The 115343-nt window shown below is 42.8% G+C and carries 117 protein-coding genes, 4 tRNA genes and 3 rRNA genes (2 of these 124 only partly in view); 27 read left to right on the top strand and 97 right to left on the bottom strand.

Translation table 11 applies throughout. The features are described 5' to 3' along the window. From nuoG to ndhC, 6 genes are all read right to left on the bottom strand, one after another. Positions 1-212, bottom strand: partial view of an NADH-quinone oxidoreductase subunit NuoG gene (gene nuoG, locus A3K91_RS03480; protein ID WP_062844012.1) — the 5' end (the start) only. The gene continues 2902 nt to the left of window position 1, outside the view; 212 of the gene's 3114 nt are visible here — the first part of the coding sequence; the start codon lies at positions 210-212; the stop codon falls past the left edge of the window. A 10-nt stretch (positions 213-222) separates the two neighbouring features. Continuing rightward, on the bottom strand, positions 223-1647 hold the full coding sequence (nuoF, locus tag A3K91_RS03475) for an NADH-quinone oxidoreductase subunit NuoF (RefSeq protein WP_062844011.1): 1425 nt from the start codon (positions 1645-1647) through the stop codon (positions 223-225). Continuing rightward, a complete protein-coding gene (gene nuoE, locus A3K91_RS03470; RefSeq protein ID WP_062844010.1) occupies positions 1644-2153 on the bottom strand; it encodes an NADH-quinone oxidoreductase subunit NuoE in 510 nt (169 codons plus the stop codon). The genes nuoF and nuoE overlap by 4 nt, the downstream gene beginning before the upstream one ends. A gap of 211 nt (positions 2154-2364) precedes the next feature. After that, positions 2365-4140 (bottom strand): NADH-quinone oxidoreductase subunit C/D, encoded by a 1776-nt coding sequence (gene nuoC, locus A3K91_RS03465; protein WP_062844009.1) that lies wholly within the window; start codon positions 4138-4140, stop codon positions 2365-2367. 131 nt (positions 4141-4271) lie between these two features. Next, positions 4272-4940, bottom strand: a complete 669-nt coding sequence (locus A3K91_RS03460; RefSeq protein WP_062844008.1) for a NuoB/complex I 20 kDa subunit family protein — start codon at positions 4938-4940, stop codon at positions 4272-4274. Positions 4941-5123: 183 nt separating this feature from the next. After that, a complete protein-coding gene (ndhC, locus tag A3K91_RS03455; protein ID WP_062844007.1) occupies positions 5124-5747 on the bottom strand; it encodes an NADH-quinone oxidoreductase subunit A in 624 nt (207 codons plus the stop codon). Between the two features lie 811 nt (positions 5748-6558). Here ndhC and A3K91_RS03450 point away from each other — a divergent pair. From A3K91_RS03450 to argB, 5 genes are all read left to right on the top strand, one after another. Further along, a complete protein-coding gene (locus tag A3K91_RS03450) occupies positions 6559-8592 on the top strand; it encodes a UvrD-helicase domain-containing protein (protein WP_062844006.1) in 2034 nt (677 codons plus the stop codon). A 112-nt stretch (positions 8593-8704) separates the two neighbouring features. Further along, the gene (gene mgtE, locus A3K91_RS03445; protein WP_084387244.1) at positions 8705-10108 is read left to right on the top strand and encodes a magnesium transporter; all 1404 of its coding nucleotides are present in this window, start codon (positions 8705-8707) and stop codon (positions 10106-10108) included. A 67-nt stretch (positions 10109-10175) separates the two neighbouring features. After that, the gene (dut, locus tag A3K91_RS03440; RefSeq protein ID WP_062844005.1) at positions 10176-10640 is read left to right on the top strand and encodes a dUTP diphosphatase; all 465 of its coding nucleotides are present in this window, start codon (positions 10176-10178) and stop codon (positions 10638-10640) included. A gap of 200 nt (positions 10641-10840) precedes the next feature. Continuing rightward, on the top strand, positions 10841-12556 hold the full coding sequence (locus A3K91_RS03435) for a phosphohexomutase domain-containing protein (protein WP_062844004.1): 1716 nt from the start codon (positions 10841-10843) through the stop codon (positions 12554-12556). A gap of 166 nt (positions 12557-12722) precedes the next feature. Then, positions 12723-13634 carry an acetylglutamate kinase gene (argB, locus tag A3K91_RS03430; protein ID WP_062844003.1) on the top strand — a complete coding sequence of 304 codons (912 nt, stop codon included), beginning with the start codon at positions 12723-12725 and terminating at the stop codon, positions 13632-13634. Between the two features lie 92 nt (positions 13635-13726). On the opposite strand, the gene A3K91_RS03425 is transcribed toward argB, so the two are convergent. Together A3K91_RS03425 and A3K91_RS03420 are read right to left on the bottom strand one after the other, a co-directional pair. Next, a complete protein-coding gene (locus tag A3K91_RS03425; RefSeq protein ID WP_062844002.1) occupies positions 13727-14086 on the bottom strand; it encodes a hypothetical protein in 360 nt (119 codons plus the stop codon). A 105-nt stretch (positions 14087-14191) separates the two neighbouring features. Beyond that, complete coding sequence (locus A3K91_RS03420) at positions 14192-14563, bottom strand: Spx/MgsR family RNA polymerase-binding regulatory protein (protein ID WP_062844001.1); 372 nt, start codon at positions 14561-14563, stop codon at positions 14192-14194. A gap of 216 nt (positions 14564-14779) precedes the next feature. Here A3K91_RS03420 and leuS point away from each other — a divergent pair, with 216 nt between their 5' ends. The 7 genes from leuS to A3K91_RS03385 all read left to right on the top strand — a co-directional run bounded on the left by leuS (position 14780) and on the right by A3K91_RS03385 (position 23790). Then, positions 14780-17509 (top strand): leucine--tRNA ligase, encoded by a 2730-nt coding sequence (gene leuS, locus A3K91_RS03415; protein WP_062844000.1) that lies wholly within the window; start codon positions 14780-14782, stop codon positions 17507-17509. Between the two features lie 111 nt (positions 17510-17620). Further along, entirely contained in the window at positions 17621-18340 is a 720-nt protein-coding gene (locus A3K91_RS03410; protein WP_084387243.1) for an LPS-assembly lipoprotein LptE, read from the top strand. A 41-nt stretch (positions 18341-18381) separates the two neighbouring features. Further along, positions 18382-19458 carry a DNA polymerase III subunit delta gene (holA, locus tag A3K91_RS03405; RefSeq protein WP_062843999.1) on the top strand — a complete coding sequence of 359 codons (1077 nt, stop codon included), beginning with the start codon at positions 18382-18384 and terminating at the stop codon, positions 19456-19458. Between the two features lie 265 nt (positions 19459-19723). Then, positions 19724-21055 carry a permuted SH3 domain-containing protein gene (locus A3K91_RS03400; protein ID WP_062843998.1) on the top strand — a complete coding sequence of 444 codons (1332 nt, stop codon included), beginning with the start codon at positions 19724-19726 and terminating at the stop codon, positions 21053-21055. A gap of 100 nt (positions 21056-21155) precedes the next feature. Further along, a complete protein-coding gene (locus tag A3K91_RS03395; RefSeq protein WP_062843997.1) occupies positions 21156-23153 on the top strand; it encodes a MacB family efflux pump subunit in 1998 nt (665 codons plus the stop codon). A gap of 324 nt (positions 23154-23477) precedes the next feature. Beyond that, a tRNA-Lys gene (locus tag A3K91_RS03390) sits at positions 23478-23553 on the top strand. A 161-nt stretch (positions 23554-23714) separates the two neighbouring features. Next, positions 23715-23790, top strand: a tRNA-Lys gene (locus tag A3K91_RS03385). A gap of 58 nt (positions 23791-23848) precedes the next feature. Here the strand turns inward: A3K91_RS03385 and A3K91_RS03380 are convergent. Together A3K91_RS03380 and A3K91_RS03375 are read right to left on the bottom strand one after the other, a co-directional pair. Continuing rightward, positions 23849-24634, bottom strand: a complete 786-nt coding sequence (locus A3K91_RS03380) for an MBL fold metallo-hydrolase (protein WP_062843996.1) — start codon at positions 24632-24634, stop codon at positions 23849-23851. Between the two features lie 276 nt (positions 24635-24910). After that, positions 24911-26998, bottom strand: a complete 2088-nt coding sequence (locus A3K91_RS03375) for a catalase (RefSeq protein WP_062843995.1) — start codon at positions 26996-26998, stop codon at positions 24911-24913. Positions 26999-27427: 429 nt separating this feature from the next. Between A3K91_RS03375 and A3K91_RS03370 the strand changes: the two genes are divergently transcribed. Continuing rightward, on the top strand, positions 27428-28219 hold the full coding sequence (locus A3K91_RS03370; RefSeq protein ID WP_062843994.1) for a dienelactone hydrolase family protein: 792 nt from the start codon (positions 27428-27430) through the stop codon (positions 28217-28219). A 152-nt stretch (positions 28220-28371) separates the two neighbouring features. Here the strand turns inward: A3K91_RS03370 and A3K91_RS03365 are convergent, their stop codons facing one another. The 23 genes from A3K91_RS03365 to A3K91_RS03255 form a co-directional block, all read right to left on the bottom strand. Further along, positions 28372-29016, bottom strand: coding sequence for a DUF938 domain-containing protein (locus tag A3K91_RS03365; RefSeq protein WP_208855357.1), 645 nt, complete (start codon positions 29014-29016; stop codon positions 28372-28374). A gap of 57 nt (positions 29017-29073) precedes the next feature. Further along, positions 29074-29538: a flavodoxin family protein gene (locus A3K91_RS03360; protein ID WP_062843993.1), complete on the bottom strand. Its 465-nt coding sequence runs from the start codon at positions 29536-29538 to the stop codon at positions 29074-29076. 9 nt (positions 29539-29547) lie between these two features. After that, entirely contained in the window at positions 29548-29964 is a 417-nt protein-coding gene (locus A3K91_RS03355) for an OsmC family protein (protein ID WP_062843992.1), read from the bottom strand. A gap of 456 nt (positions 29965-30420) precedes the next feature. Next, the gene (locus A3K91_RS03350; protein WP_208855356.1) at positions 30421-30957 is read right to left on the bottom strand and encodes a hypothetical protein; all 537 of its coding nucleotides are present in this window, start codon (positions 30955-30957) and stop codon (positions 30421-30423) included. Next, positions 30954-31880 (bottom strand): hypothetical protein, encoded by a 927-nt coding sequence (locus A3K91_RS03345; RefSeq protein ID WP_062843990.1) that lies wholly within the window; start codon positions 31878-31880, stop codon positions 30954-30956. Before A3K91_RS03345 ends, A3K91_RS03350 begins: the two co-directional genes overlap by 4 nt. A 109-nt stretch (positions 31881-31989) precedes the next feature. Next, positions 31990-32814: a TIGR02391 family protein gene (locus tag A3K91_RS03340; RefSeq protein ID WP_062843989.1), complete on the bottom strand. Its 825-nt coding sequence runs from the start codon at positions 32812-32814 to the stop codon at positions 31990-31992. A 188-nt stretch (positions 32815-33002) separates the two neighbouring features. Then, complete coding sequence (locus A3K91_RS03335) at positions 33003-33422, bottom strand: GFA family protein (RefSeq protein WP_062843988.1); 420 nt, start codon at positions 33420-33422, stop codon at positions 33003-33005. A gap of 112 nt (positions 33423-33534) precedes the next feature. Continuing rightward, complete coding sequence (locus A3K91_RS03330) at positions 33535-33879, bottom strand: VOC family protein (protein WP_062843987.1); 345 nt, start codon at positions 33877-33879, stop codon at positions 33535-33537. A gap of 86 nt (positions 33880-33965) precedes the next feature. Continuing rightward, positions 33966-34499, bottom strand: a complete 534-nt coding sequence (locus tag A3K91_RS03325; RefSeq protein ID WP_062843986.1) for a shikimate kinase — start codon at positions 34497-34499, stop codon at positions 33966-33968. A gap of 98 nt (positions 34500-34597) precedes the next feature. Then, positions 34598-34993, bottom strand: a complete 396-nt coding sequence (locus A3K91_RS03320; protein ID WP_062843985.1) for a DoxX-like family protein — start codon at positions 34991-34993, stop codon at positions 34598-34600. Then, a complete protein-coding gene (locus tag A3K91_RS03315; protein ID WP_062843984.1) occupies positions 34980-35420 on the bottom strand; it encodes a thiol-disulfide oxidoreductase DCC family protein in 441 nt (146 codons plus the stop codon). The genes A3K91_RS03320 and A3K91_RS03315 overlap by 14 nt, the downstream gene beginning before the upstream one ends. A 308-nt stretch (positions 35421-35728) precedes the next feature. Further along, positions 35729-35842 (bottom strand): 5S ribosomal RNA (rrf, locus tag A3K91_RS03310). A gap of 161 nt (positions 35843-36003) precedes the next feature. Then, positions 36004-38858: ribosomal RNA gene (locus A3K91_RS03305) — 23S ribosomal RNA — on the bottom strand. 342 nt (positions 38859-39200) lie between these two features. Next, positions 39201-39276 (bottom strand) — tRNA-Ala (locus tag A3K91_RS03300). 7 nt (positions 39277-39283) lie between these two features. Next, positions 39284-39360, bottom strand: a tRNA-Ile gene (locus A3K91_RS03295). Positions 39361-39432: 72 nt separating this feature from the next. Continuing rightward, positions 39433-40971: ribosomal RNA gene (locus A3K91_RS03290) — 16S ribosomal RNA — on the bottom strand. The 16S, 23S and 5S rRNA genes sit together here with 2 tRNA genes alongside, the layout of an rRNA operon. A gap of 836 nt (positions 40972-41807) precedes the next feature. Next, positions 41808-42710, bottom strand: a complete 903-nt coding sequence (cyoE, locus tag A3K91_RS03285) for a heme o synthase (RefSeq protein WP_062843983.1) — start codon at positions 42708-42710, stop codon at positions 41808-41810. Between the two features lie 161 nt (positions 42711-42871). Then, on the bottom strand, positions 42872-43471 hold the full coding sequence (gene cyoD / locus A3K91_RS13920) for a cytochrome o ubiquinol oxidase subunit IV (RefSeq protein ID WP_084387242.1): 600 nt from the start codon (positions 43469-43471) through the stop codon (positions 42872-42874). Then, complete coding sequence (cyoC, locus tag A3K91_RS03275; protein WP_228139897.1) at positions 43468-44175, bottom strand: cytochrome o ubiquinol oxidase subunit III; 708 nt, start codon at positions 44173-44175, stop codon at positions 43468-43470. The genes cyoD and cyoC overlap by 4 nt, the downstream gene beginning before the upstream one ends. Further along, positions 44172-46175, bottom strand: coding sequence for a cytochrome o ubiquinol oxidase subunit I (gene cyoB / locus A3K91_RS03270; RefSeq protein ID WP_228139896.1), 2004 nt, complete (start codon positions 46173-46175; stop codon positions 44172-44174). The genes cyoC and cyoB overlap by 4 nt, the downstream gene beginning before the upstream one ends. A 14-nt stretch (positions 46176-46189) precedes the next feature. Next, positions 46190-47221 carry a ubiquinol oxidase subunit II gene (gene cyoA, locus A3K91_RS03265; protein ID WP_084387241.1) on the bottom strand — a complete coding sequence of 344 codons (1032 nt, stop codon included), beginning with the start codon at positions 47219-47221 and terminating at the stop codon, positions 46190-46192. 897 nt (positions 47222-48118) lie between these two features. After that, on the bottom strand, positions 48119-49015 hold the full coding sequence (gene pssA / locus A3K91_RS03260; RefSeq protein ID WP_084387240.1) for a CDP-diacylglycerol--serine O-phosphatidyltransferase: 897 nt from the start codon (positions 49013-49015) through the stop codon (positions 48119-48121). A gap of 42 nt (positions 49016-49057) precedes the next feature. Next, on the bottom strand, positions 49058-49933 hold the full coding sequence (locus A3K91_RS03255; RefSeq protein ID WP_062843982.1) for a 23S rRNA (adenine(2030)-N(6))-methyltransferase RlmJ: 876 nt from the start codon (positions 49931-49933) through the stop codon (positions 49058-49060). Positions 49934-50074: 141 nt separating this feature from the next. Between A3K91_RS03255 and A3K91_RS03250 the strand changes: the two genes are divergently transcribed. Next, a complete protein-coding gene (locus A3K91_RS03250; RefSeq protein WP_062843981.1) occupies positions 50075-50830 on the top strand; it encodes a 2OG-Fe(II) oxygenase in 756 nt (251 codons plus the stop codon). A gap of 51 nt (positions 50831-50881) precedes the next feature. Beyond that, on the top strand, positions 50882-52099 hold the full coding sequence (gene dapE / locus A3K91_RS03245; protein ID WP_062843980.1) for a succinyl-diaminopimelate desuccinylase: 1218 nt from the start codon (positions 50882-50884) through the stop codon (positions 52097-52099). 142 nt (positions 52100-52241) lie between these two features. Here the strand turns inward: dapE and A3K91_RS03240 are convergent, their stop codons facing one another. From A3K91_RS03240 to A3K91_RS03210, 7 genes are all read right to left on the bottom strand, one after another. Then, the gene (locus A3K91_RS03240; protein WP_062843979.1) at positions 52242-52460 is read right to left on the bottom strand and encodes a hypothetical protein; all 219 of its coding nucleotides are present in this window, start codon (positions 52458-52460) and stop codon (positions 52242-52244) included. A 239-nt stretch (positions 52461-52699) separates the two neighbouring features. Continuing rightward, complete coding sequence (locus A3K91_RS03235; RefSeq protein ID WP_062843978.1) at positions 52700-53185, bottom strand: GyrI-like domain-containing protein; 486 nt, start codon at positions 53183-53185, stop codon at positions 52700-52702. A gap of 64 nt (positions 53186-53249) precedes the next feature. Further along, positions 53250-53459: a Fe-S cluster assembly protein IscX gene (iscX, locus tag A3K91_RS03230; protein ID WP_021812734.1), complete on the bottom strand. Its 210-nt coding sequence runs from the start codon at positions 53457-53459 to the stop codon at positions 53250-53252. 118 nt (positions 53460-53577) lie between these two features. Continuing rightward, positions 53578-54126 (bottom strand): acyl-CoA thioesterase, encoded by a 549-nt coding sequence (locus tag A3K91_RS03225; RefSeq protein WP_062843977.1) that lies wholly within the window; start codon positions 54124-54126, stop codon positions 53578-53580. Positions 54127-54261: 135 nt separating this feature from the next. After that, complete coding sequence (locus tag A3K91_RS03220) at positions 54262-55662, bottom strand: NAD(P)(+) transhydrogenase (Re/Si-specific) subunit beta (RefSeq protein WP_062843976.1); 1401 nt, start codon at positions 55660-55662, stop codon at positions 54262-54264. Next, a complete protein-coding gene (locus A3K91_RS03215; protein WP_208855368.1) occupies positions 55659-56006 on the bottom strand; it encodes a proton-translocating transhydrogenase family protein in 348 nt (115 codons plus the stop codon). The genes A3K91_RS03220 and A3K91_RS03215 overlap by 4 nt, the downstream gene beginning before the upstream one ends. Positions 56007-56107: 101 nt before the next feature. Continuing rightward, positions 56108-57262 (bottom strand): NAD(P) transhydrogenase subunit alpha, encoded by a 1155-nt coding sequence (locus tag A3K91_RS03210; protein WP_062843974.1) that lies wholly within the window; start codon positions 57260-57262, stop codon positions 56108-56110. Positions 57263-57723: 461 nt separating this feature from the next. On the opposite strand from A3K91_RS03210, the gene yaaA reads away from it, so the two are divergent. Next, positions 57724-58536, top strand: a complete 813-nt coding sequence (gene yaaA, locus A3K91_RS03205; protein WP_062843973.1) for a peroxide stress protein YaaA — start codon at positions 57724-57726, stop codon at positions 58534-58536. Positions 58537-58702: 166 nt separating this feature from the next. On the opposite strand, the gene A3K91_RS03200 is transcribed toward yaaA, so the two are convergent. Both A3K91_RS03200 and A3K91_RS03195 read right to left on the bottom strand, forming a co-directional pair. Beyond that, complete coding sequence (locus A3K91_RS03200; protein ID WP_208855355.1) at positions 58703-59881, bottom strand: aromatic amino acid transaminase; 1179 nt, start codon at positions 59879-59881, stop codon at positions 58703-58705. An 18-nt stretch (positions 59882-59899) separates the two neighbouring features. Next, positions 59900-60817, bottom strand: a complete 918-nt coding sequence (locus A3K91_RS03195) for a DMT family transporter (protein ID WP_228139895.1) — start codon at positions 60815-60817, stop codon at positions 59900-59902. 147 nt (positions 60818-60964) lie between these two features. Between A3K91_RS03195 and A3K91_RS03190 the strand changes: the two genes are divergently transcribed. Then, positions 60965-61420: an Lrp/AsnC family transcriptional regulator gene (locus A3K91_RS03190; protein WP_062843972.1), complete on the top strand. Its 456-nt coding sequence runs from the start codon at positions 60965-60967 to the stop codon at positions 61418-61420. A 307-nt stretch (positions 61421-61727) separates the two neighbouring features. On the opposite strand, the gene groL is transcribed toward A3K91_RS03190, so the two are convergent. Both groL and A3K91_RS03180 read right to left on the bottom strand, forming a co-directional pair. Then, positions 61728-63377 (bottom strand): chaperonin GroEL, encoded by a 1650-nt coding sequence (gene groL, locus A3K91_RS03185; protein ID WP_062843971.1) that lies wholly within the window; start codon positions 63375-63377, stop codon positions 61728-61730. Positions 63378-63487: 110 nt separating this feature from the next. Continuing rightward, entirely contained in the window at positions 63488-63778 is a 291-nt protein-coding gene (locus tag A3K91_RS03180) for a co-chaperone GroES (RefSeq protein ID WP_010196840.1), read from the bottom strand. Positions 63779-64367: 589 nt separating this feature from the next. Here A3K91_RS03180 and A3K91_RS03175 point away from each other — a divergent pair. Then, a complete protein-coding gene (locus A3K91_RS03175; protein WP_062843970.1) occupies positions 64368-65132 on the top strand; it encodes a DUF3108 domain-containing protein in 765 nt (254 codons plus the stop codon). Positions 65133-65245: 113 nt separating this feature from the next. Here the strand turns inward: A3K91_RS03175 and A3K91_RS03170 are convergent, their stop codons facing one another. Further along, complete coding sequence (locus A3K91_RS03170) at positions 65246-65731, bottom strand: hypothetical protein (protein WP_062843969.1); 486 nt, start codon at positions 65729-65731, stop codon at positions 65246-65248. 68 nt (positions 65732-65799) lie between these two features. Further along, positions 65800-66417, bottom strand: coding sequence for an NAD(P)H:quinone oxidoreductase (gene wrbA, locus A3K91_RS03165; protein ID WP_062843968.1), 618 nt, complete (start codon positions 66415-66417; stop codon positions 65800-65802). A gap of 326 nt (positions 66418-66743) precedes the next feature. Here wrbA and A3K91_RS03160 point away from each other — a divergent pair, with 326 nt between their 5' ends. From A3K91_RS03160 to A3K91_RS03150, 3 genes are all read left to right on the top strand, one after another. Continuing rightward, entirely contained in the window at positions 66744-68333 is a 1590-nt protein-coding gene (locus A3K91_RS03160) for a YihY family inner membrane protein (protein WP_084387239.1), read from the top strand. 103 nt (positions 68334-68436) lie between these two features. Further along, positions 68437-70056 carry a DUF2254 domain-containing protein gene (locus A3K91_RS03155; protein ID WP_084387238.1) on the top strand — a complete coding sequence of 540 codons (1620 nt, stop codon included), beginning with the start codon at positions 68437-68439 and terminating at the stop codon, positions 70054-70056. A gap of 119 nt (positions 70057-70175) precedes the next feature. Beyond that, a complete protein-coding gene (locus tag A3K91_RS03150) occupies positions 70176-71450 on the top strand; it encodes a cation:proton antiporter (protein ID WP_062843966.1) in 1275 nt (424 codons plus the stop codon). Between the two features lie 260 nt (positions 71451-71710). Here A3K91_RS03150 and A3K91_RS03145 read toward each other — a convergent pair whose 3' ends face one another. The 3 genes from A3K91_RS03145 to A3K91_RS03135 form a co-directional block, all read right to left on the bottom strand. After that, positions 71711-72259 (bottom strand): DUF2127 domain-containing protein, encoded by a 549-nt coding sequence (locus A3K91_RS03145; protein WP_062843965.1) that lies wholly within the window; start codon positions 72257-72259, stop codon positions 71711-71713. Further along, positions 72252-73409: a dihydroorotase gene (locus tag A3K91_RS03140; RefSeq protein ID WP_062845832.1), complete on the bottom strand. Its 1158-nt coding sequence runs from the start codon at positions 73407-73409 to the stop codon at positions 72252-72254. Before A3K91_RS03140 ends, A3K91_RS03145 begins: the two co-directional genes overlap by 8 nt. Positions 73410-73522: 113 nt before the next feature. Then, positions 73523-74596: an aspartate carbamoyltransferase catalytic subunit gene (locus A3K91_RS03135; protein WP_062843964.1), complete on the bottom strand. Its 1074-nt coding sequence runs from the start codon at positions 74594-74596 to the stop codon at positions 73523-73525. A gap of 385 nt (positions 74597-74981) precedes the next feature. On the opposite strand from A3K91_RS03135, the gene A3K91_RS03130 reads away from it, so the two are divergent. Together A3K91_RS03130 and A3K91_RS03125 are read left to right on the top strand one after the other, a co-directional pair. Then, on the top strand, positions 74982-75965 hold the full coding sequence (locus A3K91_RS03130; protein ID WP_062843963.1) for a class 1 fructose-bisphosphatase: 984 nt from the start codon (positions 74982-74984) through the stop codon (positions 75963-75965). 110 nt (positions 75966-76075) lie between these two features. Next, entirely contained in the window at positions 76076-76870 is a 795-nt protein-coding gene (locus A3K91_RS03125) for a TrmH family RNA methyltransferase (RefSeq protein ID WP_062843962.1), read from the top strand. A 95-nt stretch (positions 76871-76965) separates the two neighbouring features. On the opposite strand, the gene A3K91_RS03120 is transcribed toward A3K91_RS03125, so the two are convergent. From A3K91_RS03120 to A3K91_RS03085, 8 genes are all read right to left on the bottom strand, one after another. Continuing rightward, on the bottom strand, positions 76966-77898 hold the full coding sequence (locus A3K91_RS03120; RefSeq protein WP_062843961.1) for an electron transfer flavoprotein subunit alpha/FixB family protein: 933 nt from the start codon (positions 77896-77898) through the stop codon (positions 76966-76968). A gap of 132 nt (positions 77899-78030) precedes the next feature. Next, positions 78031-78780: an electron transfer flavoprotein subunit beta/FixA family protein gene (locus tag A3K91_RS03115; protein ID WP_062843960.1), complete on the bottom strand. Its 750-nt coding sequence runs from the start codon at positions 78778-78780 to the stop codon at positions 78031-78033. Between the two features lie 375 nt (positions 78781-79155). Continuing rightward, on the bottom strand, positions 79156-79569 hold the full coding sequence (locus A3K91_RS03110) for a DUF421 domain-containing protein (RefSeq protein ID WP_228139894.1): 414 nt from the start codon (positions 79567-79569) through the stop codon (positions 79156-79158). A gap of 398 nt (positions 79570-79967) precedes the next feature. Beyond that, entirely contained in the window at positions 79968-80180 is a 213-nt protein-coding gene (locus A3K91_RS03105) for a cold-shock protein (protein ID WP_057758834.1), read from the bottom strand. A gap of 379 nt (positions 80181-80559) precedes the next feature. Continuing rightward, the gene (locus A3K91_RS03100) at positions 80560-80892 is read right to left on the bottom strand and encodes a hypothetical protein (protein WP_323053118.1); all 333 of its coding nucleotides are present in this window, start codon (positions 80890-80892) and stop codon (positions 80560-80562) included. A gap of 371 nt (positions 80893-81263) precedes the next feature. After that, on the bottom strand, positions 81264-82280 hold the full coding sequence (ilvC, locus tag A3K91_RS03095) for a ketol-acid reductoisomerase (protein ID WP_062843958.1): 1017 nt from the start codon (positions 82278-82280) through the stop codon (positions 81264-81266). A gap of 152 nt (positions 82281-82432) precedes the next feature. After that, entirely contained in the window at positions 82433-82930 is a 498-nt protein-coding gene (gene ilvN / locus A3K91_RS03090; protein WP_062843957.1) for an acetolactate synthase small subunit, read from the bottom strand. Further along, positions 82930-84729: an acetolactate synthase 3 large subunit gene (locus A3K91_RS03085; protein WP_228139893.1), complete on the bottom strand. Its 1800-nt coding sequence runs from the start codon at positions 84727-84729 to the stop codon at positions 82930-82932. Before A3K91_RS03085 ends, ilvN begins: the two co-directional genes overlap by 1 nt. A gap of 846 nt (positions 84730-85575) precedes the next feature. On the opposite strand from A3K91_RS03085, the gene A3K91_RS03080 reads away from it, so the two are divergent. Further along, positions 85576-86073, top strand: a complete 498-nt coding sequence (locus A3K91_RS03080) for a DUF4124 domain-containing protein (RefSeq protein WP_062843956.1) — start codon at positions 85576-85578, stop codon at positions 86071-86073. Positions 86074-86075: 2 nt separating this feature from the next. Here the strand turns inward: A3K91_RS03080 and A3K91_RS03075 are convergent, their stop codons facing one another. After that, positions 86076-87872, bottom strand: a complete 1797-nt coding sequence (locus tag A3K91_RS03075; RefSeq protein WP_062843955.1) for an NAD(P)H-hydrate dehydratase — start codon at positions 87870-87872, stop codon at positions 86076-86078. A 194-nt stretch (positions 87873-88066) separates the two neighbouring features. On the opposite strand from A3K91_RS03075, the gene queG reads away from it, so the two are divergent. Continuing rightward, positions 88067-89284 carry a tRNA epoxyqueuosine(34) reductase QueG gene (gene queG / locus A3K91_RS03070; protein WP_062843954.1) on the top strand — a complete coding sequence of 406 codons (1218 nt, stop codon included), beginning with the start codon at positions 88067-88069 and terminating at the stop codon, positions 89282-89284. Between the two features lie 144 nt (positions 89285-89428). On the opposite strand, the gene lysM is transcribed toward queG, so the two are convergent. The 6 genes from lysM to A3K91_RS03040 form a co-directional block, all read right to left on the bottom strand. After that, on the bottom strand, positions 89429-89962 hold the full coding sequence (lysM, locus tag A3K91_RS03065; protein ID WP_062843953.1) for a peptidoglycan-binding protein LysM: 534 nt from the start codon (positions 89960-89962) through the stop codon (positions 89429-89431). A gap of 321 nt (positions 89963-90283) precedes the next feature. Further along, positions 90284-90520, bottom strand: coding sequence for an acyl carrier protein (acpP, locus tag A3K91_RS03060; protein WP_021813394.1), 237 nt, complete (start codon positions 90518-90520; stop codon positions 90284-90286). A gap of 270 nt (positions 90521-90790) precedes the next feature. Continuing rightward, a complete protein-coding gene (fabG, locus tag A3K91_RS03055) occupies positions 90791-91525 on the bottom strand; it encodes a 3-oxoacyl-ACP reductase FabG (RefSeq protein WP_228139937.1) in 735 nt (244 codons plus the stop codon). After that, complete coding sequence (fabD, locus tag A3K91_RS03050; protein ID WP_062843951.1) at positions 91516-92484, bottom strand: ACP S-malonyltransferase; 969 nt, start codon at positions 92482-92484, stop codon at positions 91516-91518. The genes fabG and fabD overlap by 10 nt, the downstream gene beginning before the upstream one ends. A gap of 427 nt (positions 92485-92911) precedes the next feature. Continuing rightward, a complete protein-coding gene (rpmF, locus tag A3K91_RS03045) occupies positions 92912-93094 on the bottom strand; it encodes a 50S ribosomal protein L32 (protein ID WP_010196743.1) in 183 nt (60 codons plus the stop codon). 316 nt (positions 93095-93410) lie between these two features. After that, on the bottom strand, positions 93411-94004 hold the full coding sequence (locus A3K91_RS03040; protein ID WP_062843950.1) for a YceD family protein: 594 nt from the start codon (positions 94002-94004) through the stop codon (positions 93411-93413). Between the two features lie 156 nt (positions 94005-94160). Between A3K91_RS03040 and A3K91_RS03035 the strand changes: the two genes are divergently transcribed. Continuing rightward, entirely contained in the window at positions 94161-94877 is a 717-nt protein-coding gene (locus A3K91_RS03035; RefSeq protein WP_062843949.1) for an elongation factor P hydroxylase, read from the top strand. Between the two features lie 279 nt (positions 94878-95156). Beyond that, positions 95157-95777 (top strand): L-threonylcarbamoyladenylate synthase, encoded by a 621-nt coding sequence (locus A3K91_RS03030; RefSeq protein ID WP_062843948.1) that lies wholly within the window; start codon positions 95157-95159, stop codon positions 95775-95777. A gap of 86 nt (positions 95778-95863) precedes the next feature. Here A3K91_RS03030 and rplQ read toward each other — a convergent pair whose 3' ends face one another. The 33 genes from rplQ to A3K91_RS02865 all read right to left on the bottom strand — a co-directional run. Next, positions 95864-96223, bottom strand: a complete 360-nt coding sequence (gene rplQ, locus A3K91_RS03025) for a 50S ribosomal protein L17 (protein ID WP_021813387.1) — start codon at positions 96221-96223, stop codon at positions 95864-95866. A 19-nt stretch (positions 96224-96242) separates the two neighbouring features. Next, positions 96243-97250, bottom strand: coding sequence for a DNA-directed RNA polymerase subunit alpha (locus tag A3K91_RS03020; RefSeq protein ID WP_021813386.1), 1008 nt, complete (start codon positions 97248-97250; stop codon positions 96243-96245). Positions 97251-97331: 81 nt separating this feature from the next. After that, a complete protein-coding gene (gene rpsD, locus A3K91_RS03015; protein ID WP_058025563.1) occupies positions 97332-97973 on the bottom strand; it encodes a 30S ribosomal protein S4 in 642 nt (213 codons plus the stop codon). A 48-nt stretch (positions 97974-98021) separates the two neighbouring features. Next, positions 98022-98411, bottom strand: a complete 390-nt coding sequence (gene rpsK / locus A3K91_RS03010) for a 30S ribosomal protein S11 (protein WP_045454458.1) — start codon at positions 98409-98411, stop codon at positions 98022-98024. A gap of 20 nt (positions 98412-98431) precedes the next feature. Further along, positions 98432-98788 (bottom strand): 30S ribosomal protein S13, encoded by a 357-nt coding sequence (rpsM, locus tag A3K91_RS03005; RefSeq protein WP_021813384.1) that lies wholly within the window; start codon positions 98786-98788, stop codon positions 98432-98434. A gap of 249 nt (positions 98789-99037) precedes the next feature. After that, positions 99038-99154: a 50S ribosomal protein L36 gene (rpmJ, locus tag A3K91_RS03000; protein ID WP_010196721.1), complete on the bottom strand. Its 117-nt coding sequence runs from the start codon at positions 99152-99154 to the stop codon at positions 99038-99040. A 30-nt stretch (positions 99155-99184) separates the two neighbouring features. Then, entirely contained in the window at positions 99185-100516 is a 1332-nt protein-coding gene (gene secY / locus A3K91_RS02995) for a preprotein translocase subunit SecY (protein WP_179207260.1), read from the bottom strand. Between the two features lie 19 nt (positions 100517-100535). Further along, positions 100536-100976, bottom strand: coding sequence for a 50S ribosomal protein L15 (gene rplO, locus A3K91_RS02990; protein WP_062843946.1), 441 nt, complete (start codon positions 100974-100976; stop codon positions 100536-100538). After that, positions 100976-101155 (bottom strand): 50S ribosomal protein L30, encoded by a 180-nt coding sequence (gene rpmD / locus A3K91_RS02985; RefSeq protein WP_010196714.1) that lies wholly within the window; start codon positions 101153-101155, stop codon positions 100976-100978. Before rpmD ends, rplO begins: the two co-directional genes overlap by 1 nt. Before the next feature lie 20 nt (positions 101156-101175). Further along, positions 101176-101691, bottom strand: a complete 516-nt coding sequence (gene rpsE / locus A3K91_RS02980; protein ID WP_062843945.1) for a 30S ribosomal protein S5 — start codon at positions 101689-101691, stop codon at positions 101176-101178. Positions 101692-101693: 2 nt separating this feature from the next. Further along, on the bottom strand, positions 101694-102044 hold the full coding sequence (gene rplR, locus A3K91_RS02975; protein WP_062843944.1) for a 50S ribosomal protein L18: 351 nt from the start codon (positions 102042-102044) through the stop codon (positions 101694-101696). 11 nt (positions 102045-102055) lie between these two features. Beyond that, positions 102056-102589, bottom strand: a complete 534-nt coding sequence (gene rplF, locus A3K91_RS02970) for a 50S ribosomal protein L6 (protein ID WP_062843943.1) — start codon at positions 102587-102589, stop codon at positions 102056-102058. Between the two features lie 226 nt (positions 102590-102815). Then, the gene (gene rpsH / locus A3K91_RS02965) at positions 102816-103214 is read right to left on the bottom strand and encodes a 30S ribosomal protein S8 (protein WP_062843942.1); all 399 of its coding nucleotides are present in this window, start codon (positions 103212-103214) and stop codon (positions 102816-102818) included. An 11-nt stretch (positions 103215-103225) separates the two neighbouring features. Next, a complete protein-coding gene (gene rpsN / locus A3K91_RS02960) occupies positions 103226-103531 on the bottom strand; it encodes a 30S ribosomal protein S14 (RefSeq protein WP_062843941.1) in 306 nt (101 codons plus the stop codon). A 12-nt stretch (positions 103532-103543) separates the two neighbouring features. Then, the gene (gene rplE, locus A3K91_RS02955) at positions 103544-104080 is read right to left on the bottom strand and encodes a 50S ribosomal protein L5 (protein WP_062843940.1); all 537 of its coding nucleotides are present in this window, start codon (positions 104078-104080) and stop codon (positions 103544-103546) included. A gap of 21 nt (positions 104081-104101) precedes the next feature. Next, positions 104102-104419, bottom strand: coding sequence for a 50S ribosomal protein L24 (rplX, locus tag A3K91_RS02950; RefSeq protein ID WP_011279796.1), 318 nt, complete (start codon positions 104417-104419; stop codon positions 104102-104104). A gap of 8 nt (positions 104420-104427) precedes the next feature. After that, positions 104428-104796 (bottom strand): 50S ribosomal protein L14, encoded by a 369-nt coding sequence (gene rplN, locus A3K91_RS02945; RefSeq protein ID WP_010196702.1) that lies wholly within the window; start codon positions 104794-104796, stop codon positions 104428-104430. A 183-nt stretch (positions 104797-104979) separates the two neighbouring features. Then, on the bottom strand, positions 104980-105255 hold the full coding sequence (rpsQ, locus tag A3K91_RS02940) for a 30S ribosomal protein S17 (protein WP_021813375.1): 276 nt from the start codon (positions 105253-105255) through the stop codon (positions 104980-104982). Next, positions 105252-105449: a 50S ribosomal protein L29 gene (gene rpmC, locus A3K91_RS02935; protein WP_010196696.1), complete on the bottom strand. Its 198-nt coding sequence runs from the start codon at positions 105447-105449 to the stop codon at positions 105252-105254. The genes rpsQ and rpmC overlap by 4 nt, the downstream gene beginning before the upstream one ends. Next, complete coding sequence (gene rplP / locus A3K91_RS02930) at positions 105449-105862, bottom strand: 50S ribosomal protein L16 (RefSeq protein ID WP_010196693.1); 414 nt, start codon at positions 105860-105862, stop codon at positions 105449-105451. Before rplP ends, rpmC begins: the two co-directional genes overlap by 1 nt. A gap of 3 nt (positions 105863-105865) precedes the next feature. Then, positions 105866-106594, bottom strand: coding sequence for a 30S ribosomal protein S3 (gene rpsC, locus A3K91_RS02925; protein WP_062843939.1), 729 nt, complete (start codon positions 106592-106594; stop codon positions 105866-105868). A gap of 3 nt (positions 106595-106597) precedes the next feature. Further along, positions 106598-106927, bottom strand: coding sequence for a 50S ribosomal protein L22 (gene rplV / locus A3K91_RS02920; protein WP_021813373.1), 330 nt, complete (start codon positions 106925-106927; stop codon positions 106598-106600). Between the two features lie 10 nt (positions 106928-106937). Beyond that, positions 106938-107213, bottom strand: coding sequence for a 30S ribosomal protein S19 (gene rpsS / locus A3K91_RS02915; RefSeq protein ID WP_062843938.1), 276 nt, complete (start codon positions 107211-107213; stop codon positions 106938-106940). Between the two features lie 12 nt (positions 107214-107225). After that, positions 107226-108053, bottom strand: a complete 828-nt coding sequence (gene rplB, locus A3K91_RS02910; protein ID WP_021813371.1) for a 50S ribosomal protein L2 — start codon at positions 108051-108053, stop codon at positions 107226-107228. 11 nt (positions 108054-108064) lie between these two features. Continuing rightward, positions 108065-108415, bottom strand: coding sequence for a 50S ribosomal protein L23 (gene rplW, locus A3K91_RS02905; RefSeq protein ID WP_057758700.1), 351 nt, complete (start codon positions 108413-108415; stop codon positions 108065-108067). Further along, positions 108412-109014 carry a 50S ribosomal protein L4 gene (gene rplD / locus A3K91_RS02900; RefSeq protein WP_057758698.1) on the bottom strand — a complete coding sequence of 201 codons (603 nt, stop codon included), beginning with the start codon at positions 109012-109014 and terminating at the stop codon, positions 108412-108414. Before rplD ends, rplW begins: the two co-directional genes overlap by 4 nt. 14 nt (positions 109015-109028) lie before the next feature. Beyond that, positions 109029-109667, bottom strand: coding sequence for a 50S ribosomal protein L3 (gene rplC / locus A3K91_RS02895; protein WP_062843937.1), 639 nt, complete (start codon positions 109665-109667; stop codon positions 109029-109031). 49 nt (positions 109668-109716) lie between these two features. Beyond that, the gene (gene rpsJ / locus A3K91_RS02890) at positions 109717-110028 is read right to left on the bottom strand and encodes a 30S ribosomal protein S10 (RefSeq protein WP_010196670.1); all 312 of its coding nucleotides are present in this window, start codon (positions 110026-110028) and stop codon (positions 109717-109719) included. A gap of 407 nt (positions 110029-110435) precedes the next feature. Further along, positions 110436-112064, bottom strand: coding sequence for an Rne/Rng family ribonuclease (locus tag A3K91_RS02885; protein WP_062843936.1), 1629 nt, complete (start codon positions 112062-112064; stop codon positions 110436-110438). Between the two features lie 128 nt (positions 112065-112192). Next, the gene (locus A3K91_RS02880; RefSeq protein ID WP_062843935.1) at positions 112193-112855 is read right to left on the bottom strand and encodes a Maf family protein; all 663 of its coding nucleotides are present in this window, start codon (positions 112853-112855) and stop codon (positions 112193-112195) included. Positions 112856-112965: 110 nt separating this feature from the next. Continuing rightward, positions 112966-113451 carry a rod shape-determining protein MreD gene (mreD, locus tag A3K91_RS02875; protein WP_062843934.1) on the bottom strand — a complete coding sequence of 162 codons (486 nt, stop codon included), beginning with the start codon at positions 113449-113451 and terminating at the stop codon, positions 112966-112968. A 145-nt stretch (positions 113452-113596) separates the two neighbouring features. Next, positions 113597-114424: a rod shape-determining protein MreC gene (mreC, locus tag A3K91_RS02870; protein ID WP_062843933.1), complete on the bottom strand. Its 828-nt coding sequence runs from the start codon at positions 114422-114424 to the stop codon at positions 113597-113599. A 208-nt stretch (positions 114425-114632) separates the two neighbouring features. Further along, positions 114633-115343: the 3' portion of a rod shape-determining protein gene (locus A3K91_RS02865; RefSeq protein WP_062843932.1), read on the bottom strand. The gene runs 327 nt beyond the window's last position; the window shows 711 of its 1038 coding nt (coding positions 328-1038); its start codon lies off the right edge, out of view; it ends in the stop codon at positions 114633-114635.

Genomic DNA, 115343 nt, shown 5'->3' with positions numbered 1-115343 from the left:
ATACATGACATCACTAGGCGACCACGACCTGCTTCCATATCTTCTTTATTTTGATATTGTTTAACCGCACACTGGCGGCATGATCCTACTGAGCCGAGGGCGGGATGATAACAAAAATATGGCACATCAATGCCAAGAGACAAACACGCTTGTAGCAAGTTATCGCTACTATCTACTTCGACAGTGGTTCCATCAATATGTATGACTGCCATGCCGCTCTCCTTATTTCGCTACTGGCTGTTGATTGGCTGCAGCATCAATGACATCTACACCAACCGCCTGAGCAATTTTTTGATCAAATTCAGGACGGAAATATTTAATCGCACTCATGAGTGGTTCCATCGCACCTGGAGCATGGGCACAGAATGTTTTACCAATCCACAAGTCACGCGTCAGACCTTCTAGTTTTTCTACGTCGCCCAACTGCCCTTCACCATCATTAATAGCAGTCAGCAATTTGACGCCCCACGGCAAACCATCGCGGCATGGTGTACACCAACCACAAGATTCGCGTTGAAAGAAAATCTCAAGATTACGCAATAATGGCACCATGTCTTGTGCTTCATCGACGACCATAATAAGACCCGTACCCATACGGCTACCTGCTTCTTGAATCGAGTCAAAATCGACAACCACATCCAAATGATCTGCTGTCAAGAAATCTGTTGATGCGCCGCCTGGTAGCCAAGCTTTAAGCGTTTTGCCGTCTTTCATACCACCAGCCAACTCTTCAATAATCTCGCGAGCTGTATAACCAAAAGGCAGCTCCCACAGACCAGGATCATTGACCAAGCCTGAACAACCAAATAGTTTAGTGCCTGGTGTTTTACTGGTACCTTTAATGTTGGCCAATGACTGATACCAGTCAACCCCATGATTCAAAATGGCTGGCATATTGCATAAGGTCTCAACGTTGTTGACAACCGTTGGACGACCCCATGCGCCAGAGATTTGTGGAAATGGCGGTTTGGTACGCGGATTAGCGCGACGGCCTTCTAGACAATTAATCAGTGCCGTCTCTTCACCGCAGATATAGCGTCCAGCGCCTGTATGCACATGAAGATTAAAGCTAAAGTCAGAGCCTAAAATGTTATTGCCCATCAGGTTGTTAGCTAAGCATTCATTAATCGCGGCAACCAAACGCTCAGCGGCCACGATATACTCACCGCGGATAAAGATATAACCGTCGGTCGCACCGATTGCATGCGCTGTGATAAGCATGCCTTCAATCAATTGAAACGGTAGGCGTTCCATGAGCAAACGGTCTTTAAACGTGCCCGGCTCCATCTCATCAGCATTACAAATAAGATAGCGAGGCAAACCATCAGGAGGCGACATAAACATCCACTTCAAACCTGCGTTAAAACCAGCACCACCACGTCCGCGGACATTAGCAGCTTTAATCATGTTGCCAACGTCTTTAGGTGATTTAGATAGTGCTTCTTTTAAACCAGTAAAGCCTTTTAGAGATTCATAAGTAGCCAAATCAAGCACGGCATCATGATGTGCCAAACGCCAGGTTAAGGGTCTGGTTTCGCTAGTCGCGGTTGCTTTATCACCATAAATTGGAACGCGCTGTTCGTTAAGCTGACTGGGTGCTTTGCCTTGACCGCGACGAGCAATCTGCTCTGAAATCGTTAAACTCATGCGTATAGCTCCAATAATTGCGCGACCTCGGTGGGCTGAACAGGGCCATAAGTATCTTCATCAATCAAGACGGCAGGGCCTTTGTCACAATTACCCAGACAGCAAATCGGCAATAGCGTAAAACGACCATCAGTGGTCGTCTGTCCATACTCGATACCTAGCTGCGCTCTTATTTCAGCCGATAGCGCCTCATAGCCAGTCAGATAACAAGCGACTGAATCACAGATAAGAATCACGTGACGACCAACAGGCTGACGATAAATACGGTTAAAGAAAGTTGCGACTCCATCCATATCTGACATCGGAATATCTAGGATATTGGCAATGGCATTGACTTGCGCATCATCCACCCAGCCATTGCGCTTTTGTACTATTTTTAGCGCATCCAATGAGGCTGCACGCGCCTGCGGATAATGGTGCATAAATTCATGAATAGCAGCAATCTCCTCAGCGGTGAGGATACTTGCCACATCTACTTTTGGCATTTTGTCGGAAACAATTTTCATAATCTTCTATCTTTCCTCACTCATCATGCTCCATCTCTTAACCAAGACAGTGTTATGAATTCTGTCACTGTCTTGAAATATGACTGCATTTTGGTGTGCCATTCGGCGGCAATATATGGATTAACGTATCTTTTTGATAATGATAGACTTTATTTATTAACTACAATACTTAGCAAACTGTGTCAGATAACTACGATTTCAATGAAATATATTAGCGATCACAATCTGCCATCACGATATCAATCGATGCCAAATACATAATGGCATCAGATACCAGCGAGCCATTAATCACCGATGGCATCTGCTGCAAATGTGCAAATGTCGGCGTACGAATACGGGTACGGTAGCTCATGGTAGCCTTGTCTGATGTAATGTAATAGCTGTTCAGACCTTTGGTCGCCTCTACAATCGTTGCGCACTCGCCCGCTGGCATCACAGGACCCCACGATACCGAGATAAAGTGATTGATTAATGTTTCAATGTCGTTCAGTGTACGGTCTTTTGGTGGTGGCACAGCGAGTGGATGGTCGGCTTTATAAGGACCTTGTGGCATATTATCCATACATTGGCGAATGATGCGCAGTGACTGACGCATCTCCTCGACTTTTACCATACAGCGGTCATAAGCATCACCGTTATAGCCTACGGGTATTTCAAAGTCGTAATTCTCGTAGCCCATATATGGACGTGCTTTACGCAGATCAAAATCCAAACCCGTTGCACGCAAGCCAGCACCCGTCACGCCCCACGCCAATGCTTGTTTGGCATTGTATTGCGCCACGCCTTGGGTACGACCTTTTAATACACTGTTTTGTAGAGCGGCTTTGACATACTCATCCAAACGTTTTGGCATCCAGTCCAAAAACTCACGAACCAATCGCTGCCAGCCGCGTGGCAAGTCAGCTGCTGTACCGCCAATACGGAACCATGCTGGGTGCATACGATAGCCCGTCACAGCTTCGATGACGTCATACGCTTTTTGACGATCGGTAAACATATAGAATACTGGCGTCATACCGCCAGCATCCTGAATGAACGTACCGACATAGAGTAAGTTATTAGTGATGCGGAAAAACTCGCTCATCATCACACGTATGGTTTCAGCGCGAGGCGGAATCGTGATACCTGCTAGCTTTTCGACCGACATGATGTACGGTAGCTCATTCATCACGCCGCCGAGATAATCAATTCGATCGGTATAAGGAATAAATGAGTGCCAGGTTTGACGCTCAGCCATTTTCTCTGCACCGCGATGGTGATAGCCGATATCAGGAATACAATCAACCACTTCTTCGCCATCAAGCTGTAGTACCAAACGAAAAGCACCGTGAGCCGAGGGATGGTTAGGACCGATGTTCAAGAACATAAAGTCTTCATCACGACCTGAGCGTTTCATGCCCCATTCTTCTGGCACAAAACGTAGGTTCTCTTGCTCATATTGTTGCTTGGCAGTGTTCAGGAAGTATGGGGTAAATTCAGTCGCGCGCGCATGGTACTCTTTACGCAAAGGATGACCTTCCCAATATTTTGGCAATAAAATACGCGTCAAATGCGGATGACCTGTAAAGACGATACCAAACATGTCCCACACTTCGCGCTCGTACCAGTTGGCATTGGGCCAAATCTGGGTAGCACTAGGCACATTGAGATCTTCTTCACTCAATGCTACTTTGATGCGTACGTCACTATTGCGCTCAAGTGACATCAGGTGATAAAACACCGTAAAGTCACTGTCCGGCATGCCCCCGCGATGCTGGCGCAGGCGCTCATCTATCGCTGATAAATCAAACAGCATGACGTAAGGCTTAGGAAGCTTACGCAAGAATAAAAGCACATCGAGCAAATCAGCGCGAGCCACCCAAACCGTTGGAATCTCATCCACAGTGTGCTGTATCACAAACTTGCCAGCATACTTCTGCTCCAGCTCTGTGATAACGGCTGGGACAGGCTTAATCTTAGGATCTATGTTTTCGACTACCGTGACCATGAATGATATATTCCTTCATTAATCATAACTGAACTATGTTAATCATAACCGAACTATGATGAGCGTAAGCGTACTAGCCCTTCTAGTGATTGTTTATTATTGAGGCAATTTACTTGCTCAATACCAGATGACTAAATACTGTCTGGGCTGCGTAAGTTTTTGACCGCGATACGATCTGCTTGCTTACGGTCACGTTCAGGCGTCATTTGAGGCTGATAAATACCCTGCTCGTTGACATGAATACCCAACGGACGACGCTCTTTGGTGATGGACTCTTGTAGCAACATTAGACCTTGAATCAAGGCCTCTGGACGCGGTGGGCAGCCTGGCACATAAACATCCACTGGAATAATTTTATCAACGCCTTGCACGACAGAATAAATATCATACATACCGCCTGAGTTGGCACAAGCACCCATAGAAATCACCCATTTTGGCTCAAGCATTTGCTCATATAGACGCTGAATCACAGGCGCCATTTTTACAAAGCAAGTACCAGCCACAATCATGACGTCTGCCTGACGGGGCGAGGCACGAATAACTTCCGCCCCAAAGCGGGATAAATCGTGAACGGCCGTTAAGGTGGTGGCGTATTCGACATAACAGCAAGATGTACCAAAATTGAATGGCCATAATGAGTGCTTGCGCCCCCAATTTGCTGTCGAATGAACGAGGTCTTCTAGACGACCCATAAAGACGTTTTTATTGACTTCGTCTTCGATAGGATCATTGACCGTTTGACTGGTCTGTGCAGGATAGACATCTGCATCAGGGTTGGCTTTTGTTAATGTGTATTTCATAACATACAACCTTTTTATTAGGCCTAGCGTGACAAATATCTTGCCATCACCACTGCCTTAACTTCTTTTATGAATAAATGGTCATCAATACAAATGTAATATACGAACAGGATTTTTTGATCATACCCTCACCGTCCATCTGTCCAAGCTACTAGAAGCTTAGACAAAGACAGGCAAAAGTAGTTAGCGTCCAACGTGATCTTGGGGCACAGACGATACAAAATCCACGGAAGTAACATTACCTGTGGTATTAATATGATCGATATTTTGTAAGTGACGACGATTGGTCTCAATATTATTTGAGACATTAATCTGTCCAGAAGACTGTGCTGGTATCTTACCTGTAGGATCAACAACCAACTCATCAACGCCATCAAAGCCTGTGATATCTGCCAAATTGAAGCCAGCAGGCGCTGCATATAGACGTGCTTTTTTGCGACGCTTATCAGCAGGTGCCCAGTTCATCGCCCCCAAACTCAACTCGTATATCAAACCGATGATTAAGATGGTAATAAACACGGTGGCAGCGGCGAAGCCAAGCCAGCCTGCTTCTCGTACCGAAACGGCATAAGCATAAAGATAGAGGGCTTCTAGATCGAAGATAACAAAGAAAATCGCCACCAAATAGAATTTGGCAGACAAACGAATACGGGCGTTGCCAGCTCCGACAACACCCGCTTCAAATATCTCTTCTTTTTGTGAGCCCTGAGAACGTCCGCCAAGTAAGCGCGGAACGACCAGCATAAAGACAACTAACCCAATGGCGGCTAGAATAAAAGCAACTGCTGACCAATTAAAAGCAGACATGATAATACGTGCTCCTCACCCAATAGAGTGTTAAGCGCAGCGCAAGTACTGACCTATTCAAGGTCGTCTAGCGACACGCATAACGCAGACGAAAACACAAAGCGACTGTCATTGAGCTACTGTATTTAAGTAACTATTTTAGGTACTGTGCTGGTAATAACCAATTATCAGACTTATCAACGACGATGTCAGACGTGACCAACTAAACATATTCCGGTACGCACGCGGATAAATGGCTGGTCATCTAACGCATCTCATAACAACGTAAGATCAACGTATTAAATCAATATCATATCCGATAGTTTATTTAATTGATTTAATAGCTCATTACACGTGGTTAATAATGACGTGACAACTGGCATAAATTATTTACGTACTATACGCATTTTGGCGCTTAAAAGCTAGTTTTTAACTGTATTGAACGGTCACTTTATATGCAAAAAAACTGTATTTTTTTGCATATAAATTATGATATAGACGTTACCTTATATTAACTCCAAATCCATGCTTTTAACTCGTCGCTCATATCATCGCTTCATAAGACCTTGATCTATTGTCTAATCTCCTGATATCAGTACGCAACTGGTGCCCTAAAGTCATGGTTTTTGCTTTATAATAGCCCACCTAAATTCAATATCTTATGACTATAAAAATATTATTGAGCAAAAATTTCTGCTGCTTTTACTATAAGATTTTTTATTAATCCGTCATCCCAATGCCAACTTTAATGAGATGCGCGATATTTATCTTTACATTTTGAAACGATGCTCTCCGCTCTATCCTTTTTAGTCTTTGTCTTACAGGTCACGTTATGAGTCAACTGAATCCCAAACAACAAGAAGCCATGCTCTACGTCTCCGGTCCATTGCTGGTATTAGCAGGGGCAGGTTCCGGTAAGACGTCTGTTATTACGCGCAAGATTGCCTACCTTATCGAAGAATGCAACATGCCAGCTGAGCGCATCACGGCTGTGACTTTTACCAATAAAGCAGCACGTGAGATGAAAGCCCGTGTCAGCAAATTGTTGCCAAGCGAAAAGATGCGCGGCTTGACGGTCTCTACTTTTCACCAATTTGGTCTACAGTTCTTACGCTACGAGCTTATTCATACCCCGCTAAAGGGCAACTTCTCTATCATGGACAGCGATGACAGTAAGCGTTTGCTGATGGAGCTGATGATGCGCGACAACTTAAGTGGCGCTGAAAGTCGTGAGTTGGTTGGTAAAGCGATCAAGATGATTTCTGATTGGAAAAACGATTTGATTGAACCAGATAAGGCTATGGAGACGTTAGACGACCCAGAAGATATGATTTTTGCGACGCTCTATGCCTTATACGAGCGTAATCTGCGCGCTTATAATGCGGTCGATTTTGATGACTTGATTGTATTACCAACAAAAATCCTACGAGAAAACAGAGAGCTGCGAGACAAATGGCAAAACCGTATCCGCTATCTGCTGGTCGATGAGTATCAAGATACCAATACGGCTCAGTATGAAATGATTAAATACTTGGTTGGGCCACAAGGTCGGTTTACGGTTGTGGGTGATGATGATCAATCTATCTATGCATGGCGCGGTGCCAAACCTGAAAATATGGCGCTGCTAAAAGAGGACTTTCCTAAACTAAAAATCGTCATGCTTGAGCAGAACTATCGCTCAACCACGCGTATTTTGACCTCTGCGAATGCGGTCATTCTTAATAATGAGCATTTGTTTGAGAAAAAACTGTGGTCGGACAAAGGACAAGGCGAAAAAATCCGCATCATTAACTGCCGCAATGACGATGATGAATCTGAGCGCGTTGCCAAAGAAATTGTCACTCACAAACTGCGTTTTGGTAACGAATGGGAGCAATATGCGGTTTTGTATCGCAGTAATTTTCAGGCGCGTATGCTAGAGGCACAATTGCGCCAGTTGCAAGTGCCTTATAAATTATCGGGTGGTCAGTCGTTCTTTGCGCGTAGTGAAATCAAAGACATCATGGGTTACTTGCGTCTAATTTTGAATCCAGAAGATGACAGCGCATTTTTGCGTATTATCAATACTCCCAAGCGTGGTATGGGCCCAGCAACGCTAGAGAAACTTGGCTTGTTTTCGCAAGAGCATAGTATCTCGCTACTGGCTTCTTGTACCCATGCTGGTTTGGCACATGTGTTGCCATCAAAAGCGTATGGCACAATCAAAGAGTTTGGTGAGTTTATCGAGCACTATACGCGTGAGCTGGATCAACATCCTGACCCCGTCCCTATCGTCCGTCAAATGATCGATGAAACAGGTTATATTGATTTTGTCCGTAGCGATGCAAAAACGCCGCAGCAAGAAAAAAACCGTATTGATAATATCGATATGCTGTACACCAGTATTCAGTCATTGATCAATCGTGCAGAAGAAGATGAAGACCGAACGATTGACACCATCATTCGTAAGCTGGTCTTGCTGGATATGCTAGAGCAGCAACAAGAAGAAGAGAATACCAATAAAGTCAATCTGATGACGTTGCATGCGGCAAAAGGTTTGGAGTTTGATTACGTTTACATCATGGGACTTGAAGAAGAGATGCTGCCACACCGTAATTCTATCTTGAGCGAGACGATCGAAGAAGAGCGTCGTCTTATGTATGTCGGTATCACCCGTGCTCGCCGCGAGCTAACCCTGACTTTAGCCACTCAGCGCCGAGCCGGTGGTCAGATGCGTGTCACCTCAGAGTCTCGCTTCTTAGAAGAGCTGCCAGAAGATCATATCGACTGGCCTGCCAAAGCCAAAAAGAAACAAGCGACCAAAGATCCAGCAAAAGTAGCCGATGAATATTTGGCCAATATTCGAGCACTACTTGGCAAACGCTAGTCCAAGCTGTATCAAACGCGCACTATTTAATAGAAAAATCAGTAGCGAATTTTTTCAATACTGATTTTTATTTTTGTACTTATTTTCATTTTCTAAAAATATGGGAACCCTTATGTCTACCCCTATGCCTGATCAGGAACGCCCCTCGACGCTACAAGGAGATTACAATCCGGCAGAATACAGTGCCGAGTATAAGCTCCTCTACTTGCAGGGTTTGGTTGCTGACAAGGCCTACGATGCCATTACTGAGTTTTTAGAAAAGCAGTCAGAATATGAAATCGCAAGCTTATTAGAGTCTTTCCCTCCCCAGAACCGCCTGCTGATTTGGGCGCAAGTGCCTGAGCATCTTAAAGGTGAAGTACTGGCTGAGCTGGATTTTGATACGCGCCAGCCATTGATGGAAAACATCTCATCAAAAGAAATCTCCTTATTTACTCAAGACCTTGATGCACAAGACATCTCCGAGATTTTAGATACGGTCACTGAGAGCGTTCGTACCTCGGTCATGGCCACCTTAGACGAAGACATCCGTATACAGGTCAACAAGCTCGACACTTATGAAGACTGGGAAGTGGGTAGCTATATGGATCCTGACCTGATTCAGGTCAGAGAAGATGTGAGTTTGTTTGAAGTACAAAATTGGCTACGAGAAAACGATGAGTTGCTCGATGATGAAAGCCAAGAGCTGTTGGTGGTCGATCAAAGCCAACAGTTACTTGGACTGCTCAGTTTGGTCGATCTGATTAAACACGATCAAAACACTTTGGTTTCAGAGCTGATTGATCCTGCCATCACGATTAACGATCGCTTAGACATTCAAGATGCCGCCGCGATTTTTCGTTCAGAAGACATTCGTTTTGCCCCTGTCATTAACAGTCATGGTGAGCTGGTTGGTCAATTAAATGGCGAAGACATCATGGAGATTATCCAAGATGATGTCGATAGCACCATGAAAAATCTTGCTGGTGTTAGTCAAGACGAAGAGCTGTTTGCGCCGATTTTGACCAGCGCAAAAAGTCGTAGCATTTGGCTGGGTATTAACTTGGGGACGGCATTACTGGCCGCAGCAGTGATTGGTCAGTTTGAGGCCGTACTAGCAGAGGTGGTCGCGCTTGCCATTTTGATGCCTGTGGTTGCCAGCATGGGCGGTATCGCAGGCTCACAGACGCTTACTGTCGTGATTCGCGGTATGGCCATGGGTCAAATAGGTGGGTCTAACCGTTTATGGCTACTCAACAAAGAGCTGTGGGTTGGCGCGATAAACGGTATCATATGGGCGATAATTATGGCGTTTATTGCACAATTATGGTTTCATGATGCTAAAATTAGTGCGGTAATCGGTTTTGCTATTGCGATTAATATGACAGTTGCCAATGTCTCAGGCATCAGTATCCCGTTGTTATTAAAACGTATGAATATCGACCCTGCCCTATCCGCTTCCGTTATCTTGACGACGGTCACCGATATTATTGGCTTTATGTCATTTTTGGGCTTAGCCAGTGTACTGATACTTTAATAAAAATTTGAAACATCAAGATCCTTATTTTATTTATAAAACCATTAAATCGTTAAGAGAGTGCGTTATGCAAGCTGTCCAAGTTAAAGTGGTAAATCCAAAAGTCATCGAAGATGAGGCCTTTTCTCTACCCACTCGCGCCACTGATGGTAGTGCCGGTATTGATTTGCGTGCTTGCATTGATGAGCCTTTAACCATTAAGGCAGGTGCCACGCACTTAATAGGGACTGGTCTTGCTGTTTATATCCAAGATCCTAACTATGCAGGCATGATTTTACCGCGCTCAGGTTTGGGTCATAAACATGGTATCGTCTTAGGCAATCTGGTTGGGCTGATTGATGCCGATTATCAGGGCGAACTGATGGTCAGTATTTGGAATCGCAGTCAAGACGACTTTATTCTCAATCCAGCAGAACGTATGGCGCAGTATGTGGTCGTACCCGTTGCCCGTCCTGAGTTTGAGGTGGTCACAAAATTTAGTGACGTAAGCGCACGCGGTGCAGGTGGTTTCGGTCATTCTGGTCGTCAGTAGTTGTTAGTCGTTAATACTATTAGCCTAGCAATTTACCAGATTAAACAGTGATGACTCATCGTAAAGTGATAATATTCACGTCGGCTCAGTAGTATCACTGAGGTCTTTGCCATTATCGCTGGCAGACCTATTGGCTCACAATGATGATTTACAATAACCCGCTACCACAATACAGATTACGCCGATAAGGAGAGTAAGCAATGCCACCTTTTGCTGCGCAGCAATCCTTATTTCGTGCGTACGATATTCGCGGATCGTACAAGCTTTTTACGCCTAGATTCATAGAAGCGCTGGGCAAGGCTTTTGCTACTCTCTATACATCTAATTCCAACGACCAACAACAAGCGCACTCTAAACACCCTATTATCGTGATGGGCTATGATGTGCGCTGTGGTAGCGACCGTATTGCTCAAGGACTGTCGGACATCTTGACTCAACATGGCATACAAGTTATTCAGCTCGGATTGATCACCACCCCCATGATGGCTTTTTGGGCGCAGCAATATCAAGGTCATGGCATTGTTGTGACAGCCAGTCATTCCGCCAAAGATATTTTAGGTATTAAATGGCTAGTAGACTATAAATCTCCTGATAGCAGACAAATTCAATCTCTTTATCAGCAGCTCATTATCAACGAAACAAAAAGTCGCCTCCGTATTCAAACAGACCGTCCAGATCAACACGTACCGTTACAGACAATAGATTCAGCCATCAGCCAGAAATCCATCGATTTAACCAGTGAGCATGTTGCCACAGCTTACATGACCGCCATTACTCAAGTGTTTGCAAAGATTTATCCCTCTGATAAACAAACTGACAGCCATTTACCCCATAAGCTTGATTTGGTGGTTGTGATTGACTGTATGCATGGCGCAACCAGCACGATTGCGCAGCGCTTATTTGAAAGATTTTGCCGACAAGTCATCATGCTTAATGACACACCAGACGGCAGGTTCCCTACTGGCAATCCTGACCCAACTGAACCTTATCGTCTGCAACAGTTACAGCAGAACGTAATTGCCCACCACGCGGACTTAGGTATGGCGTTCGATGGCGATGGCGACCGCCTGATGATGGTCGATAATAACGGTAACGTTGTCAGCTCTGATCACATGCTCTATTTATTGGCACAGGTTGCACTGGCTGAACGCCCAAAATCGCTAATAGACTCACTATCCACACCGCAAATCTTATTTGATATCAAGTGCTCTCATCATCTACCGACCTTATTATCCAAGCTTGGCTCGACACCTGTACTCAGCAAAACAGGCAGTAGTTTTATGCGTCAACGCATGCAATCTGCTAATAGCCCCATTATTTTTGCAGGTGAGTTGTCCGGTCACTTTATATTTAACGACAGCCATTTTATTATTTATGATGACGCCATGTACGCCGCTTTACGTTTACTGCATTGGTTATCAGCCATTGATAGTAAACATGCTTTAACCAACATCACTCAATGCTTACCAGCCGTAGTCAGTACGGCGGATCATTATTTGCCAATGCCCAACACTGCTGACCAAGAGTGCCCTGTTGTAGAGCAGTTGGCGAGACTTTGTCATTATTTACGCAAGCTTGTGGCGACCACGACCGAGAGCGATTTTGGTCATTACCAGTTAGATACGTGTCCGTCGTCACTGTGTGAATGTTCAACAGACAAGCATCACGTAACGCTTGAACAAGCGCGGCATTTACTACCAGTAGGCACAAAGCTGAGCTGTATCGATGGCGTACGTTTAGATTTTGCACACGGTTTTGGTGTACTGCGCCAATCAAATACCAGTCATAATTTGACGGCACGCTTCGCTGGCAATACGTTGGCTGATTTGAAAGACATTCAGGCAAAATTTGCGGCACTGTGTCGCCCATTTGATCAAAATCTGGCAGAGCAGATTTCTGCCATGCCTGCCGAGTAGAGATACTTTGCACCGTATACAGTGGATTTGCTAGAAAATAAGCACATCTTTTTTATGTTGAACTGACTATATCGTCAATCCAATATAGAATTAACGATATAACAGCCAAGATAAAACAATAACGCTGACAATATCCCCCATTAAAACCCTTCTTGAGGAGCTTGTAATGACGCTTAATTTAGATGATGCCAAAAACACTGCAGAGGTGTTAACCACAGCACTACCTTATATTCAGCGCTTTGTTGATAAACTCATCGTGGTCAAATACGGTGGCAATGCCATGACTGACCCTGAACTTGAAAGCTCATTTGCCCGTGATATCGTCTTGCTAAAAACGGTTGGTATACATCCTGTCGTCGTGCATGGTGGTGGTCCACAAGTTGACAACTTATTAAAAGAGCTAGGACGTCAATCAGACCGTATCGATGGCATGCGTGTTACAGATAAGAGCACTATGGATATCGTTGAGATGGTGTTGGGCGGTAGTGTCAACAAGTCTATCGTCAGCTTAATCAACAAACATGGTGGTCGTGCCATTGGCTTAACTGGCAAAGATGCCAATTTGATCCAAGCCAAAAAACTGATGATGGAAAAGATGGGTGAAGACGGTATTGCCGTACCAATAGACTTGGGGTTTGTCGGTGACGTTGTGAGTGTCAATAAAGACGTGATCAATATGCTCATTGCCTCTGATTTTATTCCCGTTATCGCCCCGCTTGGCGTTGATAAAGAAGGCAATACTTATAACATCAACGCTGATTTGGTCGCAGGTAAAGTGGCTGAGTTTTTACAAGCAGAGAAGCTGATGCTCCTCACCAATATTAAAGGCGTACTCGGCCGTGATGGCGAAGTAGTGACTGGACTCACACCCAAAAAAGTCGATGCTTTAATCGAAGATGGTACGATTTCAGGTGGCATGATTCCTAAGATTCAATGTGCGCTTGATGCGGTACGTAGCGGCGTCAAAAGTGCAGTTATCGTTGATGGTCGCGTGCCACATGCTACCTTGCTTGAGATTTTCACCAATGAAGGTGTGGGTACGCTCATCAGTCGTGAGATAGAGGCCTCACAGAGTTAGGAGTTTTTGCAATAATTGATATGAAAAAGCCCAAGCTTGAATGTCCCGCTTGGGCCTTTTTTGTTTGCTAAAATGGACTTATCAAAAATCGCTCAATAAGCACAGAACTCAACAGCGCTATGGCTGCTGTTGCCATATACTTTCATATGATGATTGCCTTTACGCTGAATAAAATAAGAGTTTTCCTTATCATAGCGATCACCACTCAAGCGCCCATTGGGCCCTGTCACATAAGCGACATTGATTTGATCGTCGCCCACATTACGAATGATTAAGTTCTGATCTGGCATGAGCCACAAACGAAACACTTTCCCATCCCTGATATTGCCAGTAAAGCTACCGCAATAACTGTCTTTTGCAAAAGTTATCTTAGTGGATGAATCAGCTGCCTGCACACTAGTCACCATTAAAGGTGCGACTGCCAAAGCCGCTACTATTAACAATTTTTTCATCGTCTTATCCTCGTCATTGAACACACTTAACTACTGAACATAATTCTATTAAAAGTAGCATAAGTTATAATGAGCAAAAGGCATAGCCTATTTATGAAAATTTTATTAACGAAAACTGGTATCGAATACTGCTTCATCATAACCGCATAAAAGTATTGGCTCATTTTTATCCTCAAGCGAACCTTCTACTATGGGACGCTTAATCATACTGGTGTTTTCAACCAGTAGCTCAATGGCATTGTCTACGCTGGTGTCAGCCGCTTGCTTTTGATGGTCATCCAGTTTGCGCCACGTCGTACCGCGCTTATTAAATACTTTATCGATATCAATCTCATTGACCCAGCGCTGTACCACTTCTTTATCGATGCCTTGTTTTTTATAGTCATGAAACTCATAGCTGACGCCTAGTTCATCCAGTTTGTTAAATGCTTTTTTCATGGTGCTACAAGACTTTATACCGTAAATGGTGATGCTCATATTTACTCCAAATCAATACTATTATTTATAAGAATGCCTCTTCATTATACCTAAGACTGACCACAGGTAGACATAAGGTCTCTGCTATCGCATGTTTAGCTGTGAACCTGATAAGCAAATACATCATATCGTCGCAATTTTTGCCAAATTACGCTATGCTATGGCATTGTCAAATTCCACCTATTTTTATCAGTATTAACCAATTCCGAGCCGACTATGAGCAATGCCGTGACAGCAGACCAATCTAATACTAATAACAGCCCTATCAGCGCAAATGACACTTCTAATAACAGCACCCAGTATCAGCCACAACTGATCGAAGCCGCGCAGCAGGCTAAATGGGCAAATGATAAGCGCTATGAAGTGGGCAATGAGCCAAGCGATAAGCCAAGTCGTTACATGCTGTCGATGTTCCCGTACCCAAGCGGCAAGCTGCACATGGGCCACGTACGTAACTATACCATCTCTGATGTGTTAAGCCGTTATTACCGCCTCAAAGGCTATGAAGTCATGCAGCCAATGGGTTGGGATGGTTTTGGTTTGCCAGCAGAAAACGCGGCGATTGCCAATCAGACCCCGCCTGCGGCATGGACGTTTGCCAATATTGACAATATGCGCGCACAGCTAAAATTACTCGGCTTATCGATCGATTGGTCACGTGAATTTGCTACCTGTAGCCCTGAGTATTATCAGTGGGAGCAGTGGTTGTTTTTACAGTTGTACAAAAAAGGCTTGGTCTATAAAAAGCTTTCTACTGTTAACTGGGATCCGGTTGATAATACCGTGTTAGCAAACGAGCAAGTCATTGATGGTAAAGGCTGGCGTAGTGGTGCGCCAGTCGAAAAACGCGACATTCCTATGTATTATTTCAATATCACCGATTATGCTGATGAGCTGTTGGATGATTTGGATCAACTAGAGGGTCATTGGCCATCTGAAGTATTGACCATGCAGCGTAACTGGATTGGTCGTAGTTCAGGTATGGAAGTACACTTCCCTTATGAGCTTGCTGGCCAAGAAAACACATTAGACGTCTTCACCACTCGTCCTGATACCTTGATGGGTGTGACTTATGTTGCCGTCGCAGCAGAGCATCCGCTTGCACAGTACGCTTCTGAACAAGATGACACAATCGCGCAGTTTTGTGCCTTATGCAAAAAAGGCTCAGTAGCTGAAGCGGATCTTGCCAAAGCCGAGAAAATCGGTATGGATACAGGTCTTACGGTCACGCATCCTTTGACTGGTGAAGAAGTGCCAGTTTGGGTGGCCAACTATGTATTGATGAGTTATGGCTCAGGCGCGGTTATGGCGGTACCTGCTCATGACGAACGTGATTATGAGTTTGCAACCAAATACAACTTACCTATTAAACAAGTGATCGATATTCCAAACGGTTATTTTGATGGGATAGAAGCTGATGCTAAGGCCAATGCTACTGTGGCCAATCTTGCTTATACTGAACGTAATACCTTGGTTAACTCAGGTGAATTCGACGGGTTAGATTTTGAGCAGGCGTTCGACGCAATGCTAGCCAAACTTGAACCACAAGAATTGGCTAAGAAAAAAATCCAATATCGTCTGCGTGATTGGGGCGTATCGCGCCAGCGTTATTGGGGCTGCCCTATCCCAATGGTCAACTGTGAGCATTGTGGTACAGTTCCTGTCGAAGAGCAAGATTTGCCAGTTGTATTGCCAACGGATGTCGTTCCTGATGGCCGTGGTAACCCGCTCAAAAATATCCCAGAGTTTGTAAACACGACTTGCCCAAAATGTGGCAACCCTGCTGAGCGCGAAACCGATACCTTTGATACCTTTGTCGAGTCAAGCTGGTACTATGCCCGCTTTGCCAGTCCGAACGACGCGCAAAACATGGTCAACAAATCTGCCGCCAACAAATGGCTGCCTGTCGATCAATATATCGGCGGCGTAGAACATGCCGTCATGCACCTACTTTATGCGCGTTTCTTCCATAAGCTTATGCGTGATGAAAACTTGGTATCAGGCAATGAGCCGTTTGCCAACTTGATGACTCAAGGTATGGTGCTCGCTGGTACGTTCTATCGTGTCAATGCAGATGGTAGTACGACGTACTATTTTGCAGAAGACATCGACATTGAATTCGATGAGCGCGGACAACCCATCAAGGCGTTGTTAAAAGCAGATGGACAGCCTGTGACGATTGGCAAAATTGAGAAAATGTCTAAGTCAAAAAACAACGGTGTTGATCCACAGCTTACCATTGATAAATATGGCGCTGACACAGTACGCTTGTACACGTTATTTACCGCACCTGCTGACCAAACGCTTGAATGGTCAGATGACGCGTTAAAAGGCCCTTACAACTTCGTGAAAAAAGTGTGGCGCATTGCAACTGAACACATGCAAGCACTTGCTGATGCAAACTTAAGCCTCGATTCGCTAAACAATGATGCCTTGAATACAGACGATTTGAGCAAAGAAGCCAAAAACTTGCGCCGTAAAACACATGAGACCATTGCCAAGATTGATAATGATTTGGGCGATCGTCTGGCATTGAACACGCCAGTGTCTAGCTTGATGGAGCTTTCTAATGAGCTTGCAAGCTTCAAGGCCAGTAGTGAGCAAGACTTGCGAGTACAACACGAAGCCTTGGTTGATTTGCTAACCATGTTATCTGTCTATGCGCCGCACGTGGGCGAGCATTTACTTGAAGCGCTTGGTCTTGAGAGTAGCGCCCTAACTTACCCAGCCGTTGATGAGAGTGCGCTCGTACAAGATACAATTACGATGGTGGTACAGGTCAATGGTAAGATGCGCGGTAAGATGGATGTGGCACCGAACAGCGATCCTGAGCAACTAAAAGTACAAGCACGTACGATGGAAAGTGTGGCAAAATTCATTACGGGCGACATCAAAAAAGAAATCGTCGTTCCTAATAAATTGGTAAATATCGTGGTTGCAGGCTAAGTACTCTAATTGAGAAGTACTTTGATTAATAAGTACTTTAAAATAAGTGCCTCGAGCCGAGTGTTGTAGGCTTAGCTCTCTAAGCCTTCTTATAATTTAAGGATAGCGATTATGTGGTATAAGCAGAGAGCTGGGCAGTCACCTCATATCAAATTGAGCAAACCCGCCAATCTTGCCAAATCATCAAGCAGACAGAAACTAGCAGCCGCTCTATTTGCCGCCTTGCCTATATTTACTGTCGTTGGTGCAACCGCAGGGCTTAGTGGCTGCGGTTTTCAGCTTCGTGGGTATGATTCTCCGATGTTGTTTGATGCAGCCAAAACAGCAGTGATTATTGAGGATAACAGAATCTCGTTTCCTCTCAAATTACCTTTAACAAGCCGTCTAGAAACATTAGGTGTCGATGTTATCGATAACATGACTGTCTCTGATGTGGCGGCGAATAATAAGAACATCAGTGCTGATCCAATTGCTGCCATCAATATCAGTAACGTCCGTTTTAAACGTTATGAGCTGGTGGGTGTTTTGACAGAAATACGCTTGGTATTGTCAGCCAATGTGACTTACCAAACGACTGAAAATGGCAAACCCGTCACCTTAACCAACCCGATTCAAGTCGAACGTAGCTATCAGTATAATGAAGCCTCGGTCAGTACAGACGATCTACAGGGTGATCAGATTCGTGATTGGCTCTATGACAGTTTAGCGCGCCGCATCACGGATCAGTATGTCGCTATCTCCTTACCCAAAGTGACTTCGAACGGTGCTAGCAAACCGATACCCGTTAGTGATAACGTAGGTTCGACAACTGTTGTAATACCTGATCCTTAACGTTTCACGTTTATTTTTATCAACCTGCGTCTCTCTAATCTATGCAAGATACCTTTATACAAGCCTATCCAAGACTACTACAATCTTCTGTTGTGGTAGCAGGCTTGTGGCTGGCTCATGGAGATGAGCCGCTGTTGAGTCAATGGCTTATTGATGCATTACGTCCACACTGGCGAGCGCAAAACTACGCCGTCAAACGTATCGAGCTGATATCAGTCAAGAGTTGGCAAGAGGTATTGTCAGAGCTTGGCAGTCAATCCTTATTTGATGATGCCAGCGCATTGATTGTGACTGGTAATCATAAACCAGACAAGGCAGTGATTGAGGCGTTAGAGCGTTTTGCCCAAGAAGCGCAAACAGGCGCACATACTCATAGCGTGTTATGGCTAACGCCAAAGCAAGACAAACGCAGTCAAAGCAGCAAGTGGTTTGCGCCATTTGCTCAATATGGTCACGTGATTGACTGTAATTTATACAACGAGCAGCAACGACAACAGTTATTACAAATACAAGCCCAGCAATTTGGATTACGCTTGTCACAAGAAGCGTGGCAGCTACTTATGTCCCATACTGAGCATCATCTGTTGAGCGCTTATCAAACCTTATGGCGACTGTCCTATTTATTTGCGCCGCAACTTGTCAGTCAAAATAAAGATGCTTTGCAAACAAGTCGTACATTGAACCAGCCTGATAATAGTGTGGCGCTGGACATTAATGACTTGCAAGCAGCCTTGGTCAGTGATGCCCAATTTAGCGTGTTTGATTTATCAGACGCCATGCTGATGGGCAACAGCGCCCAAGTGGCAAAGATTATGTTTCAGCTTAGAGCCACAGATGAGCCAACGACCTTGGTATTATGGGCAATCAGTAAAGACATGCGTCAAATCATACAATTGATGGATGGACAAGACCCGCAAGCGCTTGGCATTTGGCGTAGCAAACAAGGATTGTATCAACAAGCTTGTCGCAGGCAGTCAAAAGTACAAACTGCCGAGTGGCCCGCCCTACTTTATCGTTGTGACCAAGCCATCAAAGGGCTTATTCGCCAGCCTGCATGGGAATTATTATTACAAGCAGCACTTGAGCTGGCTGGAAAGCGTTTGTTTATAAAACGATAACTGCCATTTTACTCTTCTCGCTATCTTTGAGTTTTTACTGACTCTCTTGCACAACCACTCTCCTAGTAACCCACCTATACTAATATTATTTTCTTAATGCTTACGGTAATTGGCTTATTAAAACCTAGTGCGACGCCTGTTTTGCTGCTGCATCCTTACCTTGTCTCACGCTACCTTAACCTTTCTTAAACTAATTCCCATTCCCTTTTGCTGATGAAGCCTCTACTATAGCTACATTTGATTTAATTGTGATTGGACTGTTGTTATGCGCAAAATGAGCAAAAAATCTGCTATTAAATGGGGGGTTATCGCCTTAGTTGTCATAGCACTCGCGGCCTTGGCTTATCATTTCTTAAAACCAAAAGAAACCACGCCTAATTATTTAACAGCGACGGCTGAGATTGGTGACATTGAAAACAATGTCATGGCGTCTGGTAAAGTCAAAGCCCTGAACACGGTTGATGTTGGTGCTCAGGTTTCAGGTGAAGTAAAACGCCTTTATGTTGACGTTGGTGATGAGGTACAGCAAGGCGATTTGATTGCCCAAATCGATCAAGTCACGCAAAAGAACAATCTAAGTAACGAGCAAGCCAGTCTTGAACAAAGTGTGGCCGCGATACAAAGCGCCAAAGCCGAATCTTTGAGCAGACAAGCCAGCCTAAAAAGTGCTTATGCCGATCTTGCCAGCCGTCAGTCTGAGCTCAAGCAAGCGCAGTCAGATTTTACCCGTTTAAAATCGTTGGTCGCCATTAACGCGATTTCTCAGCAAGAGTATGACACTCAAGCAACCAGCGTAGAGACAGCCAAGGCTGCGGTAGCCAATGCCCTTGCTGCCATCGACACTGCCAAAGCTGCGATTGCAACGACTGAGGCCAATATCAACAGCCAAGAAGCGGCATTGCGCAAATCACAGACCAACGTTAATACGGCTGAAGAAGATCTTAGCTATACCACAATCCGTGCGCCTATGTCAGGAACCGTCGTATCGATTACCACAGAGCAAGGCACGACCGTCAACGCCAACCAAACTGCACCGACTATCGTGACATTGGCCGATTTGTCCACAGTGCGAATCAATGCTCAAATATCAGAAGCTGACGTCATCAACGTCAATGCTGGTATGCCTGTTTATTTTAATATCATTGGTAATCCGGATCAAAAATTCGACTCTGTCCTAAAGGCTGTCGAACCTGCTCCTGAAGTCATCAGTGACACCAGTTCAACCGACTCTGCTATTTATTATGTTGGTTATATCGAAGTGCCAAATACTGAACGACGTTTTCGTATTGATATGACAGCACAGGTTTATATTGTCATCGATCAAGCAAAAGACGCTCTTCTTATACCAGCAGCTGCCCTACAACCTGTCAGTAAAGCCACTAAATCTCGTGACGCTAATACAGATCCAAATGCAAAAACGGCGATGGTACGCGTGCTCAAAGCCGATGGTCAAGTAGTCGAGCAAACCGTAACAACAGGTATTAATAACCGCGTTAGCGTACAGATTTTAAGCGGCTTAAATCAAGGTGATGAAGTGATATTGGGCGAAGAAGGACAAAAAAAGGAACAAGGCGGTAGAGGCATGAGAGGGTTTTAATACTTAGACAAGCATTTGGTACCAATCTTCATCGCCAAGCATTTTATTGCTTTCGATAAGAGCAATTATATAAGCAGCATTGATATAGGCAGCATCGCAAATGAATACCAAAGAGTCCAGCCCTACTACCGCAGCAGATACCCCATTGATGGAGGTCAAAGGATTAATCAGAGAGTTCAAAGCTGGTGAACAAACCATTCGTGTGCTCCATGATATCGATCTGACCATCAATCAAGGTGAAATGGTTGCTATCATCGGTCAGTCGGGTTCAGGTAAGTCAACCCTGATGAATATCCTAGGCTGCTTAGATCAAGCGACTGCTGGTGAATATAAAATTTATGGTCAATCAGTCAGTCGCTTAGACGCTGATGAGTTGGCTAAGCTACGCCGTGAGCATTTTGGTTTTATTTTTCAGCGTTATCATTTACTTGGCGATATCAGTGCTCGAGACAACGTCTCTGTCCCTGCGGTATATGCTGGCATGGATGGACAAGCCCGTAGCGAGCGCGCTGAAAAATTATTAGCAGACTTGGGTTTGGGCGCAAAAGTGAATAACCGCCCCAACCAGCTCTCAGGTGGGCAGCAGCAACGTGTGTCGATCGCACGGGCGCTCATGAATGGCGGCGATATCATCTTAGCTGATGAGCCTACAGGCGCGCTTGACAGCAAGTCTGGCGAAGATGTGATGAAAATCTTATATGACCTAAACGCTCAAGGTCATACCATCATCATGGTGACTCATGACCCAGGCCTCGCTGCACAAGCTGAGCGTGTGATTGAGCTAAAAGATGGTTACGTGATTGCGGACTATAAAAACGATCACTATAAATCAACGACCACTCAACCCGCGCCTATATTAGACAACAACCGTAAGAGCGTTTTTAGCAGCTTTATCGATCGGCTGCTCGAAGCATTCAAAATGTCGCTGTTGGCCATGCGTGCCCATAAAATGCGTACCTTGCTCACCATGCTAGGTATTATTATTGGTATTGCTTCAGTGGTCTCTGTCGTAGGCTTAGGTAAAGGCTCACAAGAACAAATCCTGACCAATATCAGCTCGCTTGGTACCAATACGATCACTGTCCGTGATGGGTATCCTTATGGTGACCCAAGGCGACAATACAACGATGAGAATTTGACCCCGCAAGATGCTCAGGCCGTCGAAGATCAGCCTTACGTCATTAGTGTCAGCCCTCAGCTTGACGCCAATATGAACGTACGCTATCGCAACATACAGGAAGCTGCCAGCATTAGCGGTGTTGGACAAGATTATCTGAGCGTCAGTGGTGAGACATTGGCGCAAGGTCAGGGTTTTGATCACCAAAGCATTCTACGTCGCACGCAAGACATCATTATTGACAATAATGCCAAAAATACTTTTTTCCCCAATGATGCGGATCCTATTGGTGAAGTGGTATTGATTGGTAGCGTACCAGGACGAGTGATTGGTGTGCTTGAACCCAACAACAGCGGGTTCGGCGGCGAGGTCGACACACCGACATTATATATGCCTTATACCACCATGATGTCACGTATCAAAGGTAGCGATAATATTGAAAGTTTCGTCGCACTCATCGATGACAAGATATCTTCTTCGGCCGCTGAGTCTGCCATTTATCAGTTGATGGAAAGTCGCCACGGTACGGATGATTTTCGCATACGCAATTCAGACTCTATTCGCCAAACCATTGAGTCTACCACGACAGCCATGACGCTTTTAATATCCTCCATTGCCATTATCTCATTAGTGGTCGGCGGTATCGGCGTCATGAATATCATGCTGGTATCAGTGACCGAGCGTACCAATGAGATTGGTGTACGTATGGCCGTTGGCGCACGCCAAAGCGATATCATGCAGCAATTTTTGATCGAAGCCGTTTTGGTCTGTGTCTTAGGAGGACTGATTGGTATTGGAATGGCCTTTGCTATTGGCGAATTGATCAACCGTGTGGGTGGCGATAGTTTCAAAGTGATTTATTCAATGACCTCCATTATTGCGGCTTTTGTTTGCTCAACGCTCATTGGCGTGGTTTTTGGCTTCTTACCAGCACGTAATGCGGCAAAATTAGATCCTGTTGAAGCATTATCTAGAGATTAATGGTTAATCAAGAGCGTACTTTTTCTCAAAATGGCAATCAGAACAGGCATTTTTATAAGTATTCCAGAAAAATAGCCCTTTTTACGCAAGAATTGGACTTTTTTTACGATGTGGGGTTGTAATTGTCAGAATTATATATATAATGTGCTCTCACGTTTAGGGATACAAATTCTCAAAACGGTGAAAGAAACTTAATGCCTCTTTTATTATTGACAGCTCAATACATAAAGAATTAAGTTTTGAGACATTTTTTAGATGTCTTGTTTTAATAAATTTGCCTCTAAGGAAATTTATCTTGCGAAGCTAAATTTTTAATGCTTCTCAGGGCCGATAGCTCAGTTGGTAGAGCAGTTGACTTTTAATCAATTGGTCCCGCGTTCGAGTCGCGGTCGGCCCACCATATTTAGTTTGATACTTATTAATTGTTCTGCCCTATCCGGTAGTTGATTAACGAGTTTAAGTTTAAAAGATATCGCTAAGATATCCAGTTTTAATAAATTTGCCTCTAAGGAAATTTATCTTGCGAAGCTAAAATTGTTATACAGTTTTTAATGCTTCTCAGGGCCGATAGCTCAGTTGGTAGAGCAGTTGACTTTTAATCAATTGGTCCCGCGTTCGAGTCGCGGTCGGCCCACCATATTTAGAGAGCCCTATGACTATATCGTCATGGGGCTTTTTTTTGACTTCATTTTTTATTACCTACGATTTTGTTTAAAAACATGACGGTTTCTACCTTTTCGCCACAGTAGCTTGTGCTTGATCGTGTCTTTGATCGTACGAGGATGTTTGGGCGCGCCAGCAATAAGCTTATCAAAAGTATCCTCATCTATCGCCATCTCACACCCATGTGCCATCATCACCATGGAAGGTTTTAAATCTCTGACTCTGGTCAATGACTGAATATAGACTTTAGGATCATAAATAGGAAACGGTGCCACAAATTTGTGCCGCAGCTTGATGATCAAATCAGCGGTATATATTTGTCGACTTGGCACATGAAACAAGGACAAATCTCTATCGGTGTGCCCTGGCGTCTCTAATACTTGCCACTCCTCAAACCTTGGTACGCAATCTTCATCTGTCACAGTGATGTCTGGTTTTAGGCTTGCTGGGTAATATAAGTTTTTAAATGAGCGCCCTTGACGCTTAGCCACATAATACGCAAGATTTATATCTATAAAGTGCATGGCACATCCACCAATGCCGCCATACCACTGATGCTTTTTGTTAGAGGAAACAATTAGGCAACCCGTTTTTTCTCGGTACTTATTTGCCCCACCAGCATGATCAGGATGCATGTGTGTGACGACGACGACTTTTAAATCCGTGATCGGTCGTTTCAATGTCAATTTAATATAATCGAGAACCATTGGCACATCAGCACGGCAGCCACCGTCCAGCAGCATTATCTTGTCTGGATATATCGCAAGGTAGGTACTTTGAATATATCCTTCTAAACGTACAATCTTGCATAAACTCATTGCTATTCCTCACCTCCTTTGTAATTATAATTATGAGGTTTTATTCAGTTTTATAGACGATCTTTAGTATAACGTCCGTCAACTCAAAAGAAACGACTTTGAGTGAACGCTTGTGACTATAGATATCCATCAGTAAAAGAGACGACCGTAAATGAAAACTAAACCTTCCATCTAATAACGGATTGATCTCTGCTCGTATAAAAGCAAAAACCCAGCACATAGGCTGGGTTTTTATATCAAAAGTATGTTTTATATATTCAAAGATTATGCCTTCAATTATGCAAGGTCACGTACCTTTGGCTCACGCTCCCATAAGCGAGTTTTAGCATTTTCGATAAAACCATCAACATCGTCAAGCGGCGTTACAAACGCATCTTTTTCGATAGGCAGTTTGCTCAAAATGTGCTCTTCAGTCGCAGGGCAATATGCGATCGCTTTGCAATGCGCATAAGCATCATTAAACCAGTCTAGTGCTGCACTGTCTTTAGCCAGCTTTTTAGCTGGTGGATGCATGATGATACTTACTATCGCATCAAAGATGACTGACGGCGCGCCAGCCAAACGCTCATCCGTTTGAATGCGCGTACCGTTATCTAACGTCACTTCCTTATTAGGAGCAACGATTTTGACATTAGCACCAGCTGCACGGGCGGCTTTTTCAAACTTCTCAACTTCGCTATGGCTAGAACCTTCAGCAACTAAAATACCAACCAAACGACCTTCCAAACTCTTAGGTGTGATACCAATGGTTTGAACAGCTTTAGACGTCTCTAAATCCTGTACAGGAGCGGCAGCATCAGCAGGCTCTGGAAGCTCCATACCAAGTGCTGTGGCCACACGATTGGCCAAATCTTCATCGATATGACGTAGATGGCTCAGCGTACGGGTGCGTACATGCGCAGTATCCACTTTACCTAGCTCAAACGCATATGCAGAAGCAATGTGTGCCTGTCCTGTCGCCGTCTGGCTGCGATAGAACATACGTGGCTGGCTGTAGTGATCAGCAAAGCTTTCTGCTCTGATGCGACCTTTTACGCCATCATCCAAGCGCTCTTGGAATGATGCAAACCCACGTTTGACGCTTTCACGAGGTCGTGTTGGATCCAAACTTTGTGGTTCATACATCACGCGCGTTTTAGGCACTTGCATTTGCATATGACCATCTTGCTGATTGTTTGCAAATGGGCATTTTGGTGCATTAATTGGAATTTGGGCAAAGTTTGGTGAGCCCAAACGTGATAACTGCGTGTCTAGATAACTAAATAGACGCCCTTGTAGTAAAGGATCGTTACTGTAATCAATCCCTGGTACGACGTGCGATGGACAGAACGCAACTTGCTCGGTTTCTGCAAAGAAATTATCTACATTGCGATTCAAGACCATTTTACCAATGATTTTTACTGGTACTAGCTCTTCTGGAATAAGCTTGGTCGCATCTAAGTGATCGAATGGGAAGTTATCCGCTTCTTCTTCCGTAAATAACTGTACGCCAAATTCCCATTCAGGATACATCTCGTTATCAATGGACTCAAACAAGTCGCGGCGATGGTAATCAGGATCCGCGCCAGAGATTTTTACTGCTTCGTCCCATGTGGTCGATTGTACACCCAGTACTGGTTTCCAATGGAAACGTACAAACGTACTCCTACCGTCTTTATCAATCAAACGGTAGCTGTGAATACCAAAACCTTCCATCATACGTAAGCTACGTGGCAGACCACGATCACTCATGAGCCAAATCAGGTTGTGCATGGTTTCAGGGCTCAAAGACACAAAATCCCAAAAAGTATCGTGTGCTGAAGCCGCTTGCGGAAATCCGCGATCTGGCTCAGGCTTAACCGCATGAATCAAATCTGGAAATTTAATTGCATCTTGAATAAAGAAGATTGGCATGTTGTTACCAACGATGTCCCAATTACCTTCTTCGGTATATACTTTGACAGAAAATCCACGTACATCGCGTGGTGTATCTTTTGAGCCTTTATTACCCGCAACTGTCGAGAAGCGTGTGAAAAGTGGCGTCTGTTTACCAGTTTCAGTCAAAATTTTGGCCGTCGTATACTCTTCTAACGATTCGGTCAGCTCAAAATAACCATGCGCTGCACTACCGCGAGCATGAACAATACGCTCAGGGATACGCTCATGATCAAAATGATTGATTTTTTCGCGTAGTACAAAATCTTCTAACAATGTAGGTCCACGTGAACCTGCTTTTAGAGAGTTTTGATTGTCAGAGATAGGCACGCCTTGCTGCGTTGTTAATACTTTGGTGTCATCGCCTGCGCGCTGATGGGTTTCACCACCGTTACCACGTTCAGAATTCATGTCTTTGGCTGGGTCGGTATGATCGATATTATTATTCATAAAACATCCTAGCTAATGAGTAAAATGGTCTTTTTTAGACCATTAAAAGTGTGCTTACACAGGTTTAGTATCCATTGAGATAATGCTGACTTCATCTGTCGATTATTTATCTGTGTGTTTGTATAACCGATTATCAAATAATATAAAGAAATAAAAAATATAAAGGAATAAAAGGCATACGGGTTATCTTACCCAAAAATTAAGTTGCGTATATGGTGAACCTTGTTGATGTTTGGTTAAAGTATGCGTTCAGAAAGTTCTATAAACCCCGTATTTAATACGAGCAGTAACGTTAACAATCCAATCTTGTAATGTAGTTATTCTTTAAGGTATGCTTTTATGACGTTCCAAAATTATCGATAAATGATAGTGGCATGGTGTTTAGCCATCTCTTTATCGCCTTCTCATACAACTATAAGGCTATCTACTATGCTACCAACATCAAATATCTTATCCAAAAAACCTTATCGCTCATTGCTAGTAGGTGCATCAATGGGCGTCATGGCATTGACGTTTAGTCAGACGGCAGCTGCCATCACGACCAAGAACATTACTTATACCGTCGATGACCAAGCCTATGAAGGCTATTACGCCAAAGCCGACAAGCCCAATGCCCCTTTTATCTTACTGATTCATGATTGGGACGGCCTCACAGACTATGAGCGTAAGCGCGCTGATATGTTAGCGAATGAGGGCTATAACGTCCTCGCCGCAGATATGTTTGGGCAAGGCATTCGCCCTACGTCCGTTGAAGAAAATAAGCGCCTAACGGGTGCCCTATATGATGATCGCAGTAAAATGCGCCGCATACTAGAAGGTGCGTTGAATGCGGGTCGCTTGCAAGGAAATGATGTGCGTGAAGGCGTAACCATGGGATACTGTTTTGGGGGTACGGTTGCTTTAGAGTTAGCACGTTCAGGCTTCCCGCAAAAAGCCTTCGTGCCTTTCCACGGTGCTTTTGATATCCCAACGGGACAGAACTATGATAAAACCACAGGAGAGATTTTGGTATTCCACGGCTCTGCCGATGAGTCCGTTTCGCTAGAGAGTTTTGCTACTTTGGGCAAAACGTTAGAAGCGGCCAAAGTACCTCATGAGATGGTGACCTACAGCGGCGCACCACACGCCTTTAGCGTGTTTGGAAGCGACCGTTACGATGCGCGTGCTGATGAGCGTTCTTGGAAACGTTATTTAGATTTTTTAGCCAACGAATATAAATAGCGCAAATCATCTATACGAAGACCTTATTCGTAGAATTATTGTATTAGAAAGCCATAGTTATTATATAAAAAACACCTTATAAAAACCCAAGATAGATCACATTATTCTATCTTGGGTTTTTTATATGGTGTTTTTTAGAAGCATGAATGGCTTCAATCTGCTTTGGTAAAGACCAATATCTGGTTATTGGCAGGCAACGCATAACTATTGCTCAGCGTTAGATCATGCTGACTTGCTAACGCTATAATATCTTTTTTATCACGAATACCACTTTTTGGATCGCGCTGACGCAGGCTTATATCAAATTGTTGATTGCTGGCACTCGTATAATGACCATTTTCGTTAAAGGGGCCATAGGCAATGAGTTTGCCGCCTAGAGGCAAAGTATCACCTGCCAATGCAAATAAGCGCTCTACTAACGACCACGCAATGATGTGCAAAGTGTTAGCCGTAAAGAAGGCGTCATAAGGTACATTAACATTTGTATTGACAGGTATGGGATCACTGGACAAGTCGAATGCCAATGGCGCATATAAATTGTTCGCAGGATACGCGGCATGCCACGCATGAATGCCGACGTGGTTTGCTAGAACATCACTGGTCTGCCATGTTAAGTGCGCGAGTCTTGGGGCAAAATACACGCTATGCTGACCCGTTCCTGAACCGACTTCCAACACGTGAGCCGTTTCTACCAACTCTTTTTGTAAAACAGATAAAATGGGTTGTTTGTTGTTTTCACAAGCTTGAGAAAACGGTAACGCCTCAGAGGGCATAAAATCAGTATTGCTATATATCATCGTATTTTCACTTCTTATATGATAAGTAGCACCATATGGATAATAAGGCTAATGATGCTAATAAATCCCAGCTTCTAGTCCCGCCGCAAGTGTCATCGCTAGCGTCTCTACTTGTTCAGTAAAGTCATCCTGCCACTCGCCTTGTAGTATCAGAGCCTCTTGTATCCATGACCAGCGCAAACCTGTCGTAATCGTCTTCATCGCACGTTTAGTACCTGTGCCATCCTGCCCTGCTCGAATATATAAGGCAAACGGCAATCCTTGCTTCTCCTCTAAAACAGGATAATAACAACGATCAAAAAAGTCTTTGGTCAACCCTGCCATATACGCAAGGTTCTCAGTCGTGCCCAGTAATAGCGCATCGGCAGCCAACACGTCTTCTGGCTGCGTATCTTGCGGCGACTTAATAATAACCTTGATGTCTATATCAGGATGATTGGCACCCTTGTAAGCAGCTTGCGCTAACTTTTCAGTATTGGGCGATGGTGCATGCGCGACGATAAGTAAGGTTTTGGCAGCCATAGTCAGCCCTTAATCAAGCGGTTTTGCACATCTAAAAACGACATTTTGCGTAATATCAGGATGGATGCTGTTGGCGACTGGGCAAGTCAGTGCAGTGTTATAAAAGATCGTTTGCGTTCTATCATCAAGCTCTCTGTTAAAAGTCACGATGACATGTATTTCGCTCACGCGCCTTGGGTCGGCCGCCATGATTTTGGTCACTTCAGCCGTTGTTCCTGCGAGATCGACATCCATATCACGGGCTTTGATACCGATAATGGTCAGCATACAACTGGCTAAACTGGTCGCTAATAAATCAGTTGGTGAAAATGCCTCGCCCTTGCCTTGATTGTCCGTTGGCGCATCGGTGATGATTTCATTGTTTGATTGCAAATGGATGGCGGTGATACGCAAATCGCCTTGGTAGGTTACTTTTGAGGTTGTCATTGGGTTTCTCTTTGTTGATTATTATTAGATATTCAAATATATTTAGACTGAATCATGGTAACAATACTAACATTGTTCACAACCTTTCTAGTAGGTCAAATAATATCAATACATTTTTAGCTAAGTATTTCAATATAAAATTAGAAAATCATTGATTCCAATAACGCTACTAGATAAAAGATATAAAATAAAGACTTTCTATTGGTAATATAGTTCGGTCTTTAATACTATTAACCAGCTCATATCTTACTAAACGACAATTCTAGCAGAGTAGGCGCTGACTAAAATCTCTTTCGAATGTAGTAGTTATTTCTAGTTAAGAAATACTTTGAAGTTTAAGAAAAGCACTACTTAACTTATGACTATGGATACAGTCTTGAGCAAAACGCGTAATAAAAGCGCCACACCTTGCTAAGGGCATAGCGAATATTTTATTCGTATACAGCAATTGTTAGATTAAAATACTCGGTGCATGTAAATTTTGCAAAAACGATCCTTTACTAACTCAAGAAAATCATCGATGTCAGTGAGACCTCTAAGGTCATCCATTCTAACAACAATTATTCGAATACCATCCCGAGTTAAGTGTTCATGTAACCTATAGACCGCACCTCTGTTTTGGTTGTCTCCATTAATAAAATCACCAGTCACACCATTTACTGCTATGAAAATTCCTGTAGTGAGATGTTTTAATCGTATCTTTGCTGCGAAATTATCAATTAAATGGGCACCAGCTGGTCGCGACCAATTTTTGCATTCAATTGATATCAGGTTATCCCAAGGCTGAAAAACTTCAGTGGTTTTTGCATTCCATAGTAAAAGGTCAACTTCTTCAGCCGGTCCATTAATGTTTTTTTCCCTTACCTCAATTCCGTCGATACAATTAAACAAATAGCTCGACAGGATCTCTAAGGAGTTCCCTTTATCTTGATTTGTTACAGCACTATCCACAGACTGAATATGAGTAGCAAAGATGGCAGCATCAAACATCATCCACCTCTATACATTATATTTAATAGTTGCTGCTTAAGTGCAAAATAGAGGTCTTTTGGTGTTTCAATTTCAATGAGATCATCTCTATCTAAAGAAACTATCAATATTCCGTATTCATCTTTAATCTTGTTAGCGAAGGCTGCAGCATTTCTTCTATTTTTTGCAGTAGTTAATAGCACTAAGCTACGAAGCCCTTGTTTTTTGATTTTTTCAGCTAAATGATACCATTGATTAGAATTCATTGAATTCAGGGCTTTGAGCTCAACTGGTATAGGATTCCCTAAAGACTGAAGCTCTGGATCCTCAGCAGAATTCCATAACATAAAATCGAAGGAGTCACTTGAGTGACCCTTTTCAGCTTCAATGACTTTCCATTGATTGACACCCTTAGCTAACTCAAGAAACCACTGTTCAAATAGTGCATGCCTCTTGGCTCCATTAAATGCATATAAATCTCGATACTTCAGCTCTGGTGCATAATTGTTAAAATACGAATCAAAGAAATATTTCGAGTCAATATTAGATGATCGAAATGAAAACTCTGATTTAGACCCGCGATCTATCGCTTGAAAGACCTCATAAGCCACACGCTCAAAGTTGCCATGTTCAGCAATAATGCACTTTTGGTGAGAAATATCGAAAGGGATCTGACTATGTGATCGAGCAATAATTATTACGTTTTTCTTTGCACCTTGAGCCAAGCCTAGCTCATAATAAATATTTGGATTTCCTCTAGAAATATAAAATACAATCACATCACACATCTCCAAAAGTGATTGTATCTTATTAATAGTAGGTAGTTCTGGGTTAAGTCTATCTATAGTTTCAACTCGAATTTCTTTCTGCCCATCAAACTCATATAATATTTTAGATATTGGCTCTTCAATATCTATGTCATCTGATATAAAACCTACTCTTTTCATGATAATCCTTTTATATACAATTCTTATTCCTAACCCCATTGTGATTGCCAAACATATCGAGTTTTTCTTAAACATTTTGTTAAACTTTTTATTTTTCTTATCTTTGCCTTTATCTTACGACTGCTTCACTTTCTAAAATAAATAACTGATTAATCAATATAAACTCTCGAATATCATCACTTAGATTATGACGAGGTTCCTGATGTGCTCGATTGTTACGATAAGCCATATACACACTCGTAAACAGCGTTGCTCTCCCTTTAGACTCACCTGAATCTAAGTTTTCCCAATACAAAACTGAATCATCACCTTGGAATGCTTTTGCAAATAGCTTGACACCATTTTCATTGTTCAAGCCTGTACGCGCTTTGACAATAGATTCCAATTTCCGGTATGCACCCATGATTGCATTATCTGGATTCTTGTCAAATTCCAATGCCAGTTCGATCAGGCGTGGGTCAAGCAATGCCATGGGAATGGTAAGCGGAAACTCGCTAAAAATACTACGTTCACGTTCCTTGTAAGTATAAGCAGACTCATACCACCTAGCAGGACGCACTGGATTGATACTATTAATATATTCTATATCTTTAACGGTTAAACTTGAACTGGAGATACGTTCAAAAATTGATTTTGAAATGATGAATTCATTAATATTGTCTGTATAGTTGCGTAATAGGTTTAATACAAATGCATATCCTTTTGGTGCCTCTCCATTGTAACCAGAAGCAAAACCATCTTTAACAATGACTTGAATATCATATCTGAGGGTTAGCAATAGCGCATGAGCATGTAGGTAAGCTTCTTCAAAAGTGAGTATTTTCACGTCTTTTATGTCTTCACCAGCATGTATAAGCCGTATGACTGCCTCTTTACATATTTGTGTGACTCCGCTGTCGCCTAGATATTGAATACCCGCAAATTTAGCTTTCACTTTTTCCTCACCTCAATTACCTAATGCAGAGTGTAGCTGTAACCTATGGAATAAAACTATATTTATAGCCCAGTGATAATAAAGAAGCCAAAAAACAGATTTTCCGCCTAAAATTTTATAAGTGTAAGTTCATCATTCTTAGACTGATTGTCTAACGTAGCTTGGAACACCAATCTTATATAAGTAAACTACAACAAGTTATTAAGCGCTTCTAGACTCTCAGGCCCACCATCCAGTCGAACACACTCAACAGCATCTTGTTCCCAAGCGGCAGCTGACTCTGTATGCAGATGAACAGATACTTTTGAAGCAACTGGTTCATCGAGCAAACCAGCCGGAACCCAAACCATACCACTATCTCTTAAGCTATTCGGAACCAGACTACCACACACTGAGCAAAAATCACTTCTGTAACCACTCTGCTTTTTATACGATTTAATATCGCTTTCACCTGATATCCAATGAAAGGCGTTGTCCTGCACAAAAGTAGCAGTGTTGGCTGACGCTCCAGTAGCCTTTCGACAAAGCGAACAGTGACATTGATAAAAGTTTCGAATCTCCCCCGAAATCTCAAATTTTACATTGCCGCAGAGACACTCACCTTTCATTAATTAGTCCTTCAAAATTTGATGCTTTATTATTTTTTAGAATGCGACCATATATAATGTACCGCATAAGTAAAATATCAGATATTAGAAATAACTTTAAAAAATATGCCTGTTAAAGATCAAACTCAGTAATATGCAACAGCTCACCCGCGGGTCCCCACAAATAAAATACCTTGCCCCAAGCCTCTTGTTCAATAGGCGTAATTCTTGTCTTATGCTCGGAGCTTGAGCACACATCGAATGCTTCTTCGATATCTGAGACGCAGATTTGTAACATGAAATTATCTGCCAACTCTTGATTATAAAAGCGTTGAAGATATAGGAAAGACGATCCATTTTGAAAGAGTGTCAAATCGTCGGTTACGAACTCACGTTTAAAACCAATTTCCGCATAAAAAGATTTTGAGATTTCATAATCCTTACTTGGCACAAACACTTTTATATCAGTTACATTCATGATCATTTCCAGAAATAGTTAAAGCCGTATTAAAAATTTTACTAATAGTGAAGCGAAATATGAAATAAACCCGACTAAGCTTGCTGCTATAGGTCTAACTCATTTATAAATTTCTTAGCCATTTTTGGACTTTTTAACCTAACAAACTTTATGTGACGATACTTAGGATCATTAAACATTTCTATATAACGAACGCGGTTGCGATTATATGTTTTTAACGTCCAAAGGATAACCGAGTCACGACTAAAGAATGACTTACGGAATGTCTCCACATTGCCAGTTTTATCCCAAAGCTCAGTTTTCGTTATTGAACGAATAAAGGCACGTTTGATAGCTTGATATATAGTACGAGAAAATGGGTAATCTATCCAAATCACGTGATCGACGCCTGCCCATTTTATATCGACTGTTCTATTATAATTGCCATCGAGAACCCATCTTTCTTGCGACAAAGTACTGTCAAGCTTGGCAAAGAACTCTTCATCGCTAGATTCTTGCCAATTAGACTTCCAGAACATCGCATCCATTTCAAGATACGGATAGCCCAATCTTGTCGCTAACATACGGCTAAAAGTAGATTTTCCACTGCCACTCGTTCCAACCACATTAATCTTCTTCATAGCTTTGTACCTAAAATATTACCTAAACCTATAATAATAAGCTAAATAAGAGTCTACTCAAATTTCATGCAGAAGAAACCAAACGAACGATACGTTATCTATTGCTTAAACCTTCTCCCTTCATGTGTAAACCATACCAAATAACAAAAACCCAGCCCCAACATATTGGTTGTAACAGGGTTAAAGGCCTCAATTAAATACTCTGGGCTGACAAAACCTACAAAGAGTAGTAGCAGTAGTAAAACGACCACTGCCATATAAATTGGAATAATAGATTTTCTAAAAAATAGGATTGAGCCACCTAAGAGCACCTCACCAATACCAGATAATAGAGAAACTATATTGGCAGGAATATCGAGACCACTTAAAGAAACCAAATGGGTTTCAACTGGGCTTAACCATAGTATCTTTGGCACTAAGCCATGATAAATAAAGAAGAAGCCGAGTGATAATCTGCTGATAAATGAGATATGAGTAAGCTTAGAGTTTTGCATTTAAAAAGCGCGTCTCATGTTCTGGTGATGGTAAAGTACAGTAGTCATATTTACCAAAAAGGCGGTAACGGTTTAGGGCAACACGGTCATACATCCAATCACGTACTGGTCTTGGAATAATGCTAAAGATACAAGCCGTTTTCCACGGATAACCCAGCTTTGCCATTATTTGAAAAAAAGCGTCACTTTTTTGGAAAGCCTGACCACCTTCTACATAGAGCATCGTCTCATAAGAATCGGTAGGTAGGCCAAAATGAAGCAGTATTGCTTGACCCTCTTCTGACTGTACGCTGCACAATTTAAAGAGACGGTATTTATCATGTTTGATGATAAAGTTACTCCATGCGTTGCACAACTTGCAAACACCATCGAAAAGAATGACTTTATCTGAAGCGCTGATATAAGGAGGGAGTTTGTCTGTATTCATGGTTTTGCTCTTTAAAATGATAATGTAGCATTAACCAAAGTTAGCACTAATCTTTCTGAGCAACAATACAAATATAAGCTTTGAATCAACTTTATTCAATTAATAACTGAATATCTGAAAGGCTGATAATAAACAAAGCATAAGATAAAGACATGCTGAATATCAGCATAATGAAAGCAACCATATGAAATATGAATAGTAAGTAGAACGAATATAATTGGCAGCAAGTGTAAAGCGCAGAATTATCAGAATTACAGGCAAAGAAAATCCCCCGACACGTTAATGTCGGGGGATTTTCAGGAATAGAGAGCTGACGATGACCTACTCTCACATGGGCGAACCACACTACCATTGGCGCTACGATGTTTCACTTCTGAGTTCGAGAAGGGATCAGGTGGTTCCATCGTGCTATTGTCGTCAGCAAAGGGGGTTAGATATGAGTCTGTTTGTGTGACTTTTGATAAGTACCACATAACCTAACTGAATCAAGGTTAAGGTGATATCGAAATATACTTTCTTATTCTAAAGCTTTCGCTTTGCAAGATAGATTAATTAGACTTGATACAAACCACTTGGGTGTTGTATGGTCAAGCCAAACGAGCAATTAGTACAGGTTAGCTACACGCATCGCTGCGCTTCCACACCCTGCCTATCAACGTCCTAGTCTTGAACGGCTCTTTAGGGAAATCTAATCTTGAGGTGGGCTTCCCGCTTAGATGCTTTCAGCGGTTATCCCATCCGAACGTAGCTACCGGGCAATGCCACTGGCGTGACAACCCGAACACCAGAGGTTCGTCCACTCTGGTCCTCTCGTACTAGGAGCAGATCCTCTCAAATTTCCAACGCCCACGGTAGATAGGGACCGAACTGTCTCACGACGTTCTAAACCCAGCTCGCGTACCTCTTTAAATGGCGAACAGCCATACCCTTAGGACCTGCTTCAGCCCTAGGATGAGATGAGCCGACATCGAGGTGCCAAACACCGCCGTCGATATGAACTCTTGGGCGGTATCAGCCTGTTATCCCCAGAGTACCTTTTATCCGTTGAGCGATGGCCCTTCCATACAGAACCACCGGATCACTAAGACCTACTTTCGTACCTGCTCGACTTGTGGGTCTCGCAGTTAAGCGCGCTTTTGCCTTTATACTCTACGACCGATTTCCGACCGGTCTGAGCGCACCTTCGTACTCCTCCGTTACTCTTTAGGAGGAGACCGCCCCAGTCAAACTACCCACCATACATTGTCCTCGGTATTGTTATACCTGAGTTAGAACCCCAACATGACCAGGGTGGTATTTCAAGATTGGCTCCACCAAGACTAGCGTCTCGGCTTCAAAGCCTCCCACCTATCCTGCACAAGTCAGGTCAAAGTTCAATGTAAAGCTGTAGTAAAGGTTCACGGGGTCTTTCCGTCTAGCCGCGGGTACACAGCATCTTCACTGCGATTTCGATTTCACTGAGTCTCTGCTGGAGACAGCGCTGCCATCATTATGTCATTCGTGCAGGTCGGAACTTACCCGACAAGGAATTTCGCTACCTTAGGACCGTTATAGTTACGGCCGCCGTTTACTGGGGCTTCGATCAAGAGCTTCGCTTACGCTAACCCCATCAATTAACCTTCCAGCACCGGGCAGACATCACACCCTATACGTCCACTTTCGTGTTTGCAGAGTGCTGTGTTTTTAATAAACAGTTGCAGCAGCCTGGTATCTGCGACTGCCAATAGCTTACGGAGCAAGTCCTTCACCATCAGCAGCGTACCTTCTCCCGAAGTTACGGTACCATTTTGCCTAGTTCCTTCAGCAGAGTTCTCTCAAGCGCCTTGGTATTCTCTACCTGATCACCTGTGTCGGTTTAGGGTACGATTCGTTTATGACTATCGCTTAGAAGCTTTTCCTGGAAGCATGGTATTTGCCACTTCGCTGTACAAGTACAGCTTGCTATCAGATCTCGGTATAAAATAGCCCGGATTTACCTAAGCTATAAACCTACATCCTTCCACCTGGACAACCATCGCCAGGCTGGCATAACCTTCTCCGTCCCTCCATCGCATCATAAACAAGTATCGGAATATTAACCGATTTCCCATCGACTACGCCTTTCGGCCTCGCCTTAGGGGTCGACTCACCCAGCCCCGATTAACGTTGGACTGGAACCCTTGATCTTCCGGCGTGCGAGCTTTTCACTCGCATTATCGTTACTCACGTCAGCATTCGCTCTTGTGATACCTCCAGCATGCTTTACAACACACCTTCACAGGCTTACACAACGCTCCCCTACCACTTGAAAACAAATTCAAATCCGCAGCTTCGGCTCCTAGTTTGAGCCCCGTTACATCTTCCGCGCGGGCCGACTCGACTAGTGAGCTATTACGCTTTCTTTAAAGGATGGCTGCTTCTAAGCCAACCTCCTAGCTGTCTATGCCTTCCCACCTCGTTTCCCACTTAACTAGGAATTTGGGGCCTTAGCTGGCGGTCTGGGTTGTTTCCCTCTCCACAATGGACGTTAGCACCCACTGTGTGTCTCCCGGATATCACTCATCGGTATTCGGAGTTTGCATCGGTTTGGTAAGTCGGTATGACCCCCTAGCCGAAACAGTGCTCTACCCCCAATGGTGTTCGTCCGAGGCGCTACCTAAATAGCTTTCGGGGAGAACCAGCTATCACCGAGTTTGATTAGCCTTTCACCCCTATCCACAAGTCATCCCCTGGCTTTTCAACGACAGTGGGTTCGGTCCTCCGGTGCCTGTTACGGCACTTTCAACCTGCTCATGGATAGATCACTCGGTTTCGGGTCTATACCCTGCAACTAGACGCCCTATTAAGACTCGGTTTCCCTACGGCTCCCCTAAACGGTTAACCTTGCTACAGAATATAAGTCGCTGACCCATTATACAAAAGGTACGCGGTCACCCAACAAGTGGGCTCCCACTGCTTGTACGCACACGGTTTCAGGTTCTATTTCACTCCCCTCACAGGGGTTCTTTTCGCCTTTCCCTCACGGTACTGGTTCACTATCGGTCAGTCAGGAGTATTTAGCCTTGGAGGATGGTCCCCCCATCTTCAAACAGGATTTCTCGTGCCCCGCTCTACTTAATATGTTAATGCTAATGTTTCGAATACAGGACTATCACCTACTACGGTCAGCTTTCCCACGCTGTTCTTCTACATTAGTACTAATCGGCTTCTCCCCGTTCGCTCGCCGCTACTAGGGGAATCTCAATTGATGTCTATTCCTAAGGGTACTGAGATGTTTCACTTCCCCTCGTTCGCTTCCTAATAAATTAGGATACCTAGCTTATGCTAGGTGGGTTTCCCCATTCAGAAATCTCCGGATCACAGGATATTGCCGCCTCCCCGAAGCTTATCGCAGGCTGTCACGTCTTTCATCGCCTCTGACTGCCAAGGCATCCACCATGTGCGCTTCATTACTTGACCATACAACCCCAAGTAGTCTTTCGACTAAGTAGTGTCATACACTCTAATTAATGATAACGATATCACCTATGTTTACGCTTGATTCAGTTCTCTTATTTCTTTTTAGCAATCAACCCCTGGGATAACAACTGATGTCGTTAAAGAGCTGATTACTAAGGTTAAGATGTGCGCGTGAACACGCTCATCCTAACCCAGACTCATATCTATGTTTTTAAATAGTCTCTATGCTCTCGTCGAGTCATAGATTTCCGTATAAAACAGAAAGAAGTAATCTTATTAAAATCACTTGTTTCTATTTGATACCTATTTTATTTATTCGCATCCTAAGCTTAACTAAAGTAGTGGTGGAGCCAAACGGAGTCGAACCGTTGACCTCCTGCGTGCAAGGCAGGCGCTCTACCAACTGAGCTATGGCCCCATATAAATGGTGGGTCTAAGTGGACTTGAACCACTGACCCCCGCGTTATCAACACGGTGCTCTAACCAGCTGAGCTACAGACCCAATACGTCCTAAAACGTAAGCTTAAACTAAAGAACAACTTGTTGTGAATTCTTGCTGACCGAATGCTGTCTATAAGGAGGTGATCCAGCCGCAGGTTCCCCTACGGCTACCTTGTTACGACTTCACCCCAGTCATCAACCACACCGTGGTGATCGCCTTCCTTACGGTTAGGCTAACCACTTCTGGTGCAATCAACTCCCATGGTGTGACGGGCGGTGTGTACAAGGCCCGGGAACGTATTCACCGCGGCATTCTGATCCGCGATTACTAGCGATTCCTACTTCATGGAGTCGAGTTGCAGACTCCAATCTGGACTACGATAGGCTTTTTGAGATTCGCATCACATCGCTGTGTAGCTGCCCTCTGTACCTACCATTGTAGCACGTGTGTAGCCCTGGTCGTAAGGGCCATGATGACTTGACGTCGTCCCCGCCTTCCTCCAGTTTGTCACTGGCAGTATCCTTAGAGTTCCCGGCTTAACCCGCTGGTAACTAAGGACAAGGGTTGCGCTCGTTGCGGGACTTAACCCAACATCTCACGACACGAGCTGACGACAGCCATGCAGCACCTGTATTCTAATTCCCGAAGGCACTCCCGCATCTCTGCAGGATTCTAGATATGTCAAGACCAGGTAAGGTTCTTCGCGTTGCATCGAATTAAACCACATGCTCCACCGCTTGTGCGGGCCCCCGTCAATTCATTTGAGTTTTAACCTTGCGGCCGTACTCCCCAGGCGGTCTACTTATTGCGTTAGCTGCGTCACTAAGTCCTCAAGGGACCCAACGACTAGTAGACATCGTTTACGGCGTGGACTACCAGGGTATCTAATCCTGTTTGCTACCCACGCTTTCGAGCCTCAGTGTCAGTATGATGCCAGAAGGCTGCCTTCGCCATCGGTATTCCTCCAGATCTCTACGCATTTCACCGCTACACCTGGAATTCTACCTTCCTCTCACCTACTCTAGCCTGACAGTATCAGATGCAGTTCCCAGGTTAAGCCCGGGGATTTCACATCTGACTTATCAAGCCACCTACGCTCGCTTTACGCCCAGTAATTCCGATTAACGCTTGCACCCTCTGTATTACCGCGGCTGCTGGCACAGAGTTAGCCGGTGCTTATTCTGCAGCTAATGTCATCGTCTCCGGGTATTAACCGAAGAGTCTTCTTCACTGCTTAAAGTGCTTTACAACCAAAAGGCCTTCTTCACACACGCGGCATGGCTGGATCAGGGTTTCCCCCATTGTCCAATATTCCCCACTGCTGCCTCCCGTAGGAGTCCGGGCCGTGTCTCAGTCCCGGTGTGGCTGATCATCCTCTCAGACCAGCTACAGATCGTCGCCATGGTAGGCCTTTACCCCACCATCTAGCTAATCCGACTTAGGCTCATCTAATAGCGAGAGCAACAAGTTGCCCCCTTTCTCCCGTAGGTCGTATGCGGTATTAATTCGAGTTTCCCCGAGCTATCCCCCACTACTAGGTAGATTCCTAAGTATTACTCACCCGTCCGCCGCTCGTCATCTTCTAGCAAGCTAGAAATGTTACCGCTCGACTTGCATGTGTTAAGCCTGCCGCCAGCGTTCAATCTGAGCCATGATCAAACTCTTCAGTTTAATCTTGCTATGAAGCTCTTTAAAGAAGCTTCTAAACTTGGCTCATCTAATCTGGCAAAATCGCTAAAAATTATGTTCGTAATGAATTAACTTTGAGTTTTTCTGCTGTCTTAAATGATAATTTTTATAGTTAATAATCTTCCCGAAAAGAGAAAATAGTCAACTTTATTTTTTAGCATTCTGAATCAGCAAAAATCCACACAAGTTGTTCTTTAGTTATGCTTTTAAATAATGCCTGTCACTGTCGTCCAGTAGCAGTTATCTCTTAACTAATTATTACATAGCCAATGTGGCTTATCCTAATTAGCGAGCTGACTATCATATCATGATTTAATAGACTGTCAAGCTTCTTTTTTAATTCGTTTCAATAAGTTAGCTCGCTAATTTTAGTGATTACTCACTCAGTTATTAACTGCTTTGCCTTAATGAGGTGCGTATTATAGACGCTTTATTCTTAGTGTCAAGGGTTTATTTTAAGTTTGTTTGAATGACCTGAATCAATCAGATATCCAACTAACCTTCCCTTTCGACTGGGTGGCATTATACGGGGTTTTATCTCGTTGGCAAGCGCTTATTCGAGTTAATTGTTGATTTATCCTACCTCATTTTGAATACTAGATATTTTTCAATGAGTTATAGATTTTAATAGTTTGGCTTATTTATAAGAAAGAGGGTTTAATAGGTAGATAGCTCTTATAAGATCAATGGACATAAAAAAAGCCACTATACATGCTAGTGGCTTTTTAGTGGTATTCATTAACAATATTTAAGATTGGAGCTACAATGGTTCCAGCTTTTGGAATCATGACTGCTGAACTGTCTACAACCAATCAACTCTATACGTAATCAATCGCCATCATCAAACATAATGCCATCATGATGATAATGGATAGTCCAAAGATTTTATACGCCCATTTTATCTGTTGTTGAACTTGGTCTTGTTCGCTATCGACCTTAATCGGTTTCATGGCGATAAACAGCCAATAACCTGATAACAATAGATGAACTCCCAAATACCAATAGCCAGTTGCATTTAACGCTGTGAGCAAACTACCCACAATTAAGAAAAGAGCAATAGTGATGGCAATATGCCACTGGGTTGTTCTAAACGAGTGCTTGACTGGTAGTACAGGAATACTGGCTGCGCTGTAGTCTTTTTTGCGAAATACAGCAATGGCATACGCATGCGGCATCTGCCAAATGGCAAACATTGCAAATAGCACCCAATACACACCATCAATAGAAGGCGTCAGCGCGGCATAACCAATCACTGGAGGAATAGCACCAGAGAAGCTCCCAATAAACGTACCCCAAACGGATTGACGTTTGAAATACAGACTATAAAATCCGACATAAACGACATAGCCGAACAGCGCCGAATACAGAGCCAATGGCGTGGTAGCTGCTAGACATAATACACCAATGCCCAGTAATACAATCGCATACAGTATCGCATGCGCAATAGAGAGCTCGCCTGTGACCAAAACACGATCACAAGTGCGCTGCATCTTTGAGTCGATATCACGGTCGATGATGTTATTAATCACACAACCAGAAGCTATGACGGTTAAGGTCCCGATTAAGACCTGAAGCAATACCAGCCAATCGGGGTTGCCTTTAGCGGCTAAAAAATAGCCACCCAACACGGTGATAGCATTACCAAAGACGATGCCAGGTTTGATCACCTGAACAAGCGGTTGTTTGGCAACATCGAGTTTTAACTGTGCAAGTTTATTCATGATTATCCATCAGTTAATATCGTCAAATACCTTAATTACATCGGTAAAATATTACCATCTAGAACAATGATGAGTCCTCAACCAGCGACCCATCATTGGGGCATTTGCGATAGCTTACATACGCCAAATTAATAGCGCAGATAATAACGGCAGTGACTGCCCTACTGTTGCATTCCAGGCATGTCTGAATGATCAGACATATCTGAGTGATCTTCTTGCGTGGTAGCAGGATTACCCTGCGTATGAGGTTGATACGTATCTGGTAGATTTAACCTATCCTCAAAACCTTCAAGCTCACGGTCTAATCGAGGTGTACCATCTGCATTGGTAGGCATTTGCATAGGCATCTCTTCGTCCATACCCATACCCATGTCCATATTCATATCTTGACCCATGCCAGGCATCATGTGTTCGTTAGCGTTATGCATGATCCATAAAGAACCGACCATGACAATCGCAACCACAAACAACGTGAACAAAAAGCTATAAAGCGTATTGCGCTGCTCAGGGCTAAAGTCCATATGCAAGAAGAAGTAAACTTGTACAAAAACCTGTACAGCTGCAAAGATACCAATCATCCAAATTGCACTGGTCCCTGACATTGTACCGCTCATTATTAGCCAAAACGGAATGACCGTTAAGACTGCCGATAGTACAAAGCCGGTAAGGTAACTCTTTTTACTACCATGACTGCTCTGACCGTGGCTGACATCCCCATGTGCATGAGCCTGCTGAGCTGCATGCAAATTTTCATTTTTCATAATGCCACTCCTACTAGATACACTAGTGAAAAGACGCAAATCCACACGATATCCAAAAAGTGCCAGAACAGACTTAGACATCTTAAACGCGTCATCATACGCTCAGAAAGACCAAATTTGTTTAACTGGAACAGCGTAAAGAATAACCAGCAGATACCGACTGTTACGTGGATACCATGCAAACCGACTAAGCTAAAGAAGCTCGATAAGAAAGCACTGCGATCAGGTCCAAAGCCTTCGACAATCAGGTGATGGAATTCATAGATCTCCATCCCAATGAAACCCATGCCAAATAATGCAGTAATAATCAGCCAAGTCTTAAGCTTTGCCATGTTGTTCTGATAAGCACCAAGCATAGCAAAACCAAAAGTAATACTACTGATTAGTAGCAAGAAGGTCTCAACTAAAACAAACTTAAGGTCGAAAATATCTTTAGGACCTGGACCATCTGCCACACCAACATTCAACACTGCATAAGTGGCAAAAAACGTCGCAAACAAAATCAAGTCGGTCATCAAATAAACAAAGAAACCCAAGACTTTATTGCCCTGTGCATCCAAATGGTCTGGATGGTGCGGGTCACTATGGTTAAAGTAATCTATATTGCCTTTGTTATGATCATCAGACGGCAACAACTCCTCACCGTTGTCGTCTGGCAAATTACTATTTACTTCATGTTTATTCATACTTTCGGTACCACTCATAATCCGTCTCCTGCGTGTGCCGTACGAAGACGCTCATAGTAAGCATTTTCAACTTTTTCAATTTCATGAACCGGTACGATATAATCGATATCACGTTTATTGGCTTCACGAATAACAAAGAAAATCATGACGAAGAAAGACACTATTACTAACCACCAGATATGCCAAACAAAAGCAAAACCAAAGACAAAGGTCAGCAGACCAATAATCACACCAGAATCTGTATTTTTAGGCATATGTATTGGGCTGTAGTAATTAGGCGCTTTGTCTGACGTCCAACCACTGTCTTTCAGATAAGCTAAGGCATCAAGATCGTTAATGACCGGCAACTGAGCAAAGTTATAAAACGGTGCAGGTGACGGTGTGCTCCACTCCAAAGTACGACCATTCCAAGGATCACCACTAACATCAGCAAGACGTTTACGGTCGCGATAGCTGACATAGAACATCATCAACTGGCTGAAAATACCGAACATGATAATAAAAGCACCAACAGCAGCAATGATTAACCAGAACTGCCATGAATCATTAGCATAATGGTTGGTACGGCGTGTCATACCTAAGAAACCTAGAACATATAGCGGCATGAAGGCTGTGAAGAAACCAATGATCCAACCCCAAAAAGCGCGTTTGCCCCATTTTTCGTCCAAACGATAGCCAAACATCTTCGGCCACCAGAATGCAATGCCTGCAAAATAACCAAATACCGCACCACCAATGATGGTGTTATGGAAATGCGCAATCAAGAACAGACTGTTATGCAACACATAATCAATACCAGGAACCGCTAGCATAACGCCTGTCATACCACCAACCGTAAAGGTAATGATAAAACCAATGGTCCACATAATCGGGGTACCAAAAATAATCTTGCCGCGATACATGGTAAACAGCCAGTTAAAGACCTTAACCCCTGTAGGAATGGCAATAATCATGGTGGTAATACCAAAGAAGGCATTAACATTGGCGCCTGAGCCCATCGTGAAGAAGTGATGCAACCAAACGATGAAACTTAAAACAGCAATGACGAGAATGGCATAAACCATACTGACGTAGCCAAACAGTTTTTTCTGCGAGAAAGTCGATATGACTTCTGAGAAAATACCAAAAGCTGGTAATACCAAGATATAAACTTCTGGGTGACCCCAAATCCAAATCAGGTTGATATACATCATGACGTTGCCGCCAGCATCATTGGTAAAGAAGTGCATACCAAAGTAGCGATCAAGCGTCAGCATAATTAACGTTGCGGTTAATACTGGGAAAGCGGCAACGATCAAGATATTGGTACAAAGTGCTGACCAAGTAAAAATAGGCATATGCATCAGATTCATGCCAGGGGCACGCATCTTTAAGATAGTTACTAAGAAGTTGACACCCGTCAGCAACGTTCCTAATCCTGATAACTGCAAGGCCCAGATATAATAATCCACCCCCACTGTCGGACTGAAGTTTAGCTCTGATAATGGTGGATAAGCCAACCAGCCTGTCGCGGCAAAGTCGCCAACTACTAGCGAGACGTTGACCAATAGAGCGCCAGTAACGAATAGCCAAAACGACAATGAGTTTAGGAACGGAAAGGCCACATCACGTGCGCCAATCTGTAAAGGTACAATCGCATTCATTAGTCCTACAACCAATGGCATAGCGACGAAGAAAATCATGATCACGCCGTGGGCCGTGAAAATCTGATCATAGTGATGCGGAGGCAAATATCCTGTCTCAGGATAGTTGGCCAGCATCTGATGGGTACGCATCATAATGGCATCACTGAAACCGCGTAGTAACATAACGATGGCTACAACGATATACATGATACCAATTTTTTTATGGTCAACTGAGGTTAGCCAGTCATGCCAAAGTGTACCCCAAAGCTTCTTTTTGGTTAGAAAAACTAAAACCGCTAGCCCAGCCAAGGCCATCATACCACCAGCCATCATAATGATAGGCTCATGGTAAGGTATTGCCTCGAGGGACAATCTACCGAGTATTGCTTCCATAGTCGCCTCTCCTATTAGTGAGCGTCATCTTCTTGCGCATCATCTTTATTTGATGGCGCTGCTGGGTTGATACTACCTTCACCATCCTCCTTCAAATCAGACTCTATACCTTCTACCACAGCGACTTCATTATCACGCTGGTTGACTTCATTTGGCGCTACAAACTGATTTTGTTGTTTGGTATCTGAACCATACTGATTCACAATATAATCAAACATATTAGGTTGCGTCGATTTGAAGTATTCGATGGCATGGTTCTCTGATGGTTTCGCTAATTCTTCATAGACAGCGGTATCAAGAACTTTATTGTCCTCAGCTTTAACTTTAGCTACCCAATTATCAAAACCTTGATTGTCAACAGCATGAACTAAGAACTTCATATCTGAAAAACCAGGACCACTATAATTAGAAGATAGCCCATTATAGATACCTGGTTCATTGGCAACTAAATGTAGCTGCGTTACCATGCTTGACATGGCATAAATTTGGCCACCAAGTCTCGGAATGAAGAATGAGTTCATGACTGAATCAGAGGTAATCTTAAAGCTAACTGGTCGATCTACAGGCATATAAAGCTCATTGACGACGGCAATATCTTGCTCTGGGTAGATAAACAACCATTTCCAGTTTTGCGCCACAACTTGAATCACAAGCGGTGGATTTTCGCTTGTCGTCTCTAGCGGCTTATAGGGATCGAGTGCGTGGGTACTTTTCCACGTAATCACAGCCAAGATAGCGATAATAATAATGGGGATAGTCCACATTACTATTTCAATCCAAGTGTTGTGTGACCACTGCGGATCGAAGTCTTTATCAGCATCTGGTCTATCCGCACGATAGCGGTAGGTAAACCAGACTGTCATGACGATGACTGGTATAACCACAATCAACATCAAGATAGTAGTAACAATGAGAAGCTCTTTAGTTTGCACGCCAACTTCGCCTTTGGGATCTAATATCCCTGTATCACAGGCGGTCAGGAGCAAGCTGCTTATCAAGACTACTAAGTTGGCTTTGAGCCAGATTGGTAATTTGAAAAACGTCATGCCTTGTTAACCTTATATTCGGTCAATTTTGTTAATATTTGCTAAATTTTAGAGACATTCTATAACTGTCATTAGCTTGTAGCCGACAGCAAAGAAATGACGCTCGATTTTTACCTTATTTATACTCTTAATTTAGCAAAGAAAATATACGGCAATTCTAACGCTGTAAAGAGTGCAAACAAGGTCAACAGATTGCAACAATAACCAATAAAGTAAATCTCACGTTCATCTACCTAATCAAATAAGTAACACAGGATTAAAAAACAGTAGCAGTTATGCTCTGTTTTTTAATCCTGTGAGATTGGGAATTGGTAAATCGATTTACTAAGAGGGTATCAATAATTCAGAAAAGCTTACTCCAATGTTAAATTTTGTCTGAATGCCAGAACAATATTACACACAATATACAAGGTATAAAACCTTCAGAAGCAAGCTTATCTAATTCACACACACTATACGCCTCTTTTTTTAAAAAGCACTATCTGCAACAAAATAGAAATAAAAAAACATGTTTTCACTATTCAAAAGCTATAAATTGAGCTTGAAATTTTTGTATTTTTGAGTATGAGAGAGAATGAAGATAGCGTAGAGAGGTTTTATGAGTCAATGGAGACTGGGATAGTATCTATAAAACGGGGGGAATAAGCTTGGCTGTTCGGCTCACGAAAGCGACGAACAACTGAGGCTAGCAGAAAGTAAAATGAAGGATATTTATATTCAATAAGAGGGATATAAAGCTTATATAGACAAGGGTTATAAACATACATACAAAACGTCGTGCCTTACTTCTTTATGAGACATATTGCACTCAATAGGCAACATGTCTCATTATAAAATTATTCATTTAGTATCAACTATAGATATCAAAGAACATATCTGTATGAGCATTAAGCCAGGTTAGAAACGCATACGTAAAGTGGTGACAATACCTGACAACGCATAAATAACCCCAATGGCCAAGATACCTACTGGTATATCATATAGCACGATACTCATTACCAGCACACCGACGATCAGAACCACAAAAGGCACTTTCTTTTTGTCAAATTCTTTAAAACTGTAGTACTTAACATTGCTGACCATTAACAAACCACAAGTTACTACCCAAGCAGCAAACAACAACATGATTGCCGTATCGTATTGCCCTATCCATTCATTATGATCAATGGCAACCATCACTGCAGACGTGACTAAAATAGCAGCAAGTGGGCTGGCCAAACCAACAAAATATTTTTTATCAACGATGCCAACCTGCACATTAAACCGTGCCAAACGGAATGCCGCGCAAGCAGTAAAGACAAAGGCACAACCGATGCCGATACGACCTAATGACTGCAGAGCAAAACTATAAATCAAGATAGCGGGTGCCACACCGAATGCTAACATATCCGCCAGTGAGTCATATTGCTCGCCAAAAGGGCTTTGTGCATTCAGCATCCGCGCAACGCGACCATCTGCACCATCCAAAATGGCAGACAAAAAGATGGCTAGCGAGGCTTTATAAAACTCGCCTTGCGTACTCGCTAAGATCGAGTAAAAGCCTGACAGTAGAGACAAGGTCGTAATCAAATTGGGCGCTAAATAAACGCCGCGGCTAACCACTCGCTTGCCTTCCGCGACTTCTGCTTCAATCACCTCAAAGGTCAAGCCATCATAACTGTCATTATCCGCTAGGCGAATATTGAACTCATGCTCGTCGACGAAGGGCGGCTGGGTGGCCGCACTGTCTTGTAACAATCCATCATTTAGCGGTGTATTATCTGATTGGTTGCTTGGTGGCTGCTTGTTAGTCATCTCAATATCCTTATTACCAACATGGCGTCATTGCTAGCATGGTTACTCGCCGACCAGCCAGCGCACATTGGTCGCACTATCAGGCGTTAAGTCTGGTGCGTCTGCTACCTTTAATGCAGGCTGTAAAAAGCGTAATATTTCACGCGCATGATTGTCGAATTGCCAAGGCGGATTGATAACCAATAAACCCGTGCCGTTCAGACCTACTGCTACATCGTTTGGATAAATGTTTAGCTCACACACCAGCTGGCGACGCATTTCGGTACGCTTAAGCTTTTTATAAAACAGCTCAACCGCTTCCATATTCTTAATAGGGAACCAAAGCGCATACGTGCCTTGAGGCCATTTGTTATAAGCAGCGACTAATAGATTGATGAGACGCGTGAAATCCTTATGCTCTTGCTCATAAGGGGGATCAAGAAAAATTAGGCCACGTTTTTCTTTTGGTGGAATAACGGCCGTAATCCCTTCAAAAGCATCTCGATGTTGAATGCCGATTGGCAACTTATGTAGTTGATAATTTAGTGCATCATATTCGGTGGCTTTGGCTTCAAACGCCTCACCACGAACGCCTGCCTCAGGATTTTTTTCAATATGATGAGCAACCCACCAAGGAGAACCAGGATACACTTTGCTGTCATAAGTGAATCTGGCTTGCTTAATGCCTTCCATGTAATCTTTGACAGCAGATGGTGCCTTTTCGGTATCTGCTTGCAATAAAGCTTGGATACCACCTTTGGCTTCTCCTGTCTTGCGCGCTTCTTCACTGCTCAGTGAATACAGTCCACGACCGCCATAGGCGTCAAGCACATAAAAAGGTTTGTTTTTCTGCCCCAATTGATTAAGCAGTTGTACCAATAAAATGTGTTTAACCACATCAGCAAAGTTACCAGCGTGGTAGGCGTGTTTATAGTTCATAATCTCAAAAGTTTAAATAAGAAAAATTGCATCTATGGTAGCATAGGCAGAGTAAAAGATAATGTGGTTTTAGTAAGTGCTTTCAATAAAAACAGGCTAATTGACGGTATATTGACAGCTGATTGATAAGAATGAGATGAAATGACGAAGATTATTAGCAATCTTGACGTGACAGACATCGTGGCCCAGAATCCGATCGGTCAGGACAATCCCCCTTTACTGTCTCCACATGGCCACAATGATACTGAGCAGCCGCTAACCCAAGAGGTATTGCAACTGTCTGATTTTGCAGTGAACTGGGAAGATAAGCTGACGGACAAACAGCTCGATGCATTTGTCACTGATGGTTGGCTCATTATTGATAATGTATTTGATAAGACGACATTACTTGCGCTACAGGCTGAAAGTGGTTTTATCGACTATCGGGATGCTGCCCTAACCGATGGCATTCGTATTAGTGATATACGCGGTGATAGAATACGCTGGATCACTGAAAACTTCTTTGCAGGCTATTATTACTTGCAAAGCATCAATGCCCTGGCCTCCTTATTCAATCGTAGCTTGTTCGCCGGTATTCGGCATAGTGAAGCACATTACGCCTGCTATCCAATTGGTTTTGGCTATAAGTGGCACAGTGACAATCCTGCTGGACGTGATGAACGCGTTATTTCAGCGGTATTTTATCTCAATGATGACTGGGAACCTACTGACGGCGGCGCACTAGAAGTTGTTGATAAACATGGCGTTCATCATGAAGTGATGCCAGTTGCCAATAGACTCATCATCTTCGATAGCGATCTACGACATCAAGTGCAAACAGCCCACCGTCAGCGCTATTCTATTGCCACTTGGATGCGCCGAGATGGTTTGGTCCCATTTGTGGAAGAAAACAATTAAATCATTTTCAACTTTAACTCTAAATATTGACTTTATATAAAAGGTTTATTCATGTCTGATGCAAACACTCAATTCAACGCTCATCAACAGACGACTCACCAACAAGCGACGCTAGATTTGAGCATCGAATTGCTCGAACGTCCTTCAGTGACACCAGACGATGATGGTTGCCAAGATATATTGTCGGCACGATTAGAGCAAGCGGGCTTTGACTGTGAGTTTATGTACTTTGGTGATAGAAAACAAAGCGGCGAACATGCCGAAGTCAAAAACTTATGGGCGCGCCGTGGCACGACTGACCCCGTCATTTGCTTTGCTGGTCATACTGACGTAGTACCCACAGGTAATGAAAGTCATTGGACGTATCCACCTTTTACCCCAACCCTCAAAGATGGATATCTATGGGCACGCGGGGCCGCCGATATGAAAACTGGCATTGCGGCGTTTACCATCGCAGCCGAACGCTTCGTGCAAAACAATCCTGAGCATAATGGCTCTATTGCGTTTTTAATCACCTCTGATGAAGAAGGGCCGTCAGTCAATGGCACAGTGAAAGTCATTGAAACCTTAGAAGCGCGTAATGAGAAAATCACTTACTGTCTTGTTGGTGAGCCATCAAGTACCGACACACTTGGCGACATTATCAAAAACGGTCGCCGTGGCTCATTGGGCGCAGTACTTACGGTCACTGGTAAGCAAGGTCATGTCGCTTATCCGCATCTGGCCTCTAACCCTATTCATGCCACCATGTCAGCCTTGGCAGAATTGACTGATGCCATGTGGGACGAAGGCAATGACTATTTCCCAGCGACGTCTTTGCAAATATCAAATATCAATGGCGGTACGGGTGCAACCAACGTCATTCCTGAAACCTTAGAAGTGGTCTTTAACTTTCGTTTTTCAACGGAAACCACAGAAGATGCGCTAAAAGCAAAAACGCACGCTATCTTTGATAAATACTTTGCGGATAGTAAGGCCAGTTACGACATTAATTGGAAATTATCCGGTCAGCCATTCTTGACACCTGAAGGTAAATTGGTTTCAGCCTGTCAAAAAGCCATCAAAACCGTAACCAATGTCGATACCACACTATCCACCTCTGGCGGTACATCAGATGGACGTTTTATCGCGCCAACAGGTGCACAAGTTGTAGAGCTTGGTGTACGTAATGCGACGATTCATCAGGTTGATGAAAAAGTAGAAGTGGATGACTTAGGAAGACTTGCGCAGATTTATGAAGGGATTTTAGAGAACCTGTTGTTAGATTAATGGTACTAATCTCAATCGTATAAGATTAAAAAAAGCGCCTTCTCATATAGAAGGCGCTTTTTTCTTATTTTCAATTGCTAAAAACCGTATATTTGAGTGATATATCGATAATTTCTTGGAGATTAAATGAATTAAGAACGCTCTAAAGATTGATACCTTGATCGGCCGGAAGGTCTTCAAGTTTTTGCTGTATGTTGATTAGCTCTGCTTGGAAAGCGTCAACTTTATTATTCATGTCTTCCTCATCTTCGCTAAGCATACCTTCTGTTCTAAAATTCTCTACATCCAATACGCGTCCACGCAGTGCATTCTTAATTATTCCTAACTCATAAACTGAAATATTATCATCATCATTGTCCATGTCTACTGTCCACCCTTAACGTCTTTGAGAACCTTCTCATATAGACATACTATTGAATATACTGTAAAACGGAAAAGGCTGAGTAAGTTTTCGTAATCTTAAACCAGCGATTTTTCGATAACTGAATATTTAGTTTAGAAGTGATTGAGTCATTGATGAATAGGATTACTATATCATCAACGCATACTATACATATAAAAAATACTCTTGTAGTTTAATTTATAGGCAGCTTACTGTCTCTATTCAATACCGATATAAAGATCCACTTGACCGTACTCTAGATTACCATCGATATAACGCTCAAAATCCACATTAAACGTTCGAGTATGCTCACAGTCTGCCGTATTGAAATACTCCCAAGCTTTTTCCCAAGCATTCATGACCGTATTGGGCATATTGCCCTGCTCAGAGAATACTAAATACTTGCCAGCAGGAATCTCTACCGCGACTACATTATCTGTTGACGCTACTTCCTCTTGCTCATTAGTTGTCTGCCAACCAGCGACCACATCAAAAGCACCGACTAAATCATCACTTTCATAGTTATGATAGATACCATAAATGTCTTCGCCTTCAGGAAGTTGACCTGCATGATTTTGATAAAACTTTTGCCATAATCTACCCAGCTTGGCGGTCTCATAGCTAATCTCAGCGTTGTTGGTCGTACGTACGCTAATGCCACTGCAAGCTATCGCTTCTGATAACTCTTTAATTTGTGATGTCATGATGCGGCCTTTTTAATTTATTTATTGAATTTTTATGGATGGCAACGTTAAAAAACCGAAACAATTAGTCGGCTTCATCTATCCAATTCATTTGAATGGCTTCTAAGATGCCTTCATTTGATTTTTGCGGATCATCATCAAAACCTTCAAGCTCAGTCACCCAGCGATGCAAATCGGTAAAGCGTATGTATTGCGGATCTGTCTCTGGAAATTTTTCATAAAGCTCAATCGCGATGTCTAAGCTGTCTGTCCATTTTAGTTTTTGCGGGGTCATAGTGGCTCCTTAATGGTTAATCATTTTTATAAAATATCAGTCGTTTTTATAAAACCATGTTATCGACTTAATAGGCTCTATCCTACCAAAATTTGCCCGATGATTATAGGTGCGTTATTTATACACTCACCTTTGATTTGGATGATTTTATAGCTACTTGATGTGTATTCCATGTGCTGATGACATCTGTAAGTTGCTCTCCCTGCATGTCTAGCACTTCTGGCGTTTGCAGCTTTCCTTTTTTATCCTTCAAGACAAATTTAGTCATACCAACGCTCATGAGTTGGTTTTTTACAAAGAAGCGATGTTCAAAATAGATGTATTTGTGATCCCAGCCAGCCAGTACGCTATTGACTGTCATCTTACTCAAAAATTTGATTTCTTTTAGATAGACCATCTCTTGCATAGCAATTACCCAACCTAAAGATTGAATACCTTTTTGATGACAGCATGCCATCAGCCAGCGAGTGACGTTTAATTCAATAAAAGACAGATAACGATAATTGGGCAGATGATCACGAAAGCCCATGTCATGTGGTAAAACTCGATAATGGCGACTCGTCGGTGCAATCAAGGTCTCTAGACTGAGCGTCTCACTCGCTGATTGCTGCTTTAACTGTTGCTTGAGCAAACTGATCATAATAAAAAAACGCAGTAGCATATTCATAAATAAATCTCTTATTACATTGTATTTGGACTGGGTGTTCGCCTATATAAAGCAATGGGAGCGTAAACGTCGCACACTTTAACGCAAAAAAAGCCACCACAGTGACTTTTTCTATTTAAGAACATGCGCTAAGCGTTAGTGACCGCCGCCATTGACACTACGCACCATCTCTTCTACCATCTTTTTGGCATCACCGAAGATCATCATGGTTTTATCCATATAGAATAAGCTGTTGTCTAAGCCTGCGTAGCCTGTACTCATTGAGCGTTTAATGACCATAACAGTTTGAGCTTTGCTGACTTCTAGAATTGGCATACCAAAGATGGGTGACGTTGGATCGTCTTTGGCAGAAGGATTGACGACATCGTTTGCACCGATGACCAAGACCACATCGGTACTGGCAAAATCTGAATTGATTTCATCCATCTCTAAAATATCATCATAGGGTACATCTGCTTCCGCCAATAGCACGTTCATATGACCTGGCATACGACCAGCGACTGGGTGAATCGCAAAGCGCACATTCACGCCTTCTTCTTTTAATAACTCGTACAGCTCTTTGACCGCATTTTGTGCGCGGCCTTGTGCCATACCATAACCCGGTACGATGACCACATTGCTGGCATTGGCCATTAAGAAGCCGGCATCTTCTGCTGAGCCCGCTTTGTAGTTTTTGGGTACGCCCTCATCGCCACCTGCCGTGACGGCTGAGGTTCCCATACCGCCAAACAAGACATTCAATAATGAGCGGTTCATGGCTTTACACATGATATAAGACAAGATTGCCCCTGACGAGCCAACGAGCGAGCCTGCAATAATCAGCATTGAGTTGCCAAGGGTAAAACCAATCCCAGCCGCCGCCCAACCTGAGAACGAGTTCAATAGAGAGACGACTACTGGCATGTCACCGCCACCGATAGGCGCAATCCACATCCAACCGAATATGACGGCAATCACTGCCATGGCATAAAACGCAGGCAATGAATCTGTGACAAAATACACGCCACCAAAACCAATCATCGCAATGAATAACAGCGCTTGAACGGGTTTTACCCAGCTGCCGACCAAGGTTTTCGCCCAGCTTTTTGCTGCCAGTTTACCAAAGGCAAAGACCGAGGCTGAAAAAGTAATCGCACCGATAAAGCAGCCGATAAATAACTCTACCCGAGCCACTGCACCATGTTGCTGCTCAGTGTGCAAGACCGTCGCCAATGCAATCGCAACCGCAGCCAAACCAACAAATGAATGCATCAACGCAACCGTTTCTGGCATTTGGGTCATAGCGACTGTTTTTGCCTTCCACATACCGACAAGCGCACCTAAAATCATCGCTCCGATGATTAACCAAAGGACAGGGCCTTCTGCCAAAAAGAACGTCGTCACAACGGCAATCGCCATCGCTGCCATACCAAAACGGTTACCACGAATGGCAGTCTTTGGACTAGATAAGCCACGTAAAGTTAAGACAAAAAGGATCGCGCCAACCAAGTAGAACCAATCCGCATTTGCTGCGATCAGCATTGATAAATCATTCATGCGTCGCCTCCAGTTTCTTTTGCATTATTTTCAAGAACAGGTGCTTTTTTTGCTTTGGGTTTGAACATCGCCAGCATACGCTCAGTCACAGCAAAACCGCCAAAGATATTGATACTGGCTAAAAATACCGCAAAGGCACCAAGTAAGCTGGTTGGCGTAAACATCGAGCCATCAATGGTAACTGTCTGTAGCATCGCGCCCACGATGACGATACTTGATAGAGCATTGGTTACCGCCATCAATGGCGTGTGCAAGGCAGGTGTTACGCCCCAAACCACGTAATATCCGACAAAAACCGCAAGTACAAATACCGTAAAAATCGCGACAAAGGGTGTGCTACTCATGGCTGCACCGACTGGTGCGGCAGCTAAAACAGTGGCAATCATCTTATCCTCCTAAAAATTGATTCGTGTCTGGCAAATGGGTGGTGGCAAACCATCCAAGTTTAGCGCTTGGCAAGACGTAACTGACCTTCGTGCGTCACGGCCAAGGCTCCTTGAATCTCATCTGCCATATCTAAGTTGAGTGCCAGTTTATCCACTGAAGCCTCATCCGTACTGGGCGCAAGCAAAGTCGTAATAAAGTTAACAAGATTGTTGGCGTATAAATCTGAGGACTGCGCCGCAAGCATTGAGGGAATATTGGCTGCACCAACGATACGTACACCGTTATCGGTAGTAATGGTTTGATCAGGGAGACTGCCCTCTACATTGCCGCCCGTCCCTGCTGCCATGTCGATCAATACCGAGCCTGCTTTCATCTTGGCAATCGTGGCTCCGTGCACCAAGCGCGGTGCTTGTCGACCGGGGATTTGTGCCGTTGTAATCACGATGTCAGCGTTGGTCAAGGCTTTGTCTACCACGGCAGCTTGGTCTTTGATGTATTGCTCTGAGGGCGTCCATGCATAACCGCCCGTTGCTTTTGCTTTTTGTGCTTCATCTGCACTCATCGGTACATCCAGCCATTTACCCCCAAGTGACTCGACTTGCTCTTTTGCCGCAGGACGCAGATCACTGGCCTCTACTACAGCACCTAGACGCTTTGCCGTCGCAATCGCTTGTAGACCGGCAACACCGACACCCAAGATGACCACTTTGGCTGGCTTGACCGTCCCTGCTGACGTCATAAACATCGGAAATGGACGTGAGTATTCATTGGCTGCTAGCAATACCGCTTTATAACCAGCAAGGTTGGCCTGTGATGACAAGACATCCATGTTTTGTGCGCGTGACAGGGTGCGAGGTAATAGCTCCATCGCAAATGCGGTTGCCCCTTTAGCAGCATAAGTGTCGAGCCGAGTATTACGATAAGGGTCGAGCATACCAACGATTACTTGACCAGAGGTTAGGCTGTCCGTTGTCGCTGCTGGCAAGTCATGGACTGTGGTAATAATTTGCGACTGTGTGACGACCTCAGTACTACTCATGGCAATATTGGCACCTGCGGCCTGATACAACTCATCCGCGTAATATGCCGCTTCTCCTGCTCCTGACTGCACGACCACGTCGAACCCAAGTTTGCGCAACTTTTTAACCGCGTCTGGGGTTAGCGCAACCCGACTCTCACTCGCATTATCTGCACTGATTACACCAATTTTCATATCGTCTCCTTACTCAAGTCCAATGATTGACCCCAATATCCTCAACGCACATTTAAAAAGCACAGGGACAAAAAAGCTTTGGTCAGAACGGACACTACGTATGACCAAAGCTTATCAATTTAATAAATGATAGACAGTTTCCCATCATGCCTTTTTATTATAGAGACATTATTTGTCAACTTTCATTGTCAAATGATGACTTACAAGTAAATAAAAAGTTAAGTATTTACACCATAGACATAACTTTTATTGTTATATTAAAAATTTTATCTTTCTACTAGACGCTGTGCTTCATTGCAGATAGGCTCACCACTTGATGGTAATGTTTTACGCATTTATGAAGATTGAGGAACACCTAAAACGACTGCTCACAAATACAGTTGACTCTCTGAGTGTCGTATAATAAGAAAACCTAATACTTTGATCAGTCAGTTATTGATTCACTTTAATAAGGAATAACGATGTATTTTTTGCTCTCCCCTGCCAAATCTTTGAATGAAACAAATGCGATACCGCTAAGTCTGGGTAACTATTACAGTCAGCCAAAGCTGATTGAACATTCGCAGGATTTGATGAAAATATTAAAGTCAAAAGAACCGATGGATTTGCAATCACTTATGAGTATCTCTGATGATTTAGCTCAGCTTAATGCCGAGCGCAATCAACAGTGGCGCTGGAGTAAAGAGCAACCATTTACCGATGACGCAACGGGTAATATAGCAAAGCCAGCGGGTTATTTATTCGATGGCGACGTTTATACGGGCCTTGATATGTACCATATGGATAAAGAGACCGCTATTTACGTCAATGAGCATTTGGGGATTTTGTCAGGGCTTTATGGGGTGTTGAAGCCGTTAGATTTGATCCAGCCTTACCGCTTAGAAATGGGTACCAAGCTAAAAAACGAGCGCGGTGATAATCTTTATGACTTTTGGGGCGAGGAAGTGACTGACGTTATCAATGCTCGTATGGCAGATAGCGAAGATAAGACCCTGATCAATCTGGCTTCTAATGAGTACTTTAAAGCAGTAAAGAAAAAAGCCATTGATGCTAATATCATCACGCCACGGTTCGAAGACGAAAAAAATGGCACGTATAAAGTGATTAGTTTTTATGCCAAAAAGGCACGCGGTCTTATGGTGAAATATGCTGCAGATAATAAGCTGAGCAATGCGGAGCAGTTAAAAGATTTTGATTTGGCGGGTTATTATTACTGTGCAGAAGCGTCTGATAATAAGACGTGGGTGTTTAGAAGAGATGCGGCGGATCAGTAACTTGATATAAAAACCATATTTACTACAGTCGCTAGAAGCATGGCACTCAGGGCTTCTAGCGACTGTATTACATCTCCTTTAATTTAACGGGTCACAACAGTCCTTTTTGCGATTGCGATTGCGATTGATAGCTAAAACCATTGCCTTGAACTATAAAGATGATTCTTTAACGTGAAATAATCGACATGATAGCGTCAGTCAGTTGGGGAATTTCCGTCATTTTCAAACCTGCAATATTGATTCTGCCATTTGGCATGCCATAAATCGCGAACTCATCTTGCAATATGAGCATTTGATTTTCTGTTAGCGGTAATAGAGAAAACATACCTTTTTGATGCGAGATGTCCAAAAACTCTGCGGGTGCATCCCTATCTTTTAAGGCTTTGCCTAACGCTTGGCGAATAGTATCCACCCTACCACGGTAGCTTGCCAGCTCGACTAGCCAAGCGTCTGGTTTGTCTAGCAAATAAGAAGCAACTGCAGCACCGTGATTGGGCGGCATGGAGTAGTTGGCGCGTGTGATGGTTTCTAAGAGTGTCTGTATATCTGCGTGACGCTCATGGTTCGTCGTCATCACCGTGGCAATACCAGTACGCTCATTGTATAGACCCATATTTTTTGAACAGCTGGCGGCGATAAATGCAAAGTCAGAGTCTTTAATGATTAGACGAAGCCCTGCAGCATCGGTATCGGGATCATCTCCAAAACCTTGATACGCCATATCAATAAATGGCACAATATTTTTCTGTTTACATTTATCAGAAAACCGTTGCCACTGCTCTAAAGAAGGGTCTATGCCGGTAGGATTGTGGCAACACGCATGTAATAACAACACGTCTCCTGCTTTTGCTTTTTCTAGCGCGGCAAAACACGCATCAATATCTAATTGTCCATTTTTATTTTGCCATGGATATGTATTAACCGTTAACCCAGCACCTTCCATCAGCGGACGATGATTGATATAGCCAGGGTCACTGATCCAAACGGTTGAATCTGGAGAGAGTATGGCGATTAAGTCAGCAATGAGTCGTAATGCACCTGATGCCCCAACCGTCTGAATCGTGCATTGGTTGTTTAGACTTGGACGGTCACCTAATACAAATTTTGCCATTTGTTGATTAAAATTAGCGTTACCCGATAGCATGCCGTAAGCCTTTGAATGAGCTTCATGAGCAAGATGTATTTCTGCGTCTTGCACGGTTTTCATTACAGGCGTATTGCCATGCTCGTCTCGATAGACACCAACCAATAGATCTATTTTATGTTTACGCTGGTCAGCGCGAAACCTACCTAACAGTGCCCATAGTGGATCACCATTGATAACAGGCATATTATTTAACATCATGATACTTCCTTAATTAATTTATTTCGCTCGATTGGACAAAATGACACCAATGGTACTGAGTACGATGCCGCATATCATGATGACTGATAGAGCCTCATTGAGTATCAGCGTAGCCAGTATAGCGGTTAATCCTGGGGATAAAGAGCCCAGTAATAAGGTACGAATGGAGCCCAACTGTTTGACAGCATAAGAAAACGCAATGGTTGATACCACCCCTACGCCAAGTCCTTGTATTAGGATAAATGGAAGCGCTTCATCAAAAGATACAGAACCTATATTCGTCTCCACAATACCAGACAGAACCATCACTAATGTTAGAAAAAACGAGGTATAAGAAAGCACGATAGCGATAGCTATTGGATTTAACTTGGTACTTTTTAACCCTAAAGTGTAACCCGCCCAAATCAGGCTTGCCATCAATAGCAATCCTACACCGTACAGAAGACTATTCGGTATTGCCTGTGCATGCCCGCCAATCATCGTAGCGATACCAAAGAGAATAAGCATTAATGCGGCAAATTTTCTTAATGATATTCGCTGACGATAAAGAATAAAAGACAATAATGCGGCAAAGAAGACTGGTGTCCCTGTCAAAATAGTACCCATGTAAGCTGCTGGCACCGTACTTGCACCAAAAGCCGCCAACAGAAGAAAAGGCACACCACCAAATAAAATAAACATGATGTCTGACAGTCTTATATTTTTGATTTCATGCCAACTAGAGAGTACCCAAGGGGTCAACAAAACCAGCGGTACACTAAAGCGAATTAGCATGACATCCGCAATGCTTAGCGACGACTCCCCAACCGCTCGCACAGTCAACGCAAATCCTGACCAAATCAACAATACAACGCTCATAGCCACATAGCCTTTGGTTAGTGGCGACATTATAAACAAAGGATTTTTGCGTGATGAGGGGTGGAATATTGTATTCATAGTCGTGTCTTATACTGGTATGCAAAGACCAATTATCGATTAAAATACGCGCTTTTATCTCTATTTATTTATTGCAATTTTGCAAATATTTGGTGGATAATGCTAATTAAATCAAAATTATTGGCTTAAAAAACTAAAAGGTAAATTATGGACAAAATCGACCGTCATATCTTGGAAGTGCTTCAGAAAGAAGCGCGCTTATCTACGGCGGAACTGGCCGAACGTATAGGGCTGTCGCCATCTCCTTGTGCGCGGCGCCTAAAACGTTTGGAGGATGAAGGTTATATAGAGAACTATCAAGCGAACGTAAATAAAACCAAAGCGGGTATTGCCATGAGTTTCTTTGTGGAGGTCAGTCTCAACAGCCACCAAGAAGACTCTATTGCAACCTTTGAAAAAGCCCTATCCGATATGGACGAGGTGATTAATGGACATGTGGTGTCGGGTTCTTACGATTATTTATTAGAAGTAGTGAGCCCCAACCTTGATGGTTATGAGCGGTTCACACGTAAGCTACATAAGCTTGCTAGCGTAAAAGACATACACACTCATTTATCGGTGAGAAAGGTCATTAATAAGACGACTTTACCTATTTTTGTGTGAGACTTTTAACACTAATGAGCAACGTCGAGCACGGTCTTCACTTATGTTAAGTCCATTAAGATAAGTACAAATAGCTGGTTAATTTGAACTATTACATAACTTTATTGTCGAGCACAAAAAAGCCCTGCTATCTTTCGATAGCAGGGCTTTTGGTAATTAAAACACTTTTACTATGGTAGTTATATTTATAGTGAAAAGTATTTTATGGGTTGACTGAAGCAGTACGACTAGGCAACCGAGTAAAGATTGTACTTATAGTACATCGAACGAGGTTAACAACGTCGTACAAATTCAGTTGAGGCATAAATTACATCATGCCGCCCATTCCACCCATACCGCCCATTCCACCAGCACCGCCCATGCCAGCCATACCATCATCTTTCTCTGGTAGGTCAGTAATCATGGCTTCAGTGGTTAGCATGAGACCAGCAACAGAGGCAGCGTTCTCTAGTGCTGAGCGAGATACTTTTGCTGGATCAAGGATACCCATCTCAAGCATATCGCCGTATTCACCAGAGGCCGCATTGTAACCATAGTTACCCGTACCATTTTTCACTTCATTCACTACGACTGATGCTTCTTCGCCAGCGTTAGTTACGATTTGACGTAATGGGGCTTCCATGGCACGACGTAGGATGTTGATACCAGCATCTTGGTCATCGTTGTCGCCTTTTAGTTCAGACAATGCATTCATGGCACGAACCAATGCAACACCGCCGCCAGGTACAACGCCTTCTTCAACCGCTGCACGAGTGGCATGTAGCGCATCGTCAACACGGTCTTTCTTCTCTTTCATTTCAGTTTCAGTGGCTGCACCAACTTTGATAACTGCTACGCCGCCTGCCAACTTAGCAACACGCTCTTGTAGCTTTTCTTTATCGTAGTCAGAAGTAGACTCTGCGATCTGACGGTTGATAGATTCAACACGGTTTTCGATGTCAGCTTTGTTACCAGCGCCATCAACGATCACAGTGTTCTCTTTACCAACGGTTACTTTTTTAGCTGTACCCAATTGCTCAAGCGTTGCAGTCTCTAAGCTTAGACCAATCTCTTCAGAGATTACAGTGCCGCCAGTTAGCGTTGCGATGTCTTCTAACATGGCTTTACGACGATCGCCAAAACCTGGTGCTTTAACAGCACAAGTTTTCAAACCGCCACGCATGTTGTTCACAACTAGGGTTGCCAACGCTTCGTTTTCTACGTCTTCAGCAATGATAAGCAATGGTTTGCTCTGCTGCATGACTTGTTCAAGTAATGGCACGATCTCACGAATGTTGCTGATTTTTTTGTCAACCAATAGGATATATGGGTTTTCAAATTCAGCAGTTAGGCTGTCTTGTTTGTTTGCAAAGTACGGGCTGATATAACCACGGTCAAACTGCATACCTTCGACAACTTCTAGGGTATCTTCAAAGCTTGAACCTTCTTCAACCGTAATAACACCTTGCTTACCAACTTTTTGCATCGCCTGCGAAATCAACTCACCGATTTTGGTGTCTGAGTTAGCAGAGATAGAACCTACTTGCGCAATGGCTTTTTCGTCATCAGCAGGGGTTGATAAGTTATGGATTTCTTTAACGGCTGCGCGAACGGCTTTGTCGATACCGCGCTTAAGATCCATTGGGTTCATGCCAGCAGCGACTGACTTCATACCTTCTTGCAAGATTGACTGAGCCAATACTGTTGCAGTGGTCGTACCATCACCAGCGACATCATTTGTACGGCTAGCGACTTCACGAACGAGCTGCGCGCCCATGTTTTCGAATTTGTTTTCAAGCTCGATTTCTTTGGCAACCGAGACACCGTCTTTAGTGATGGTTGGTGCGCCAAATGATTTATCGATAACCACGTTTCGGCCTTTAGGACCTAGAGTAACACGTACTGCGTTTGCTAGGACGTTTACGCCGTCCATCATTTGTTTACGGGCATCAATGCCGAATTTTACGTCTTTTGCCATGGTAAATTACTCCATTATTATAAGTATGAGAATACAATTGAATGATTCGTTCGTATGGTTATGAGTATTTTTAGCTAAGAAATGGTCAGCCAAAATATGCTGTCAAACCATTAGCCTTCTAACACGCCCAATACGTCAGATTCTTTCATAATCAATAATTCTTCACCGTCAACTTTCACTGTTTGACCAGCATATTGACCGAACAACACTTTGTCGCCAGCTTTTACATCTAATGCGCGCGTTTCGCCATTGTCACGAATTTGACCATTACCTGTTGCCAGCACTTCACCTTGTGATGGTTTTTCTTGGGCTGAACCAGGAAGTAAAATACCACCAGCAGTTTTTGTCTCTTCTTCTATGCGGCGGACGACAATACGGTCATGTAAAGGACGAATGTTCATCGATATGACTCCAAAAATTGGTTATTTGAATTAAGGGTTTATTTGAATAAATACTCTCAATGCCAATATCTATCAGAAGTTCTGTATAAAACAGTATTCTAAAGATAAGCCTTGAGCTTGTTTCAAAAAGTGGGGGCAGGACAAGTGCGGTTCAAGTGTAAAGCTCAAAAATTTACAAGATTTTTTGTACCTTTGATTTTTGTACTTTCGAAAGATTGTCTCGCTTTTCGCATTTCACAAAATTCAAAAATCCACTTGTCGAAAATCCCTTAAATAAAAATGGTGATAACGCTATGAAACAAACCAGTGAACGAGCTGTAGAATCTGTCTGATACTCTATGTATCGATTTTCATTATGTTGATAATGCGCCACTTATTATGAAACCAATGATTCCAGCTTTAGCGGTAACATTGGCTACAAGAGCCAAACGACAATATGTCTGGCTACTCTTGAAAAGGTAGCCAGACATGGCCATTATAGGTGTCAAAGTTATTAAAACAGCCCAACGTTATTAAAACAGCCCAACGCTATTAAAAAAATTCCCATCAAAATCTAATATGTCTTATAAAAACCGATCAAGGAACATTCATGAGATTTTTATCAATGAACAAAGCATCTCTTACCACTAATGACAAACAGCGCAGCAAGTCTAAGATTTTGACTGCCTTGACCACAGGCACCAGTATTGCTGCTATCGGAGCTTTAAGTATGACTGCCCCCACCCTCGCTAATGCAAAGACCGTACAACCTTCAAGTGCCAATTATAGTTTTACCGTAGAAGATAAATATAAAGGAACCGCGACTCGCACACTAAACCAGTCAGGTAATACGTGGAAGTACAATGTGAATGCCAGAGTTGCAGGCGTGGCAAGTGCCGCACAAAGCAGCACTTTTACCATTAACGGTAATAATGTCGTGCCAACTCAAGCCCAAACTACCTATAAACTGCTCGGTCTTGGTCGTACTCATAAGCTAAACTTTAACCCAAGTGCCAAAAAAGTTACGAGCACTTATAAGGGCAAAACAACGACCATGAATATGGCACAACAAGCATTTGATGACTTGAGCCTCGAAGTGCAAATTCGCCAAGACCTACTGAATGGTAAATTCTCTGGCAATTATTACATGGCAAAAAAAGACAAAATAGAAAAAACCCCTTTTAAGAAGTCTGGTAATACCAAAATTACCGTACCAGCTGGTACCTTTGATACGGTACGTGTTGACCGTATCCATGAAGATGACAGTCGCTCTACCAGCTTTTGGCTAGCCCCAAGTTTGGATTACTTACCCGTAAAAGTCAGCCAAATTAATGATGGTAAAAAAATGGACTTAGAATTAACTAAAGTCAATTAATAAAAGCAGCTATCCCTTTGAAGGTTTGAGATTTTTAATCTCAAGAGGATAGGCAATAAAAAAGCGGCGTTCTATATTAGAGCGCCGCTTTTTTGTATGGGAGGATTGATCGCTTATGAACGCGGCTGTTTTACCACGTTATTCATCGAGGGCAAACGTTTGAGTAAAATAAACAACCAAATGTTAATCCCCAATAATAATAAGAAGTCGATTAAATAAACGCCTATCTCAGCCCAACTACTACCATAAGCACGTGTAAATAACACCACACCACTGGCACCCAAGTACACCAAGGTAAACATACTGGCTATTAACAATGCATAAGGCGAGCGTCCTCGTACTATCCATGGCGTCAAGATAAAGGCGGGCACTAACCACAATGCTTGCCATGCGACACCACCAACAATGTCAGGATTGCTCGGATTAAAGACGCTAATAAAAACAGGCAATCCAATGAGCCTATAAATCAGCCAAGCTAACCAAGTCATCAGCAAACGCTGACGAATGGGAGCAATAGGTTTTTTAGCCTTAGCAGGTTTGCCTACTCTTTTTTCAGGCGGGGTAATATTTGTCTCGCTATCGGAGCGGTTGGTAACCATTAGATGTATTCATTTCCTAATTAATAACGCAATGCTTCATTATTCTAATATCACCATATAATGGTGGCTTAACGACGCCAGTTGGCTTGTGCCAAAGCAGTTGCACTAATGGCCAAACGGTGACCTTGAGCGATTGCCAGCTCACGCTCATCGGCAGTGATGGGTTGATCATGTGCAGCCCCACTAACATGACTGGCACCATATGGCGTGCCACCTCGATCAGTACGGTTTAAAGCAGGTTCTCCATAAGGCACACCAAGAATGATCATGCCATGATGCAGCAACGGCAACATCATTGTCAGCAGCGTCGTCTCTTGACCACCATGCATCGAACCTGTGGCGGTAAATACGGACGCTGGCTTATTTTGTAAGTTCCCTGCTAGCCAAAGGGTGACGGTATTGTCCCAAAAATACTTCATAGGCGCAGCCATATTACCAAAGTGCGTTGGGCTCCCAAGCGCAAGGCCACTACAATTTTTTAGATCATCCATCGTACAATAAAGATCACCCTCGTCTGGTATCGCGGGCTTACTTACCGTCGTTTCAGGTGCCACTGTTGGCACCGTACGGATACGTGCCTGCATGCCAGCATCTTCAATACCTTGAGCGATAGCATAGGCCAATGTCTTAGTTGTACCATAACTAGAATAATAGAGTACCAAAACATAAGGGGCAGTCTGACTCATTAGCAACACTTCCTCATAAAGTCGTTCACGTTATTATTGATAACCATCGTCTACATAGGCTTAGTTTTTGAGCTTATTTTTATGGTTGCTATTCAGACCATGATTGACTGGCTATATATCAATGCACAGCCAGCAGTTTATAGCATAGAATTGGGCATACATTATGCCCGAGTCTTTCCCTGACATGCAAACCACCCTGCTTTATATTGTAGCGCTTAAGAGCCGATGGCAGTCACCACTGTGCATTTTGACACAATTAAAGGGCAGAAGATAATGGCGTATCTTTGTTACACTATTGTCACTTTATTGCTTGCTAAATGGTCAACATGGAAAACTTAACAAAAAAACTCCCGTTTTTGAATCAACGCTGGTTTCAATTCTTGCGATTTTTAACGCGGCATTTTTTTGAGGACAATTGCCAGCAAAAGGCGGCATCGCTGACGTACACTACAATGTTATCCATTGTGCCTATACTGACGGTACTGTTGATGATTTTATCTTCTGTGCCTGCGCTATCCTCGGTCAGAGCACAAATCTATGAGGTTATTTATAGCAACTTGCTACCACGGTCGAGCATGCAGGTCAGCGAGTATATCAATAGCTTCGCTGAAAAATCGTCCAATCTGACCATTATCGGTGCCCTCATTTTATTTCTAACGACCATCTTGACGCTAACGACCATCGAGCGCGCATTTAATCAAATATGGCGAGTGGAAAATCGATCTGGCGGTATCAAAAGCATGATGCGGTATTGGACCATCGTGACTATGGGGCCCTTAGTGTTAGGCACAGCCTTTATTGCTTCAAGTACGGTACAGAGCTTAAGTTTTCTAAACCGACAGATCGCAGGTTATGGTATCGATTGGTCTTTTTGGGTACAAGCCGTATCGATAGGTATTACGTTGGCGGGCTTCATTGGAATGTATTGGTTCATTCCTAAAGCGCGTGTACCTGCAAAAAACGCCGCTATTGCAGGTATATTTGTGGCCATTGTATTTGAGTTGATGAAGTACCTTTTCGGTACTGTAATGGCCAACTTTACCAGTTATGAAGCGATTTATGGCGCTTTTGCTGCCCTACCCATCTTTTTATTATGGATCTTTTTATCATGGAACCTGATTTTATTGGGTGTTGAGATCAGTTATACCTTGACGATCTTTGAGACCGAAGAGGTGTATCCTCGTCACCCGTTACTCAGTTTGCTTGACATGCTCAACTTGGTATATACGCACCATCTAAAAGGTGAGGCTGTCAGCGAACAGGCGCTGCGTAATGTATTGGGACGTAAGGAGCTGCCAAAATGGTATACCTATATCAACTATCTACAAGACAGTAATCTCATTACCATGACCGAAGATGATGATTATGTGCTCAAAAGAGACTTGAGCAAAATGACATTGTGGGATTTTTATCGTACGTTACCCTACCCTTTGCCGATCAAAGATGAATTCGATGAGATGACAACAGAAGATCAAAAACCTTGGCTAAGCCTTTTGGTCGCGCGTTTTGAGAATACTGAATCTTATGCTAAACAACAATTAAACCTGCCTCTGAGTACTATTTTTGCCGACAGTGAACCGCGTAAAAAAGCCGACTCCGATGAAGAAAACGCGCTCAAAGGTCATAAAAATAATTTGTTTAGAAAGACCAATAACAAGATACCACCAGTCAGTTCTGCCTCGAAGTCCCCTTCAAATCTCGAAAAGTCGCCACACTTTGATCCTGCGACTTATGATAAAGAAAGCGATGTCGAGTATGACGAGCATAATAATGAAATATTGATTCCTATGGACGCCAACGAGGTTCATGACACACACCATTCTGAGACAGATACTACCAGACGCGATGTTCACAAACGTTCTATCATTACTGAAGCGGATAACCCCCAGCCTTATCAGCCAAATAAAAAAGCCTGAACTGACGTAGAGCTCAATGTAGTATGAAGCTCAAAACAGACTGATAACACGGCAAACAAGCCTTATCTCTATTGTATGATTACTTTTGGATATTTTTTAGCTTATGACAGTAAATAAAGACGAGACAAAAAGCTTGTGGATGCGATTTTTTGATAGGGTTCAAAATATACCCAAGTCGTTCATTCAGCTATGGTCGCTCCAGACATTGACTGATTTACCGGATCGACTCAGAAATTTGTGGCAGCAACTTATCGGCTCTTACTGGTTTATTCCAACGGCCTGCGTACTTGCAGGACTGTTACTTGCACCTTTATTATTGACGATTGATCAATATTTTGATCGGGAAGCGGTGAGAAAGATTACGTTTGCGTTTACCGGTAATGATGATGCTGCACGCGCTATCATGACGTCGATTGCAGGAGCCGTTTTAGGCGTAGCAGGAACCACGTTTTCTATTACCATTGCTGTACTATCCATGGCCTCTTCTCAGTTTGGTCCACGGTTATTGCGCAATTTTTTGACAGATACGCCAAACCAGTTTGTATTGGGTGCCTTTATTGGCACCTTTAGTTATAGCTTGCTCGTACTAAAGTCTATTCATAAGTACGACGTCGACTTTGGTGTCCCGCAATTAGCAGTGACTTTTGCCATTATCATGGCTATTATTTGTGCGCTTTTACTGGTCTACTTTGTCCAACATATGGTTCACGCCATTCAAGCATCACATGTCATTCAAGGTGCTAGTAATGAAGCCATTAAAAATATTCACTATTGGTATAGCGATCGTTGCGAGATTCAACATCAGCGTGATATTGAACATCAAGACCTTCAGACGTTTCATACATGGTCTTCGACACCCATTTACCCATCAAGCTCAGGTTATGTTCAACAAATCTATCTTGAGTCTTTAATCACCTTGACTCAAGAGTATGGTGGCGTGGTACAAATACAAGTCAATACGGGTGACTATGTTACCAACCAAAACGTTATTGGGTATTTTTACCAACGACCAGCCGATCATGCCAGCAACCAGAAAATCACAGACTTACCTCATTTGGCTGTTTTGCCGCGCGCACCTGATGGCGAATTTTGGCAGCGGTTTGCAGGCTGTATACGACTCGAACAACGATTGTCACATTCTAATGATATCTCTTATAGCTTAAGTCAAATGACTGAGATTGCTGTGCGAGCCTTGTCTCCTGGTATAAACGATCCAAAGACGGCCGTCAACTGTGTACAGTCTTTGACAAGTTGCTTGAGTATTATGATGCGCCGTCAGCCACCCACTTCTTATCACTTTCATGTTCCAACGCAAGAAAACGAAACGTCAGAGACCATAGACCAAGCACAACGCCTTTCCATATTGGCGGTGGTGACTTATATACCTACGATCTTGGACTTTATCAATATATCGCTTGGTGAGATACGTCGTTATGCGGCAACGGATCTGATGGTATTAAAAGCCTTGTGTCAGGCAATGGTCAATCTAAATTATTCTTGCGTCAATCATGCCCAGCAACAAACGCTCCTGCATGAGCTCGAGTTGATTAAACGGGCAGGAGAAGAAAATTTAAGCTATCAAGAATTGGTGGATGATTTGATGGAGATGTGCCAACAAGCAGAGCAATTCATTCTTGATGAGGACGCCCAACACAAGCACTTCCATTATACCAGCGAGTTTGCCGCTCACATTCGTCAGTCGCTACAAACACAATCAAGCTAATCATTACACGACTGGCAATCCTCAGACTTGTATAATGTTATGACTTATACAAAGATGCCGGCATCATTACTATAAGTCCTAGGCTTAAGGTAATTTCATATTTATACGAGACACACTTTATGGCCACTGCAAACAGCCTCACTATTCTTGAAATCAGCGCCATATTTTTATCGATTACTGCTTCACTGTCTTATATCAATCATCGCTTTATTGGCCTACCGACCACGATTGGTGTCATGGCTATTTCCATCTTGTTATCTATCGGAGCGATATTTTTAGGCTTTTTGGGGTTTGATCAGCTCATTGATTATGAGGTCAGTCTATTAGAGCAGCTTGATTTTACCGAAGTATTATTAGATGGCATGCTCTCCATGCTGTTATTTGCAGGCGCTTTACATGTCAACATTGGTGATTTAAAACGTTATAAGCTGCCGATTGGCATTCTTGCAGGGCTTGGCACCATCGTATCGGCTTTGCTCATTGCCATTGCTATTTATTTTATGTTGCCCCTATTTGGGTTTGGTCTACCTTTTATTTGGTGTTTACTGTTTGGGGCTCTGATATCGCCCACCGATCCTATTGCGGTCATGGGTATTCTTGCTTCAGCTGGCGCACCAAAAAGCGTTGAAACTGTTATTTCTGGCGAATCATTGTTTAACGATGGTATTGGCGTGGTCATTTTTGTGTTATTGCTTGGCATCTTAGCCAGTGGCGACATCCCAACGGTCAATTATGTAGCACATACATTAGCAGTTGAAGCTGGTGGTGGTATTCTTTTTGGCTTGGTACTTGGGGCAATCTTGTATTACTTATTAAAGAGCATTGACAGTTATCAAGAAGAGGTATTGCTCACCCTAGCGGGCGTCATCGGTGGGTATGCATTGGCCAGTCATTGGCATTTATCAGGCCCACTCGCTATGGTTATGGTCGGTCTCATGGTTGGCAATCGTGGGCGGGCGCTTGCGATGAGTGATAAGACGCGGCATTACATCGATTTGTTTTGGGAATTGGTTGATGAGATTTTAAACGCTATCTTGTTTGTTCTCATTGGTCTAGAAGTGGTGATGATTGTATATTCAAGCAATTTATTTATCGCAAGCGCATTGACCATCATCATTGCCTTGGTGGCACGTTTCATTGTCGTGGGAATGACCACCAAAACCTTTCATCGTCAACTGGATTTGCCAACTGGGGCTTGGAAGGTATTGACATGGGGCGGACTGCGTGGCGGTATCTCAGTCGCTTTAGTATTGCAGTTACCGATGGGCGATGAGCGCGATATTTTATTGGCACTTACTTACGCCGTCGTCATATTCTCTATTTTGGTACAAGGATTGAGTGTTGGCCGAGTGGCAAAAAGTATTCGTCCTGATGACAAAAAAGCCAGCGTATAAATAAAATCTCTGTACCAAAAAGCATTTGCAGTATAGTCGAGTCTAAATAAAACAGATACATTATATGACAACGCTGAACTGGAATGATTTTTTTTGGCTTGCTGTGCCTTCGCAGACAGAGGCTGCAAAAAACCTATTCCAGTCACGCTGTATCGGTTTTATACCGAACTCACTATAAAAAGCCAGCATAGAATATCGTCTATGCTGGCTTTTTGGTAAATTTTGAAGCGTATTGACCCCATCTCAATATCTACGATGTTCTATATCAAACCCTTTCGCTTCATATTACGATATACCACAATAACGATCAAAACATTTAAGACCAAGATGGTAAAGTTAAACCAATCAAACGGATTGGCTAGCAGATAGTAAAGCTCAATAGGGATAAATATACCGTAGCCAAGCACACCAAACCAATACGCCCATGTTCTATCCTGCCACAGCCCATAAGCCTCAACGAAGCGTAAACTGGCATAAGCCACAATCAATAGTAAAAATACTGGCCAGTTTTTGCTGGCTTGTTGAGCGACTTGTACCGCACTGTCCACTTGAGATGCCAATAGCTGACCAAATCTTCGCTGCCAAAAATCCGCAATCATTGTCAACCAGTGATCAAGGTTGGTATGCCACGACCATAACGCCATTGCCCCTAGCAGTGCGCCTACCCCTTTAACCACCTCATAGATTGCCACCGCTTTGATGGACTCACTAGAAGTGCTACGCGGGTTTTCTTGCTGGTCACATAAATTCGGCTCATAATCCTTCGAGGATGGCAGCAGATTGTCATCTTGTCGGGGCAAATTAGCCAAAGAAAGTCTCCACAACACGGCCTTGTAGTTGTTGGTTAAAAAATGGCGTGTTTTTGCCGCTTGATAGCATGGATTGTGCCGTCACTTGCCATTCTATATTAGGATCAACCAATACAGCCCCACCAATTTTCTCGTACTGCTCACTGATCCCAGCAATTTTAGCAGGATTCAAACAAATTTTATCTACCAGTTGCTCTAACGTAAGGACTTCATCATGCACCAGCTGACAAGCCAGCGCCATAAACGTATCAAAGTTTGAGATACCAGGTGTACTCTCAGCAAACGGCGCTTTTTTAGCTGTGCTATTTAGTGGTTCGTGATGACTACAAATGGCATCAATCGTGCCATCTTTTAGACCCCGTCGAATGGCTTGTTGGTCAGTATTACTGCGTAGTGGTGGTAACACATAGGCTTGTGCGTTAAACCCTTCTAAATTGTCATCGGTCAAATAGAGTTGATGCATGGCCACATCACACGTCACGGGCAGACCTTTGTCTTTTGCCCAGCGCATCAGCTCGATGGAGGATTTGCACGACAATTGACTAAAATGCGCCGCAATTCCTGTCTCTTCAACCATCAATAACTGGGTAGACAACGCCACCGTTTCAGCAATCCATGGAATACCCTGTAACCCATGATAAGACGCAATATAACCCTCATGCGCAACCCCATCTCCCGACAAGCTTGGCTCATCTGGATAAAAGAAGACTTTCATGCCAAACGTCGCTGCATATTCTAGAGTACGTAACAACACCAAATCATTACGGAACGGTCTGCGCGCGTTAGAGACAGCGATACAGCCACCTTTTTTTAAGCCTGCAATATTGGAAGGTTGCTCGCCTTCTAACCCAGCGGTCAATGCACCCAAAATATGTAAGTAAATGCCACCATCATCTAGCGCACGCTCACGCAAACCTTTTAACAAAGACCCATTTTCTAGGATAGGATTGGTGTCAGGTGGAATCACCACATGCAAAAAGCCATTGCCACGAGCCGCGCGCCCTTCTGATTCCAGCGTACCGTGTTGCTGTTGACCCGGTTCACGTAAGCGCGCGCACAAATCAACCAATGGAGGTAGTAACCACATTTCACGCTCAGTTCCGATTGAAGCCAGTTTGTCTGTGACAACACTTGGCAGAGCGTTCTTAATGGTTTGAGGAAGATGATCTCGTATTGGTGCTTCAGTATTGAGCAGAGTAGACATGAGCGTTATTACCGTATCAATAAAATAAAAGAAATAAGAATAAAGTGGCGAGCAAACTATTAACGGTTGCCAGCCTGATGCGCGCGTTGACCTTCCATCGCTAGTGATAACACGGCCATACGAATCGCAATGCCGTTATTCACTTGCTTTAAGATCACCGACTGCGCACCATCAGCCACGCTCGATGCAATCTCAACGCCGCGATTCATCGGCCCAGGATGCATGACCAACGCATCAGGTTTGGCAAGTGCCACGCGCTCAGGCGTAATACCATAGTGTTTATAATACTCACTCGACGACGCTAATAACGGCGAACCAATACGCTCATTTTGAATTCTCAATCCCATGATGACATCGCAGTCCGTCACGCACTCATTCATATTTTCATAAACGTTTACCCCATAACGCTCAATTCCTTTAGGCAATAACGTAAGCGGCGCACAGACACGAATATCCTTAACACCCAGAGTCTGTAAGGCACTGATATCAGAGCGTGCTACTCGTGAATGCTTGATATCACCAACGATAGCCACTGACAGCTCTTCAAACGGGCGCGGCGCTTCTCGGTGAATGGTCAGCATATCGAGCATACCTTGGGTGGGATGGGCATGCCAGCCATCACCACCATTGATAATGGCAATATCAGGTGTCACTTCTGTGGCCATAAAATGTGCGGCGCCAGATGCCGAATGCCGTACCACGAAAATATCTGCCGTCATCGCTTGCAAATTCCATAGCGTATCGCGTAGGCTCTCCCCTTTTTTGGTACTGGAGCGTTCGATATCGATGTTTAATACATTGGCGCCCAGACGTTTTTCAGCGACCTCAAAGGTGGTACGGGTACGAGTCGATGGCTCAAAAAACAAATTCATCACCGTATAACCTTCAAGCTCAGGACGGTTGATCAATTGCCCTTTATCATCAAAAAACGTTTCTGCTTTGGCAATAATGGCTTGCAACTGTGCCTTATTCAGACCTTCAACACCCAAAAAATGGCGAATACTACCATCCGTATTTAGCTGTGGACGACTCAGTGAAGTATTGAGTTTTTGATGAATGGCATTGGAATCGAGTGTGGCATAATCAGTCGACAAGACCGCATGTGTTGAATTGCTATCGGGAGAATTTGACATAATGGCAAGTCTTTATTGTGGGTTTATATGAGTCTATCGTAATCACTTATTCATTTTTATTCGAGCACTTACGGTTGATACGCACAGACACGAGGACATTCAGTCACTTATTTGCTACAATTTACGCTAACGAAATAGGCACTGTATAATACCTGTAGCAGCTCTATAGATGAGATAATTCAACCTTTATCACCTATCTTAGAGGATAGGCCTATCAAAATATAAATGAATAATAACAGATATAGTGTAGCTGATTTTTTGGTCAGGACAAAGTTGCCTGATGAGCTATTTCAAAATCTGTCAAATTAAACGTGGTTCATGTAACCCTTTCTTCTTTTAATACTGATCTAGTTTTTACTCACACTATCATCCAGCAGGACATCTTATGACAACCTTAGCAAACTATCTCAACGATCACGCAGCCAATCCTGCCCTTAATGATGTGATTACGACCGTCACTGACGTGGGTAAAACCATCTCACAGTTACTAAGAAAAGGGGCTTTAGCGGATATTTTAGGGGAAGCGGGTAATCAGAACGTTCAAGGCGAAGATCAGAAAAAACTGGACGTATTGGCTAATGACTTGTTACTAGATGCTTTGGCAAAAAATGCGCATTGTGCTGGCGTTGCTTCAGAAGAATTGGACGATGCAACTCCTGCCAACGCTGATGGTAGTTTACTGGTATTGTTTGACCCATTAGACGGCTCATCAAATATTGATATCAATATGGCCGTTGGAACGATTTTTTCGATTCTACCGTATGAACGTCAAGGCCAACTGAGCGAAAACGGTGATTACTTACAGGCAGGTACCAAGCAGCTTGCAGCAGGATATTTATTATATGGTACCTCTACCGTATTGGCACTAACGATAGCGGATAATGTTGTCATGTTCAGCTTAGATCCAGATACAGGTGACTATGTACTGATAGAGGACAATGTGCAAATCGCAGCAGATACCAGCGAATATGCAATCAATGCCTCAAATTACCGCTATTGGCGTGCGCCTATGCAGCAGTATATTGATGAGCTAATCGCAGGCGAGACAGGTGTGCGCGGTCGCGATTTTAACACACGCTGGGTGGCTGCTATGGTTGGTGACGTTCATCGTATTTTGTGCCGCGGTGGTCTGTTCACTTATCCGTTTGACACCAAATATGCCAATAAAGCCGGTAAATTGCGTTTGATGTATGAAGCCAATCCAATGAGCTTACTGATTGAACGTGCTGGCGGCGGTGCCACTGACGCGGTCAATCGTATTCTAGATATCGAACCTAACAATATTCATCAACGCGTACCTGTGGTGCTTGGTAGTAAGAATGAAGTCAATTACGTCAAAGACTTACATGTGAATTATACTGAAAAATAATTGTTTGAAACGTGCATTAATAGCAGCCAGTATAACGTCTAACGTTTATATGACATTATGCTGGTTATTCAAACCATTCTCATTTTATCCTCTTCTCTAAGCGATCCACTATGGTCTCAAATCCCACCGAGCTGATTACCTCAGATAAGAATACGACAGTCAAACTGGTCAAAGCGCTATTGACGCAAGCGCGCCAGCGTAAAAAGCATGGTCAGACAGTTATTGAAGGTGTTCATCTTATTGATGCAGCCCTTCGTAGTGACTATCCATTTGTCCAAATACTATTATCCGAGTCAGCACATGCTCATCCTGAGGTACAGCAAGTATTAACGCGCCTACCAACCTACACACCTATTTTAACGCTCTCAGATACGCTTTATGAAAGTATCCGAAGCCTAGGTACCGGCATCGATATCATGGCCGTCATCAAGGTGCCAACGCCCAACTTATCGACCATAACAGAGGATTGCTTGATCTTGAATGATGTACAGGATAGTGGCAATGTTGGAACGCTACTACGTACAGCAGCAGCGGTTGGCATCTCCAATATTCTGTGTACCAATGCCACCGCTCAAACATGGTCTCCCAAAACCTTGCGTGCAGGTATGGGTGCGCAGTTTGCACTCACCATCTATGAAGGCTTAAGCGTACAGGATATTTTAGATTACGTACAAACACCATTGTTTGCCACCAGCTCTCATACCGATACGGTCATCTATCAGCATGACTTAAAAGCGCCCATTGCTTGGATTATGGGTCATGAAGGCCAAGGGGTTTGTGATGAGCTCATGCAATGCGCCATCCCTATTGCATTGCCTCAGCCAAACGGACAAGAGAGCCTCAACGTCGCAATCGCAGGATCGCTCTGCTTGTATGAGACCTTACGGCAACGACATTACGCCTAGACATTACGCCTTAAAATTGTCTTACATATAAAAAACCCACTATCAGCAGATAGTGGGTTTTTTAAACAATCGTCATCGGAACATTTACTGGCAACCTAGATTTTGCTGGTCAACTCAGGTAATGCTTCAAACAAATCGGCTTCTAAGAAGTAATCTGCCACACTAGCAATCGGTGACTCTGGGTCATTGTTGATAGCCACAATAACCTTAGAGTCTTTCATACCCGCTAAATGTTGAATCGCACCTGAGATACCAGCCGCGATATACAGCTGCGGCGCTACAATTTTACCGGTTTGACCGACCTGCATATCATTTGGTACATAACCTGCATCAACAGCAGCGCGTGAGGCACCAACAGCAGCACCCAACTTATCAGCCAATGGCTCGATGTATTTAGTGAAATTTTCACCATTTGCCAATGCACGACCACCTGAAACTACAATGCCCGCTGACGTGAGTTCTGGACGATCAGATTTGGCCATCTCTTCATTTACAAAGCTGGCTTTACCAGTGTCTTGTACGTTATCAAGCGTCTCAACAGTAGCAGAGCCGCCTTCACTTGCAACCGGATCAAAAGCGGTAGTACGAACGGTCAATACCACTTTGTCTTCTGACGTTTTAACGGTGGCAGTCGCGTTACCTGCATAAATAGGACGCTCGAATGTTTGCGCATCTATGACAGCAGATACTTCTGACAACATACTAACGTCAAGTAATGCTGCGACACGCGGTATGAAGTTCTTACCAGTTGTAGTAGCAGGTGCAATGATATGGCTGTAATCACCAGCGATATCAGACACTAGTAAGGCAATGTTACCTGCCAATTGATGCTCATAAGCAGCATTGTCAGCTAATAGTACCTTAGACACGCCTTCAGCCTTTGCTGCTTCATCGGCTACGGCTTGATTGCCACTACCTGCAACCAATACATGGATATCGCCACCGATTTGTTTAGCAGCAGCGATCGTGTTTAGAGTTGCCTTTTTTAGACTGGCATTGTCATGTTCTGCATATACCAAAATTGCCATGGTTTTAATCCTTTATTTTTTTGTATCGTCTATTCATTTGGTTGTTTCTGTCCAATGTTGTTTATACTTTCAGCTTTAATATAGCTTCGTTTTAGTATCACAACACTGGACAGGATAGGCTATGAAAAAGTCTTAAATGACTTTTGCTTCATTTCTTAGCTTATCAATCAACTCATCAACCGACCCTACTTTGATACCAGCTTTGCGATCAGCAGGTGGCACCACTTTAATAATCTCTTGCTTAGATGTCATATCAACACCGAAGTCAGCTGGTGTCTTCTCGTCAAGCTGCTTCTTCTTTGCCTTCATAATGTTTGGCAATTTTGCATAACGTGGCTCGTTCAAGCGCAAGTCTGTCGTGATAACCGCTGGCAAGGCCAGTGAAACAGTTTGTAAACCACCATCGATTTCACGAGTTACGTTTACTTTATCGCCTTCAACTTTCACTTCTGAAGCAAAAGTACCCTGACCAATACCCATCAGTGCGGCTAGCATTTGACCAGTTTGGTTGTTGTCATCATCAATGGCTTGTTTACCCAGCAAGATAATATCAGTGCTTTCAGTTTCAGCAATATTCTTTAGGATTTTAGCAACTTGCAATGGGTATGGTTTTTCGTCAGTCACGACTAAAATACCACGGTCTCCGCCTAGGGCTAAGGCTGCGCGGATTTGCTCTTGCGATTCTTTTGGACCGATTGATGCCACAATAACTTCATCAATAACGCCCGCTTCTTTTAGGCGAACCGCTTCTTCTACCGCAATTTCGTCAAATGGGTTGATTGACATTTTAGTGTTTGATAGATCAACGCCAGAGTTATCAGCTTTTACACGAACTTTCACGTTATAATCAATGACACGCTTGACCGCTACTAATGCTTTCATACGTTCCTCGTTTATTAATGTTATGAATTAAAAATGATCAGTTAAGAACCAAAGGTTCAGGATTGTTCAAACTGTCGTTCAAAGTTGTACTTAAAGTGATGATTGCTCAGCAGAAACAGAGGTTAAAGCCAAGCCAATCATTATTATCAGACCTATGTATCTTGCGTGAGCACAGGCATCACGTCAAGACAGCGCCGTGAATAATGCGTCATAAATTTGTCACTATTCTATAAAAAATAGTTTATAAGCGTATCACTTCACCGTTTCTGCTTAAATATTTAACGCTTCACACCTTTATAGCATTGCTAACGCTCTATCCATTTAACGTTTTGTTATTATTTATCTTTTTAAAACTACCAGATTACCGAAGTTTTATCATGATAAGCGCTTATCAGTTTTAATCAATAGCTCACTGTCGCGTACGTCATCAAACAAACTCCAATCAGGTGTCACATCATTATTTTTTATCACACTCATATCACCTGTAGTTTCCATAATAACGGCAAACACTTCGGTTTTGGATTTGATACCATTTTTACGTAATACTTCTTGAACGTCACTGGTAGCAAGGTTTGCTTCTTTTAGATTATCCCCAAAATACTCACCATGCGCCATTAATATAATGGCTTGATTGTCGATTAAAGCCTTTAATGGCTTCACTTTTCGCCTGATGACCGATATTACACCTTGTATTAAAAATAATACAGCCACTGCAAACAACCCTTGCAACAATGCTGGTGTATCTGATATCACCGTTGAAGCAAGGATACTACCGATAGCCACTGTCATTGCAAAGTCATGACTTGATAGCTTAGAGAAACTGCGCAGTCACATCAGCCGTGTGAACAACATAAGCCCTATATAAAACCCTATCGCAGATAGAGAAATACCTAGCACTTGTGGCCAGTCCATTGAAAACCAAGTTTCCCATTTCATAACACATCCTTTCTTCTTGCATATTTTTTACATCGATATTTTTACTGCTTCATAACGCTTGCCGTTAACAGCCATCACTTTATCGTTTCACAAAGAAAAAAGTATAAAAAAAGCAACCTGATGAGAGGTTGCTTTTTTTTGAAGTCGAAACAGTATTTTTATTGTTTTAACAAACAAAGTAATCAATGCTTATGTGTAATCTACCTATTATGGAATCTACTGAAAATCAGTCGATTCAATAAAAAATAAGATTAGATAGCTTCGATTTGCTCAGCCTGTGGGCCTTTTTTGCCATCACCTAAGATGAAAGACACTTTTTGGCCTTCGGCTAGAGTTTTGAAACCATTGCCTTGGATAGCGCTGTAGTGAGCGAATACATCTTGTCCGCCATTGTCTTGAGCAATAAAACCAAAACCTTTAGCTTCATTAAACCACTTTACAGTGCCTTCAACTTTATCTGACATAAATTTTCCTAACTCTTTAACTGTTGGTGAGACTTGTGTCGCCACCGATTAATTGATATATACCCAAATTATTTTTTGCTTGGCTTGATGATTAAAACCATCAAACTACCTCAGAGTTAACATAAGGTTTTTGCCTAAAAATCTTTGAATACCACTTGATTATAGCAGCTTTTCTTAATCGCAACTGGTTAAATTGATGATTTTTGTAAACGATTATAATCAGTTCAAAAAGACCAATTTATTAAGCAACCAATCACCTATCATACTGATATTAAACATAATTTTATTATTAGATATGCAACGCCCAAATAAAAACCAATGATTCAACCTGAGGCATATCAATACTACAAAGTATAATGAGCAACAATACAAAAATATTCTATTGAAATATGGGTAGCCACGGCGAGCTCAGTACTAGTAAACAAAGGGCAAAAAATATCAATGAAAATGACTGACTATAAGCGATATATTTGGCTGGTATGACCAAGTCTTTGGGAGAGTCAGGAACCCCTTTACGTTTTAATAGACGTGTTCCATAAATCCAACCGAAAGTCGTATAAATACCATAAGCTGCAGGAACCGCGATAGCCAATGGCGTTAGATCTATCACATATAACATGACTACGGAAATAAAGAACCACAGCGTGTCTAGGAGTGAGCTAACTTGAAAAAACTTAGACTTTGGTAATTTGCCATTCGTTTTCTTGAGCATTTCTCCTTGTATCCAAATTAACACTGCTATCACGGCGCTGAGCGTAACATATATGAATTGCGGCGTTAGCCAGTCAGGATAAGATATTTGCACAACATACAACCTGTAATCTATGAAAAATAAAAATGAAGGAATTTTTTGTTCTCTCTAACCTGTCGAAGACAAATCAAGATAATGACCGTCGTCTCATTGAGCAAACAATTAAAGAACACAAAGGCGATAATCTACATTGGGGAGTTACAACTGCTTTTCAAGCCATATGATTAGACCTCTATAAAAACGTATTCAAATAGTAGCCATTAAAAAACCCACGCTATGCATTCATAGCGTGGGTTTTTATGACTAACTAGGCTTGTATCCTAAATAGTTGCTTAGTTCTTGTCTTTATCGATAATCTTGTTGCCACCAATCCAAGGCATCATGCCACGTAGTTTGGCACCAGTCACTTCAATTTGATGCTCAGCATTGTTACGACGACGGGCGGTCATTGATGGGTAGTTGGTTGCACCTTCAGAGATGAACATTTTGGCGTATTCGCCAGACTGAATACGTTTTAATGCGTTACGCATGGCTTCACGAGACTGCTCATTAATAACCTCAGGGCCAGTCACGTACTCACCGTATTCAGCGTTGTTACTGATTGAATAATTCATGTCAGCAATACCGCCTTCATACATCAAGTCAACAATCAGTTTAAGCTCATGTAAGCACTCAAAATATGCCATTTCTGGCGCATAACCTGCTTCAGTTAGGGTTTCAAAGCCCATTTTTACCAGCTCTACCGCACCGCCACAAAGAACGGCTTGCTCACCGAATAAATCCGTTTCTGTCTCATCTTTAAACGTCGTTTCGATAATACCTGAACGACCACCACCAACACCAGCAGCGTAAGAAAGCGCTACTTGCTTGGCTTGACCTGAAGCATCCTGATAGATAGCGATAAGATCAGGGATACCGCCACCTTTTGTGAACTCAGAACGAACGGTATGACCTGGCGCTTTAGGCGCAACCATGATGACATCAAGGTCACTACGTGGTACGACTTGGTTGTAATGAATCGCGAAACCATGAGCAAATGCTAAGGTGGCACCTTCTTTGATATTAGGTTCGATCACGTCACTGTAAAGCTCTTTTTGGAACTCATCAGGCGTCAAAATCATGACCACGTCAGCGGCCTTTACCGCTTCTTCTACTTCAGCAACTTTTAAGCCAGCGTTTTCAGCTTTTTTCCATGAGCCTGAGCCTGCGCGTAGACCGACGGTTACTTCGACATCTGAATCTTGTAAATTAAGAGCGTGTGCATGGCCTTGTGAACCGTAGCCAATAATGGCAACTTTTTTGCCTTGGATAATCGATAGATCACAATCTTTGTCATAAAATACGTTCATAAATAGAGTCCTTTTCCTCAATCATGGCTTACCATGGATAAATGAGCGCTTAGTTTACAGCCACTTTATATACGTAAGTTGTTACCTAAGCGCGATGTTAAATTCTAAGTAAATAAGTTTAAAATATGATGTTTGAATATAATTAGCATTGGTTATAAGCTAAGTGTTTTCTCACCACGAGCAATACCAATCACGCCCGAACGTACAACTTCCATAATACGGTCACGACCAATCACATCAATGAAACCATCTAACTTTGCTTTGTCGCCAACGATTTGAATGGTATATAAAGCCGCATTGACGTCAACAATTTGGGCGCGGAAAATATCAGCACTGCGCTTGATTTCTTCACGTACGTTACCTGTTGCACGTACTTTGATCAGCATCAATTCACGCTCTACATGTACCGTGTCTGATAAGTTATGCACTTTAACGACTTCAATCAACTTATGCAATTGCTTGGTGATTTGTTCAATTCTTTCAGGTGAAGTAATGGTCGTTAATGTCAAACGTGAAATGCTTGGATCATCGGTGGGCGCAACGTTTAGTGTTTCGATATTATAGCCACGTTGTGAGAACAAGCCGACCAATCGCGACAACGAACCTGCTTCATTTTCCATTAATACTGAAATAAGATGTTGTTGCTGCATTAGGTACGCTCCCCTTTTGTTAACCACATATCACGCATGGCTTGTCCAGCAATTTGCATCGGATACACATGCTCATTACGATCGACATAAACGTCAATGAATACCAATCTGTCTTTAATTGCCATGGCCTCAGCCAACTGTGCTTCCATGGTCTCAGGATCGGTGATCTTGATACCCACATGACCATAACTTTCAGCCAATTTTACAAAGTCAGGCAATGAATTCATATAAGACTGTGCATGGCGACCTTCGTACAACATATCCTGCCACTGTTTGACCATACCCAACTGAGCGTTGTTTAAATTCAAAATCTTGACTGGTAAATTGTATTGCAAGCACGTAGATAGCTCTTGGATATTCATCTGAATAGAGCCTTCGCCAGTAATACACACCACATCGCGCTCAGGATTAACAAGCTTTGCGGCCATTGCATATGGTAGCCCAACGCCCATCGTACCAAGTCCGCCTGAATTCAACCACTGACGCGGCTCATCATACGTATAATATAGTGCAGCAAACATCTGATGCTGACCCACGTCACTTGTGATAATGGCTTTGCCATCGGTAATTTTGCATAATGCTTGTACAACGTTTTGTGGCTTAATGCCATTGTCTGTATTGGTGTCATAACGTAAACCATGACGTTTGCGCCATTCATTAATCTGTGACCACCAATCGAGTAACGCATGTTGCTCAAGCTCTTTGTCGTGCCCAATAATATCTAACATGTCCGTCAATACAGACTTCACGTCACCAACGATAGGAATATGAGCAAGAATCGTTTTAGAAATAGAGGCCGGATCGATATCAATATGGATAATCGTTGCATTTGGGCAGAATTTTTTGACGTTATTGGTGACGCGATCATCGAAACGTGCACCAACTGCCAAAATGACATCAGCATGATGCATGGTCATATTGGCTTCATAAGTACCATGCATGCCCAGCATGCCCAAAAACTGACGATCAGAGCCAGGGAAAGTACCAAGACCCATTAACGTGTTGGTCACGGGTAAGTTTAGACGGTGAGCTAGATCTGTCAGCTCTTCATGTGCCTTACTCCAAATCACGCCGCCACCCGCATAAATGACCGGACGCTGTGCAGACAATAAGGTCTCAACGGCTTTTTTGATTTGACCGCTATGACCTTTTAGAGAAGGCTGGTACGAGCGTATGAAAACCTCTTCTGGGTATTCGTATGCGAACTTTTCGTTGGGTGCAGTCATGTCTTTCGGCACGTCAATGACCACTGGGCCTGGACGTCCAGACTGTGCAATATAAAACGCTTTTTTGACAATACTTGGAATTTCACTCGCATGACGCACTTGAAAGCTATGCTTCACGATAGGACGTGAGACACCAACCATATCGGTTTCTTGAAAAGCGTCTTCGCCGATAAGGCTACTTGGTACCTGACCGGCGATTACAACCATCGGTACTGAATCCATAAAGGCGGTCGCAATAGCCGTCACGGTGTTGGTTGCACCAGGGCCCGACGTTGCTAATACGACGCCCGTCTTACCCGTCACGCGTGAGTAAGCATCTGCCATATGACCAGCAGCTTGCTCATGACGCACCAGAATATGCTCGATATTGTCTTGTTGGAACAAGGCATCATAAATATGCAGAACGGCACCGCCTGGATAACCAAAAATATATTCAACGCCTTCATCAGTCAGCGATTGAACCAATATCTCAGCGCCAGACAGCTTTACAGGCTGACCATTATTCTCAGCAAGACGTTGTTGTTTCTTTTCAAAGTTTTTGGCAGCATTACCCGTTTGGGTATGTCCAGTCATGTTTGGACTTTGCGTAGTTTGCGTCACTGTCGTCACCCTTTTTTGTGGCAAAAAATTGCGTTATTTCATAAAAGAAAACAACCACGTTTGCACATTGTTGTCCATCTCGTAAAAATGAATGCCAATCCTTGTGTAGGACAAGAATTTGTGCCCGCTGTATTTCAGCAATGTATGTAAGGTCAGTTTGTGACGGTGTTTATCGATATACAGTGACAAGATGCGAATGCATCTATAAAAGAAGCTTATTATTGATGATGAATATCAGTCAGTATTTATACGAGTAGGTGGGCACGAATGCCACAGTATAGATAGAGTAAATCACTCTCATAGCCAATGCTATCTTATAAACTTCTTAGGTTTTATAAGTGCTTTAGCAACAACATCTATATTCACATACCATATCAATTTAGTAATACCGTTAGAATCATGCGTAGTAAGTATCAAATAATAAGTTTATCTTAGTCATTGTAGACAGATAAGTCCGGAGACAATGTATAAAGTTTCAATAGTAATGCCTGTGATTACTATGTTTCTCATATCATTGTCACAAAGAAAATAAAACTGCGCCAGTTACCGATAAGTAACCCGTTGTCATTATTTTCAAGTGCCACGGCAATGCAATAAAAGCCGTTCACTGACCAATCAACGTCTATTATATTCGATTGTTTGTGAGCCATTGTCAAGAAAAAATTCTAAAGCCTATACCTAACTATTGGTTATTAAATAATATACATTCATAAGTAATATTTGTTAAAATCAGACGTTCATATTTTTTTAGTTTCATTAGCACGTTCAGATGTTATATTTATACTTACATCTGTTTTACCAATTAAGAGGATTGCAAACATGGCATATGCGTCTAAGATAAATAATGCTGCCAAACTGCTTATCAGTACTGCGTGTATGTTAATGCTATCAATGAATGCCAGTCAGGCTATTCAGGTTTATAAATCTATTGGTGCTCACGGTGAAGTCAAATACAGTCAACATGCCCCGCAAAATGGTAAAAATGTTGAGCTCATCGAGTTTCGCAGTGACGGTAGACAAAATAATGCTGGACAGATGGCAGGCAAAACAGAAGCCAATCAAGGTAGCAATACTCAAAGCGCTGAAGAACAGCGTGTTGCACAGCTAGAAGCACGAATTAAAGAACAGGATGCGCAAGCCAATGCCCAGCGTTGCCAATCGCTACGAAACAATTTGACCAACCTAAACGTTGGCGGTCGCATCTATGAGATGGACGCCAATGGTAAACGTCAGTACTTGGACGGCCGTGAAATCGAGCTTAAACGTGAGCGTGTTCAACAAGCGATTAATCAATACTGCAATAACCCTTCTACCTAATTTTAGGTAAAAATTCCTAACTGCATCACATGACGAACGGCTGCTGGCATATCTTGAGCTTGTAGCCCTCTTTGTCCGACCAATAGTGTACGCTTATCACAACTACTCGTTTGGTTTACCAGCGTATCTCCTGCTAGACCGTGAATAACTACTGCTTGGTGCAAGCTGCGCATCTCTGCTTCTAAATCTTGTTGTGCCAGTAGACCAGCGGTAACCCCAGACAACACATCACCCATGCCAGCTGTCGCCATGCCAGCATTACCAACACCGCAAACATAAATATTTTTCCATCCTGAGCGTTGCTCAAGTACCAAAGAACCTGCGCCTTTTAACACCCAATCGCCGCCGTAAGTCTCAGCACACTGCTTGATAGCAGCCAATCTATCCCTTTCTACCTCACTTATTTTTTTATTTAGTAAATTGGCTGCTTCACCACTGTGCGGTGTTAGGCATACCTGATGCTCCATACTGTATTCGCGTAGCTCAGAGATCAGATTATGATTATCTGCCTGTAATGATGCCAAATGATAAAGACCGTCAGCGTCGATAACCATTGGTTTTTCATTGGCCATAGCAGCTTCTACATAGCTGATGAATATCGCTTTTGCTTTTTCATCACGCCCCAATCCCATACCGATAGCAATAATACTGGCAGATTCAATCAAATGCTTGACTCCCTCTACATCATGCAAGTCGATAGTCATGGCATCTGGTAATGACGTCAAAATTGCGCCATGAAAAGCGTCATGACAAGCAACGGTAATTTTCCCAGTGCCTGTTGCCATGGCGCTAGAAGCTGATAGTATCGCTGCTCCGCCCATACCTTGTGAGCCATTGACACGATTGCCACCGATGACCAAAACATGACCGTAACTTCCTTTGTAACTATTTTGGCGACGGGCATTGAAACTGTGCGCTGCCGTTAGCAGCATAGCCACTGGTGCCAGCTTATTCATATCTTGAGACTGACAACTCTGTCGATAAGATACTGTCTCATAAGGTATCAACGGTATATCAAGCACTTCTCCGCTATAATCAGCCCCATCCTTCGTATGTAAACCAAATTTTCTCGCAATCAAGCATAAAGTCACGTCTGCCAGTATGGCGATTTGATCAAATACTTCGCCAGTAGACGCCACCAACCCACTTGGAACATCTACTGCCACAGCCAATGCATATTTTTGTCGCACTGATTGATTAAAGGCATGAATGGCTTGCTTATATATACCTTCAGGCGCGCGGTTCAGCCCAATACCAAATAACGCATCAATATAAATATCTGCTTGTAAGCTTGCTTTTCTGTAATTATTCAGCTCATTCAGATGGTCTTCAAAGCGCTGATAATTGCAATCAGCAGATAGTGCTATTTTTAGCGCTTTTATAGCATCGGTCGGTGCGCTTGACACATCAGCTGTCTCAGTCACGTCATTTATCTCAAAATCACAATGAGCAAAACCGACTGTTATGACTTGTACGCGCCAGCCTGCTTGTTGCAAATAATAGGCAACGAGCCAACCATCACCACCGTTATTGCCATTCCCGACCCAGACACTGACTCGTCGCTCTTGAGTCTCGACATAATTACTTTGGTTATTGTTTGATACGTTAGTATGCAAACACTTTCTTGCATAAAGCTGTTCGATCTGCTGCGCCATTTGCCAAGCTGCTTGCTTCATCAATCCAAAACTGTCATGACCTTGTGCAAACCATGCCTGCTCCATCGCATAAACTTGCTCGCTGCTATAAAGCGCCACAGGTAAGTTCGTTTTTTCGTTTAATAAGTTAGAAAGTTTTGGCATGACTTGTCCTCGATCATTTTTATAGGCGTATTTTTTAGTAATGTAAGTATACTTATTTCTCAATGGCATTAGCTTAGCAAAGCTAACTCTATGTTGTGTATTAATATGAATATGCGTTTATTTGGCTTTTATGCTTGCGCTCTTCGCTCACTCGCTTATCATAGCGGTATTCACATCAATGCCTATTGCCCTACATGAATCATTCATCTAAACCAAACTTGTTAGACGCTTCTATTAAACAGGTATCAGCTAACAGCGGTGCATCTGAAAAAAAGATTACTATCAAAAATACTCCAGCATTTACAACCACTGCGGACGTCAAACACTGGATTAAAGCTCAAGCACAGGCGCTGGGATTTGCTGATTGCGGTTTTTTATCGGTTCATCACCCTCTGTTTGCTCAGCAAATTTTGCAGTTGCAGCAATGGTTAGATAAAGGCTATGAGGGTCAGCTGCAATTCATGCATAACAATCATCATCTGCGCGCAAATCCTGACCAATTGGTAGAAGGTGCAAAAACCATCATCAGTGTACGTATGGACTATCTGACTCAAACGCCAACACCTCGCACGGTCAGTGATAACGATCATCCTAATCAAGGTATCATTGCACGCTATGCTAGAGGGCGGGATTATCATAAAACCATGCGCAGTCGTTTAAAGCAGCTGGCATTGAATATCGAAACCATGCTTCCTGAGTGGCAACATCTCAATATCGGCTCAGACCAAGATTTTATTTTTAGACCTTTTAGTGATTCTGCGCCTATTTTTGAGCGTCCTATTGCAGAAGCAGCAGGGCTTGGTTGGACAGGAAAACATACCTTATTGCTCAACAAGCAAGCAGGTTCGTTTTTCGTGCTGGGCGAGCTGTTCGTCAGTCTAGAATTGCCCGATGACCAACCTGTCAAGGCACACTGTGGTAGTTGTAGCGCTTGCATTGACATCTGTCCTACCCAAGCGATTGTCGCACCCTATGAGCTCAATGCTTCTGCCTGTATCTCATATCTCACTATCGAACACGACGGTATCATTGATCACAAATACCGCCGCGCCATTGGCAATCGTGTCTTCGGTTGCGATGATTGCCAGCTTATCTGTCCTTGGAATCGTTACGCCAACCTCACGTCTGTAGACGACTTTGCACCGCGGCATAGCCTTGATAACAGCAGCTTATTAGAATTATGGCAATGGCAAGAAGCTGATTTTATGAAAAAGACAGAAGGTAGCCCACTCAGACGTACAGGCTATGTGAATTTTTTACGTAATATTGCGATTGGGCTTGGTAATGCAAATGGTAGCGAAGCAACCATCACACATTTGCAATCGAAATTAGGCAAACATAGCGACGTGCTTGATGAACACATAATATGGGCAATCAATGAACAACATGAGAAAATAAACGCCGCTCAATGATGGACTTATTTTTATCGCTATACACTAATTTGTACTTAATTCACTTTAAATACAAGTAATAGACCAAAAAAAACGCCCCTTACAAAGAGACGTTTTTTAGATATCGAGTTTCAAAACACCCTCAGTATATTGATTGTATTCTTATTATGGCTTAGGAATACGTAATACTTGACCTGGATAAATTTTGTCTGGGTCAGATAACATTGGTTTATTGGCTTCAAAGATCTTCATATAGTCAGCTGTTGAACCATACACATCTTTCGCGATTTTTGACAAGCTATCACCAGATTTTACAGTATACATCGTAGATTCAGGTGCATCTTCTTCAATATCGATACTATCGATGACTTTAGCAACGTTTTGCACATTACCAATGGCAATAATCGCTTTTTCACGATCTGCTTGTGTCTTCGCTTTACCACTAATTTCTGCAGTATCTGTAGTACCATTATATTTTATCTGTAGATCACTAATGTTCAAATTCTGCTGTTGAATGCGACGAAGCAGTAGATTGGCTACTGACTGTGCTGAAGGCTCACTACTCGCAGCAGGTGTGCCAGTCGTTTTCGCGGCTGGTGTGGTAGCTGCGGCTTTTGTTTCTGATTTGGCATCGTGCTTGGCATCATCGCGATTAAATATCTTCTCACCAATGTCTTTTGCAAAACTAAATACACCCATCTTGTTGCTCCTTAAAATATCATTATTTATTATTTGTGTTTATTGTTGTGATGGTAACTCTTGATAAGCATAAATCTCTGTAAATAGAGTACCATCAAAATACTATAATCGTTTCTTCGTAATGTTTACCCTTATGAGTATAAGCAAAGGCAGCTGAGGAAGATAGTAATAGAATGTTGAGTAATGTTGATTTGGCGTAGCTTATGTTAAAGCAGTTATACATGTGATATAGATGAGATACTTAGTAAAAGTATAAGCATAAAAAAACCGCTTACCTAAAAAGATAAGCGGTCATATAAAACTTGCTGAGCAAATTACTGATTATAGCTGAGCTTGTACATAATCAATTGCTTTTTGTACAGTGGTCAATTCTGCTGAATCTTCATCAGGAATAGTGATACCAAAATCACTCTCAAATGACATAACCAATTCAACTAGATCCAATGAATCAGCGCCTAGGTCTTCCATAAATGAAGCATCGTTGCTGATATCTTCAACATTCATACCTAGTTGCTCGGCTACTGCTGCTTTAACTCTTAACTCTGTATCATTACTCATGTAGATTTCTCCTTTTTGATCTATTATTTCTACAAACTGTTCATAGTCCTATCATTAGATTCTATGACATTGTATACAAAATGATGTTTTTAAATTAGTAGGTCGTCTAAGTGCTTTATAACCAGTTATACGATTTGACTAATGTCTGATAAAGCCTTGCTATCATACAGGACTTCGATATAAAAGTGTCCGTCATTATAACACTGTTTATTAGAGTTTACACTCGTTCACACAGTTTTTTATTGTCAGTGTGTAACACTTATTTCTGGCCTACATATACATGCCACCATTTACAGGAATGACCGCACCTGTAATATAACTCGCTTCATCACTTGCTAAAAAATGCACCGCTGCAGCAATGTCTTCTGGCTGACCAAGACGACTGATAGGCACCGCATCCAACATAGAGTTTAGTAGACGCTCATCAAGCTCATCAGTCATATCTGTCTCAATCAAACCTGGTGCTACGCAATTGATAGTGACTTGTCTTGAACCGATCTCACGTGCCAAAGTACGGCTGAAACCTTCAACCCCTGCTTTGGTCGCAGCGTAGTTAGATTGACCAGCATTGCCCATCTGTGCGACGACAGAAGTAATATTAATAATACGTCCACGGCGTGCTTTCATCATGCCACGCACAGCACGTTTGCTCATACGGTAAATTGAGGTCAAATTGGTGTCAATCACATTGCTCCAATCTTCGTCTTTCATACGCATTAATAAGCCATCTTGGGTAATACCTGCATTGTTTACCAACACTTGTACTGCACCATAAACACTTTCAATTTCTTCAAATAATTTATCAATCTGTGCACTATCTCGAACGTCTAAGACTCGACCAATACCACCGGTATCATGAAGATAATCGTTGATAAGTTCAGCCCCTTTTTCACTAGTCGCTGTTCCAATGACAAAATGACCTTCTTTAGCAAAACGTTTAGCAACGGCTTTACCGATACCACGGCTAGCACCAGTGACTAATGTAATTGTACGGCTCATGATAATATCTCCATTAATTTATCAATACGGGCAGGCTTATCAGTAGGATAGCTGGTAATTGGTTGTGCTTGGCGCTTAGCTAGGTTGCTCAATACGTTGCCACTACCACATTCGATTAAAACATTGATTTGTTTATCAGTAAGCTCTTGCATGGTTTTTGACCATAATACAGGCTGACTCAACTGCTCCGTCAATGCTTGTTTAATGCCTATAGCGTTACTTTCGATACGCGCATAGCAATTCTGAATAACAGGAATAGTTGCTTGATCAAATTTGATGCCTGCTAATATTTCAGCCAAGGCACTGCTGGCTGGCTCCATAAGTGCACAATGCGATGGCACACTTACCTTCAAAGGAATGGCTTTCTTGCCAGTGTTTTGTACTTTATCGATCACGGCATTAACACCTACCGCATTACCCGATATAACCACTTGCCCTGGACTGTTAAAATTCGCGGCACCAACCACTGCATCGTCGACATGCTCGGTCGCTTGCTCACATAGATTTTCGACCCGATTATCTTCTAAGCCCAATACTGCTGCCATAGCCGTATCAATACCGACAACTGCTTCCTGCATCAATTGACCGCGCTTATGGACCAAGGTGACTGCATCTGCTAATGAGATAACGTCAGCTGCACACAGTGCACTATACTCACCTAAAGAATGTCCAGCTAAATAAGAAGGTTTTGTGGCTATTTTCTGTTTCAAGATACGCCAGATCGCTATGCTAGCAGTTAACAAAGCAGGTTGGGTATATTGAGTCTGATTGAGCTTTTCTTCATCCTGACAAATAGCCCATAAATCTTCGCCAAGCGCTTCACTCGCCTCAGCAAAAGTATCACGAATTTCTGGATAGATGTCAGCAAGCTCGTTGGTCATTCCAACGACTTGTGATCCTTGTCCAGGAAAAACTACCGCAATACGTGTGGGTTGCTTTTTTACCATATCAGGTACAGAAGCCATAACCAATATTCCTTATTTAATTGGAAACATCCCTAAAACAATGGGGTCGTTATATTATTAGATACTATATCAAGCCAGTATTTGCTTTATTTGCCCAAAGAACCAACTATCAGCAAACTATACACTGACACGCACTATTATCCTAGCGAATCAAACTTCAAGATAAATAGCAAAAAATATCACATGCGCTAGAAAAGCAATCTTATCAATTTACTTGCATAGTCACTAAAAGCTGCTAAAGACTTTGATATACTGACGATAAAAAATGTATAGCAAAAAGCCAAGTTATCCAGCCACATAATATATGATAGCGAAATAACTTGGCTCTTTTAACTTATAGCATACTACTTGATAATAATTGCAAAAAGACAATGACAATCACCAGTATCATCACTACTTTTATATTATCTATTGTATAGCCAAGGACTTAAGCGTCTTGGCTTACTTTGAATAACTGACGACCACGGTAGAAACCATCTTTAGTCATGTGATGACGACGATGCTTTTCACCAGTAGTAGCATCTACGCTTAGCTCAGCCACTTCCATACGATGGTGTGAACGGCGCATGTCACGACGAGAACGGCTTTTACGACTTTTTTGAACAGCCATGATATAGCTCCTATACTTAAAAGGGATAAGCTTAAAAATTCAGCTTCAGTTGATACTGACAGAGATTATATGGTCACAACAACCTAAGTCTTAAGCATCATTAATTAAATAGATTGCCACCTACATAAAAGTACTGACTACGTCTAAAATCTATAGAATTTGCCTAGTCAGCGTCTATCAGCAAGTAACTTGTTGCTAGAATGCAATAAACCGGACATTATACGCATGTTTATTAGATTAATAAAGCCCTGCTTTCCACTCTTCTGCACAAAGTAGTAAAAGTGGCTATAAAATTGCTGATAAAATATTCAGATTATTATAACTTACCTTTAAGTGATGCCAATGCAGCAAAAGGATTTTCTGTCTCTTCCTCTTCTGGAATTTCACCAAATTGCTCAACAGTCATTTCGCAATCGTCATGCTTTGGTGCCATTGGAATTTTTAATAAAATCTCATCTTCTACCAGCTTTTTGAATGGCAATAGCGTCTCTGGTGATTGTTCAGTAATGACTTCATCCAGTATTAGATAGTCCTGTTCTTCATTCACTAAACGCACTTGACTGTCATTTTCAAGCAAAGCAATGTCGTAGTCATCGGACAAATCAATATTGATCGGCTGCAAACAACGTTGACAAGTAAGCCAGACTTCACCATCTAACGTAAACGCCAAGTGTAAAACGTTATTGCGACGATATAAATTAGCGCTAATCTGGGTGTTTGACTGTTCACGTTCCGTTGTTAACGTAGCGTTTAGACGTTTAAAAGAATTGGGTGACACTTCTCCTGCCCACTCATAACCGCTGTCTGCCCATTTGTCTAAAGAAATATGCTCAGGCATGCTGGCAGAGACAGGCGCTTTTTTGTTGTCAGATTTAAGGACTGACGATTTACTTTCTGGAGTGCTTGACATGCGAGGCCTCATTCATCAAAACGGTGTATAATATTGCCTGCCATACTAAAGGAAAGCGTTAAGCTGCGCTAGCGCTAGTATGTTAAATTTTTTTTAGCTGGTTTGTTCTGCTTTTCTATCTTCCCCTCTTATTTTTATTTGGTTATCCTTTCATCTATGAGCTCATGTAATACTAAACCTGACTTTTCTGATTTGCTGTCTTATCTCGAAGACAAAGCATTGCTACAACATTTAATCGAACTAACTGATCCCGTCAAAAAAGACAGTACTACCTCATCGATCTTTGAGTATGAAAAGCGCGAGAATAAAGAGCACTTAAACAAGTGGAAAAAAGAATGGCAAGAAATTTATGCCAATAAGGTAGTTGATAGTGAACAAGCCGCAACAGATTGGCTGATTCGAATATTTAATACTCTGTTTGAAAATCAAAAAGTCTTACTGGCTCGCAGCTCAGGAGAACCCGAATATTTCCCTGCCCATGACGATCAACCAGCAAGAATTGAATTTGCACACGGTTTTTTCGCTAGTGCATTACACGAAATCAGCCACTGGTGCGTTGCTGGTAAAAATCGTAGGACTCTTAGTGACTTTGGTTATTGGTACGCACCAGATGGACGCTCAGCTACTCAGCAGCAAGCATTTGAACATGTAGAGGTTAAGCCGCAAGCATTAGAGTGTTTGTTTACACTCGCCTGTAAAAATACTTTTCAAGTCTCACAAGACAACTTGTTTGCAACGCTTGATACCAGTAACAGCACTTTTGCCAGTGACGTCTATACACAAGTCAAAGAGTATATTGAAAAACCACATCGCCTACCACGTGATGCCAAAGTATTGCTGCGCACTTTTCTTAGTGTTTGTACTTACCCCTGATTCAAACGGCTTATTGATTTTAGCATGTGACTCCGTATCAGTTTTCCGTTAACGATTTTCTACGGACAGTAACGCCTTACCAATAAACTTCTGTCTACATCAGACTATACTAACTCATAAAGCAGATTTTAAATTGATAGCCTTTTTGTCAGTCATTCTATGAGTATTCCATTTTTATTCAGCAAATGGATTATTTATCTGAAAAACAAGAGAGACAAATGACAAAGAATAATATCTTTGTCTGATTATCAATCAATAACTATAAAATAAGGAGCCACCATGCAAGTATTTTATATTCATCCAGAAAATCCACAGCCTCGCCTTATCGAACAAGCCGCTGACCTACTGCGTAAAGATCAATTGATCATCTATCCTACTGATACAAGTTATGCTTTTGGTTGTCGCTTAGGAGCGAAAGATGCCCTAGAAAAGCTCAAGAAAATTCGTGAGCTTGATGATAAGCATCAATTCACCCTGTTGTGCCGAGACTTAAGTGAAATTGCGAATTATGCAACAGTAGACAACGTGCAATTTAAACAGCTCAAGGCTCATACACCAGCCCCTATTACCTTTATTTTAAACGCCACAAAGGATGTGCCGAAAAAATTGGCCCATGCGAAGAAAAAAACTATTGGCATTAGGGTACCCAGCAATCCTATTGCTCAAGCACTCTTAGAGGCGATGGACGAACCAATCTTGACGAGTTCGTTAATACTACCTAATAAAGATGAAATACTTGATGATCCATTTGAAATTGAAGATCTTTTGGGCAATCAAATAGATGGTTTGATCAATGCAGGTGTAAAAACTACCAAATTAACCACCATTGTAGATATGACCAGTGGTCAACCTGAAGTTATTAGGCAAGGGGCTGCTGATGTCACATCGTTATTGTTGTGATTAATAAAAAGTAGTAGCAAATTTCAGGCAAAAAAAAGCTCCAATTTAATTGGAGCTTTTTTATAACTTATACTATTAGTATAAAATTAGTCACGATCAACCAATTCTACATAAGCCATTGGCGCATTGTCACCGTCACGGTAACCACATTTTACGATACGCAAGTAACCACCTGGACGCGTCTGGTAACGAGGACCTAACGTGCCAAATAATTTGCCTACCATAGCTTTGCTACGCATACGGCTAAATGCTAAACGACGATTAGCAACGCTGTCTTCTTTAGCCATAGTGATTAATGGCTCGGCAACGCGACGTAATTCTTTAGCTTTTGGTAAAGTTGTTTTGATCAGTTCATGCTCAAATAATGAGTTAGTCATGTTCTGAAACATTGCCTTACGATGACTGCCGGTACGACCCAGCTTGACTCCACTCTTACGATGGCGCATAGTCAAAAATCCTTAAAGTTTAACGGCTACGATAAGAAAAGCGATCATCAACGCGTAAATCAGCTGGTGGCCAGTTATCTAGGCGCATACCGAGCTCTAAATCTTTAGACGCTAAAACGTCTTTGATTTCCGTTAATGATTTCTTACCAAGATTTGGGGTTTTTAATAGTTCAGTCTCTGAACGTTGTACCAAATCACCGATATAGTAAATGTTTTCAGCTTTCAAGCAGTTGGCTGAGCGAACCGTTAGTTCAAGATCGTCCACAGGGCGTAATAGCACCGGATCAACCTCTTCTTTTTCTTTCACAGGCTCAGGCGCTTCTTCAGCTTCTAGGTCAACAAAGATAGAAATCTGTTGTTGTAAAATAGTGGCTGCTTTACGAATTGCTTCTTCTGGATCTATAGTGCCATTAGTTTCAAGCTCAATGATAAGACGATCAAGATCAGTACGCTGCTCTACACGAGCGTTCTCAACCTGATAAGCAACACGAAGCACAGGACTAAAACTTGCATCAAGCTTCAAACGTCCAATTGCTTTGGTATCGCCATCTTCACGGCGCTGGTTTGCTGGCTCATATCCACGACCCATTACTACACGCAAACGCATCTTAAGATGACCACGGTCGCTCAATGTACCCAATACCAATTCTGGATTGATAATGTCTACATTATGCGGTAACGCGATATCTGCAGCAGTAATAGTGCCTGGACCTTGTTTATCCAAGGTCAAAAATACTTCATTTTGGTCATGAAGTGTGATTGCCAAGCCTTTCAGATTCAAAAGCAAGTCAAGTACATCTTCTTGTAGCCCTTCAAGCGTTGAGTATTCATGGTCAACACCATCAATCTCAGCTTCAATGACTGCAGCACCAGGTAATGAAGATAACAAGATGCGGCGTAAAGCATTACCTAGGGTATGCCCAAAGCCGCGTTCTAACGGTTCGAGCGTGACTTTCGCAATCGTTTCGTTAACCGTATCCACATTAATGGCGTTAGGCGTTAGAAACTCAGTTGCATTTAGCATCATGATGTCACCTCGATTTATTAAACTGGTTTAATTAACGTTAATTGCTCAATGCCATTCTCATAACATTGAGCATTACGTCATTTACTTAGAGTATAGCTCAACGATCAAGCTTTCGTTGATTTCAGCAGGTAGATCAATACGATCAGGCGCTTTTTTGAACGTGCCTTGTAATTTGCTGTGATCAACATCAAGCCATTCTGGAATACCACGTTGTGTCGCTAGTTCAATAGCGTTTTTAATACGTAGCTGTTCGCGAGATTTCTCTTGGATAGCGATGACATCACCATCTTGAAGCTGAATTGATGGAATGTTCACACGAACAAACTCATCACGACCAGCTTTCTTTACCATAACAGTACGATGACTGACTAGCTGACGTGCTTCAGCGCGAGTTGAGCCAAAGCCCATGCGATATACCACGTTATCTAGACGGCTCTCAAGCATTGCTAGCAAGTTTTCACCAGTAGCGCCACGCTTACGAGCAGCTTCTTTATAGTAATTAGCAAACTGACGCTCTAATACACCATAAATACGCTTAACTTTTTGCTTTTCACGCAGCTGTAAAGCATATTCTGAGGTCTTATTACGGCTTACACCGTGTTGACCTGGTGGACGACCAGCTTTTTTCGTTTTTACATCGTATGGTTTAACGCCAGACTTAAGACCTAAGTCCGTACCTTCACGACGTGATAATTTTAGTTTTGGTCCAATATAGCGGGCCATTGTTATGTCTCCTATAAGCTTTTGGGATAAAAAGCTTCGTCTTTAATATTAGACGCGGCGCTTTTTCGGCGCACGGCAACCATTGTGTGGGATTGGGGTTACATCAGAGATGCTGTTAACTTTATAACCCAATGCACCTAGTGCTCTTACCGCAGACTCACGACCCGGTCCTGGTCCTTTGACCAAAACGTCGATATTCTTAACACCATATTCTTGAGCCGCTTTACCAGCGACTTCAGCTGCAACCTGAGCTGCAAATGGTGTAGATTTACGTGAACCACGGAAGCCTTGTCCACCTGAAGTGGCCCAAGCCAATGCATTACCTTGACGATCGGTAATCGTAACAATGGTGTTATTAAAAGACGCATGGATATGGGCTATGCCCTCCGATACTGAACGGCGAGTCACCTTTTTGCGACTGCGAGTGTCTTTTGCCATCTTTTAGCTTCCTAAGTTAATTATCTTTTGAGAGGACGTGTCGGACCCTTACGAGTACGAGCGTTGTTCTTGGTGTTCTGACCTCTAACTGGTAGGTTACGACGATGGCGGATGCCACGGTAACAACCAAGATCAACTAAACGCTTAATATTCATTGAAACTTCACGACGAAGGTCACCCTCGGTCATGTAATTTGCAACTTGTGCACGGATAGCATCTAACTGTGTATCATCTAACTGACTAACTTTAGTAGTAGGGGCAATGCCAACTGCTTCTAAGATTTTCTGAGCAGTGGTACGACCTACACCAAAGATGTAAGTTAGTGAAATAACAGCATGCTTATTATCCGGGATGTTTACGCCGGCAATACGAGCCATTGATTTCTCTCCATTAAAGAAAAATAAGCGTTATTTATCAATAAGGCATTATTCTTCAGATTTGTTGCTGTTAATACTAGAATTCCACAATCACTTTATTTTCTGATTCGATGAAAAATCTATAAATAAATAGAATTATAAAATATTCTGCATAAACACGGCAAGTGGCGGATGATATCCCATCCGCCGTTATTTTTCAAGTATTAATTTAAATAGTGACAAAAGTTATAAACTTTATAAAACTAATTATTAACCTTGACGTTGCTTGTGGCGCGGTTCTGCTGTACAAATAATATGTACACGGCCTTTACGGCGCACAACTTTACAGCTACCACAAATCTTCTTAACTGATGCTTGAACTTTCATAGCATACTCCTTGAAATATCGTACCGCTCATTAAGATTGAGTGGGCGATTGAATTAACGTCTGATCATGATATTGATGGGTCATCAAATGCGCTTGGATCTGCGAGATGAAATCCATTACCACAACCACCATAATCAGTAAAGACGTACCACCTAGTTGGAACGGTACACCAAACGATGACTGGACGACCATTGGCATTAAACAAATAACCGTCATATACATCGCGCCAATAAAGGTCAGTCGGTTTAATACATGATCGAGATAACGCTGAGTTTGTTGGCCTGGGCGAATACCTGGAATATACGCACCACTACGTTTAAGGTTTTCAGCTACTTCACGCGGGCTAAATACCAATGCCGTATAAAAGTAACAGAAGAAAATAATCATCGCACCGAACAAGACTAAATATAACGGTTGTCCTGGAGACAATACCAATGCCATATTTTGCAATATTTTTTGAGTAAAAGTAGGATCAGTTGACTGACCAACCCATTGCCCTAAACTTGCTGGAAACAATAACAATGAACTTGCAAAAATAGCTGGGATAACCCCTGCCATATTAAGCTTCAACGGCAAATGTGACTGCTGCTGAGCGTAAATTTTGCGGCCCTGTTGTTGTTTTTGTGCGTAGTTTACGGGAACACGGCGCTGAGCACGTTCAATATAAACAATACCAGCAGTAACCGCGATACCTAATAACACAAAAATAAATAGTACAATCAAGTTCATTTGACCTTGATTCACTTGTTCAATAGATTGCGAAATCATACCTGGCGTACCAGCCACAATACTCGCAAAAATGAGCATTGAGATACCGTTACCAACACCACGCTCTGTAATTTGCTCACCGAGCCACATTAAGAACATTGCGCCTGCTACTAAAGAAGTAACTGCTGGAATATAAAAGGTAAGACCAGATGATAAGGTAAGATTTTGACTGATTAAACCAGCACACATTCCCAACGATTGTACCAGTGCCAAACCAAGTGTACCCTGACGAGTATACTTGTTTAGCTTACGTCGTCCCGCCTCACCCTCTTTTTTAAGAGCTTCAAGCGATGGTAATACCGCAGACATCATCTGTACAATAATTGATGCTGAAATATATGGCATAATACCAAGCGCCATAATGGACATACGCTCTAGCGCACCACCTGAGAACATGTTAAACATACTCAAGATAGTATTTTCGTTGCGCGAAAACAGATCTGCTAGATTAACTGGGTTAATGCCTGGTACAGGAATATGTGACCCTAAACGATAAACAATCAATGCGCCGATTAAGAATAATAAGCGCGTCCATAATTCATCATACTTACGTATGAATGCAAATGGATTAAGCGGTATACCAGTCGATGACATTGATTGTTTTGACACGTTACTACTCCTCGATGCTACCACCAGCAGCTTCGATTGCTTGCTTAGCGCCTTTAGTTACTTTGATACCTTTAAAAGTATAAGCTTTAGTAACTTCGCCTGACAACATAACACGTGCACGCTTCATATCGTGACGGATTAGGTTAGCAGCTTTAAGTGTCTCAATGCTAACTACATCGCCTTCAATTTTGTTCAGTTCAGACAAACGTACTTCAGCTGTCTTCATTGCCAATTTACTGGTAAAACCAAATTTTGGTAGACGACGATATAGAGGCATCTGACCACCTTCAAATCCTGAGCGAATGCTAGAACCTGAACGAGATTTCTGACCTTTTACACCACGACCACCAGTCTTACCAAGACCTGAACCGATACCACGACCACGACGTTGGGCAGTTTTCTTTGCGCCAACACCTGGTGATAATTCATTTAATCTAAGTCCCATTACGCTTCCTCCACTTTTACCATGTAGTTGACGCGATTAACCATACCACGGGTTGAAGGAGTATCTTCTACTTCAACAGTATGATTAATACGGCGTAAACCCAATCCTTTCAAGCTCGCTTTGTGGCTCTTTAGGCGATGGGCACCCGATTTAAATTGAGTGACTTTCATTTTTTTCATCGTAACTCACCTAGTCTAAGTTAACCCAAGATTTCGTCTACAGATTTACCACGTTTAGCTGCCATCTTTTCTGGAGTTGACATATCACGTAAACCGTTAAACGTTGCACGAACAACGTTAGCAGTATTGGTAGAACCATAACATTTAGTCAAAACATCTTTGACACCAGCAACTTCTAATACAGCACGCATTGCGCCACCAGCGATTACGCCAGTACCTTCAGATGCAGGTTGCATATAGATTTTACTTGCGCCATGACGTGCTTTGATTGGATGATACAAAGTTGCATCATTAAGATCAACAGTGATCATATTGCGTTTAGCAGCTTCTAGTGCTTTTTGAATAGCAGCTGGCACTTCACGTGCTTTACCACGACCAAAACCAACACGACCATTGCCATCGCCCACTACGGTCAACGCAGTGAAAGAAAAAATACGACCACCTTTGACAACTTTTGCAACGCGATCAACAGTAACCAAGCGTTCGACTAGGCCGTCAGTTTGTTCGTTCTTATCATTTTTATCATTTCTAGCCATGATTAAAACTCCAATCCATTTTCGCGAGCAGCTTCCGCTAAAGCTTTTACTCGACCATGATATTTAAAACCACTACGGTCAAAGGCAACTTTAGTAATACCAGCTGCTTTTGCACGTTCTGCGATCAATTGACCCACAGACGTTGCGGCATCAATATTGCCTGTAGCGCCTGAACGCAAACTGCCGTCCAAGGTAGATGCCTGAGCAATCACTTCACCACCGTTCGGAGAGATAATCTGGGCATAAATATGTTTCGGCGTGCGATTAACCGTTAAGCGATGAGCGCCTAAGACACGGATATGCGCGCGGGTTTTCTTAGCTCGACGCAGACGAGCTGCTTTTTTATCAAACATTTCAACTCACCTTATTTTTTCTTAGCTTCTTTGCGAATCACATGTTCATCACTGTAACGAATACCTTTACCTTTATAAGGCTCAGGTGGACGGAAACCGCGGATATTAGCCGCTGCTTGACCAAGCTGCTGCTTATTGTTTGATTTTAAAACAATTTCAGTTTGCGTTGGGGTTTCAGCTGACACACCTTCAGGCAACGTATACTCTACTGGATGAGAGTAACCAACGTTCAAAGTTACTTTGTTACCAGCAACTTGAGCGCGATAACCAACACCAATTAACTGAAGACGTCTTTCAAAGCCTTCATTAACGCCTGTAACATAGTTGTTTAGCAGGGCGCGCATGGTGCCAGTGTGCATCATAGCTTCTTTCGAATCGACTGTAGGTGAGAAAATGATAGCATCATCTTCCTGTTTCAGCTCGACCAATTCATGCAGGCGTAAAGACAAATTGCCGTTCTTGCCTTTAACTTCGACCTGCCGATCGTTCAAAGTAACGCTTACACCACTTGGTAGCGTCACTGGGGCTTTAGCCACACGAGACATAGGAATATTCCTTAAAAAATTGACTTCTTTATATTAGCGAAAAAACTAACAGGCTAAAAAGCCTGCTAGTTTAGCATAGTTGCACCCATTAAGCATCATTCAATTTTATTAAGATCAAATGAATAGCTTCTTAGAACTTATAATTAATCTATATAAATATCATAGGAAACTATTAAAGGGTTCAAATAGACTTTATCGTCTTATTACCTAGAGCAATAAATACTGATTAGGCAACAAATGCAACGACTTCACCACCGATACCAGCAGCACGTGCAGCACGATCACTCATGATGCCTTGGCTAGTTGATACGATAGCAACACCCATACCTTGCTTAACAGTAGGGATATTATCTTTGCCGCGATGCTGGCGTAAGCCAGGACGACTAAAACGTTGAATAGTTTCGATGACAGCTTTGCCTTCGAAGTATTTTAATTCGATAGATAGGGTCGCTTTGTTGTTTTCTTCTTCAGTAACAACAGCGCTTGCCACATAACCTTCGCTAACTAGTAAATCAGCAATTGATTTACGTAATTTAGAGTTCGGCATTGCTACCGATACTTTGTTAGCCATTTGTGCGTTACGAATACGGGTTAGCATATCCCCAACGGTATCTTGCATACTCATATAGTTACTCCTTACCAGCTTGCTTTACGAACACCAGGCACATCGCCTTGCATGACACGCTCACGCAGCATATTGCGTGATAAGCCAAACTTGCGGAAGTAACCATGAGGACGACCGGTGATAGCACAACGATTGCGTAGACGTACTGGTGATGAATTGCGTGGAAGAGCTTGTAGCTCTAGCATCGCTTCCATACGAGTTTCGTCGCTTGCATTCATATCACTGATAGTTTCTTTTAGCTTGATACGCTTTTCAGCATATTTAGCAACCATTTTTTCGCGCTTTAATTCGCGGTTAATCATGCTCTTCTTTGCCATAACGTCTTTACCTTATTTAAATGGGAAGCCGAATGCTTTAAGCAACGCACGACCTTCTTCATCAGACTGAGCTGACGTGGTGATCGTCACATCCATACCGCGGATACGATCAATTTTGTCAAAATCTACTTCTGGGAATACGATCTGTTCTTTGATCCCCAATGAGTAGTTGCCACGTCCGTCAAAGGCTTTAGGTGAAAAACCACGGAAATCACGAATACGAGGAATTGCAATGGCAATGAGACGATCTAAAAATTCGTACATTTGCTCACCGCGTAGCGTTACTTTACAGCCAATTGGCCATTCTTCACGAATTTTAAAGCCAGCAACTGATTTACGCGCTTTGGTGACAACGGGCTTTTGACCAGCAATTGCAGTCATATCAGCCACTGCACCTTCAAGCAATTTCTTGTCTTGAGACGCGCCGCCTACACCCATGTTTAATGTGATTTTAGTGATTTTAGGCACTTGCATCACGTTTGCAACACCAAGCTCTTCTTTGATTTGCTGCTTTAATTTATCGTTATATAAAGATTTTAATCTTGCCATTACCATTACACCCTTAGTGTCTTACGCAGTCGCCACTACTTCACCGTTTGAACGATAGACGCGTTGTTTCTTGCCGTCTTCGCCAAACTGATAAGTAATACGATCAGCTTTTTGGGTTTGCGCATTTAAGATTGCGACATTTGAGATATGCAGAAAAGCTTCTTGCTTAAGAATGCCACCTTCAACGCCAGTCGCCTGATTTGGCTTCTGATGCTTAGTGACAATATTAATGCCTTCAACTTTAATACGATCATTTTTTACAGCTTGCACAGTACCTTGTTTGCCTTTATCTTTACCAGCAATCACGATAACTGTATCGCCTTTACGTAATTTTGACATGGATTACCTCACAATACTTCTGGTGCTAGTGATACAATTTTCATAAACTGATCACCACGTAGTTCACGAGTTACCGGTCCAAAAATACGAGTTGCAATAGGTGCCTTATTTTGGTTCAACAATACCGCAGCATTGTCGTCAAAACGCAACACAGAACCATCAGGACGACGAACGCCTTTTTTGGTACGAACAACTACCGCATTCATCACGTCGCCTTTCTTAACACGACCACGCGGAATGGCTTCTTTAACCGTTACTTTAATAATGTCGCCAACTGATGCATAACGACGATGAGAACCACCCAGTACTTTAATGCACTGAACTCGCCTTGCACCGCTATTGTCTGCAACTTCCAGCATTGACTCAACCTGAATCATAGCGTTACTCCACACGTATGAGCAATAAAAACCAGTTGCTGCCGCTAGCACAGAATGAGTAGGACGGCATTTTAATATTAATAACCGCGACTTACTCTTAATGTGAGTGATATACGCTCGGCGCAATCAGCATCCTTAAAAAGGCGGCTATTTTAACAGCTTCTGGCTTTTAATGCAATTTACTTAGATTTTTTCTACTTTTTCAACCACATCAACCAAAGTCCAAGACTTGGTTTTAGAGATTGGACGCGTTTCTTTGATGCGGACAAGATCGCCTTGTTGGCAAACGTTATTCTCATCATGTGCTTTGATTTTCGTAGAACGACGAAGCTGTTTGCCATACAAAGGATGACGAACCAGGCGCTCAATCAAAACTGTGATGGACTTGTCCATCTTGTCGCTGACAACTCGTCCTGTCAATACGCTAGCATTAGTAGCTGTTTGATTGTTATCGCTCATGAGTCGCCTCGTTGTTTCTCGTTAATCAAAGTCTGAATCTGAGCAATCGTACGACGATTGCCTCTGACTTCATGGGTATTACCCAACTGACCAGTTGCTTTAGCCATACGAATACGGAAAGCATCAAGTTGCTTTTCATCAAGTAACTGGGTCAGTTCTTCTAATGATTTATCACGTAATTCACTGATCTTCATTACATTATCGTCCGCTTAACAATGGTAGTTTTAAAGGGCAGTTTTGCTGCAGCAAGCGTGAAAGCTTCACGTGCAAGCTCTTCTGGTACCCCTTCAATTTCATATAGCACTTTACCAGGTTTGATTTCGCATACCCAATATTCAACTGGACCTTTACCTTTACCCATACGTACTTCTAATGGCTTGTTGGTAATTGGTTTGTCTGGGAATACACGAATCCAAATCTTACCGCCACGTTTGATTTTACGAGTGATGGTACGACGTGCTGCTTCAATTTGACGGGCAGTCATACGACCACGAGTCAACGATTTTAGACCAATTTGTCCGAATGCAACGGTGCTTCCACGATGAGCTAGCCCAGTGTTACGACCTTTATGCATTTTACGAAACTTGGTACGTTTTGGCTGTAACATAGTTTAACCTCTGTCTGAGTTTCGACGGTTTCCGTTTCCACGACCACGGCGTTTTGGCGCACGAGGCTTCTCTTCATTGACGGGATTATAAACACTGTTCATACCGTCAAGGATTTCGCCACGGAAAATCCAAACTTTCACACCGATAGTGCCGTAAGTTGTCTCTGCACGTACTGACGAATAGTCAATATCAGCGCGGAGTGTATGCAATGGCACACGACCTTCACGATACCATTCGCTACGAGCAATCTCAGCACCGCCAAGACGGCCAGACAACTCAACTTTAATACCTTTAGCACCAGAACGCATGCTGTTCTGTACAGCGCGCTTCATCGCACGACGGAACATAACACGACGCTCAAGCTGGCTTGCGATACCGTCTGCTACCAAACGTGCATCAAGATCAGGTGAAGTAATTTCTTCAATGTTGACCTGAGCAGGTACGCCCATAATTTTGGTCAATTCTTTTTGAAGTCTTTCAATATCTTCGCCTTTCTTACCGATAACAATACCAGGACGCGCAGTGGCGATGGTAATCTTAGCAGCACCAGTAGGACGCTCAATCATGATATTACTGATCATAGCATTATCTAGCTTTTTGCGTAGATATTCACGAACTTGAATGTCATTGATGAGGTATTCTGAGTATTGTTTAGGGTTAGCATACCAATTTGCATTATGCTTTTTTACAACACCAAGACGAATTCCGATTGGATGTACTTTTTGACCCATAACTTATTCTCCTACCTTTATAGTGATGTGACAAGTACGCTTACTGATACGATCAGCGCGACCTTTAGCACGTGGTAGGATACGTTTTAGCGTAATGCCTTCATCGACATAGATAGTAGCGACTTTTAGGTCGTCAATATCTAAACCGTGATTGTGTTCGGCATTGGCGATGGCTGAGTTAAGGCATTTCTTAACAAACACAGCGCCTTTTTTATTACTATACGTTAGGATATCCAAAGCACGCTCGATTGATTTGCCACGAACTTCATCAGCAACGAGTCTAACTTTTTGTGCCGAAATGGCGGCACCGCGTAATTTTGCAGTTACTTCCATGGTAAGCACCTTATTTCTTAGCTTTTTTGTCAATGCCGTGACCACGATACGTACGAGTCGGGGCAAATTCACCTAGTTTATGACCAACCATCTGCTCGCTCACGATAACCGGTACATGAGTACGGCCATTGTGAACAGATAAAGTTAGGCCAACCATTTGTGGCAGAATCATTGAGCGGCGCGACCAAGTTTTAATTGGCTTGCGTGAGTTGGTGTCTAATGCATTCTCAACTTTAGCAAATAGGTGCGCGTCTATGAATGGACCTTTTTTCAATGAACGAGGCATGAAATTCTTCCTTTATTTCTTCTTGGCGCGGCGGCGGATGATCATATTGTCAGTACGCTTATTGTGACGCGTTTTAAGTCCTTTAGACTTCTGACCCCAAGGGCTAGTTGGATGGCGACCTTTATTACGACCTTCACCACCACCATGTGGGTGATCAACCGGGTTCATAGCGACACCACGAACTGAAGGACGAACACCACGCCAACGTGAAGCACCGGCTTTACCAAGTGATTTCAAGTTGTTTTCAGTGTTAGAAACTTCACCAATAACTGCACGGCAATTCACATGTACACGGCGTGTTTCGCCAGAGCGCATACGAAGAATCGCATAGATACCGTCACGACCTAACAACTGAACGCTAGCACCCGCAGAACGAGCCATCTGTGCACCTTTACCGATTTTAAGCTCGATATTGTGAATCACAGTACCCAATGGGATGTTTTTTAGCGGTAAGCAGTTACCTGGACGGATTGGAGATGTTTCACCTGACATTACTGTATCGCCAACTGCTTGTTTTTTAGCAGCGATAATGTAACGACGTTCGCCATCAGCATACTTAAGTAATGCAATATGTGCAGTACGGTTAGGATCGTATTCAATACGCTCTACCGTTGCTGGGATATTGTCTTTAGTACGTTTGAAATCGATAATACGATAATGTTGCTTATGACCACCGCCGATATGACGAGTCGTTATGCGACCATTATTGTTACGACCACCTGACTTACTTTTTGATTCGAGAAGCGCTGCATAAGGACGACCTTTGTAAAGGTGTGGATGCACCACTTTTTCAACAAAACGACGGCCTGGTGATGTTGGCTTTGCTCTTACGATAGGCATGAGTGTAATCCTTATTCGTTATTCGCTGTTTCACTAGTAGAATCAGTAGTGTTCGCTACTTCTTCACCAGCATCAGCCATTTGTACATCTTGACCAGCTTTTAAGGTAACATAGGCTTTTTTATAGTCGTTACGACGGCCGATGCTTTTACCAAAACGCTTTGTCTTACCTTTAACATTCAAAGTGTTCACTTTAGTAACTTCAACACCTTCAAACATCAACTCAACTGCTTTCTTGACTTCAAGCTTAGTAGCATTAGAATCAATTTTAAATACCTGCACACCAAGTGAGTCGCCAAGCATTTGAGATTTTTCTGAGAATACAGGTCCTCTTAAGACCTGATAAAGTCTTGCGTTATTCATGCTAGTGCTTCCTCAAATTGTTTCGCAGCTTCAACTGACATGATTACTTTATCAAAAGCAATCAAGCTCACTGGATCCACTTCGTTTGTACCAAGTACATTGACGTGTGGGATGTTGCGAGCAGCTAAGTATAAATTCTCGTCAACTTCTTTGGTGACGATTAATGCACGAGGTGCATTAAGATCATTTAACTTTGCAATCAGCTCTTTGGTCTTAGGTCCAGAAACGCTCAACTCTTCTACCAAAATCAAACGCTCTTGGCGAATCAATTCGGCTAGGATGCACTGCATCGCACCGCGATACATTTTACGGTTTACTTTCTGTGACCAATCTTGTGGTTTTGCAGCGAATGCACGACCACCTGAACGCCAGATAGGGCTACGAATAGAGCCTGCACGAGCGCGACCAGTACCTTTTTGGCGCCATGGCTTAATGCCACCGCCAGAAACTTCGGCACGGGTTTTTTGCGCACGTGTACCTTGACGAGCACCAGCAAGATATGCGGTGACGACTTGATGCACTAATGCTTCGTTGAATTCACGACCAAAAGCCGTATCAGAAAGCTCAACCGCCGCACCTGTAACTGTTTTTAAATCCACGTTAATCCCCTTGCTTAGGCTTTGACTGACGGACGTACGATGACATCGCCACCGGTGGCGCCTGGGATAGCACCCTTAATGACAAGTAACCCTTTTTCGGCATCAACCGAAATTACTTCTAGGCCTTGAACGGTAACACGTTTGTTACCCATCTGACCCGCCATCTTTTTGCCTTTGAATACTTTACCTGGTGACTGGTTTTGACCAGTTGAACCATGTGCACGATGAGATACTGAGTTACCATGAGTCGCATCTTGCATGCTGAAGTTGTGACGTTTGATAGGACCTTGGAAGCCTTTACCTTTGCTTTGTCCTGTCACATCAACCATCTGACCTTGTTCGAACAAGTCAGCTAGAATCTCGCCACCAATTTCACGACCTTCAAGATCGCTATCGTTGGCACGGAATTCCCAAACACCACGGCCAGCTTTAACGCCAGCTTTAGCGAAGTGACCTTTTTGTGCGGCTGTTACGCGGCTGTCACGACGGGTACCTGTGGTAATTTGGATAGCTTGATAGCCATCTACATCAGTATTTTTTACTTGAGTAATGCGGTTTGCATCGACCTCAACCACTGTTACAGGGATAGATGCGCCTGTTTCAGTGAAGATACGAGTCATGCCGCATTTTTTACCGACTAAACCGATCGCCATTTTAGACCTCTTTATATCTTATATTAATGGGTTGGGTGTGTAATGTGCATTAACCCAAAGCAATTTGAACGTCAACACCCGCCGCTAAATCTAACTTCATTAGCGCATCCACTGTTTTATCAGTAGGCTGAACGATATCAACCATACGCTTATGAGTACGGATTTCGTACTGGTCACGAGCGTCTTTGTTAACGTGTGGTGAGGTTAGAACGTTGAAGCGCTCAATGCGAGTCGGCAACGGTACAGGACCACAAACTTGCGCACCGGTGCGCTTTGCAGTATCAACAATCTCTTGTGCAGATTGATCGATCAAACGATGATCAAAAGACTTAAGACGGATACGGATTCTCTGGTTAGCCATGCCAGCAAGCTCCTAATATGTGCCTTTGTCATCCTTGCTTCGCAAGATTATGACCAAAAGCAGTTTGGTTAAATATTCACTTAAAGCGGCCTTCTGTTCTTAACCAGAATGAGTTCTTTATCCGAACTTATAGCGTGCCAAAAGCAAAATAGTTTAAAGCCCCGCCGACCCTCCATATATTGGAAATCAGCAAAGGCATAATGAAATAGTGCTAGAAACGATGCTCTAGCTGTCATAGCGCCAGCTTTTTTATTCGCTGCGCATATATAATTCAGTGGTACGTATTATACATAGTATTTTTATCATTGCAAGGGCAATATATATAGTGATTTCAGATATTAACCGTTATGCAGCACTCTTTTTATTCCTATTGCCATTCTTTAAATCTTTTCATAAAACTTAAAACATCAGTCTAAAACGATATCATATTGCTCTTGGGTATATAGGTTTTCCACATCAAAAGTGATGACTCTACCCAATAGATACTCTAAGTCTGCCACGGTATCTGATTCTGAAGTCAGTAATAAATCAATGACTGCAGCATGGGCAACGACGGTGAACTTTTTAGGAGAGTTATAAGTACGAGCACAGCGCATAATTTCGCGAAATATCTCAAAACAAACAGTTTCTGCTGTCTTTACAAAACCACGACCTTGACAAGTAGAACAAGGCTCACATAACTGCTGACCCAAGGATTCACGAGTACGTTTGCGTGTCATCTCCACCAAACCAAGCTCGCTCACTTGAGTAATTTTGGTTTTGGCATAATCTTGCGTGAGTTGTGCCTGTAAACTCTCAAGCACATCGTCCTTGTGCTGTTGCTCAAGCATATCGATAAAATCTAAGATAATAATGCCGCCCAGATTACGTAGACGCAGTTGACGGGCAATAGCGTGAGTAGCCTCTAGATTGGTTTTATAGACAGTGTCTTCTAGTGACCGTCCTCCAACAAAGGAGCCTGTATTGACATCAATAGTTGTCATGGCTTCTGTCTGATCAATAATCAAATAGCCGCCAGATTTTAGATCAACACGGCGTTTTAGAGCGTCGCGCAAATCATCTTCAACACGGCTCACATCAAATAGTGACTGCTCTGCGGTGTAGTGTACGATTCGATCATATACAAAAGGTACAAACTCTTTGGCGAAATACCGGACTTGTTCATAAACCTCTGTATTGTCAATAATGACTTTTTCGGTATCGGCATGAACCAAATCACGAATAGAGCGTAGAGGCAGCGACAACTCTTGATAAATCAGTTCTGAGCTTTGATGATGGTTGATCTCTTGACGGCGAGCGCAAATGGTACGCCACAACTGCAATAGATAATAAATATCTTCTTCTAACTTGTCGACAGGCACACGTTCAGCAGCGGTACGAGCGATGAGGCCACCTTTTAGATTGACGGTTTGCATCAAATTGCTAAGCTCAGTCTTTAAGCGTGTACGCTCCTCTTCCCCATCAATACGCTGTGATATACCAATATGATCACTTGACGGCAAATAAACCAAGTAGCGTGATGGCAGTGATATATTGGTTGTCAGGCGAGCGCCTTTACTTCCTAACTGATCTTTGGTGACTTGTACCAAAATACGCTGGCTTTCGTACAAGCGATGTTGGATAAGTGTTTTGGAGACAGGCACCATTTCAGTCGTTTGGGTCGTGACCATAGGCGCTGTAAAATCCACACCATCAGAGGTTTCAAGAGTTGTGTTGTCTTTATTGCCCTCTGTACTTTTACTTTGAGAACTATTACCTTGAAGACTGCCTGCACCAGTTTTATCCTTATTGTCGGCCACTGGTCGAGGCTCGCGCTGCATGTCATTGACATGTAGGAATGCTGTCCGTGATTGACCAATATCGACAAAAGCTGCCTGCATACCAGGTAAGACCCGAACAACCGTCCCCAAATAAATATTGCCGACCAGTCCTAGCTTATTATGCCGCTCGATATAAATCTCACCTAGGATACCATTGTCTAAAACCGCAACACGCGATTCCATCGGACTAATATTAATTAGCAGCTCTTCGGACATAGTTTTTCTCTTAGCTTTAGCTTTTGTTAGACGTTCATAATTTGTTATAGTATAACAAATATGGTTTGCTATTACTCATTACTCTACCGCATTATTGTGCGCATATCTAACGATAACGGCGCAATTACTTACGCACTGACTGCTGTCATGTCTTTGATTAGGGCCAGCGTCTGTGCTAACGGCAATCCAACGACATTGGTATAGCTGCCATTGATACGACTGACCCAAGCCGCGCCAAGACCCTGAATCCCATAACCTCCTGCTTTGTCAGCTGGTTCACCACTATCCCAATAGTCACTCATCATCTCAGCCGTCAGTGGCACAAAGCTCACTTCTGTACGCTCAGTGATTTGTCGTTGGTCAAGTATTTGAAAGCCTTGCTCTAGACTTGCACATTCAGAAAACTCAAGAGGTAACGATACTTGGGTTGCTTGTACAGCGGTCCATACTTCGTGAATGCTGTCCGACATTTGCTGCCACATACGATAAGCATGTTCACGATCGGTTGGTTTTACGAGTACTGTCTGACCATCTGGTAGCACCCCTATCGTATCCGAGGTTAAAATAATAAGTGGCTCAGTAAAACATGCCTTACCTGTTTTGAGCTGTACATTCAGTTGCTCAATGGCCGCTTGTGCCTTGGTCGCAACCATGCGCTCAATATAGTCTTTTGGTGCCTCACGATCATACTGTGTCTCATCAATATCTACGCTCAAGAGCTCAAAATCTAGCTTCGCTCTTGCCAGTAACTCGCGACGACGCGGCGAACCAGACGCTAAAATGATATTCATTGCGCTTCTCTTCATTTATAAATTTACGAATGTGTCACCGCTGATTGTTTGTGAATCAGAACATTAGAACAGGATATTAGCAATTATTATTGCCATAAATTTATCAGCGATCAATGCACAAACTTTCTTAATACCAAGAGCACTAGTGGCCAGCTTATGATACTCATCAGTAAGGATAATGCGGATTGTGCGATAAAGACATTTTGAATAAACATCTGTAGTACCCATAGGCTGATTTGGAAAACGATCAATCCCAAGCTCGCTATCAGCCATGCACTCAGAGTATTTAATTGTCTCACGTAGATACTAGTGATTTTGATGACAAGAGCAACCACCACTGCAGAAAAGGCTTGTTGTCCCAAGTGCGTATCCATCAGCAAATCAGCGATAATACCTATGGTAAATGCTGTAAAGATACCGACATAACGGGGCTGAAACAGCAACCAGAAAATCAGCACCATAATCATGACCATAGGACGCAGGGTTGCCATACTAGGGTTTAACGGATATACATTGAGTGATGAAGCAGCGACGAAGCTTAGAATGATGGCAGCAATTAAAAGTACCGTTGCATTCTCAGAATCAGGATACGCCATTATTTACTTACCTTAGAAGTGTAAACTACTGCTGTTAAAACGTGGTTAATCAATAATGAGCCAAATGCTGCTACTGAAGTGGCACTAGTAAACACATTATCAAGTGAGCATGCGTACATTACTACTCAATCAATGATTATATTAATCAGCGTTTGTCTTGCAAGATTAATACATAGGCATTATCGATGAAGTTTGCTGTTGGCGTCACATCTATGCTTCTAAAGTTAGCAGCTTGTACATCTTCCACATGAGAGATGCGACCGACACGATACCCTGCTGGTATACGTCCACCTAACCCTGAAGAAATCAGCTCATCACCCACACGCACGTCTGAAGTTTTGAAAACATAATCCAGACTCAATGAGGTTGGTATGCCCTTGCCTGTCACGATAGCTCGTTGACCCGTACGTTTGACTGTCACAGCCACCGATTGCTGCTCATCAGTGATCAGTAGCAATCGACTGGTATTAGGGTATACGTTGATAATCTGTCCTAATATGCCGTTTTCATCAATGACCGTTTGCCCAACTTGCACTCCATCTTGCTCACCTTTATTGAGCACCACAATTTGTCTGAGCAAATTGGCATCGGTCCCAATAACCTGAGCCAAATTGAGATCAAACTGCTCAGGCTTCGTGGTTGATAAGATGCCTTGCAAACGCGCATTCTGTGCCAAGATATAATCCTGCTGTTGCAGCTTGGCTTGGGCATGAATGAGCTGTGACTCTAGCTGCATGTTTTTACGGCGCAAGGTTTCTTTGGACTGTAAACTTCCACTCGCCCAATGGGTTGCATAGCTGGGCAATAAAGACAGCTCATAAATCGGCTGCATTGCGGCATGACTCGTACTACGTACGGGAGTAAACCATTCTGAGTTTTTGCTATCGAACCACATCAATATTAAGGCTGCTATTAGTACAATAGCAGTCTTACGAAGTGATAACGGCTGGCGCGCAAAAATACTTGGGGTCATAAGCTTTTTAACTCAGAAGTTATAGAACAATCAGTTGCCAGTCATAGAGGCTGTTTAATCATAAATACTATGTTCTAGCGTTTGCTAATGCAATTAAAGGTAGCGCAACGGGCTACCTTTATTTTTAACTCTTTTGACTTGCGATGTTATATCAATAAGTAACAAGTACAACGAACATGATCATAGGACATTGGTTTAAGCGAATGACTTAAACAAAAATCATATTCAAGCTTTTGTTATTGATAAAATCAAGTGCGATACCGCCACCACGGCTGACACAGGTCAATGGGTCTTCGGCAACTGTTACAGGCAGACCAGTCTCTCTTGAAATCAGTTTGTCTAAATCACGAAGTAACGCACCGCCACCAGTCAACACAATGCCGCGCTCAGCGATATCTGAAGATAACTCAGGTGGTGTCTGCTCAAGTGCTGCTTTTACTGCACTAATGATGCCACTCAATGGATCGCTCAATGCTTTTTGCACTTCTTCAGAATTGACGATAAAGGTCTTTGGCACCCCTTCTGCCATACTACGACCGCGAACCTCAACTTCTAACTGACTGTCTTCATTCAACGCAGAACCGACTTCTTTTTTGATACGCTCAGCTGTTGTCTCACCAATCACGCAACCATGTGTACGGCGTACGTGCGTAATAATGGCTTCATCAAACATGTCGCCACCAATACGAATGGACTCAGCATAGACGCAACCAGATAGCGCGATAACAGCGATCTCAGTTGTGCCACCACCGATATCAACAACCATAGACCCGCTAGCTTCATGAACTGGCATGCCCGCCCCTATTGCTGCCGCCATTGGTTCCTCTAGCAATAGCACTTTACTTGCGCCTGCTGACGAGACTGCCTCACGTATCGCTTTACGCTCAACCAACGTAGACTTACAAGGTACACAAACCAC

Origin of the sequence: Psychrobacter alimentarius, assembly GCF_001606025.1 — a bacterium.
Taxonomy (GTDB): Bacteria; Pseudomonadota; Gammaproteobacteria; order Pseudomonadales; family Moraxellaceae; genus Psychrobacter; species Psychrobacter alimentarius.
The sequence above is the reverse complement of the archived record's forward strand: the minus strand, read 5'-3'. Positions and strand labels throughout refer to the sequence as shown.

Coding starts and splice junctions, on each gene's coding strand:
- nuoF (WP_062844011.1), bottom strand. CDS start 1,647: ATGAGTTTAACGATTTCAGAGCAGATTGCTCGTCGCGGTCAAGGCAAA.
- nuoE (WP_062844010.1), bottom strand. CDS start 2,153: ATGAAAATTGTTTCCGACAAAATGCCAAAAGTAGATGTGGCAAGTATC.
- nuoC (WP_062844009.1), bottom strand. CDS start 4,140: ATGGTCACGGTAGTCGAAAACATAGATCCTAAGATTAAGCCTGTCCCA.
- A3K91_RS03460 (WP_062844008.1), bottom strand. CDS start 4,940: ATGAAATACACATTAACAAAAGCCAACCCTGATGCAGATGTCTATCCT.
- ndhC (WP_062844007.1), bottom strand. CDS start 5,747: ATGTCTGCTTTTAATTGGTCAGCAGTTGCTTTTATTCTAGCCGCCATT.
- A3K91_RS03450 (WP_062844006.1), top strand. CDS start 6,559: ATGAGTCAACTGAATCCCAAACAACAAGAAGCCATGCTCTACGTCTCC.
- mgtE (WP_084387244.1), top strand. CDS start 8,705: ATGTCTACCCCTATGCCTGATCAGGAACGCCCCTCGACGCTACAAGGA.
- dut (WP_062844005.1), top strand. CDS start 10,176: ATGCAAGCTGTCCAAGTTAAAGTGGTAAATCCAAAAGTCATCGAAGAT.
- A3K91_RS03435 (WP_062844004.1), top strand. CDS start 10,841: ATGCCACCTTTTGCTGCGCAGCAATCCTTATTTCGTGCGTACGATATT.
- argB (WP_062844003.1), top strand. CDS start 12,723: ATGACGCTTAATTTAGATGATGCCAAAAACACTGCAGAGGTGTTAACC.
- A3K91_RS03425 (WP_062844002.1), bottom strand. CDS start 14,086: ATGAAAAAATTGTTAATAGTAGCGGCTTTGGCAGTCGCACCTTTAATG.
- A3K91_RS03420 (WP_062844001.1), bottom strand. CDS start 14,563: ATGAGCATCACCATTTACGGTATAAAGTCTTGTAGCACCATGAAAAAA.
- leuS (WP_062844000.1), top strand. CDS start 14,780: ATGAGCAATGCCGTGACAGCAGACCAATCTAATACTAATAACAGCCCT.
- A3K91_RS03410 (WP_084387243.1), top strand. CDS start 17,621: ATGTGGTATAAGCAGAGAGCTGGGCAGTCACCTCATATCAAATTGAGC.
- holA (WP_062843999.1), top strand. CDS start 18,382: ATGCAAGATACCTTTATACAAGCCTATCCAAGACTACTACAATCTTCT.
- A3K91_RS03400 (WP_062843998.1), top strand. CDS start 19,724: ATGCGCAAAATGAGCAAAAAATCTGCTATTAAATGGGGGGTTATCGCC.
- A3K91_RS03395 (WP_062843997.1), top strand. CDS start 21,156: ATGAATACCAAAGAGTCCAGCCCTACTACCGCAGCAGATACCCCATTG.
- A3K91_RS03380 (WP_062843996.1), bottom strand. CDS start 24,634: ATGAGTTTATGCAAGATTGTACGTTTAGAAGGATATATTCAAAGTACC.
- A3K91_RS03375 (WP_062843995.1), bottom strand. CDS start 26,998: ATGAATAATAATATCGATCATACCGACCCAGCCAAAGACATGAATTCT.
- A3K91_RS03370 (WP_062843994.1), top strand. CDS start 27,428: ATGCTACCAACATCAAATATCTTATCCAAAAAACCTTATCGCTCATTG.
- A3K91_RS03365 (WP_208855357.1), bottom strand. CDS start 29,016: ATGATATATAGCAATACTGATTTTATGCCCTCTGAGGCGTTACCGTTT.
- A3K91_RS03360 (WP_062843993.1), bottom strand. CDS start 29,538: ATGGCTGCCAAAACCTTACTTATCGTCGCGCATGCACCATCGCCCAAT.
- A3K91_RS03355 (WP_062843992.1), bottom strand. CDS start 29,964: ATGACAACCTCAAAAGTAACCTACCAAGGCGATTTGCGTATCACCGCC.
- A3K91_RS03350 (WP_208855356.1), bottom strand. CDS start 30,957: ATGATGTTTGATGCTGCCATCTTTGCTACTCATATTCAGTCTGTGGAT.
- A3K91_RS03345 (WP_062843990.1), bottom strand. CDS start 31,880: ATGAAAAGAGTAGGTTTTATATCAGATGACATAGATATTGAAGAGCCA.
- A3K91_RS03335 (WP_062843988.1), bottom strand. CDS start 33,422: ATGAAAGGTGAGTGTCTCTGCGGCAATGTAAAATTTGAGATTTCGGGG.
- A3K91_RS03330 (WP_062843987.1), bottom strand. CDS start 33,879: ATGAATGTAACTGATATAAAAGTGTTTGTGCCAAGTAAGGATTATGAA.
- A3K91_RS03325 (WP_062843986.1), bottom strand. CDS start 34,499: ATGAAGAAGATTAATGTGGTTGGAACGAGTGGCAGTGGAAAATCTACT.
- A3K91_RS03320 (WP_062843985.1), bottom strand. CDS start 34,993: ATGCAAAACTCTAAGCTTACTCATATCTCATTTATCAGCAGATTATCA.
- A3K91_RS03315 (WP_062843984.1), bottom strand. CDS start 35,420: ATGAATACAGACAAACTCCCTCCTTATATCAGCGCTTCAGATAAAGTC.
- cyoE (WP_062843983.1), bottom strand. CDS start 42,710: ATGAATAAACTTGCACAGTTAAAACTCGATGTTGCCAAACAACCGCTT.
- cyoD (WP_084387242.1), bottom strand. CDS start 43,471: ATGAAAAATGAAAATTTGCATGCAGCTCAGCAGGCTCATGCACATGGG.
- cyoC (WP_228139897.1), bottom strand. CDS start 44,175: ATGAGTGGTACCGAAAGTATGAATAAACATGAAGTAAATAGTAATTTG.
- cyoB (WP_228139896.1), bottom strand. CDS start 46,175: ATGGAAGCAATACTCGGTAGATTGTCCCTCGAGGCAATACCTTACCAT.
- cyoA (WP_084387241.1), bottom strand. CDS start 47,221: ATGACGTTTTTCAAATTACCAATCTGGCTCAAAGCCAACTTAGTAGTC.
- pssA (WP_084387240.1), bottom strand. CDS start 49,015: ATGACTAACAAGCAGCCACCAAGCAACCAATCAGATAATACACCGCTA.
- A3K91_RS03255 (WP_062843982.1), bottom strand. CDS start 49,933: ATGAACTATAAACACGCCTACCACGCTGGTAACTTTGCTGATGTGGTT.
- A3K91_RS03250 (WP_062843981.1), top strand. CDS start 50,075: ATGACGAAGATTATTAGCAATCTTGACGTGACAGACATCGTGGCCCAG.
- dapE (WP_062843980.1), top strand. CDS start 50,882: ATGTCTGATGCAAACACTCAATTCAACGCTCATCAACAGACGACTCAC.
- A3K91_RS03240 (WP_062843979.1), bottom strand. CDS start 52,460: ATGGACAATGATGATGATAATATTTCAGTTTATGAGTTAGGAATAATT.
- A3K91_RS03235 (WP_062843978.1), bottom strand. CDS start 53,185: ATGACATCACAAATTAAAGAGTTATCAGAAGCGATAGCTTGCAGTGGC.
- iscX (WP_021812734.1), bottom strand. CDS start 53,459: ATGACCCCGCAAAAACTAAAATGGACAGACAGCTTAGACATCGCGATT.
- A3K91_RS03225 (WP_062843977.1), bottom strand. CDS start 54,126: ATGAATATGCTACTGCGTTTTTTTATTATGATCAGTTTGCTCAAGCAA.
- A3K91_RS03220 (WP_062843976.1), bottom strand. CDS start 55,662: ATGAATGATTTATCAATGCTGATCGCAGCAAATGCGGATTGGTTCTAC.
- A3K91_RS03215 (WP_208855368.1), bottom strand. CDS start 56,006: ATGAGTAGCACACCCTTTGTCGCGATTTTTACGGTATTTGTACTTGCG.
- A3K91_RS03210 (WP_062843974.1), bottom strand. CDS start 57,262: ATGAAAATTGGTGTAATCAGTGCAGATAATGCGAGTGAGAGTCGGGTT.
- yaaA (WP_062843973.1), top strand. CDS start 57,724: ATGTATTTTTTGCTCTCCCCTGCCAAATCTTTGAATGAAACAAATGCG.
- A3K91_RS03200 (WP_208855355.1), bottom strand. CDS start 59,881: ATGATGTTAAATAATATGCCTGTTATCAATGGTGATCCACTATGGGCA.
- A3K91_RS03195 (WP_228139895.1), bottom strand. CDS start 60,817: ATGAATACAATATTCCACCCCTCATCACGCAAAAATCCTTTGTTTATA.
- A3K91_RS03190 (WP_062843972.1), top strand. CDS start 60,965: ATGGACAAAATCGACCGTCATATCTTGGAAGTGCTTCAGAAAGAAGCG.
- groL (WP_062843971.1), bottom strand. CDS start 63,377: ATGGCAAAAGACGTAAAATTCGGCATTGATGCCCGTAAACAAATGATG.
- A3K91_RS03180 (WP_010196840.1), bottom strand. CDS start 63,778: ATGAACATTCGTCCTTTACATGACCGTATTGTCGTCCGCCGCATAGAA.
- A3K91_RS03175 (WP_062843970.1), top strand. CDS start 64,368: ATGAGATTTTTATCAATGAACAAAGCATCTCTTACCACTAATGACAAA.
- A3K91_RS03170 (WP_062843969.1), bottom strand. CDS start 65,731: ATGGTTACCAACCGCTCCGATAGCGAGACAAATATTACCCCGCCTGAA.
- wrbA (WP_062843968.1), bottom strand. CDS start 66,417: ATGAGTCAGACTGCCCCTTATGTTTTGGTACTCTATTATTCTAGTTAT.
- A3K91_RS03160 (WP_084387239.1), top strand. CDS start 66,744: ATGGAAAACTTAACAAAAAAACTCCCGTTTTTGAATCAACGCTGGTTT.
- A3K91_RS03155 (WP_084387238.1), top strand. CDS start 68,437: ATGACAGTAAATAAAGACGAGACAAAAAGCTTGTGGATGCGATTTTTT.
- A3K91_RS03150 (WP_062843966.1), top strand. CDS start 70,176: ATGGCCACTGCAAACAGCCTCACTATTCTTGAAATCAGCGCCATATTT.
- A3K91_RS03135 (WP_062843964.1), bottom strand. CDS start 74,596: ATGTCAAATTCTCCCGATAGCAATTCAACACATGCGGTCTTGTCGACT.
- A3K91_RS03130 (WP_062843963.1), top strand. CDS start 74,982: ATGACAACCTTAGCAAACTATCTCAACGATCACGCAGCCAATCCTGCC.
- A3K91_RS03125 (WP_062843962.1), top strand. CDS start 76,076: ATGGTCTCAAATCCCACCGAGCTGATTACCTCAGATAAGAATACGACA.
- A3K91_RS03120 (WP_062843961.1), bottom strand. CDS start 77,898: ATGGCAATTTTGGTATATGCAGAACATGACAATGCCAGTCTAAAAAAG.
- A3K91_RS03115 (WP_062843960.1), bottom strand. CDS start 78,780: ATGAAAGCATTAGTAGCGGTCAAGCGTGTCATTGATTATAACGTGAAA.
- A3K91_RS03110 (WP_228139894.1), bottom strand. CDS start 79,569: ATGACAGTGGCTATCGGTAGTATCCTTGCTTCAACGGTGATATCAGAT.
- A3K91_RS03105 (WP_057758834.1), bottom strand. CDS start 80,180: ATGTCAGATAAAGTTGAAGGCACTGTAAAGTGGTTTAATGAAGCTAAA.
- A3K91_RS03100 (WP_323053118.1), bottom strand. CDS start 80,892: ATGCTCAAGAAAACGAATGGCAAATTACCAAAGTCTAAGTTTTTTCAA.
- ilvC (WP_062843958.1), bottom strand. CDS start 82,280: ATGAACGTATTTTATGACAAAGATTGTGATCTATCGATTATCCAAGGC.
- ilvN (WP_062843957.1), bottom strand. CDS start 82,930: ATGCAGCAACAACATCTTATTTCAGTATTAATGGAAAATGAAGCAGGT.
- A3K91_RS03085 (WP_228139893.1), bottom strand. CDS start 84,729: ATGACTGGACATACCCAAACGGGTAATGCTGCCAAAAACTTTGAAAAG.
- A3K91_RS03080 (WP_062843956.1), top strand. CDS start 85,576: ATGGCATATGCGTCTAAGATAAATAATGCTGCCAAACTGCTTATCAGT.
- A3K91_RS03075 (WP_062843955.1), bottom strand. CDS start 87,872: ATGCCAAAACTTTCTAACTTATTAAACGAAAAAACGAACTTACCTGTG.
- queG (WP_062843954.1), top strand. CDS start 88,067: ATGAATCATTCATCTAAACCAAACTTGTTAGACGCTTCTATTAAACAG.
- lysM (WP_062843953.1), bottom strand. CDS start 89,962: ATGGGTGTATTTAGTTTTGCAAAAGACATTGGTGAGAAGATATTTAAT.
- acpP (WP_021813394.1), bottom strand. CDS start 90,520: ATGAGTAATGATACAGAGTTAAGAGTTAAAGCAGCAGTAGCCGAGCAA.
- fabD (WP_062843951.1), bottom strand. CDS start 92,484: ATGGCTTCTGTACCTGATATGGTAAAAAAGCAACCCACACGTATTGCG.
- rpmF (WP_010196743.1), bottom strand. CDS start 93,094: ATGGCTGTTCAAAAAAGTCGTAAAAGCCGTTCTCGTCGTGACATGCGC.
- A3K91_RS03040 (WP_062843950.1), bottom strand. CDS start 94,004: ATGTCAAGCACTCCAGAAAGTAAATCGTCAGTCCTTAAATCTGACAAC.
- A3K91_RS03035 (WP_062843949.1), top strand. CDS start 94,161: ATGAGCTCATGTAATACTAAACCTGACTTTTCTGATTTGCTGTCTTAT.
- A3K91_RS03030 (WP_062843948.1), top strand. CDS start 95,157: ATGCAAGTATTTTATATTCATCCAGAAAATCCACAGCCTCGCCTTATC.
- rplQ (WP_021813387.1), bottom strand. CDS start 96,223: ATGCGCCATCGTAAGAGTGGAGTCAAGCTGGGTCGTACCGGCAGTCAT.
- A3K91_RS03020 (WP_021813386.1), bottom strand. CDS start 97,250: ATGATGCTAAATGCAACTGAGTTTCTAACGCCTAACGCCATTAATGTG.
- rpsD (WP_058025563.1), bottom strand. CDS start 97,973: ATGGCCCGCTATATTGGACCAAAACTAAAATTATCACGTCGTGAAGGT.
- rpsK (WP_045454458.1), bottom strand. CDS start 98,411: ATGGCAAAAGACACTCGCAGTCGCAAAAAGGTGACTCGCCGTTCAGTA.
- rpsM (WP_021813384.1), bottom strand. CDS start 98,788: ATGGCTCGTATTGCCGGCGTAAACATCCCGGATAATAAGCATGCTGTT.
- rpmJ (WP_010196721.1), bottom strand. CDS start 99,154: ATGAAAGTTCAAGCATCAGTTAAGAAGATTTGTGGTAGCTGTAAAGTT.
- secY (WP_179207260.1), bottom strand. CDS start 100,516: ATGTCATCGACTGGTATACCGCTTAATCCATTTGCATTCATACGTAAG.
- rplO (WP_062843946.1), bottom strand. CDS start 100,976: ATGGGACTTAGATTAAATGAATTATCACCAGGTGTTGGCGCAAAGAAA.
- rpmD (WP_010196714.1), bottom strand. CDS start 101,155: ATGAAAAAAATGAAAGTCACTCAATTTAAATCGGGTGCCCATCGCCTA.
- rpsE (WP_062843945.1), bottom strand. CDS start 101,691: ATGGCTAGAAATGATAAAAATGATAAGAACGAACAAACTGACGGCCTA.
- rplR (WP_062843944.1), bottom strand. CDS start 102,044: ATGTTTGATAAAAAAGCAGCTCGTCTGCGTCGAGCTAAGAAAACCCGC.
- rplF (WP_062843943.1), bottom strand. CDS start 102,589: ATGTCTCGTGTGGCTAAAGCCCCAGTGACGCTACCAAGTGGTGTAAGC.
- rpsH (WP_062843942.1), bottom strand. CDS start 103,214: ATGAGTATGCAAGATACCGTTGGGGATATGCTAACCCGTATTCGTAAC.
- rpsN (WP_062843941.1), bottom strand. CDS start 103,531: ATGGCAAAGAAGAGCATGATTAACCGCGAATTAAAGCGCGAAAAAATG.
- rplE (WP_062843940.1), bottom strand. CDS start 104,080: ATGGCAAGATTAAAATCTTTATATAACGATAAATTAAAGCAGCAAATC.
- rplX (WP_011279796.1), bottom strand. CDS start 104,419: ATGTCAAAATTACGTAAAGGCGATACAGTTATCGTGATTGCTGGTAAA.
- rplN (WP_010196702.1), bottom strand. CDS start 104,796: ATGATTCAGGTTGAGTCAATGCTGGAAGTTGCAGACAATAGCGGTGCA.
- rpsQ (WP_021813375.1), bottom strand. CDS start 105,255: ATGAGCGATAACAATCAAACAGCTACTAATGCTAGCGTATTGACAGGA.
- rpmC (WP_010196696.1), bottom strand. CDS start 105,449: ATGAAGATCAGTGAATTACGTGATAAATCATTAGAAGAACTGACCCAG.
- rplP (WP_010196693.1), bottom strand. CDS start 105,862: ATGTTACAGCCAAAACGTACCAAGTTTCGTAAAATGCATAAAGGTCGT.
- rpsC (WP_062843939.1), bottom strand. CDS start 106,594: ATGGGTCAAAAAGTACATCCAATCGGAATTCGTCTTGGTGTTGTAAAA.
- rplV (WP_021813373.1), bottom strand. CDS start 106,927: ATGGAAGTAACTGCAAAATTACGCGGTGCCGCCATTTCGGCACAAAAA.
- rpsS (WP_062843938.1), bottom strand. CDS start 107,213: ATGCCTCGTTCATTGAAAAAAGGTCCATTCATAGACGCGCACCTATTT.
- rplB (WP_021813371.1), bottom strand. CDS start 108,053: ATGCCTATCGTAAGAGCAAAGCCAACATCACCAGGCCGTCGTTTTGTT.
- rplW (WP_057758700.1), bottom strand. CDS start 108,415: ATGAATAACGCAAGACTTTATCAGGTCTTAAGAGGACCTGTATTCTCA.
- rplC (WP_062843937.1), bottom strand. CDS start 109,667: ATGGCGATCGGTTTAGTCGGTAAAAAATGCGGCATGACTCGTATCTTC.
- rpsJ (WP_010196670.1), bottom strand. CDS start 110,028: ATGGCTAACCAGAGAATCCGTATCCGTCTTAAGTCTTTTGATCATCGT.
- A3K91_RS02885 (WP_062843936.1), bottom strand. CDS start 112,064: ATGTCCGAAGAGCTGCTAATTAATATTAGTCCGATGGAATCGCGTGTT.
- A3K91_RS02880 (WP_062843935.1), bottom strand. CDS start 112,855: ATGAATATCATTTTAGCGTCTGGTTCGCCGCGTCGTCGCGAGTTACTG.
- mreD (WP_062843934.1), bottom strand. CDS start 113,451: ATGGCGTATCCTGATTCTGAGAATGCAACGGTACTTTTAATTGCTGCC.
- mreC (WP_062843933.1), bottom strand. CDS start 114,424: ATGACCCCAAGTATTTTTGCGCGCCAGCCGTTATCACTTCGTAAGACT.